We start from the raw sequence: 90923 nt of genomic DNA on the forward strand, positions 1-90923 counted from the left end.
CGTCACCGACGACCGTGTCCGCGACATCAGGAGATTCGGCGCACACACGATCCCACGCGGCGTCGACGAGACCGACAGCCGTCTTCGAATGTCTTCTCTCGCTGGGCATTCCGTAGAGCGCCTCCAGTGCGGCGTGCACCACCGTCCCCTTGACCTGCGCCGTCGTCGATCTCTCCGGTATCCGATCTATCGCACGGAAGCGGTACAACAGCGGGCACTGCTTGTAGTCACCCGCGCGGGACGGTGACAGGGCCGGTGCGCTCCGTCGGGTCGAGCTGGTGGAGCCGGTTCGGACGGGTGGTGCAGGCACATCGGTGATACTCACGCTCTGCAGACTAAGCCCGTGGACCGACAGATTCACGCAAGGCCGTAGTCTTAGGCGGCCGAGTGTCGGCCCGCCGGGCCCACCGGATCTGTTCTGCAATACGAAAGAGGTAGTCGGCTGTGTCTTCCGGGTTTTCGGAGTCTTCGGACGAAAGCGTGTTCGGGACTGCTGAACCGTCGACACAGGCTCCCGAGACTCAGTCGGAGACAGGGGCGCAGTCGGAGACAGACGACACCCAGGCGCTGTCCACGGGACCGGCGCGCAGTGGTCCGTTCCGCGTCGGCGACCGCGTCCAGCTCACCGACGGCAAGGGCAGGCACTACACCGTCGTTCTCGACGCGGGCAAGGAATTCCACACGCACCGCGGCGGAATCACCCACGACGCACTCATCGGTGCGGACGAGGGAAGCGTCGTCACCTCGGTAAACGGCACCCCGTACCTGGCGCTGCGACCGCTGCTCACCGATTACGTTCTGTCGATGCCACGCGGCGCGCAGGTGATCTATCCGAAGGACGCTGCGCAGATAGTGCACGAGGGAGACGTGTTTCCCGGTGCGCGAGTGCTCGAGGCTGGGGCCGGTTCCGGTGCGCTGACGTGCTCGCTGCTGCGCGCCGTCGGTGCGGAGGGCAAGGTCATCTCCTACGAGATCCGTCAGGACCACGCCGACTACGCGGTGAAGAACGTCGAGACCTTCTTCGGTGAGCGTCCGCCCAACTGGGAACTGACCGTCGCGGACATCGACCGTTTCGGGGCGGACCACCCCGGGGAGACGGTGGACCGGGTCGTTCTGGACATGCTCGCGCCATGGGATGCGCTCCCTGCCGTCGCCGACGCGCTCGTGCCCGGGGGAGTGCTGATCGTGTACGTCGCGACGGTCACGCAGTTGTCGAAGGTCGTCGAGACCCTCCGCGGGCAGGAATGCTGGACCGAGCCCAGATCGTGGGAGTCGATCGTGCGAGGGTGGCACGTCGTCGGCTTGGCGGTGCGCCCCGAACATCGGATGCAGGGGCACACCGCGTTCCTCGTCAGTGCACGCAAACTTGCGGCGGGCACGGTGACTCCGAAGCCTCAGCGTCGCTCCGGCAAGGGCTGACGCGCTAGACGCAGGGCGCCTGTCCCATGGCGAGCAGCGCGCACGCGGATGCGTCGGAGACCTTCCACTTGCCGTCGATCAGAACCCAGGTGTTGGGCGAGGGTGCCGCTGTTCCTCGCGGCGTCGCGATGGCAACGGCCGCGGTGGCAGTTTCGCCCTCCACCGTCGGCTCCGACACGTCGAACGTGATCTCGCCGTAGTTCGCGAGCGCAGCCGTCATCTGTTCCAGGTTCGCGATCCGCTCCTGCCCGTTCTCGATCTCCGCGGCCTTGGTGGCGGCGTCGACATCGGGAGCAACGATGAGGGTCAACGAGTCGGTGAGTTCCGCCGTCGTCGGAGCAGCGACCGCGGCGCCGGCCGTCGTCGCTGCCGCGTCGGTGGTCGACGCAGCGGCGGATTCCGAACTGTGATCGGCGTGATCGGAATCATCGCTTCCACCGCAGCCGGTGACGAGCAGCGCGGTGGCAGCAGCAGCCGCGAACGCCGAGGTGATGCGCTTGTTCACTGGTGAAGCCCCATTTCGAGATAGCGTCGGACCGGGTCGGTCAGGTGAGGCTAACATGGCCGATTCGCCTGTCCGGGGTGCAACCGATCGGTCACAAGTGCGGGGCGCTCGAACGTGTCCACACGCACATTCGTGAAACTGCCGGTAGCGTTGACTGATCTTCACTGGGAGGAGTCGCTCATGAGCTCAACAGACAATCCGGATTCGGCTGCGGCCCGGGCGGAACTCGAGGAGCTACGTGCCGAGGCGGCGTCGCTGAGGCGTCAGCTCGGTGGGCTCGGAGAATCGCCGGAGCGCGTCCGTGAACTGGAGTCCCGCATCGACTCGCTGTCGCTGCGCAACTCCAAATTGATGGACACGCTCAAGGAAGCTCGTCAGCAGTTGATCGCACTGCGCGAGGAAGTCGACCGGCTGGGTCAACCGCCCAGCGGCTACGGCATTCTCATGGCTGTTCACGAGGACGACACCGTCGACGTCTTCACATCCGGCCGGAAGATGCGCCTTGCGTGCTCACCCAACGTCGAGTCGTCGTCGTTGGCAGCGGGTCAGACGGTACGGCTCAACGAGGCACTCACCATCGTCGAGGCCGGTTCCTTCGAACAGGTCGGCGAGATCAGCACGCTCCGTGAACTTCTCGGAGACGGTTCGCGGGCATTGGTCGTCGGTCATGCCGACGAGGAACGCGTGGTGTGGCTCGCCAAGCCGCTCGTCGACATGGCGAACGACGAGGGCATCGACGACCCCGACGAACCGTCGCGCAAGCTGCGTCCCGGTGACTCGCTGCTCGTCGACACGAAGGCCGGATACGCCTTCGAGCGGGTCCCCAAGGCCGAGGTCGAGGACTTGGTGCTCGAGGAGGTTCCGGACGTCGGCTACGAGGACATCGGTGGTCTCGGTCGCCAGATCGAGCAGATCCGAGACGCCGTCGAGTTGCCGTTTCTGCACAAGGACCTCTTCCGCGAGTACTCGCTCAGGCCTCCGAAAGGCGTTCTGCTGTACGGCCCGCCCGGCTGCGGCAAGACTCTGATCGCCAAGGCCGTCGCCAACTCGCTCGCGAAGAAGATCGCCGAGGCGCGCGGTCAGGATGCCAAGGAAGCCAAGTCGTTCTTCCTCAACATCAAGGGCCCCGAGCTGCTCAACAAGTTCGTCGGCGAGACCGAACGGCACATTCGGTTGATCTTCCAGCGTGCGCGCGAGAAGGCCTCCGAGGGCACGCCGGTGATCGTGTTCTTCGACGAGATGGACTCGATCTTCCGTACGCGTGGTTCCGGTGTGTCCTCGGACGTCGAGACGACGGTCGTCCCGCAGCTTCTCGCCGAGATCGACGGTGTGGAGGGGCTGGAGAACGTCATCGTGATCGGTGCGTCCAACCGCGAGGACATGATCGATCCGGCGATCCTTCGCCCGGGGCGTCTCGATGTCAAGATCAAGATCGAACGTCCGGACGCCGAGTCCGCGCAGGACATCTTCTCCAAGTACCTGACGGACTCGTTGCCGGTCAACGCCGACGATCTTGCCGAGTTCGGCGGCGACCGGACCTCGTGCATCCGCGCGATGATCGAACGCGTCGTGGACCGCATGTACGCCGAGAGCGAGGACAACAGGTTCCTCGAGGTCACCTACGCCAACGGAGACAAGGAAGTTCTGTACTTCAAGGACTTCAACTCGGGTGCAATGATCCAGAACATCGTCGACCGCTCCAAGAAGTACGCGATCAAATCGGTTCTTGAGTCCGGTAATCCGGGTCTGCGGGTTCAACACCTGTTCGACTCCATCGTCGACGAGTTCGCGGAGAACGAGGACCTGCCCAACACGACCAATCCGGACGACTGGGCGCGAATCTCGGGCAAGAAGGGCGAGCGCATCGTCTACATCCGGACGCTGGTCACAGGCAAGAACGCCAGTGCGTCGCGGGCAATCGACACCGAGTCGAACACCGGCCAGTACTTGTAGGGATTCGAGGCGTTCGACGCTGCCCGCGACCGCTGTGGCGGTCGCGGGCAGCGTCGGTTCCAATGGCGGACGGCGCGATCACCTAGGCTCGGGGCCATGGAGCGCATCATCGGTATCGAGGTCGAGTACGGAATCTCGTCCCCGACCGAACCCACGGCCAACCCGATCCTCACCTCGACCCAGGCGGTGCTCGCGTACGCGGCGGCCGCGGGAGTTCCGCGGGCGAAGCGAACTCGGTGGGACTACGAGGTGGAGTCGCCGCTTCGTGATGCGCGCGGATTCGACCTCGGTCGTTTCAGTGGGCCTGCTCCCGTCATCGACGCCGACGAGGTCGGCGCCGCGAACATGATCCTCACCAACGGCGCCCGTCTGTACGTCGACCACGCGCATCCCGAGTACTCGGCACCCGAGGTTCGCGACCCGCTTGACGCGGTGATCTGGGACAAGGCAGGCGAACGCGTGATGGAGGCCGCGGCGCGGCACGCGTCGAGTGTTCCCGGTGCACCGCGCTTGCAGCTGTACAAGAACAACGTGGACGGCAAGGGCGCGTCCTACGGCACCCACGAGAACTACCTCATGTCTCGCGCGACTCCGTTCTCGGCCGTCATCGCCGGGCTGTCGCCGTTCTTCGCCTCCCGCCAGGTCATCACCGGCTCCGGTCGTGTGGGCATCGGCCAGTCCGGTGACGAGTCCGGGTTCCAGTTGTCGCAACGAGCGGACTACATCGAGGTCGAGGTCGGTCTGGAGACGACGCTGAAGCGCGGGATCATCAATACTCGAGACGAGCCGCACGCGGACGCGGACAAGTACCGCAGGCTGCATTGCATCATCGGCGACGCCAACCTCGCGGAGATGGCCACGTACCTCAAGGTGGGCACCACGGCGCTGGTCCTCGACATCATCGAAGCCGGCGTCGATCTGTCCGATCTGCAGCTCGCACGGCCGGTCACCGCGGTTCACCAGATCAGCCACGACCCGACGCTTCGTCAGACAGTCGCACTGACGGACGGACGGGAGCTGACCGCCCTCGCGTTGCAGCGGATCTATCACCAGAGGGTGGCGAAGTTCGTTGCAGGCGAGGGCAAGAACGATCCTCGCGTCGCGGACATCCTGGACAAGTGGGCCATGGTTCTCGACCTCCTCGAACGCGATCCGATGGAGTGCGCGAACCTGCTGGACTGGCCCGCCAAACTGCGCCTGCTCGAAGGGTTCCGTCAGCGCGAAGGCCTCGGGTGGTCGGCGCCGCGACTGCATCTGGTCGACCTCCAGTACTCGGACGTTCGGTTGGACAAGGGGCTGTACAACCGGCTCGTCGCGCGCGGGTCGATGGAACGGCTGGTCACCGAACAGCAGGTGCTCGACGCCGTCTCGACTCCGCCGTCCGACACGCGCGCGTACTTCCGAGGCGAGGTGTTGCGTAAGTTCGGCGCCGATATCGCGGCTGCGAGTTGGGATTCGGTGATCTTCGATCTCGGCGGCGACTCGCTGGTGCGAATTCCGACGTTGGAACCGCTGCGTGGAAGCAAATCTCATGTCGGCGAACTGCTGGAAAGCGTGGACACCGCGGCGGAACTGGTGGACCAACTCACGTCCTGAGTCGATTGCCGTCGCGTCTTGACGCCCCAGGACGCTCTGTGATCGGTAGGGTGAAGGTCCGAGCAGGTACTGCGATGACGTAAGGAGGTCGACGACTATGGCTCAGGAGCAGACACGACGCTCTGGCGGTGGTGACGGCGACGACGAGGTTCCCGGCGAGGCCGGTGGCGGTCAGGAACGACGCGAGAAGTTGGCCGAAGAGACCGACGACCTCCTCGACGAGATCGACGATGTGCTCGAGGAAAACGCAGAGGACTTCGTCCGCGCCTACGTTCAGAAGGGCGGCCAGTGACGGTGGATCGCAGCGCGAACCCCTCGGCGGCCGATTTTCTGCCGGCGTTCGGCTCGCATCACTCCTCGTTCACCGACCATCTGCGTGATCACGCCCCGCATCTCCTCCCCGAGAGCCGGATGCAGTTCTCCGGCGGTCTGGACGAGCAGGGCCTCACGAGCGACCGCGGAGGAAATCCGGTGCACTCGGACTTGGCACCGCACGGCACGACGATCGTGGCGGTGACGTACGCCGGTGGCGTGCTCATCGCCGGTGATCGCCGTGCCACGCAAGGCAATTTGATTGCCAACAGAGACATGCAGAAGGTGTTCGTCACGGATGAGTTCTCGGCCGCCGGCATCGCCGGAACGGCGGGTATCGCCATCGAACTCGTTCGTCTGTTCGCGGTCGAACTCGAGCATTACGAGAAGATCGAGGGCGTGCCGCTGACGTTCAACGGCAAGGCGAACAAGCTGTCGTCGATGGTGCGGAGCAACCTCGGTGCGGCGATGCAGGGTCTGGCCGCGGTGCCGTTGCTCGTCGGTTTCGACGTGGACATCGCCGATCCCGATCGCGCCGGTCGCATCGTGTCCTACGACGTCGTCGGCGGACGTTACGAAGAACGGTCGGGGTATCACGCGGTCGGGTCCGGTTCGCTGTTCGCGAAGTCGGCACTCAAGAAGCTCTACGCCCCCGGGCTGAGCGAGGACGACGCGTTGCGGGCGGCCGTGGAATCGCTGTTCGACGCGGCGGACGACGACTCCGCGACGGGTGGACCAGACGTCACCCGCGGTATCTACCCGACCGCGGTGACCATCACCAGCGTCGGCGCCGACGAAGTGGCCGAGGATCGCATCTCGGCCGCAGCTCGCGCCGTCATCGCCGACCGCACGATCGAAGGGGGGACTGCGTCATGACCATGCCGTACTACGCGTCAGCCGAGCAGATCATGCGCGATCGCTCCGAGCTTGCGCGCAAGGGCATCGCCCGCGGTAGAAGCGTCATCGTGCTCTCCTTCGCGGACGGGGTGCTGTTCGTCGCGGAGAACCGGTCTTCGGCGCTGCACAAGGTGAGTGAGCTCTACGACCGCCTCGGGTTCGCTGCGGTGGGGAAGTACAACGAGTTCGAGAACCTGCGCAAGGCAGGTATTCTCCACGCGGACACCAAGGGCTACACCTACGACCGACGCGACGTGACGGGCCGATCCCTGGCGAAGACGTACGCCCAGGCGCTCGGAACCATCTTCACCGAACAGCTCAAGCCCTACGAGGTGGAGATCTGCGTCGCCGAGGTGTCCCATTCCGACGAACCGGTCGCCAGCCAGCTCTACCGGATCACCTACGACGGATCGATCGTCGACGAGCAGGACTTCGTGGTCATGGGCGGCACGACCGAGCCGATCGTCACCGCCCTCAAGGAGTCCTACCGGACCGGGCTCGACTTGGCGTCGGCTGTGAAGATCTCGGTTGCCGCACTCGAGGCGGGCGCAGCACCGGCCACGTCGCCGGCGGCACAGGGTGGCACGGAGCCGGAGAAGAAGGTGCTCGAGGTCAGCGCCCTCGAGGTCGCCGTCCTGGATCAAGGACGGCCCAGGCGCGCGTTCAGGCGCATCGCCGGAGCAGCGTTGCAGGACATGCTTCCTCGGCGCGATGCCGCCGACCCGGAACCCTCGCCCGGGCAGCCGGGAGTGGAGCCGGCGGAATGACCTGAGTAAACCCGGGAGTGGAGCCCGCGGAATGACCTGAGTAAACCCGGGAGTGGAGCCTGCCTTCACCTTCGGGCCTGGCGGCCTCGTGCGCTATCGATCTCGGTAGAGCGCGAGGCCGTTCTCGTCGACTCCGAATTCGAACGTGCGGCCGTCCGCGGTGACTTCGCCGTCGGTGGCAAGCGCAACGTCGGGGCCCTCGACTTCGACCTTCAGCGAATGAACCGACGAGTGGACGTACGTCGACGACGATCCGAGCGTTCCGGTGAGCGCGGCCAGGACGAGTCGGGTGCGCGACAGGAACGGAGTCGAGGGTAGGTACCTCAGATCCAGCGTGCCGGAACCTATCGACGGCCTGGACATAGGAACCCGGTCGGTGGGCTCGTACTGGCCGTTGCCGACGAACAGCATCCACACTGCCTGCCGACGGCCGTCCAACTCGATTTGCATCGGTTGGGCGCGGGCGAGAACTCGTATCATCGCGACGGCAGCAGCAGGCCATTTACCGATTCGCTCCTGCAGTTTCTCCCGCAGTCGCACGGAGTCCGGGTATCCGCCGAACGTCGCGGTGTTGACGAACGAGATCCGATCCTGGCTGTCCACGACGACGTAGGCGAGATCGACACGGTCGGCTGTTCCGTTCTCGATGCTGCGTGCGGTGGCGTCGACGTCGGCAACCCCGGCGTCGTGCGCGAAATGGTTGAGCGTTCCGCCCGGGAACACCGCGAGTGGGAGATCGTGCCGCGCGGCGGATTCGGCCACGCTGACGATGGTGCCGTCACCGCCGCAGACGCCGAGTGCCGTGGGGGACGTCGAGGCGATACGGTCCTCGAGCTGTGTGGTGAAGTCCCCGTCGGTGTCGGGCCGGAACAGGTCGGCGTCCGGCAGTAGGCCTCGGATGTCGTCCTCGATCGTGTCATCGGAACCCGATCCGGGGTTGATCATGATCAGCATGTTCTTGCCGCGCGGAAGCTGCGGCGCGGCTACGGATCGGCCGAGCTCAGCGGGTTCTTCCGTGCGTACGGCCCACCACCGGCGCGTCGACAGGGCGATTCCGGCACCGAGTGCGGCACCGGCAACCACGTCCGTCGGCCAGTGAACCCCGGTGTGTACGCGCGAGTAGCACACCGCTGCGGCCACCGGAGCCAAAGCGGCTGCAGCGAGCGGAGATTCGAGCGCCACGCCGGTGACGAAGGCAGCCGCTGACGCGGAGTGGCCGGAGGGAAAAGAAGACGACACGGGCGGTGACAACACTCGGCGGACGAAGGGGGTCCTCTCGAAACCAGGACGGCTTCGGGGAAACGCAGGCTTGAGGACACCGTTCGCCACTGCACTCGCTACCGCCACGGCCATCAACCCACGTACCGCTCCGCGACGAGTCGGACCCCGCTTGCTCGCCAGCACTCCCGATGCCGCGATCCACAAGCCGCTGTGATTGGCCGCCGTACTCAGGTTTCGGAGAATCGGATCGGCGACGGATGCACGACTGGCTGCGGTCCGGTCGAACAATCCGACATCCCAGGCGTGGATGCGATCGGGCAAGGAGGGGGATGTCTCGGTCACCACCCCAGCCTAGAGGCGGTCGTTCCTGCCGGCAGGCAGCCCGCGGGAACCGACACATTTCCCCGTGCATCGTTCGAACGCTCCATCGGCGCGTCTGCGTTGTACTGTCGAAGTGTGCAGCGACGAATCATGGGCATCGAGACCGAGTTCGGTGTCACCTGTACCTTTCACGGTCACAGGCGGCTGAGCCCGGACGAGGTGGCCCGCTACCTCTTCCGCCGGGTCGTGTCCTGGGGCCGTAGCTCCAACGTGTTCCTCCGCAACGGTGCGCGCCTGTACCTCGATGTCGGGTCGCATCCCGAGTACGCGACGGCCGAGTGCGACAGTCTGCTGCAGTTGGTCACTCACGACAGGGCGGGTGAACGAGTCCTCGAGGACCTGCTGATCGACGCCGAACAGCGACTCGCCGAGGAAGGTATCGGCGGGGACATCTATCTGTTCAAGAACAACACCGACTCGGCCGGCAATTCATACGGCTGCCACGAGAATTACCTGGTCCAGCGAGCGGGGGAGTTCTCGCGGATCTCGGATGTGCTGCTGCCGTTCCTCGTCACTCGCCAGCTCATCTGCGGCGCCGGGAAGATTCTGCAGACGCCCAAAGCTGCCACGTTCTGCCTGTCGCAGCGCGCCGAACACATCTGGGAAGGTGTGTCGTCGGCGACCACCCGGTCACGTCCCATCATCAACACACGCGACGAACCCCATGCGGACGCCGAGAAGTACCGCCGATTGCACGTCATCGTCGGTGACTCGAATATGGCCGAGACAACCACAATGCTCAAGGTCGGTACGGCCGCTCTCGTACTCGAGATGATCGAGGCCGGGGTCTCCTTCAGGGACTTCGCGCTGGACAATCCCATCCGAGCTATCCGCGAGGTCAGCCACGATCTGACCGGTCGACGACCCGTTCGTCTGGCCGGCGGACGGCAGGCCAGTGCGCTCGAGATCCAGCGGGAGTACTACGCCAGGGCGGTCGAGCATCTGAAAACACGCGAGCCCAACACTCAGATCGAGCAGGTCGTGGACCTGTGGGGTAGGACGCTCGACGCGGTGGAGGCTCAGGACTTCGCGAAGGTGGACACCGAGATCGACTGGGTCATCAAACGAAAACTGTTCCAGCGCTACCAGGATCGATACTCGATGGAGCTGTCCGATCCGAAGATCGCGCAGCTCGATCTGGCCTATCACGACATCAAACGTGGTCGCGGGGTGTTCGACCTGCTCCAGCGCAAGGGTCTTGCGAAGAGGTTGACCGAGGACGAGCAGATCGACGAGGCCGTCGATCTTCCTCCTCAGACGACACGCGCAAAGCTCCGCGGTGAATTCATCACCGCCGCGCAGGACGCAGGCCGCGACTTCACGGTCGACTGGGTTCACCTGAAGCTCAACGACCAGGCTCAACGCACTGTCCTCTGCAAAGACCCGTTCCGCTCCGTCGACGAGCGGGTGGAGCGGTTGATCGCGTCGATGTAGTGGTCGTAGGCGCGGGATGCGACCGAAGCGACTCGGACGGTTAGGGTTCTTGGGGTGGCGATCACCAAAGTCGAACGATTGATGAATCTCGTCATCTGTCTGTTGTCGACACGTCAGTTCGTGACGGCCGAACGGATCAGGGACAGCGTCGCGGGCTACGGCGACTCGGGCAGCGACGAAGCCTTCAGTCGCATGTTCGAGCGTGACAAGAACGAACTCCGTGACCTGGGTGTACCCCTGGAGACCGGGGTCTCTGCCGGGACGTTCGGAGTCGAAGGCTATCGAATCAATCGTGATGCGTACGAGCTCCCGGAAATCGACCTTTCCCGTGAGGAAGCGGCTGCGGTCGCGGTTGCGGTGCAGTTGTGGGAATCTCCGGAGTTGACCTCCGCGGCGCAGAGCGCGTTGGTGAAGCTGCGTGCCGCCGGAATCCAGGTCGATCAGGAAGACTCGGCGGCGTCGGTAACGGCGGTTCCGGCGCGTACCCGCGGATCGGAACCTGCGCTCGGGGCACTGCTCGCGGCAATCGATGCAGGCCGGTCGGTGAAGTTTCAGCACCGCAGCTCGGCAACGGATCCCTACACGACCCGCACTGTCGAGCCCTGGGGTGTGGTCACGTTTCGGGGCCGGTGGTATCTGGTCGGACACGACGTCGATCGCAACGACACCAGGACGTTCCGGTTGTCGCGTATCGGAGACGACGTCACGACGTTCGGTCGGGCGGGAAGTATCCGCAAACCCGATGACGTGGACGTTCAATCGATCGTCGCGCGTGTCGCCGGAACCGCCGAGGTCAACGGAACGGCGACGGTGTGGGTAGCCGAGGGCGGAGCGGTGGAGCTGCGCCGGATGGGGACAGCAGTGGAGGATCGCATGATCGGTGGACGGCCCGGGTCGGTGATCCGGATTCCTGTCCGTTCGTGGGAGTGGGTCGCCCGGTCGATCGCCGGACACGGGTCCGACGCGGTGGTGCTCGAACCCGCCGAGCTCCGCTCGGATGTCATCGCGACCCTGCGTTCGGTTGCTCCGGTGGTCGGGCGATGAGCGCGAGACTGTCGGTCCGACTGGCGCGGCTGCTGAACATGGTTCCGTTCTTCCTCGCCAACCCAGGCTTGAGCGCGGCGGAAGCTGCCCGTGAGCTCGGGGTGTCCACGTCGACGCTGATGACCGATCTCAATCAGCTCTGGATGTGCGGGCTGCCCGGTTACGGACCGGGTGATCTGATCGATCTGTCGTTCTCGGAGGAGAGCATCGAAGTCACGTTCTCGGCGGGCATCGACCGCCCTCTGCGGCTGACGTCCACCGAGGCGACGGCGTTGCTCGTGGCGTTGCGGTCGCTCACGTCGATGCCGGGCATGGTCGACCCGAGCGCTGCGCAGAGCGCTATCGCCAAGATCGAACAAGCAGCAGGCTCGGCGAGCGCGAACGTTCCCGGAAACGCAAGCGCGGAACCTGCCGACGACCGTCCCGAGAGCCCGATCGCGACCGCCGTTCGCTCAGCTCTGCGAAGCAAGCACGCATTGGAACTGACGTACTACTCCGCGTCGCGCGATGCTGTGTCCGAGCGGGTCGTGGATCCGATCCGAACAGTGTCGATCGACGACCACAGCTATCTGCAAGCCTGGTGCCGCAGCGCGGAAGGTGTGCGCCTGTTCCGGTTGGACCGCATCGACCGAGCTGTGGAACTCGAGGTGCCGGCGTCACCGCCGGAAGGCGCGAACGAGGACGACAGCTTCGAGATCTTCAACGACGACCCGTCCCTGCCTCAGGCGCGTCTGCGTGTATTGCCGAGTCATGCGTGGATCCTGGACTACTACCCGATGACTGTGGTGGACACCGAGGCCGACGGATCGATAGTGGTGACGATGAGATTTGCGACACCCGCGTGGATGACGCGTCTCACGCTGGGATTCGGCGAGGGTGTGCAGGTCTTGGGTCCGCCGGAGCTGCAGCGAAGCGTGGAGGACAGGGCCGCCGAGGCCTTGGCGGCGTACGACGACGTCGTGTCGGGAAAGTCCGGTGTGAACGCACCGTAAACGGACGGCGACGAGGGAGTCCACGTGGCAAAACGTCGGGTAGGCTCGGGTCATCTGATCTTGGGAGGTAGAACATGGGAGCCATGAGCCCGTGGCACTGGGCCATCGTTGCTTTGGTAGTCGTCATTCTGTTCGGTTCGAAGAAGCTGCCCGACGCAGCACGCGGTCTCGGTCGCTCGCTTCGAATCTTCAAGAGTGAAGTCAAGGAAATGCAGAACGACGGCAAGTCCGAGACGCCTGCTACTCCGGCACCGGCACCGACACAGATCGACTCGCAGGCCAGCGACATTCGCGCCACAGGTAGCGTGACGTCGCAGCCGGACTCCAAGTCCGCCTGACGCGACATCGTGGCAAACCGGGGTGCTGACCAGTACCCCGGTTCACTGCTGAGCGAAGACAGAGTATGCGAATTCCGTTCGATCCCAGGCGCAGCAAGCGCCGTTTGAATCCCGACGGCACCATGTCGTTGGTCGATCATCTCTACGAGTTGCGCACGCGCCTCATGTGGTCGCTACTCGCCATGGCAGTCACCACGGCCTTCGGCTTCTTCTGGTATTCCCACACGATTCTCGGAATCGAAAGTCTGGGCGACCTTCTTCGCGGCCCGTACTGCTCGCTCGATCCGAGTCTGCGAGCGGACCTCAGCGGCAACACAAGCGGGCTCGACGAGTGCCGGTTGCTCGCGACCGGGCCGTTCGACCAATTCCTGCTGCGGTTCAAGGTGGCCTTCACTGCGGGCGTCGTGCTTGCATGCCCCGTCTGGCTGTACCAGATCTGGGCGTTCGTCACCCCCGGTCTCTACAAGCAGGAGCGTCGCTACGCGATCTCGTTCGTGACCTCTGCTGCCATCCTGTTCGTCGGCGGTGCCGTGTTGGCGTACTTCATCGTCTCCAAGGGCCTGCACTTCCTGCTGTCCATCGGTGACAACGTGCAGATCACCGCATTGAGCGGTGCGCAGTACTTCGGTTTCGTCATCAATCTGCTGATCATCTTCGGCGTGAGCTTCGAAATCCCGCTGCTCGTCGTGGCCCTGAACTTCGTCGGTGTACTGACGTACGAGCGTCTCAAGGCGTGGCGACGCGGACTCATCATGGGTCTGTTCGTCTTCGCGGCGATCGCGACACCCGGCCAGGATCCGTTCTCGATGCTTGCTCTTGCTCTTGCACTCACGCTGCTGTTCGAGATGGCGGTGCAAGTAGCGCGCATTCACGACAAGCGTAAGTTGCGGAAGAGAAAAGATGATTGGGGTGATGTATCCGATGACGAAGCATCGTCGATCGAGTCCGCTGGTCCGCTTGCATCCCCGATTTCGGTCACTCCTCCGAAGCAACCCGAGCGGGATTTCACAGACACGATCTGACGTGATCGTGTGACTGTGTCGACGTCCGAACTTCAGCGATTCGCGGGGCACCTCGATTTTCCGTTGGATCGTTTCCAGGTGGACGCGTGTACCGCGCTCGAGTCGGGGCACGGGGTCTTGGTCTGCGCCCCGACGGGTGCGGGCAAGACGATCATCGGCGAGTTCGCTGTCCACCTCGCGCTTGCCGCAGGTCGAAAGTGCTTCTACACCACACCGATCAAGGCACTGAGCAATCAGAAGTTCGCCGAGCTCACCGCTCGCTACGGACGTGACACGGTGGGTCTGCTGACGGGCGACTCCAGCGTGAACGCCGATGCTCCCATCGTGGTGATGACTACCGAGGTCCTACGGAACATGCTGTACGCGTCGTCGGACGCGCTGCGTGGCCTCTCGCATGTCGTGATGGATGAAGTCCATTACCTCGCCGATCGGTTCCGCGGCGCGGTGTGGGAGGAAGTGATCCTGCATCTGTCGCAGGATGTTCGGCTCGTCAGTCTGTCCGCGACCGTCAGCAACGCCGAGGAGTTCGGCGCGTGGATGGAAACCGTACGCGGTGACACCACCGTGGTGGTCGACGAAAACAGGCCGGTTCCACTGTCACAGCACATCATGGTGGGGAGGCGGCTGTTCGACCTGTTCGACAGCCGTGCCCAGAGCGGAGAAGGATCGGCGAGGCTCGTTGTCGACAAGGACCTCGTTCGCTACGTCAAACAGCGTCAGTCGCTCGACCACGTGGATCGGTGGCAACCGCCGCACGGCAGGGGACGGGGCCGTGGACGTGCCGGCGGTTCGAGCATGGCGAACCGTCCGCTCCCGCGACCGGAGGTCATTTCCAAGCTCGACGAGGAAGGACTTCTTCCTGCGATCACGTTCATCTTCAGTCGGGCCGGGTGCGACGGCGCGCTGACGCAGTGCCTCCGGTCTCGGCTGGTGTTGACCACCCCTGAGCAGGCCGAAGAGATTCGGTACATCATCGACAAACACACCGCCGAGCTGCCGAGGGAGGATCTCGAGGTTCTCGGTTACTGGGAGTGGCGTGAAGCCCTCGAGCGTGGCCTCGCGGCCCATCACGCGGGCATGCTCCCGGTGTTCCGTCACACGGTGGAGGAGCTGTTCGTCAAAGGCTTGGTTCGCGCCGTGTTCGCCACCGAGACCCTGGCCCTCGGCATCAACATGCCCGCGCGCACCGTGGTGCTCGAGAAGCTGGTCAAGTACAACGGTGAATCTCACGCGGAGTTGACCCCGGGGGAGTACACCCAGCTCACCGGCCGTGCCGGTCGACGCGGAATCGACGTCGAAGGACATGCTGTCGTGCTGTGGCAACCGGGAACCGAGCCGACGGAGGTTGCCGGTCTCGCATCCACTCGCACGTTCCCGCTGCGCAGCTCGTTCCGCCCGGGATACAACATGTCGATCAATCTGATCGAGCAGTTCGGTGCTGCCGAATCACGGACGTTGCTGGAACGGTCGTTCGCACAATTCCAGGCAGATCGATCGGTCGTCGGTCTGGTCCGTGGCATCGACCGCAACGGCAAGACTCTCGCCGGTCTGTTGGAACGGCTCGGCGGCGTCGACGGTGAATATTTCGAGTACGCGAAACTACGTGAGCGACTCACCGAGCGCGAGCGACTGCTCGAGCGTCAGGGCAGGCAGGACCGCCGAGATCAGGCGGTCGAGTCTCTGCTCGAGCTCAAACGCGGCGACGTGGTCTCGGTACCCAGCGGCAAGCGCAGCGGGTTGGCCGTGGTGTTGGAATCCGACGACGACCGAATCGATCCACGACCTCTGGTGTTGACCGAAGACGCGTGGGCCGGAAGACTGTCGGCCGCAGATTTCCCGTCCGCCGCGTACGCACTCGGTCGTATGCGTCTGCCGAAGTTCATCGACCACCGCACGGCTCGCACGCGGCGCGACCTGTCGGCGGCGTTGCGGTCGACAGGCATCTCGGCTCCGTCGGATCGGCGTCGGCGCAAGTCGACCGCAGCGGACGACAGTGAACTCGCCACGCTACGTAGGAGTCTTCGATCGCACCCGGTTCATTCACGTTCGGACCGGGACGAACTCGGCCGCGTCGGTGAGCGCTACAACAAGCTGGCTCGTGACACCGAATCGATGCGTCAGAAGGTATCCGCGACAACCAATTCGCTCGCGCGAACCTTCGACCGCATTCTGGCCCTCCTCGCGGAGCGCGACTACATCACCTCCGGTACGGCTCCCACGGTGACCGAACACGGGGCGCGGCTCGGCCGCATCTACTCCGAGTCGGACCTGCTGGTGTCCGAGTGCCTGAGACAGGGTCTCTGGACAGGGCTCGCGCCGGCCGAACTGGCCGCGGTGGTGTCCGCCGTGGTGTTCGAGTCTCGCCAGGAAGTCGGCGACACCGTCCCGCAGGGCCCGACCGGGCCGATCCGTCATGCGCTGGGAGAGACGGTCCGCGTGTGGGGCGAGCTGCGTTCCGACGAGATCCGGCACAAGCTGCCACAGACCCGCGAACCGGACATGGGATTCGTGAAGGCGGTCTACCGCTGGGCAAGCAACCACACGCTCGCCGACGCGTTGATGGCCGCGGGCGATCGCGGAAAAGCACTGTCGGGCGGCGACTTCGTTCGGTGGTGTCGACAGGTGATCGATCTGCTGGATCAGGTCCGACTGGCGTCGCCGGATCCCGCGTTGTCGAAGGCAGCGGCGCGGGCGATCGCGGCATTACGCCGAGGAGTCGTAGCAGTCGACGCTGCGTAACCGTGTCCGATATGGTTGCTGCCGGTCAATCGAATTCACGTGGAGGCGAGATGAGCGGCCCGTACGGTCCGAACAACCCCGACGACCAGTGGTCGCGGGAACAAGGGAAGCCGGAAGGTGCCACCCCGGACACGGAGCAGTGGGGCCAGACCCAGGATGGCGGAGCCACCCCGGCCTACCCGACTCAGGCGTATCCGGACACGTCGAGCTCGCATCCGCAGGGTTCGCAGGGTTCGCAGGGGCAGTATCCGCCGCAGGCGTACGGGCAGTACGGATACCCGCAGGGGCAGTACCCGGCCCAGCCGTACGGTCAGCAACCGGGTCAACAACCGGGATACCCCGGTCAGCCTGCTCAGCCGAGCCAGTATCCGGGCCAGCCCAACACTCAGTATCCAGGGCAGCAGTACGGCCAGCCGGGGCAGCAAGGTCCGCAGCCGGGGCAGTATCCAGGCCAGTCTTATGGTCAGCCCGGTCAGCCGAATGCTCAGTATCCGGGACAACCGTACGGTCAGCAGCCTGGCCAGCAGCCCGGTCAGTATCCGGGACAACCGCAGTGGGGGCAGGGGCAATACCCCGGTCAGCCGCAGGGTCCGGGTAATCAGTGGAATTCCGCGCAGCAGACACCCGGCGGTACCAAGTCGAAGACGCCGTATTTCGTGATCGGTGGTCTGGTGGCTGCCATCGTCGTGATCGGCGGAGCCGCGTTGGCATTCGGAGGTTCCAAGAATCTCGATCCCGCAGCTGCCGAATCCGGTGTCGAGGACATCGTGACCGGAACCTACGGTGCATCGTCGGTAAGCAACGTCTCGTGCCCCGAGGGCAAGAAGATCGAGAAGGGAGCATCGTTCGAATGTTCTCTTCAGGTGGACGGTTTCGAGCGCACGGTGACGCTGACGTTCACCGACGACGACGGCACGTACGAGGTGTCACGCCCGCGTTGACGTCGAATGCCCGTCGCGACACGTGGGGCCGGGCCGGCCCCACGTTCAGGACCCGTGGACCGACAGGGCCGCAGTGAGTCTGCCTACGGCGTTCTCGATTCCCAGTCGAGCGGCGAGTTCGGCCAGCTTGTCCGCGTCGGCGGGGACGGCCGGAATGACGTCCGACCGGGAGAAGACCACGTCGGCGTCACGGACGACGCGAACCACCGGTAGCGCCGCATCGAGATAGTCGGCGGCAGCAGCCAGTTTGGCTCGAACACCCTGCGCCATGTCCGACGACGGGTCGAGGGCAGCCTCACGCAGCGCGGTCACCGAGCCGTACCTCAGCATGAGTGTGGACGCCGTTTTCTCGCCGACGCCTTTGACTCCCGGCAGACCGTCCGAGCTGTCTCCGCGTAGCAGTGCCAGCTCGGCGTAGGCGTCACCTGCACGATCCAGGGGCACTCCGTACTTCTCGGCCACTTCGGCGGGCCCGAACAGTTCGGCTTTCGCCAGACCCCGTCCGACGTAGAGGACTTTCACCTGGTTGGGTTCGTCGGCTGCGACCTGAAGGAGGTCCCGATCTCCGCTGACGACTACGACAGGGTCGGTCCGCTCCCGCCCCGCGAGGGTTCCCAGCACGTCGTCCGCCTCCAGTCCTTCGGCGCCTGCGGTGGCGATGCCCGCCGCGGCGAGCACCTCCATGATCAGGTCGACCTGCGGTGACAGGCTGTCCGGCACCTCTTCGCTCTCGGGCGTACCGGGTGCAGCCTCGGCAACGCGGTGGGCTTTGTACGACGGCACCAGATCGACGCGGAATTGCGGTCGCCAGTTCAGATCGAGGCAGACCGCAAGGCGACTCGGCTCGGTGCGGGCCATCAGCGCCGACACCATGTCGATGAAACCACGTACGGCGTTCACCGGTGTTCCGTCGGGTGCTGTAATCGATTCGGGCAGAGCGTAGTAAGCGCGAAACCACAGGCTGGCTCCGTCGAGAAGGAGCAGAGGCGACGATCCAGGGGCGGTCATGTGGATCATCTTGCCAAAACGTCGATAGCCTGTAGGTCATGAGTTCCACTTCCACACAGTCTGCAGCCAGATTCCCGTCGGAGACCTACGCGTCGCGACTTGCACGTGCGGCCGAATTCGCCTCCGAGGCCGGCCTCGACGCACTGCTGATTTCACCAGGACCGGACTTCCAGTATCTGCTGGGTTCGCGGGCGAGTTCGTTCGAGCGTCTTCTCTGTCTCGTCGTGCCGTCGAGTGGTGCGACACCGACGGTGGTGGTCCCGAGGATGGAACTTGCCGCGCTGAAGGACTCGGCGATTGCCGATCTCGGGCTCGAGCTCGCCGATTGGGTGGACGGAGTGAGTCCGTACGAGATCATCGCAGCGGCGCTGCCCGCGGGCGCCACGACCGCGGTCGACGACGCGATGCCCGCGCTGCATTTCGTTCCGGTGGCGAACCGGCTCGGTGTAGTACCGGTTCTGGCTACCGACGTTCTGCGCCGTCTCCGTATGGTCAAGGACGAGGCGGAGATCGATGCGTTGCGTCGCGCGGGCCAGGCCATCGACCGAGTCCATGCCCGCATGGGTGATTTTCTGAAAGTCGGACGAACCGAAGCCGACGTCGCGGAGGACATCGCAGCCGCCATCTTGGAGGAAGGACACACAGAAGCAGCGTTCATCATCGTCGGGTCCGGTCCACACGGCGCCGATCCGCACCACGAGGTGTCCGATCGTGCCATCGAAGCAGGCGACGTCGTGGTCATCGACATCGGTGGACCAGTGACGCCGGGTTACAACTCCGACTCGACTCGCACGTACGTCCTCGGCGAGCCCTCCGACGACGTGGCGGCGCAGTACGCCGTCCTCGAACGCGCGCAACAGGCCGCCGTGGACCGGGTGCGTCCTGGTGTCTCGGCCGAGTCCGTCGATGCCGCAGCCCGGGAGGTCCTGGCGGCGGAAGGGCTGGGCGAGGCGTTCCTCCACCGCACCGGCCACGGAATCGGCCTGTCGGTCCACGAGGAGCCGTACATCGTGTCCGGCAACGACATCGAACTCACCGAGGGGATGGCGTTCAGCATCGAACCGGGAATCTACTTCCGCGGACAGTGGGGAGCCCGGATCGAGGACATCGTGATCGTCACCGCCGACGGGTGTGAGTCGGTCAATCTCCGCCCACACGGACTCACGGTGTTGCCGTTGCCGTGAGCAGCGACCGTGAACCGAGCACACGCCGGACCGTGATGCGGATGACCACGCGCTCGGGGTTCTCCCGAGGGACTCGGTACCGCGCGGCGTAACGATTCTCGGCGTCGACCACGTCGGCGCGATCGGTCAACACCTCCGACGTGCCCTCCAGCGTCAACCACCGAGCGCCGTCGATCTGGCTCACGGCCGCGTATCCGCCGCGGGAGGCGTTCAGTGCCTTCTGCGTTGCGCGTCCGGTGATCACCCGAGCGAACCCACCGTCGGGATCCCAGGTGAATCCGACGGCGACGACGTGCGGAGTACCGTCGCTGCGCAGGGTGGTCAGCGTCGCGAGATGGCGTTCGGTGAGGAACTCCGCGGCGTCGGGTGTCAGGGATGCGGGGGTGGTGACCATGATGCACACGGTAATCGGCCACAATGACCGTCGTGACGACCACTGCACCCGAAGGCACGGTTCTCGTTCTCGGCGGACGTAGCGAGATAGGGCTCGAACTCGCCACACGTCTGGCGTCCGGCCGGACCGTCGTGCTTGCCGCACGCCGAAGCACAGATCTGACCGAACAAGTCGCCGCGGTCGTGGCCGCAGGTGCGACGACAGTGGCAACGGTCGAGTTCGACGCCGACGATCTCGGGTCGCACGGCGCCGTCCTCGAGTCGGTTGTCGCCGAGCACGGACCCCTGTCAACCGTTGTTCTTGCGTTCGGGATCCTCGGCGATCAGGCACGTGCCGAGAAGGATGCTGCTCACACAGCGGCGATTCTGCACACCGACTTCGTTGCACAGGCCGCAGTCTTGACTCGCGTCGCCACCCTTCTCCGCGCCCAGGGGACTGGCCGAATCGTCGTGTTCTCGTCCGTCGCGGGAGTGCGTGTGCGGAAGGCGAACTACGTGTACGGATCGGCCAAGGCCGGTCTGGACGGATTCGCGACGGGGTTGTCCGACGCACTGCGAGGGTCGGGCGTCAGCCTGTTGCTCGTTCGCCCCGGATTCGTCATCGGCTCGATGACGAAGGGCATGTCTCCGGCTCCGTTCTCGAGCACTCCAGGGCAAGTAGCCGACGCGGTCGACTCGGCGCTGGCTGCCGACAAGTCGAGCGTCTGGATTCCCGGCATCCTCGCGCCGATCTACTTCGCAATCAGGTTCGTACCACAGTGGTTGTGGCGGAAGGCACCTCGGTGATGTCGCCGCAGGTGCAACCCATCTCCGTCGTCGGGATCGGTGCCGACGGGTGGGACGGACTCGCCGAGTCGGCACGGGCCCTCGTGTCGGAGGCCGACGTCGTCTTCGGGTCCAGGCGTCAACTCGACTCGACACCGGTTCCGTCGGAGAAGGCTCGCCGGTGGCCGACCCCGCTCGTCCCCAGCCTGCACACCTCGTTCTCGGAATGGGACGGCCGAAAAATCTGCGTTCTCGCGAGCGGCGATCCGATGTTCCACGGCATCGGGGTAACGCTCGCGCGGGAATTCGGGGCAGCGAGACTGCATGTCGTCCCCGCTCCGTCCTCGGTGTCGCTCGCCTGTGCCAGACTCGGTTGGGCGGTGCACGAGGTGGCCACCGTGAATCTGGTCAACACGCCGCCCAGCGCACTTGTCGCGGCGCTGGCCCACCGTGCACGCATCGTCGTTCTGTCGCGGGATCAGGACACGCCGGCAGCGGTCGCCGAAAAGCTCTGCGAGGCAGGCTATTCCACGTCGCCGATGATCGTGCTCGAACAACTGGGTGGATCCTCCGAGCGGTCCGTGGCGGGTGAGGCCGGCTCGTGGACCCACCCGGCCGGAGACCCGCTCAACGTCGTCGCAATCGACTGTGTCGCCGACGACGGGTCGGGCCGCCTCACCCGTGTTCCGGGTCTACCCGACGAGGCCTACTCCGGGGACGGGCAGTTGACCAAAGCCGAGGTCCGTGCCTTGACCGTGAGTGCACTCGCTCCCGCGCCCGGTGAGCTGCTGTGGGACGTCGGAGGCGGTTCGGGTTCCATCTCCATCGAGTGGATGCGAATTCACCCACGATGCCGGGCAGTAGCTTTCGAATCCGCAGTCCCCAGACGAGCGCAGATAATTGCCAACGCATCGACGTTGGGAGTGCCAGGCCTTCGAGTACTCGGTCGTGCACCCAATGCGTTCGAGGACGTACCCGACGATGTGCCCGACGCCGTGTTCATCGGTGGCGGTCTGACCAACGACGCCATGATCGACGCCTGCTGGGACCGGCTTCGCGTGGGTGGGCGACTGGTTGCCAACGCGGTCACCGCCGAGTCGGAATCATTGCTTCTGCAGTGTCTTTCGAGATTCGGCGGTTCACTGCGCAGATTTCAGATCTACCGGGCAGAACCGCTGGGATCCTTCACCGGTTGGAGGCCCCAGATGCCCGTCACGCAATGGACAGCCGTCAAACGGTGAAAATCCTTCTGCTGGGCGGAACTTCGGAGGCTCGTTCGCTCGCCGCGGACGTCGCGGACGATCCGCTCCTCGATGTCGTCTCCTCGTTGGCGGGGCGTGTGCACGACCCACAGCTGCCCGCTGGTGCAACGCGGGTCGGAGGGTTCGGTGGTGCGACGGGACTGACGCAGTGGCTCGAACGCGAGTGTGTCGATGTCGTCGTCGACGCGACGCACCCGTTCGCGACGTCGATCTCGTCCAACGCGCACCAGGCGTCGCGCGCCACCGGTACACCGCTGGTCAGGCTCGTACGTCCTGCATGGACGCCGTCCACCGAAGACCGATGGGTTCGTGTCCGATCGGTCTCCCAGGCTGCCGAGACCGTCGAGCGCCTGTCCCGTCGGTCGTTTCTGACGATCGGACGCCAGAACGTCGGTGCCTTCGCGTGGATCGAGCGCACCTGGTTTCTCGTCCGGAGCATCGATCCGCCGACCGGCGCACTACCGCCGCATCACGAGGTGCTGCTCGCGCGCGGACCCTTCGCAGAGGCCGACGAAATCGAGTTGATGAAGGCTCATCGCATCGACACGATGGTCACGAAGAACAGCGGTGGAGCGATGACGGACGCGAAGTTGGCCGCAGCCCGTCGCCTGGGTGTCCCCGTGGTGATGATCGACCGACCTCGGGAAGCGGGGGCGGACTTCTGTGCAGGCACCGTCGGTGCCGTCGTGGACTGGCTTCGAGCGCACGCCCACGTCAGGGGTAACGACGCGAGGTGAACACCTGCCGGCCCGTTCCGGTCTCCACGAGTTGCGTCTGCGATGAGCCGATTATCAGCAGGCACCTCATGTCGATTCGACTCGGGTCGAGATCGCCCAGTTCGACGACGTGTACAGACTCTTCGTCGCTGCCCACCGCGCGTCCTACGACGACCGGAGTCTGCGGGCTACGGTGTTGCAACAGCAGATCTCGCATCTTCTCGACCTGCCACGTCCTGGACTTCGACGCGGGGTTGTAGACGGCGATGACCATGTCGGCGGCCGCGGCAGCAGTGATCCTGTTCGCGACCACGTCCCACGGCTTGAGGCGGTCGGACAGCGAGATGACCGCATAATCGTGTCCGAGCGGCGCGCCCACCCGGCTCGCGACCGCGTTCGCGGCCGTCATGCCGGGGACCACCCGCACCGGAACGTCGGCCCACTGCGGTTCAGCCGCTACCTCGATCACTGCCGACGCCATCGCGAACACCCCGGGGTCACCGGACGAGACGACAACCACACGCTTACCGCGTTTGGCGAGGTCGAGTGCGAATGCTGCACGCTCGGACTCCACCTTGTTGTCGCTCGCGTGCCGAATCTGCCCGGGCCGCATCGTTACTCGGTCGAGGTAGGTGACATATCCGACGAGGTCCGTGGCGCGGGCGAGTTCTCGACGCACCTCCTCGGTCGTCCAGCTGTCCGCACCCGGACCGAGGCCCACGACGGTGACTTCACCGACTCGACCATTTCCGTCCAGGGGAGTGTGGGACACGACGTTGTTGGCCGGGCTCGGCACGACGACCATCGAGAAGTACGGAACCGCTGCCGGGTCGACGTCGGCAACGTTCGAGACGCGCTGGCCCTCCGTGCTCGCGCGTTCGACATATCTCGCTTCGTCCAGCCTGCCTGCGTCGGTCAGTGCCTGCACGACAGTCGGGAAGGTGCGACCGAGCTTCATGATCGCTGCTGCGTCGGTGGCGGCCAGCCGCCGCGTCAGTTCCTCCGCAGGCAAGGTTCCAGGCAGGACCGTGAACACCTCGTCACGTTCGACGAGGGGAGTCTTCAACGCAGCAGATGCCGCACTGACCGATGTCACGCCGGGTATCACCTCGACGTCGAAGGTGCCGACGAGTCGTTTGTGCATGTGCATGTACGAGCTGTAGAACAGCGGATCGCCCTCGGCGAGCAACGCGACGTCCCGACCGGCAGAGAGGTGGGCCGCCAATCGCGCCGCGGCTTCCTCGTAGAACTCGTCGATTGCACCCTGATATCCGCCCGGGTGATCGGTGGTCTCCGTCGTGAGCGGGTACACCAGGTGCTCCTCGATCTGACCGTCACGCATGTACGGTGCTGCGACGCCTCGCGAAATGCTTCGGCCGTGACGCGCGCTGTGGAACGCGACGACATCGGCTGCTTCGATGATGCGGGCGGCTTTGACGGTGACGAGTTCCGAGTCGCCCGGGCCGATACCGACACCCCATAGCTTGCCAGGAGCGATGCTCATTCGTCTTCGCTCGCAATGGCATTGACGGCTGCAGCGGTGATCGCACTGCCACCGCGGCGGCCACGAACGACGAGATACTCGACGCCGAGTCCGGATGCGATGAGGTCTTCCTTCGATTCGGCCGCGCCGATGAAGCCGACCGGACCTCCGACGATGGCGGCAGGCGCGGGTGCGCCGGCTGCGAGCATTTCCATCAAATGGAACAGCGCGGTCGGGGCGTTGCCGATCGCGACAACGGCGCCCTCGAGTCGGTCTCCCCACAACTCCAGCGCCGCGGCAGTCCTGGTGGTCCCCAGTGTGTCCGCCAGGTCGCGAACCCGCGGGTCGGACAGCGTGCAGAGCACCTCGTTGTCCGCGGGCAACCTCCGACGGGTGACGCCGGCGGCAACCATGTTGGCATCACACAGAATCGGGGCGCCGGAGTTCAACGCTGCGCGCGCGTCGCGGACGACGTTCGCCGTGGCGCCGATGACCTCGGTCAGGTCGACCTCGCCGCTTGCGTGGATCATCCGTACGACGACCTGCGCGATGTCCGCGGAGAATGCCGACAGATCCGCCTCGGCCCTGATGGTTGCAAAGGACTGTCGGTAGATCTCCGCGCCGTCGCGGATGTAGTCGTGCATGGCGTTCACGATAGGTCAGGCCGGTAACCGGTCAGGACACCCGGTATCCGGTCGGTCCGGCGATCACGTTCAGCACATCTCCTTTCGGCGCACCGCACCGACGGTCGCATCCGGACCAGTGCTGTCGGCGTCCGCGCACGACCGTGCCTGCGTCGATCGCGTCGGTGAGATCGGCGCGGACGTCGGCATTCGACTTCTCGCATCCGGGAGAGCCGGTGCAGGCACTGGCATCGATCCAGGGTGAGTTCTCGTCGAAGATCAGACCCAACGGTGCGAGAACACGCACCACGGTGTCGGCCATGCCCTCGTCCAGATCGCACACCACGACGCTGCGCCAGGGGGTGAGGACCAACGGTCTGTCGATCGCCGCCAGGAACTCGGCGAGTCGGCCGTCCAACGTACCGAGGGCGAGCGCTCCGCCGAGCGCTACCCGGCCGTCGTCCTGCGGTAGCCAACCGACGGGGGGAGTCGAGGACGTTCCCACCTCGAGGCGGTTCGCGTCCGTCGGAGTCGAGCCGAGTGCCGCAAGCACTCGTTCGGGTCCGTCGTCGAGCTCGCTCAACCGCCATTCGGAAGTTCGCAGGTCCACGAACGCCTGAGCTGACGCCAGCAATACGTCGACGACATCGCTTTCGGCAATGCGTACACCCGAGTCCCGACCCGCGAGAACCAGCGCGTAGTGGGCTTCCTCGTCCGCTGGATCGCCGGGAAGGTGGTGTTCGGGGGATACGGCTGCTGCCGCGAAATCCGGGCGCGCCGTGAGAACGTCGCCTCGGCCGTCGTCCAGTGCGAACAGTGTGCGGCCCGGAAGTTCGGCCAGTGCCGGCCGCGCACACAGGGCGGCGTCGAGTCGGCCGATCGAGTCGCGTACGTCTACGATTCCCCCGACTCGACCGGTCAGTGGCGATGCGAGGATGTTGCGCACTCGTTCGTGCGTCGGCGACGGCAACAGACCCGCATCGGACAGCCGGCGTGCGAGCTCGTCTCCGTCGGACACAGCGCGAAATTGAACGTTGCCTCTCGACGTCAACTCCATCGAGCCGTTGCCCAGATCGGTCGCAGCGCCGGACAGAACGAGCATCTGCGCCGGAGTGACCATTCCGCCCGGTAGGCGCACGCGAGCCAGCGAACCGTCGGCAGCCTGGTGCATGGACAGGGCGCCCGGGCATTTGTCCGGGACGGCTCGGGGATCGGTCGAACTCACTTCTTCAGGCTACAAGTGCATCTTGTTGGCGGCGCGGGAGCGTTCGCGCTGCTCGCGCATCTTCGCGTCGAACTCCGTACGCCACCGAGCACTGACGGTCAGACCACGCGTCCTGGCTTCCTCGACGCCGAGTTCGACCGGAAACCCGTAGGTGTCGTAGAGGACGAACAGTTCCTCCCCGGTGACGGGTCCGTCTGCCATTCTGGCCAGTTCCCGCAGCCCCCGACGCAGTGTCTGCCGAAAGGCCTTCTCCTCCTTCACGAGTACTGCGATGATCTCGTCGTGACGCCGGTCCACCTCGGGATACGCACTGCGGTACACCCCGGCGATCGTCGGGACCACGTCCTGCACGAAGTTCTGCTCCACGCCGAGGTCGAAAGCGAATCGAACGGCGCGCCGAATCAACCGGCGCATCACGTACCCCTGCTCCTTGTTGCCGGGACGCACGCCGTCCACTGCGAGAAACACGGCACCGCGCAGGTGATCGGCCACCACCCGCATGGCCGCGGTGTGGGAGGCGTACGTCGCACCGGTCAGAGCTTCCAATTGTTCGACTATCGGCCACAGCAGAGAGCTACGGAACACGTCGGGACTGTCGATCGCCGCGGCCGCGATGCGTTCGAGTCCACCTCCGTAATCGACGTTGCGGCGCGGCAGCGTGTCGAATCCGTCCGGGGTCCGCACGTACTGCATGAACACCGAGTTGCCGAGTTCGATGTAGCGCCCGCAATCGCAGTTCTGGTGGCAGAACTCGCCGTATGCAGTGTCGTGAGGAACGTCGGGATAAAGGTAGAACACCTCGGAATCCGGGCCGCCGGGTTCCCCGACCGGCATCGCATCGGCCGAGCCCGCGCGGCACCACCAGTTCTTCGCGCCGTAGAACGCGATCCTGGCCCCGTTGCTACCGACTCGGCCGCCGTTTTCCTCCGTGCCGAGATCGACACGACCCGCGTCGATGCCCGCTGCGGCGAACATCGACGCCCACACGTCGGCGCTCTCGGTGTCCTTCGGTATCGAATACCGCTCGTCGCCGGCGAAACACGACACGAAGATCCGGGCGGGATCGAGGCCGACGACACCGGTGAGGAACTCCCAGAACCACGGAATCTGCTGATCCTTGAAGTAGTCGCCGAGACTCCAGTTGCCGAGCATCTCGAAGAACGTCGTGTGCCGGTTGTCGCCGACCTCTTCGATGTCCTGCACGCGAACGCACGGCTGACTGTCGGTCAGACGCGTCCCCTCGGGGTGCTCGGCCCCCAGCAGATAGGGGAGTAGCTGCTGCATACCGCTGCCGTTGAACAGGGTCGTCGGGTCGCCCACGGGCACCAGCGACGCTCGTTCGATCGCCCGATGGCCACGGTCGGCGAAGAACTGCAGGTACGCGCTGCGTATGTCCCGTGCATCCATCGTTCGATGCTACGAGCGAACGGGTGTCCACGGCAGCGGATTCACTTCGGTAGCATTCCCCACCAGAAGGCTTCGGCCGAGAGGAAATCCGGTGCAAGTCCGGTGCGGTCGCGCCACTGTCACAGCCAGACCCTCTCCGAAGCTGCCACGTAGAACGACCAGGGGCGCGAAAACCCCAGGAGGGTGTTACCCGTGATCTTGTTGCTGTCCACGTCGGATACCGATCTGCTGTCGGCGCGCGCCAGCGGGGTCGACTACCGGTGGGGCAACCCGTCACGGCTCCTCGCCGGCGACGTCCCGATCCTGGCCGACGGCGCAGATCTGATCGTGCTCCGCATCCTCGGATCGAAGAGATCGTGGGAAGAAGGCGTGGACGCAGTCCTCGCGACCGGACTCCCGGTCGTCGTTCTCGGCGGCGAACAGGCACCCGACGCCGAACTCATGGAACTGTCCACCGTTCCCGGCAACGTCGCCGCGCAGGCCCACAACTACCTCGCCGAAGGCGGGCCGGACAACCTCGCACAGCTCTTCGCATTCCTCTCCGACACCGTGCTGCTGACCGGACACGGATTCGCGGCGCCGATGCACACCCCCACCTGGGGCACCCTCGACCGTCAACCCAGCCACGACACAAATTCAAGTCCTGTCTCTCCTGGTCACTCCGCAGGCTCCGCTCCTGTCTCTCCTGGTCACTCCGCAGGCTCCGCTCCTGTCGTTGCGATCTTGTACTATCGCGCCCAGCATCTCGCCGGGAACACGGCGTACATCGAAGCTCTGAGCGCGGCTGTCGAAGCCAAGGGTGGCCGCGCGCTTCCCATCTTCTGCGCGTCGTTGCGCACCGCCGAACCCGCGCTGCTCGACACTCTGAAGTCCGCCGACGCGATGATCGTGACCGTGTTGGCGGCCGGCGGCACCAAACCCGCAGGTGCGTCGGCAGGCGGAGACGACGAGGCGTGGGACGTCGCCGAACTCGCCGCCCTCGACGTTCCCATTCTGCAAGGACTGTGTCTGACGAGCAGTCGCGCGACGTGGGAGGAGAACGACGACGGCCTCTCGCCGCTCGACGTCGCCACCCAGGTGGCCGTTCCCGAGTTCGACGGCCGACTCATCACCGTTCCGTTCTCGTTCAAGGAGATCGACGACGACGGACTCACCACGTACGTTCCCGATCACGAACGAGCGGCGCGCGTCGCGGGTATCGCCGTACGTCACGCACGGCTTCGGCACATCCCGGCGGCGGACCGGCGGATCGCGCTGATGTTCTCGGCGTACCCGACCAAGCATGCCCGGATCGGCAATGCCGTCGGCCTCGACACTCCGGCCAGTGCGATCGCCTTGATGTCCGAGATGCGGACCGCAGGTTACGATCTGGGTCCGCTGGACGGTCCCGACGCCATTCCGGGTCTCGCAGCGCGTGACGGTGACGCTCTGATCCACGCGCTGATCGCGCGCGGCGGTCAGGATCCGGACTGGCTCACCTCCGAGCAGCTCGAGGGCAACCCCATCCGTATCTCGGCCGTGCAGTACCGGACGTGGTTCGAGGAACTACCCGAGGATCTCACGTCGGCGGTCGAGGAACATTGGGGTCCCGCTCCGGGCGATATGTACGTGGACCGGTCGGTCGATCCCGAAGGCGAGATCGTCATTGCCGCAATGCAGTTCGGCAACGTCGTCATCATGGTTCAGCCGCCTCGTGGATTCGGGGAGAAGCCTGTTGCCATCTACCACGACCCGGACCTGCCTCCGAGCCATCACTATCTGGCGGCGTATCGCTGGATTCAGGCGTCCGCGGAGAACGGCGGTTTCGGAGCCGATGCGATGGTGCACCTCGGCAAGCACGGCAACCTCGAATGGCTGCCGGGTAAGACTCTGGGCATGTCCGCCTCGTGTGGAACCGACGCAGCTCTCGGTGACCTGCCGCTCATCTATCCGTTCCTCGTCAACGATCCGGGCGAGGGCACCCAGGCGAAGCGGCGTGCGCACGCCACCCTCGTCGACCATCTGATTCCTCCGATGGCCCGCGCGGAAAGCTACGGCGACATCTCACGTCTCGAACAACTACTCGACGAGCACGCGAACATCTCGGCGCTGGATCCAGCGAAGTTGCCTGCGATTCGCCAGCAGATCTGGACGCTCATGACGGCCGCTCAGATGCACCACGATCTGGGGCTCGAGGAACGACCCGACGAAGAAGTGTTCGACGACATGCTCCTGCATGTCGATGGGTGGCTGTGCGAGATCAAGGACGTGCAGATTCGCGACGGTCTCCATGTGCTCGGTTCCGAACCCGTCGGCGACGCCGAGGTCGAGCTCGTGCTGGCCATGCTCCGCGCCCGTCAGATGTGGGGCGGTGAGCAGTCGGTTCCCGGCTTGCGCGAGGCTCTCGGCCTCAGCGAGGACGGCGACGAGGAGCGCGTCCGGGTCGACGAGGTCGAGGAGATCGCTCACGGTTTGGTCGCGGCGATGCAGCTCACGCAGTGGGATCCCTCCCGAGCCGAGGAAGTCGCGGGGGAGCACGGTCCCACTGTTGCCGAGATTTTGAAGTTCGCCGCGGCCGAGGTGGTCCCGCGTCTGCGCGGTACCTCGCGCGAGATCGAGCAGGTTCTGCACGCCCTCGACGGTGGATTCATCCCTGCGGGCCCCAGCGGTTCGCCGTTGCGCGGCTTGATCAACGTGCTCCCCACCGGGCGCAACTTCTATTCGGTCGACCCCAAGGCCGTGCCGTCGAAGCTGGCCTGGGAAACCGGGCAGGCGATGGCGGAGTCGCTGCTGGCTCGGTACCGGAACGATCACGGCGAGTGGCCGAAATCGGTCGGGTTGTCGGTGTGGGGCACGTCGGCGATGCGCACGTCGGGAGACGATGTGGCCGAGGTCTTCGCGCTCCTCGGGGTCTCGCCGGTGTGGGACGAAGCGTCGCGGCGTGTCACCACGCTTGCGGTCATCGGCCTCGAAGAACTCGGTAGGCCGCGCATCGACGTGACCGTTCGCATCAGTGGGTTCTTCCGTGACGCCTTCCCACACGTTCTGGCGTTGCTCGACGACGCGGTTCGTCTGGTGGCTGCGTTGGACGAGCCGGCGGAGCAGAACTACGTACGTGCGCACGCGCAGGCGGACCTCGCCGAGCACGGTGACGAACGTCGTTCCACGACGCGCATTTTCGGTTCGAAGCCGGGCACCTACGGTGCAGGGCTGCTACAGCTGATCGACAGCAAGACCTGGCGGAGCGACGAGGATCTGGCCCAGGTCTACACGACCTGGGGTGGGTTCGCGTACGGACGCGGACTCGACGGCGTTCCTGCGTCGGACGACATGCGTACGGCGTACAAACGAATTGCCGTCGCTGCCAAGAACACCGACACGCGTGAGCACGACATCGCCGATTCCGACGACTACTTCCAGTACCACGGCGGCATGGTCGCCACCGTCCGCGCGCTGACGGGGAAGTCGCCCGAGGCATACATCGGCGACAGCACGCGGCCGGAATCGGTGCGGACCCGCACGTTGTCGGAGGAGACGGCACGCGTGTTCCGTGCACGCGTCGTCAACCCGCGGTGGCTGGAGGCGATGCGTCGGCACGGATACAAGGGCGCATTCGAAATGGCGGCGACCGTCGATTATCTGTTCGGGTACGACGCCACCACCGACGTCGTCGCGGACTGGATGTACGAGAAGCTGGCCGAGACGTACGTGTTGGACGAGCAGAATCAGAAGTTCATGCAGCAGTCCAACCCGTGGGCGCTGCACGGTATCGCCGAAAGGCTGCTCGAGGCCGTGGAACGCAAGATGTGGGCGGAACCGGACCAGCACATCCTCGATGGGTTGCGCCAGGTCTACCTGGAAACGGAAGGCGACCTCGAGGGCGAATAGCCGTATCCTGGTCGGCATGGCCACGTTCCAGGAGATCGCCGACGGCAAGTACGTGTCGCTCACCACGTTCAAGAAGGACGGCACGCCCGTCGCGACGCCGCTGTGGGGGGCGCGCGACGGCGACCGGCTGCTGGTGTGGACGACGACGGACTCGTGGAAGGTCAAGCGGATCAAGAGAAACGCGAAGGTGACGGTTGCGCCGTGCACTGCGCGTGGCAAGGTCGAAGGTGCGGCGGTGGACGGCGTCGCCGAGATCCTCGATGCGGCAGGTACCGAGCAGGCACGTGCGGCGATCGCGTCGAAGTACGGCATCCTCGGGTGGCTGACGGTGAAGGGCAGTTCACTGCGTCGTGGCAAATCGGGGACGGTCGGCATTTCCGTCGTCCCATCATGATCGGGTGAGATGCGGTGGTCATGGGGCGTAGTCGCTTCGAATCTGGCGGTGATTGCACGCGCCGGGCGCCATACTGGCGCTCATGTCGGACTTCGGTGACGCAGACCTGGTACTTCTCGGCCGCATTCTGACGGTCGATCCGTCCTGTCCCACCGCCGAAGCCGTCGGTGTGAGAGGCGGCCGAATCGTGGCCGTCGGCTCTCGGTCCGAAACAGAACGTCTCGTCGGGCCCGCCACCCGGGTGATCGACGTCGGCGACGGATGCGTGCTGCCGGGGTTGGTCGAGGCCCACGGTCATCCGCTCATGGAAGCGTTGGTGCTCTCGGATCGGATGGTCGACATCCGCCCGGTGACGATGACCGATCCGACGCAAATCCTGGACGCGATACGGAGCGAAGTCGTCAGACGCGGTGACGACGGAGCGTTCCTCAGCGGCTGGGATGCACTGTTGCAGCACGGACTTCCCGATCCAACACTGGACTGGCTGGACTCGATCGCGCCGGCAACACCTCTGGTCGTTCTGCACAATTCCGGGCATCTCGCGTTCTTCAATTCGGCAGCAGCACGGAGCCTGGGTCTGGATCGAGACACCCCCGACCCCAAAGGCGCGGCGTACGGCCGAGACGTCGACGGCGAGCTGGACGGGACCGCGCGGGAGACCGGAGCGGTGTTTCCGCTCGTCGCGGGTGCGATGACCGCAGGGGGTTATCCGGCCATGCTTGCCGCTGAATGTGCACGGCTGAACCGTGCCGGCCTGACGACGTGTTCCGAGATGGCGTACGACCCGAAATTCGGGCCGCTGGTGGCCGGGTTCGAGGAGTCCGGAGCGTTGACCGTCCGGCTCCGGACCTACGAGATGTCGAATCCGGCGATGACGGCGAGCACCGATCCTGGGGCTGGGGACGACATGGTCAGGCACACCGGAATCAAGATCTGGGTGGACGGCTCGCCGTGGATCGGCAACATAGATCTGTCGTTCCCGTACCTGGACACCGACGCGACCCGCAGCATCGGCGTCGAACCCGGGTCCTGCGGACACGCCAACTACACCCGCGCACAACTGACCGAGATCGTCGACGCCTACTTCCCGCGCGGCTGGCCGATCGCGTGTCACGTGATGGGAGACAACGGGATCGACACGATTCTCGATGTCTACGACAGTGTGCTTCGCCGTCATCCTCGTTCCGATCACCGGCTTCGGCTCGAACACGTCGGCGCGATCCGGCAGGATCAGTTGAGGCGTGCTGTGGCTCTCGGTGTCACGTGCAGTCTGTTCGTCGATCAGATCCACTATTGGGGAGACGTCCTGGTGGACGGACTGTTCGGTCCCGAGCACGGTAGCCGTTGGATGCCTGCCGGGTCTGCCGTCGCAGCAGGCATGAGGATTTCGCTGCACAACGACCCGCCGGTCACACCAGAGGAACCGCTGCGCAACATCGCCGTGGCGGTGACCAGAACGACGCCCAGCGGATCGGTGTCCGCCCCGGAAGAGTGCCTGACGGTCGATCAGGCCATCCGCGCGCAGACCATCGATGCCGCCTGGCAGTTGTTCTCCGACGACGTCATCGGATCGATCGAGGTCGGCAAGTACGCGGATTTCGTCGTTCTGTCCGCCGACCCCCGTGACGTCCCACCGGAGACCATCGCGGACCTGGACGTTCTCGCGACCTATCTGGGCGGTGTGCAGGTGTACGACGGGTCCGCGTGACGCGTTGTCATTCGGTCGGATTCTGTCTGATTCCGATATGCGCAAGTGGGTACATGTAGATCGGCGGCCTGCGGACGACAAGGCAGGGCGGTGTCGGATAGAGGACGAACAACGGGTGGCAGAGGCCACCAGAGCGGAGAAGCACCGTGCCTATTGCAGCTACGGATTTCCACCATGTCCGACTCACGGTCAGCGACATCGACGTCTCGCGAAAGTTCTACGACGACGTGTTCGGTTTCGATGTGGCGTTCGAGTACGACCCGAATGCCGATGAGGAGACCAAGAAATCCCTGTGGTTTCTGTTCGGTGGAGTCATCTATCAGTTCCCCGGCGGACTGTTCGGTCTCCGTCCCGTCGCACCGGACGACGACAACTTCGACGCGGATCGTGCAGGGCTCGATCACCTGAGTTTCGGCGTGGACAGTCGTCAGGCGCTGCAGGATGCGGTGGACACTCTCGACCGATTGGGTATCGCGCACGAGGGAATCAAGAGCGGAGGCCCCGGCCTCGCGATCCTCGAGTTCCGCGACCCCGACAACATCGCACTCGAGGTCTCGGGACCGGCCGAGTAGGTGTCGACGACTACTGGGCCGCGCTGATACTACTGAGCAGCGCTGACCGAGGACATGTGAAAGTCCGGAATGCGCAACGGCGGCATCGCCGTTCGCGTGAACCAGTCCTTCCATTCCCGAGGTAGTGTCGGCGAACTGATGCCCGCTTGGCTTGCTCGTCGGAGCAGGTCGAGCGGGCTTTCGTTGAAACGGAAGTTGTTCGTCGATCCGACGACTTCGCCGTCCTCGACGAGGTACACGCCGTCTCGTGTCAAGCCGGTCAGCAGCAACGACGTGGGATCGACTTCGCGGATGTACCACAGAGTCGTCAGAAGCAGGCCACGTTCGGTGTCGGCGATCATGTCCTCCATGGACGTGACGCCACCGGTCAGGATCAAGTTGTCGCCGGGCACGGTCACCGGAGCCGAATACTCCTCGGCTGCGAAGCGCGGATAGGCGAGGGCGTTGATGACGCCGTGATCGATCCAGTCGACGCGTGAGGTCGGGAGACCGTTGTCGAACAGGGACACCGAGTCGTTGGACGATCCAGTTGCCAGAAACGGCGAGTACTCGAGTCCCTGTACAGCTGGATCGGAGAACAACGTCAGGTCGAGAGTGCCCAGTTTCTCACCGATCCGAGTGCCACCCGCTCGCGACAAGGCGGTTCGTCCTTCCTGCGCGCCCCGCCCCTCCATCGTCCACATCAGATAGATCATCAGATCTGCGACTGCCGACGGGGGAAGGATCGTCTCGTACCGCCCTGCGGGGAGGTCGACGCGCGTCTCGGCCCAGTCGAGGCGCGTGGAGAGATCGGCCAGCAGTGAGTCCACCGCGACGTCGTCGAATCGCGTGGTTCCGGTGCCGACCCACGCGCTGGCGTCACCCCGTTTGCCGTTGATCTCGACCGATCCTGTCGGTTGGGTGTATCGGTTGCGAAGCCCGGTCGAACTTCCCAGCCACACCGTCTCCACCTGGTGGTGTGCGAATCCGTAGAGCTGGTCCGTGCCGTCGAACCCCGTCGACAGGTCCCCGGTGAGCGAACCGAACACATCGATGTTCGTTCGCTGCGACGGTGCCTCCCAGCCGTCCGGCACGCTCGTGCCCGTCAGAAGCGGCATCGAATCCTCGGCGACACCGGCCGCGCGTGCTGCTCGTTCCGATGCGGCGACGACGCCTGCGATGTCCGCGGGTTCGACCGACGTGGAGGACACGGTCGCGACGCGGGCGCCTGCGTCGGTGCGGACGATCGAGACAACAGTCCAACGTCGAAGCGTCGAGATGCCGTTGGTGGTCATCGAGTTGCCTGCCCAGCGAAGCGAGGCTTCGCTGGAATCGGTGACGATCACGATCGTCTCGTCGACCGTCGCCGCAGTCAGTGCACGTTCGATAACCTCGTGTCCGGCGATCATCGGCCTGCCTCCGATCGAGTGTTGAGCACGTTGACTCCGCGGAACAGTGCAGCCGGACATCCGTGGCTGACCGCCGCCACTTGCCCGGGTTGTGCCTTGCCGCAGTTGAACGCACCGCCGAGCCGCCTGGTGGATTTGCCGCCGACCAGTTCCATCGAACCCCAGAAGTCTGTTGTCGTCGCCTGATACGCGACGTCGCGAACCTGGCCGTCGAGCCGGCCGTTCCGGATCCTGAAGAAGCGTTGGCCGGTGAACTGGAAGTTGTACCGCTGCATGTCGATGGACCAGGACTTATCGCCGACGATGTAGATGCCGTCCTCGACTTCGGCTACGAGATCGTCGACTGTGCGGTCGATGTCGGGGTCCGGTCGAAGCGACACGTTGGCCATGCGTTGGATCGGTACGTGGTGCGGCGAGTCGGCGTACGAGCAGCCGTTAGAACGAGGCAGGCCGAGTCTGGGGGCGAACACGCGGTCGAGCTGGTAGCCGACGAGTACGCCGTCCTTGACCAGGTCCCACTGCTGCGCGGCGACGCCGTCGTCGTCGTATCCGATGCTTGCGAGTCCGTGCTGTTCGGTGCGATCCGCAGTGACGTGCATGTGGTCACTGCCGTACTTCAGCGTCCCCAACTTGTCCGGCGTGGCGAACGAAGTGCCCGCGTAGGCGGCCTCGTATCCGATGGCACGATCGTATTCGGTTGCATGGCCGATCGATTCGTGGATGGTGAGCCACAGGTTGGTCGGGTCGATGACCAGGTCCAGATTGCCGGGGGTGACCGTCGGAGACTTCACTTTCTCCGACAACCAGTAAGGAATCCGCTCCAGTTCGTCGGACCAGTCCCATGTGCTGCCGGCGCCGAGATACTCCCATCCGCGACTGGTGGGAGGTGCCAACGTGCGCATCGTCTCGAACGCGCCTGCCTCGTGGTCGACCGTGGTGGCCTCGAACTGTGGGTGCAGGCGAATCCGCTGCTGGGTGATGGAGCTGCCGGCGAGATCGGCGTAGAACGTCTGCTCCTTTACCTGCAGGACGGACGCGGTGACGTGATCGATGCCCTCGGCGGTGCGGAGGGAATCCGAGTAGGCGGCGAGAAGCTCTACTTTCTCCGTCGTCGGGACCGAGAACGGATCGACGGTGTACGGGGACACCCACGCCGCGTCGCGGTACACAGGTTCGTCGGCCAGTTCGACGGATTCGCGGTTGAGCGAGCGCAGTGCCCGTGCCACCGAGACTGCGGACTGCGCTGCGTGTGCGGCAGACGCTTCCGACAGCTCGGATTCGGAAGCGAACCCCCACGTTCCGTCGACGACCACACGGACCGCAAGACCGATCTCCGAACTGTCCACCGCCGACTGAACGATGCTGTCGCGCATGTTCAGTGACTGGGTGACCAACCGGTGGACTCGGAAGTCCGCGTGGGATGCCCCGGCTCGCCTCGCCGCGTCCAGTGCGGCACCGGCCAGTGCTTTCAGAGGGAGTTCGAGAAAATCCGCATCGACGGTGCGTGCGTGCGTGTGCGGAGGCAGGGTCACAGGGATGGAGATTAGCCGAACTGTTGCCATCCCAGGCGGACAACCATGCCGATCACGACCACCAACAGCACGATTCGGACGAAACCCGATCCCCTCGACAGTGCGGTCCTCGACCCGAGCAGCGCGCCGATCACATTGCACACGGCCATCGCAGCACCCAATTGCCACAGCACGTGGCCAGTGATCGCGAAGAAGGCCAAAGCGCCGACGTTGGAACCGAGGTTCAGCACTTTCGCCATCGCCGCACTGCGGACGAACTCGGTACCGAGCAGGGTGGCGAACGCGATGATGAAGAACGTGCCGGTGCCCGGTCCGAGGATTCCGTCGTAGAAGCCGAATGCACCCGCCGCCAGGAAGACCACCACGAGAAACTTGCGTCGACTCGGTGGATTGTGGGCAGCCACAGTGCCGATCGTCGGCCGCGCCGTCACCAGGATGGCGACTCCCACGAGGACGACCATGATGATCGGAATGAACAGGTCGCGGTCGATGAGAGAGACTGCGGCCGCACCGCATGCCGACGTGACGGCTGCGGCAAGGCCTGCAGGCGCCATCACTCGCCATTCGATCTTTATCTTGCGAGCGAAGGTGACGACGGCTGCGCACGTTCCGAACACTGCGGTCATCTTGTTCGTCGCCAAAGCGGCTTGTGCGGACAATCCAGGGGCGACGACGAGCAGTGCCGGAAGCAGAATGAGGCCGCCGCCTCCGACGACGGCATCGACCCACCCGGCGCTGAACGCGGCGACCATGAGCAATCCCCAGTCGGCAGCCGTCATACGGCAAACTCAATCACATGCGCAGATTCAGCCTGTGGCTCAGGGGCAAGCCCTTCGTCGCGGATTCTCTCCTGGCCTGCGCGTTGTTCCTGATGGACGCCATCGTGTTCGTCGGCTCGGCCACCGATGTGCAGTGGCCGTTGTTCGTGCTGGTAGCAGTGGCCGTGTCGGCTCCGGTGGCGTGGCGCAGGCGTCACCCGCGAACCGTGTCCGGAGCGGTACTGACCGTGTCCATCCTGAGTGTTCTGACCGGGCATGCGGTGGGGGACACGACCAGTCTGCATCCGTCGCTGCTCGCGCTTCCGATCATGCTGTACACGCTGGTGGCGTATGTCGGTCGTCGCGACGGTGCGATCTACCTCGTTGCCGTGGCGATCGACGGGGCGGTGTCGTTGGTCTTCCTGGATCAGGACCCGTTCACATCGATTCTGTTCACGGTGCTGATGTATGCGCTGGCCTGGCTGGCGGCAGAGTTCCTCGGCGCGCGGCGGGCCTACGACGAGGCGGTCGAGGCGAGGCTCGCCGTTGCGGAGTACGACCGTGATCGACGCGCGGAGGACGCGGTGGCGATGGAGCGCACACGGATCGCCCGAGAGTTACACGACGTGATCGCCCACGGAGTGAGCGTGATGGTCGTCCAAGCGGACGGTGCGTCGTATGCGATCCGCAAGGACCCCGAGCGTGCCGAGCAGGCAGTGGCGAACATTTCCGCGACGGGGCGCGCTGCTCTCGCCGAACTGCGGCGCACGGTTGCGCTGCTGCGCACCAACCCGCATGCGGACGACATGCCGATGTACGGCACTGCGGGCCTGGCGAAGGTGGTGGACATGATGTCGAGGGCCGGCTTGAACGTGGAGCTGGAACAGACCGGCAATCTCGACGACATCAGTCCGGCGATCAGCCTGGGTGTCCACCGGCTGGTCCAGGAATCGCTGACGAACGTGCTTCGGCACGGTGGACATGCCCCGAAGGCGTCGGTGTCTGTGGTCCGTCGCGACGAGGACGTGCTCGTCGAGATTCTCAACAGTGGTGTCGGTGCCCAGCCCATCGCCGTCGAAGGGACCGGAAACGGCTTGCTGGGTATGCGGGAGCGCGTCGCAGTTCTGCAGGGAACGCTGGAGGCGGGCAGGATTTCGGACGGTCGGTGGCGAGTTCGAGCGGAGCTACCGCTCGAGTGAAGATAGGTTGTGCAGGTGCCGATTTCCGTTCTCATCGTCGACGACCAGGAACTCATGCGTATGGGACTGACGATGGTGCTCGACGCGCAGGACGATATCGACGTCGTCGGTGAGGCCGCCGACGGCACAGCGGCGTTGGAGGCGGTGGCCGACTTGCAGCCCGACGTCGTTCTCATGGACGTTCGGATGCCCGGCATCGACGGTGTGGAGGCCACCGAGCAGATCACGTCCTCGGCGTCGCATTCGCGGGTGCTGGTGATGACGACTTTCGATCTGGACGAGCATGTGCTGGGCGCGATCCGTGCCGGTGCCAGCGGGTTCCTTCTCAAGGACACTCCACCGGACGATCTGGTGTCCGCCATTCGCAGCATCGCCGGGGGCGATGCCGTCGTCTCGCCCAAGGTCACCAAGCGGTTGCTGACGAGATTGGTCGCAGACGAGGCCACCCCGTTACGTGATCCCGCGATGCTCGACGCTCTGACGGACCGCGAGCGCGAAGTCCTCGAGCTGCTGGCGACGGGATTGTCGAACGCCGAGATCGCGCAGCGACTCAGCTTGTCCGAGGCGACGGTCAAGACCCACGTCGGTCGCATGTTCACGAAACTCGGTCTGCGTGACCGGGTGCAGGCTGTGGTCCTCGCCTACGAGACCGGACTCGTTCGTCCGGGGTCGTAGAGGCGCCCCGGTTTCTGATAAAAGACGAAGATCTCGCAGGGTTCGGGAGTATTCCAGACCACTTCGTTCGTTGTCGCTACAGGCAACGAAAGGAACGACGGTGTTTGCTCTCTTTCTTCTGTACGTGATCGTGGAGGTAGCGGCCCTGGTCGCAGTAGGAAGCGCCATCGGTGTGCTGTGGACCGTGCTGCTGTTGCTGGCGGGATCGGCTGTCGGCCTGATTCTGGTCCGGTCTCAGGGTCGACGGGTGATGGACGGCTTGCGCGCCGCCGGACGTGGTGAGCGCGCGCCCGGTGTCGCAGTCGCGGACGGTGTGCTGTTCGCCATAGGTGCAGTGGCTATGTTCGTGCCCGGTCTGGTGACGTCGCTCTTCGGCATCCTGCTCCTGTTGCCGTTCACGAGGTGGGCGCTGCGGCCGTTGGTCCTGCTCGCCGCCGCACGGTGGATGCCCACTGTCGCCGCGACCACGGCGCGGATGCGACCGACGGTCATCGACGGCGAGGTCGTCCCGGAATCGACGAGCCCGCGGCCGTCCGGTTTGATCATCGAAGCGCAGCCCCAGGATTTCCAGAAGCCGACTCGCTGAGGGCAGACTGGTCTGTCGTGAGTACCCAACTGCTCCTCGGTGGACGGATCTACAGCCCGACGGCACCCGACGCAACGGCGATGGCCGTCACCGACGGTGTCGTGACATGGACCGGCGAGGATCGCACCGGCAGAGCTCTGCATCCGGGAGCCGAGGAAATCGATCTCGCAGGCGCGTTCGTCGCGCCTGCGTTCGTCGATTCGCACGTGCACACGACGGCGCTCGGGTTGTCCGTCGTCGGACTGGATCTGACGGAAGCTGTGTCCCGGGCGGACTGCCTGGATCGAATCCGTCGGTATGTCGAGCGGACGTCCGACGACGTCGTGTGGGGACAAGGTTGGGATGATTCCGCGTGGAGCGATGGTGGTGCTCTGACGACTGCCGATCTGGATGCGATCGCGCCGGGCAGGAACGTGTATCTGTCGCGGATCGATGCACATTCGGCCGCCTGCTCGACGCCACTTCGAGCTGCGAGCGGCATCACCGGCTCGCAGTTGGGGTTCCACCCGCAGCAGCCCGTGACGGCAGACGCCCACCACGCGGTCCGGTCCACGGCGCGGGCGTTGATCGGATCGCCCCTGCGCGCCCGGGCCCGGCTTGCGGCGTTGAATCTGTATGCGGCCCAGGGTGTCTGCGCGGTCCACGAGTGTGCCGGCCCGGACATCTCGGGCTCGACCGACTTCGCCGAGTTGTCGGCTACGGAACACGGAGTCGAGGTGCGCGGCTACTGGGGCGAACTGGCCACCAGCGCCGAGCACGCCCGCGACCTGCTTTCGTCGACGGGCGCGGCCGCGCTGGGTGGAGACCTGTTCGTCGATGGATCCATCGGCTCCCACACTGCGTGGCTGACCGAGCCCTACGCCGATCACACCGGCACCGGCATCGCCTTTCAGGACGTCGAGTCCATCACCGCGCATCTGTCCGCGTGCACGGAAGCCGGCATTCAGGCAGGATTCCATGCGATCGGAGACGGCGCCGTCGCCGCAGTCACCTCGGCGTTGCTCCGGACCGCCGAGGTGTTCGGCGGTCCGGCGGTAGCTGCGCTCGGGCACCGGATCGAGCATCTCGAGATGGTGTCGGACGCTCAGGCGGACGTTCTCGCATCCCTCGGGGTCATCGCCAGCATGCAACCGGCCTTCGACGGGTTGTGGGGTGGTGACGATGCTTTGTATGCATCCAGACTCGGTGTGGACCGGGCGCGGGCGCTCAACCCGTTCGCGTCGCTCGCATCGAGAGGTGTGTCCCTCGCGTTCGGATCGGACGCCCCGGTGACGACCGTCGATCCGTGGGGCGTTCTCCGATTCGCAGTCGGACATCGCACACCCGGGAGCGCGGTGTCACCACGGGCGGCATTCTCGGCCGCCACCAGAGGTGCGTGGCGAGCAGGCGGAGTGCGCGACGGTCTGGCAGGCACGTTGCTTCCTGGCGCCCCCGCGAGCTACGCCGTCTGGGATGCCGACGAGCTGGTGGTACGAGCACCCGCCGATTCGGTTGCGCGGTGGTCGACCGATCCGAGGGCCGGAGTACCCCCGCTGCCGGCGCTCGATCCGCTGTCGCCGAGTCCTCGGTGCCTGCGCACGGTGCATCGCGGACGAGTGATCCATGAAGCGTGATCCGCGCGCGATCCTGCGCGTCGGTGTTTCCACCGTCATCGCCGCCGGGGCCGGCCTACTGCTGTTCGCGAGCTTTCCGCCTCGGCACCTGTGGTTCCTCGCCCCGGTCGGGATCGCGATCCTCGTCGGGGTCGTGCTGGGCATCGGATCACCGCATCGCCAGTCGAAGAAGGCCGGCTTCGGGTACGGGTTCGTGGCGGGCCTCGGCTTCTTCGTCCCGCTGCTTCCCTGGATCGGGGTGTACGTCGGGCCGTTACCGTGGTTGGCTCTCGCCGTCGCCGAGTCCGTGTTCATCGGAATCTTCGGCGTCCTGGCAGCTGTCCTCGCGAGGTCTCGGTGGTGGCCGTTGTCGATTGCGCTGGCGTGGAGTCTCGTCGAGTGGGCGCGATCGTCGTTTCCGTTCGGCGGATTTCCTTGGGGCAGGCTCGCGTTCGGCCAGCCGGACGGATTTCTGCTTCCATTGGCGAGTGTCGGTGGAGCGCCGCTGCTGAGTTTCGGTGTGGCGCTGACAGGGTGCGGAATCGCAGCGCTCGTGGCGTGCATCCTCGGGCCACGTTCGCGTGGCCGATGGGCGACCGCCACGGCTACCACCGTGGTCGCGTCGGTTGCCGCGCTCGCACTGTTACCGACTCTGGCGCCTGCTCAGGAGTCCGGTGACGAACGATCCATCACCGTAGCGGCCGTGCAGGGGAGTGTTCCTCGGTTGGGCCTGGACTTCAACGCGCAGCGACGAGCGGTGTTGGACAACCATGTCCGCGAGACGTTACGCCTGGCCGACGACGTGGCGGCGGGCAGAGCGGCCGCACCGGACATCGTCGTGTGGCCCGAGAACGCTTCGGACATAGATCCGTTGCGAAACGCGGACGCGGCGGCACTGATCACCGAGGCGTCGGAGGCCGTCGGTGCTCCGATTCTGGTCGGTTCCGTTCTGGTCAACGATGACCGGACCACCACCAATTCGGTCATCGCCTGGGACGGCGCCGACGGTCCGGGTGAACGTCACGACAAGAAGATCATTCAACCTTTCGGTGAGTACTTGCCCTACCGAAGTTTCTTTCGTTTGTTCTCCGAATATGCCGATCGTGCCGGGTATTTCGTGCCCGGCACAGGCAACGGTGTCGTCCATGCCGCAGACGTGGCGGTCGGAATCGCGACCTGTTACGAGGTGGCGTTCGACCGAGCGTTGACCGAGTCCGTTCGATCGGGTGCGGAGTTCATCGCAATCCCCACGAACAACGCGACCTTCGGTGACACCGAGATGACGTATCAGCAGTTGGCGATGTCCCGCATTCGCGCGGTCGAGCACGGCCGGGAGGTCGTTGTCGCCGCGACGAGCGGAATCAGTGCGACAGTGTCTCCCCGGGGCGACGTCCAACAAGCGAGCGATCTGTTCGTACCGGAGGTTCTCGTTCAACGTGTTGCTCTTCGGACCGACACGACGGTTGCCACCGCAGTAGGGCAGTGGCCGGAATATCTGCTGAGCGTGCTGGCCGGGGTGTTCGTGATCGGCGCTGCAGTGGTCAACCGAAAAAAGAACTCGATGTCCGAAAATGCACGATAAACAGGCTCGAATTCTGATACTCGCACGTAAACAGTTCTCGAGAATGTTGAACTGTCATTCGGACGGAGGATTCGTGGTCGGCCTGTTCGAGAGCGCGATTCGTGTAACGAATCGTGACGTAGGCTCGATTCTTCAATAGTGATCCGCTACAAAACCGGCGGGTTCTTATTGTATGTTTGTAGACCGCTGTGGTCCCTGGATCGCAACTGATCGTTGGCGCGCAATTCCCCACAATTGCGCGGTCGGTGACGTGTACGTACGGGAGGGGTCGTCGATGGTGTGTGCGTTGCTCGACTATCGAATTCAACTAATTGTTCCGAATCGATCCTCAGGCTCGTCGAGAGCCTCGAAAACCGTCATCGAGCCTTTTTTCGACTTCTTTCCGCACCCAATCCCGACCGTAGCGCGCAACGAACCAACTGTGAACGGTCGGGCAGGCGGATAGCCGTACCGATAGACCTGTACTCGACCAGGGCCCAGTTGCTGAACCACGCTCGGAACGGAAATGACTGTTGACTGCTAGTGCCTCGGCAACTGTCCCCGACAATTCTTCGCTGCGTTCGTCGTCTCTTTCGACGTCGACTCGGAAAGGTGTCTGAATGCGCGCCGCGGTCTCAGGCGAGTCCCATGGATCACTTCCTCCCGAGGGAGGTGCGTCGGAGCCGTTCCCGTTGTCGTCGGCTCAGCGTGGAATGTGGTTCGCGCAGCAGTTGGCGCCGTCGGTGCCCGTCTGCATCGCCCAGTACGTGGACTTGCGGGGCGACCTCGACCTGGAGTTGTTGAGGAAGTCGACGCGTCAGGCCGGTCACGAGTTTCAATCCGCCTTCATCCGTCTGTTCGAGGTCGACGGCGAACCGATGCAGGTGATCGATCACAGCATCGACGACTCGGTCGACTACCTCGATCTGCGGTCCGAGGACGATCCCATGGCCGCGGCGAAGACGTGGATCGATCGCAACTACACCGCTCCGGTCGACGTGACCACCGATCGCCTGGTGGACGTCTGGATTCTCCACGTCGAGGACGACCGGTACCTCTGGTACAGCAAGATCCACCACGTTGCGCTCGACGGCTACGGCGCCATGACGATGGTGAACCGGACGGCGGAGCTCTACACCGCGGAGCAGGAAGGCAGGCAGCCACCACCGGCAAAAGCGGCCGAGCTGCAGAAGCTGTACCAGCTCGACCAGGAGTACCGTTCCTCCGGTCGATTCGAATCGGATCGCGATTACTGGATCGAACACGTCGGTCATGCGCGTGGTGGTGCTTCCCTCGCCAACACCCCCGGCGCGACTGTCGCGGCAAGCACACTGTCGAGCGAAGCGTTGCGCACCGAGATCGTCGACGCTCTCGAAGCATCGGACGCGACCAAGGGCGCGACGTCCGCGGCCGTCGTCATCGCCGCGTTCGCGTGCTACCTCGCCAGGGTCACCGGCCGCGAGGAGGTCCTCGTCAACATTCCAGTGTCGGCGAGAACCACGGCGTTGCTCCGTCGCTCGGGCGGCATGCTCGTCAACGTCGCACCGTTGTCGATTCGCGTGGATCCCGACGGCACCGTGGGCGACCTCGTCCAGCAGGTGCAGCTGGAACTGATGGGTGCGTTGCGCCACCAGAGATTCAGCCTCGAGGACATTCGGCGCGAACTCGCGACGCGCGGCAGGGACGCCGACCTCACGGGTCCGATGGTCAATGTGATGCTGTTCCACCAGCAGATCCAACTCGGTTCCATTGCAGGCGAATTCAATATCGTCACCTCCGGTCCGGTCGAGGACCTCCTCGTCAACATCTACCAGAGTGGTAGCCCGGCAAAGACGTTCGTGGACTTTCGCGGAAACCCGAATCGCTACGTCGACGAGGACCTCGTCCGTCACCACCGGACGTTCGTCGAGGTCGTCGACGCGTTCGTCGAAGCGAGCCCGCACGACGCGGTCGATACCGTTCATCAGCCGAGTGCGGACGTGGGAAGGATTCGGCGCGCCGAGCGTTCCGAACTCGACTACTGGACCTCGGTTCTCTCCGACGCGCCCAGCCCCGTCGGCTTCGCCGGGTTCGGCAGCGCAGAATCCGATGGGGAACGGACGGGCGCTCCGACGCGGAGGACAGCATCCGCGTCGATCGACGCCGCCACCCACCGGGGCCTGTTGTCGGCGGCCAACCACCAGAACGCCAGCGTGCTGGTGTCTGTTCACTCGGCGTTGGCCGTGCTGCTGTCACGACTGGCCGACGAAGCCGACATCTCGATCGGCGTGCGTACGCGATCGACCGACGGCAACGTGGTCGTCCTCCGCTCGGCGGTCGACGCGGCGGAGTCGTTCTCCGATCTCGGTGCTCGGCTGCGTGACATCGATTCGGCTGCACTGGCTCACGCGGGCGCCACGTTGGAGTCGGTCGGTGCGACGGTCAACTCGGCGGGGTCCACGAAAGCGGACTTGATCCGCGTACTTCTGTCGTTCGGAGTCGAGGACCTGAGCGACGATCTCGATGTGGTCGACGTCGTGATCACCGCGCACGAGACGTTCGATGCACTCGGCGTTCCCGCCGGTATGTCGATCCAGTTCGTCCATGATTCGGAAGCGGACGACAGCACGGCGCAGGCGCATGTCGACAGGCTCGTGACGTTGCTGCGCAGTGCGGCTACCGATCCGGCCGGTTCGGTCGGCGACGTCGATATTCTCACGGATGCCGAGCGGGCTGCGCTCGTCCCTGTTCGGGGTGTGCCGTCGGTGGACGGGCAGTTGTTGTCGGAGATCTTCGCCTCCGCGGTAGAAGCTGCGGGGGTGAGCGCCGAGGCTTTGGTGGTTGCGGGTTCGGGTGCACCCGTGACCTACGGAGAGCTGGATTCTCGGTCGTCTGCGTTGGCTGAATCGTTGGTCGCACGCGGTGTCGGTGTCGGTTCGTTCGTGGCCGTCGGATTGCGTCGCTCGGTGGAGTACGTGATTGCTGTGTGGGCAGTGGCCAAGGCCGGCGGTGCATTCGTACCGGTCGACCCGTCGTACCCGGCGGATCGCCTTGCGCACATGCTGTCGGATTCCGGTGTCGCGGTAGGGGTGTCGACGTCGGAGTACATCGACGTACTGGCCGAGTCCGGGCCCTCGGTGGATTGGGTCTCGCTCGACGAATCGAACCTCGTCGCTGCCGAGACTGTGTCGAGTCCTGAAACACCGAGTCCTGAAACACCGAGGCCTGAAACACCGAGTCCGGTGCCGTCGCTGGACGATGCGGCGTACCTGATCTACACCTCGGGATCGACAGGTGTGCCGAAGGGCGTGGTGGTCACGCACCGCGGACTCGGCGACTTCGTCGAGGAGGAGCGGACCCGCTTCCGGGTCACCACCGACTCGCGTGTTCTCGCGTTCGCGTCGACGAGCTTCGATGCCTCGGTGCTCGAATTGCTGCTGGCGTTCGGCGGCGCCGGCACGCTGGTGATCGCGCCGACGGATGTGTACGGCGGCTCCGAGTTGGCTGCGGTGTTGTCGGGGGAGTCGGTGACCCATGCGTTCGTGACGCCTGCGGCGTTGGCTTCGGTGGATCCCGCTGGACTGGACGATCTGCAGGTCGTGGTGACCGGTGGCGACGCCGCCGGTTCGGATTTGGTGGAACGGTGGGCTCCGGGCCGCGATCTGTTCAACGCCTACGGACCGACCGAGGCCACGGTCTTCTCGTCGGTCAGCGAGCCGTTGACGGTCGATCGTGGTGTCGACATCGGCGCTCCCATCTCGGGTTCGGAGCAGCTCGTCCTGGACTCGCGCCTGCGGCCTGTTCCGGTGGGTGTGGTGGGTGAGTTGTATTTGTCGGGTCCTGGTGTGGCTCGTGGTTATCATGATCGTTTTTCGTTGACGGCGGAGCGGTTCGTTGCGGCTCCGTTCGGTGGTGGTGTGCGGATGTATCGCACGGGTGATGTGGTGCGGTGGTCTGGTTCGGGTGTGTTGGAGTATGTGGGTCGTAGTGATTTTCAGGTGAAGGTGCGTGGTTTCCGGATCGAGTTGGGTGAGATCGATTCGGTGGTGGTGGGTCATGGTGATGTGGATTTCGTGACGACGGTGGGTGTGGATGGTCCGTCGGGTGCGACGGTGTTGGTGTCGTATGTGTTGCCGGTGGCGGGTGCGGTTGTAGATGTGGAGGGGTTGCGGGAGTTCGTGGCGGGTGTGTTGCCGTCGCACATGGTTCCGTCGGCGTTCGTTGTGTTGGAGTCGATTCCGTTGACTCCTGCGGGCAAGTTGGACCGACGCGCACTACCGTCTCCGACGCTCGCGTCGCACTCGGTGTTCCGGGCCCCACGGACCGACAACGAACGACGAGTGGCCGCGGTGTTCACGGACCTACTGGACTCGCAGAAAGTCGGCATCGACGACAGTTTCTTCGATCTCGGTGGAAACTCATTGGTCGCAACACGATTGATCGCTCGGGTGAACGCCGACCTCGGTTCGTCTCTGCGGGTTCTCGACCTGTTCGAGGCACCGACGGTCGTCGGGCTGACCGCTCGTGCCGAGGACACTGCCGGCTCGTCGAACCGCCCCGCGCTGGTTCGTGCCGAGCGTCCGGACGTGGTTCCGCTGTCGCTCGCGCAACAGCGTATGTGGTTCATCAACCAGTTCGACACGCAGTCGGCTGCCTACAACATCCCACTCGCAGTGCGGTTGTCCGGTGCCGTGGACGTCGCGGCGCTCAGCGCTGCGGTGGCGGACGTGGTCGATCGCCACGAGAGTCTCCGAACCGTGTTCCCGACCGTGGGCGAGCTTCCTCGGCAGGTCGTGGTGGACGCGGCCGATGTCGATCTGTCGATGGACGTGGTGTCCATCGACGAGAGCGCGCTGGCGGGGCACGTGTCGTCCGCCGCTGCACGCGGCTTCGACGTCACGACCGACGTGCCGATTCGAGCCACGCTCTACCGCCTCGACGGTCGCGAGGACCGGCATGTGCTGGCGATCGTCGTCCATCACATCGCGGCCGACGGTGCTTCCATGGCTCCGCTCGCCTCCGATGTGATGATCGCGTACTCGTCGCGGGTGGCCGGTGAACTTCCGACCTGGGAACCCCTGGCCGTTCAGTACGCGGATTACTCGCTGTGGCAGCGCGGGCTGCTGGGGTCGGAGTCCGACGCGGAATCCCTGATGTCCCGCCAGCTGGCCTACTGGTCCCGAGTACTGGCGGATGCGCCCGACGTTCTGCCGTTGCCTCACGACCGACCGCGCCCCAGCACTCAATCCGTGGCAGGCGCAACGACGAAATTCGAGATTCCCGCAGAACTTCGGTCCGAGCTCGTGCGGTTGGGCGCCGCACACGACGCGACACCGTTCATGGTGTTCCATTCCGCGCTGGCGATCCTGCTGGCCAGGTTGAGTGGTACCGAGGACATCGTGGTGGGTACGCCGATCGCGGGTCGCGGTGAGGCCGGGTTGGATGCGTTGGTCGGTATGTTCGTGGGGACGTTGGTGTTGCGGACGGAGGTGTCGGCGCACCTGTCGTTCGTGGAGTTGTTGGCGGCGACTCGGGCTGCGGATCTGGCTGCGTTCGACAACACCGATGTGCCGTTCGAGCGGTTGGTGGACGAGTTCGCGCCGTCGCGGTCGACGGATCATTCTCCATTGTTCCAGGTGTTGTTGGAGTTCCAGAACAATCAGCGGGCGCACCTCGAGCTGCCCGATCTGACGGTGAACATCGAGGAAATCGACACCGACACCACCAAGTTCGACCTGCAGCTTCGGATCGACGAGGCAGCGGGGGACAGCGGCACGTCCAGTGCGGCGTTCACGTACTCCACCGCCTTGTTCGACCCGGACACAATCGATCGTTTCGTCGACCGTTTTCTCCGGTTGCTCGAGTCGATCACCCGCGCCCCGCAGGCGCCGCTTCGGAATCTGGACATTCTGTCGGTGTCCGAGCGCGACACCGTGCTCGCCGTGTGGAACTCCACCGAGCATCAGCTGCCTGCCCAGGTCGGATCGGACCCGACACTCGGCAGCTTGTTCGACCTGCAGGTCGCGCGGAGCCCCTATTCCATCGCGTTGGTGTTCGACGACGAACACGTGACGTATCGCGAGTTGGACGAGCGTGCCAACCAGCTCGCACGTCATCTGGTGTCACTGGGAGTCGGGCCGGAATCGCATGTGGGACTTGCAATTCGACGATCCACGGATCTGCTGGTCGGCATGTACGCGATCATGAAGGCGGGTGGCGCCTACGTTCCGATCGACCCGGACCATCCCGTCGACCGATCCGCGTACGTCATCGACAGCGCGCAGCCCGTCTGCATCCTGACGACGAGCAGAGACTGGATCGATGTGTCGGTGGCCACTCCGGTGCTCGCCGTCGACCTGATCGATGTATCGGACAGGGCGACGACTCCGCTGAGCTCGTCGGAGCGGCTCGGCGACATCTCCGGCGCGAACACCGCCTACGTCATCTACACCTCCGGCTCGACGGGACGGCCCAAGGGCGTAGCCGTCACACACGAAGCCATCGTCAACAGGTTGCTGTGGATGCAGGACCGGTACCGGCTCGAGCCGTCGGACAACGTGCTGCAGAAGACTCCGGCGAGCTTCGACGTGTCGGTGTGGGAGTTCTTCTGGCCGTTGCAGGTCGGCGCCAAACTGGTCATCGCAGCACCCGACGGTCACCGTGATCCGGAGTATCTGTCGCGGGTGATTCTGCGCGAACGAATCACCACCCTTCACTTCGTGCCGTCCATGCTCGCCGTTTTCGTCGACGGTGCGCACGCCGAGGACTGCGAGTCACTGCGCTTGGTGTTCTGCAGCGGCGAGGCATTGCCGCCTGCGACAGTGGAGGCATTCGCTGCCTTCTCGGATGCGCAATTGCACAACCTGTACGGTCCCACGGAGGCAGCGGTCGACGTGACGTCGTATCACTGCGTCTCGTCGGATCCGATATCGATTCCGATCGGTGCCCCGGTGTGGAACACACGCACCTACGTCCTCGATGCGTCGTTGAAGCCTGCACCGATCGGTGCACCGGGTGAGCTCTACCTGGCAGGTGTTCAACTCGCACGTGGCTACGTCGGCCGCGGTGATCTGACCGCCGATCGTTTCGTTGCCGATCCGTACGGCGAACCAGGTGAACGTCTCTACCGCACTGGCGACCTAGTCCGGTGGCGCGCCGACGGCAACCTCGAGTACATCGGCCGTACCGACTTCCAGGTCAAACTCCGCGGACTGCGTATCGAGTTGCCCGAAGTCGAATCGGCGCTGCTTCGTCATCCGTCGGTCGCACGCGCCGTGGCCGTCGTCCACCGCACCGTCTCCACGGGCGAGGCTCTGGTCGCCTACGTAGTACCCGTGCGGGGAGCAACCGTCGACGCAGCCGAGTTGGCACGCGCCGTCGGCGAGTCCCTGCCGGCGTACATGGTGCCGTCGCTGGTGGTCGAACTGGCCGAGTTCCCGCTGAACTCGAGCGGAAAACTCGACCGGAAAGCCTTGCCGGACCCGGTGTTCACGCTGACCGACGACGAGATCGTCGCACCGTCGAACCCGGTCGAGGAGATCATCGTCGGCGAATTCGTCGCGCTTCTGGGCGGAGAACCCATCGGCGTCACCCAGAACTTCTTCGCCGTCGGTGGTAACTCTCTCGTCGCGATGCGAGCCGTGGCGCGTATCAACTCGGCTCTCGGATCGAGCCTGACCGTTCGCGATCTGTTCGACGCACCGACCGTGCGTTCGCTGGCTGCGGTCGTCGAATCGCAGGGCTACCGGACCGATCCGAAGCCGGCGCTGGTTCCGCTGGAGCGGCCGACGTCCATCCCGGTTTCTCTTGCACAGCAGCGTATGTGGTTCATCAACCAGTACGACACATCGTCGGCTGCGTACAACGTGGCCTTCGCGATGAGGCTGACCGGCCGGCTCGATACGACTGCACTGCGCAGTGCCATAGGCGACGTCGTCGACCGACACGAAGCCTTGCGGACCGTCTTCCCTCTGACCGACGACGGTCCCGTCCAGTCGATCCTGGAATCGCACCAGGCGCTGCCCGATCTGACTCCGGTCCCGGCCGAGTCCGAGGACGATGTCCTTCGTCTCGTCACCGAGGTCGCGTCCGCAGGATTCGACGTCGCCAGCAGTGTCCCCGTCCGAGCCCGACTGATCGAGGTCGGACCGGAGGATCACGTGCTCGCGTTCGTCGTGCACCACATCTCCTCCGACGGATTCTCGACCGGTCCGCTTGCTCGAGATCTGATCGTCGCCTACAGCGCGCGTACCCAGGGTGAGGCGCCGACGACGTCGGCGCTGCCTGTGCAGTACGCGGATTACTCGCTGTGGCAGCGTGCTTTCCTCGGTGAGGAATCGGACACCGAGTCCGTGATGAACAAGCAGCTGGGTTTCTGGGTGGACACCTTGTCCGGAGCCCCGGATGTTCTGGACCTCCCGTCGGACCGTCCACGCCCGGCCGAATCGTCGTTCCGCGGTGCGGAAGTCGAGTTCTCGATCGACCCCCAGGTCCACGCGCGCATGGCGGAGTTGGCCGCCGTGCGCGATTCCAGCGTGTTCATGATCGTTCACGCGTCGCTCGCGGTGCTGCTGTCCAGGCTGTCGTCGTCGTCGGACATCTCGGTCGGTACACCGATCTCCGGACGCGGTGACGCTGCGCTCGACGATCTCGTCGGAATGTTCGTCAACACACTCGTTCTGCGGACCGAGATCGACGCCGCGCAGTCCTTCCGGGATCTGCTGGCCGATGTCAGGGCCACCGACCTCGCGGCGTTCACTCACTCGGACATTCCGTTCGAGCGCGTCGTCGATGCGCTCGACCCCGTGCGGTCCACCTCGCATACCCCGCTGTTCCAGGTGATGCTGGAGTTCCAGCACACGGATCGCCCGAACATCACTCTGCCCGGTTTGAGTGTCGAGGCAATGGATCTGGCGAACGACATCGCCAATTTCGACCTTCAACTGACTGTGTCCGAGCGCTTCGACGCCTCCGGACAGGCAGCCGGTATCGAGGCCTCCTTCCGGTACGCCGCCGACCTGTTCGACGCTGCCACCGTCAGCACGTTCGCGGACAGGTTCGTCCGAATCGTGGACGCGGTCACCTCGGATTCCGAAGTTGCCGTCGGCGACATCGACACTCTGTCGACGGACGAATTCGGCGCCCTGACGCCCGTTCGAGGCGCCGCACCGATGCCGCCTCGACTGCTGCCCGAGATATTGGCGGACTCCGTCGTGTCCGCAGGCGAGTCGGCCCATGCGCTCGACGTCGACAACGGAGTCATGACCTACGGAGAGTTGGACGCTCGGTCCTCTCGACTGGCTCGCATGATCGTCGACCACGGCGTCGGCCCCGGTGACGTGGTTGCGCTCGCACTTCCGCGTGGCGCCGACTCCATCGTCGCCATCTGGGCCACGGCGAAGGCCGGAGCGGCGTTCCTTCCCGTCGACCCGACGTATCCGGCAGACCGAATCACACACATGATCACCGATTCGGGTGCTGCGCTGGGACTCACGACGCTCGCCGACAACTCTGCGTTGGCTGCGTTGTCCGACCGGGTCGTCTGGGTCGTTCTGGACGACCCACGCTTCCAACAGGTGACGTCGACGTTCTCGACTGCCGCGATCACCGACGCCGAGCGTGTGGAACCGCTGCGGATCGACGACGCTGCGTACCTGATCTACACCTCGGGGTCGACAGGTGTGCCCAAGGGCGTGGTGGTGACCCACCGCGGTCTGGCAAACCTTGCCGCGGAGGAACGTACACGGTTCGAGGTAGAGCCGGGGTCGCGGACGTTGGCGTTCGCCTCACCCAGTTTCGATGCGTCCGTCCTGGAATTCGTGCTTGCGTTCGGAGCAGGGGCGACGATGGTGATCGCACCGTCCGGAATGTACGGTGGCCCGGACCTGTCGAACTTGATGCGCGACAAGCACGTGACCCACGCCTTCGTCACCCCCGCGGCGCTGGCGACGGTCGACCACACGGAGTTGCCGGAACTGCGCGTCATCGCAACCGGCGGCGACGCATGCCCGCCGGAGTTGGTGGCCAGGTGGGCGCCCGGCCGTAAGATGTTCAACGCGTACGGACCGACCGAGGCCACCATCTTCTCGTCGATCAGCAACGAGCTCGTCCCCGGCGGCGTCGTGGACATCGGTTCTCCGACAATCGGTTTCGCCGAGGTCGTACTCGACTCTCGCTTGCGGCCGGTACCTGTCGGTGTCCCGGGTGAGCTGTATCTTGCCGGTCCGGCTCTCGCACGCGGTTACCATGGTCGACTTCCGCTGACGGCCGAGCGATTCGTGGCGGATCCCTACGGTGAACCGGGCAGCCGGATGTATCGGACCGGCGACGTCGTCCGCTGGAACCGCGCCGGTGCGCTGGAGTTCGTCGGACGCAGTGATTCGCAGGTCAAGGTGCGCGGTTTCCGCATCGAACTCGGCGAGATCGATGCGGCAGTCGGTACGCACGACGGTGTCGACTTCGCGACGACAGCCGGCGTCAGAGGACCCGCCGGCAACACCATCCTGGTGACCTGGTTCGTCGCCGCGGAGTCCGCGTCGCCCACTGTCGACGCGGCGATTCTGCGCGAGCACGTCGCCGCAACGTTGCCCGCCCATATGGTGCCCACCGCGTTCGTTCAGCTGGAGTCGATTCCGCTGACCCCTGCGGGCAAACTCGACCGCCGTGCGCTTCCCGAGCCCACGTTCGACGGTCCGGCCGACATCGGCCGAACGGCGGATACCGCGATCGAGAAGCTGCTGGCAGGACTCTTCGCCGAAGTTCTCGGCCTCGAGCAGGTCGGCGTCGACGATTCGTTCTTCGCCCTCGGCGGAGACAGCATCATGTCGATCCAGCTGGTGTCCCGAGCCAAGGCAGCAGGCCTCGTCCTGTCGCCACGGGACGTATTCGAACGCAAGACGGTTGCCGCACTCGCCGAAGTCGCGTCGTCCGCGGACGGCGACTCGGTGACGGTCCTGGAAGAACTGCCGGGCGGCGGCGTGGGTGACGTGCCGCTGACGCCCATCACCCAGTGGATGATCGACCGCACGCACGTGTTCGACCGTCACACACAGACGGCGTTGCTGACCTTGCCGGACGACATCGAGCGATCCGCTCTGGAGGCGACCGTTCAGTCCGTGCTCGATCATCACGACATGCTGCGTGCCCGCCTTCGTCACGAGGACGAGCAGTGGAGCATGGACGTGCAGCCCATCGGTTCCGTCGCGGCTGCCGCGGTGGTGCACCACGTCTCGGTCGGCTCGAGCACCGGTGACGAGTTCTCCTCGGTCGCCTCGGCCGAGCTCGAACGTGCAGCAGCACGTCTGGCCCCGGCCAGCGGCTCCATGATCCAGTTCGTCTGGTTCGAAGCCGCCGACAAGTCCGGACGACTGCTGATCGTCGCGCATCACCTCGTCGTCGATGGTGTGTCGTGGCGCGTCCTGGTTCCCGACCTCGCCACGGCATGGGCACAGCTCGAGGCCGGTGAGCAGATCGCTCTGCTCCCCGTCGGTACGTCGATGCGGCGGTGGGCTCACGGTCTGGCCGACGCGGCGGAGTCCCGCCGGAGCGAGCTGGCGTTGTGGAAGGACACACTGTCCGGGGACGATCCGCTGGTCGGCTCGCGCGCGCTCGACCCTGAAACCGACGTCTACGCCACGGTCGATCACGTCGAGGTCGAACTGTCGGCCGACGTGACCGAGGCATTGCTGACAACCGTTCCGGAAGTGTTCCACGGCAGCGTCAACGATGGTTTGATGGCCGGTCTCGCACTGGCCGTCGGCGCGTGGCGACGCGCCCGTGGTATCGAGACACAGGATTCGCTCGTCTCGCTCGAGGCCCACGGACGCGAGGACCACATCGTCCCCGGCGCGGACCTGTCTCGTACCGTCGGGTGGTTCACCACCATCTATCCGGTTCGAATCGATCTGCGCGGCATCGACTTCGACGACGCGATGAACGGTGGCCCGTCGGCCGGCGCGTTGATCAAATCCGTCAAGGAACGACTTCTCGGAATTCCGGACCACGGCATCGGCTTCGGCATGCTCCGCTATCTGGACGACGAGTCGCGAAACGTACTGGCACCCCTGACGTCGCCGCAGATCAGCTTCAACTATCTCGGGCGGTACGGCGCGGGTATTCCCGAGAATCTGCGCGGCGTGGGCTGGCTCCCGGTCGAGGACGACAGAATCGGCGATGTCCAGAACCAGGATCTACCGGTCTCGGCGGCCCTCGACATCAACGCGGTCACCACCAGTGGTGAGCACGGTGACGCCCTCCGGGCTACGTTCGCGTTCCCGTCGGGAGTACTGGAACGCGACGACGTCGAAGAGTTGACATCTCTGTGGGTGAGCGCTTTGACGAGCATCGCCCGGCACGCGCGGGGTGCGGGCGCGGGTGGATTCACCCCGTCGGACCTCGATCTCGTTGCGCTACCGCAGAGTTCGATCGTCGACATCGAGAAGCGGTATCCGACGTTGACCGACATCTGGTCGATGTCTCCGTTGCAGTCGGGCATGCTCTTCCACGCCGAGTTGTCCGACCAGACGGTCGACGCCTACATCGTCCAGCTCGTCATCGAACTCGGCGGCTCGGTCGATGCGGATCGCTTGCACCGCTCCGCTCAGGTTCTTCTCGATCGCCACTCCAACCTCAGGTCGGCGTTCGTTCACGATCTCGACGGCAACGCTGTGCAGGTCGTTCAACGAGGCGTCGACGTTCCGTGGCTGGAAATCGACCTGCGGGATGTGTCGTCCGAGAGCAAGGATGCCGAGCTCGACCGCATCCTCGTCGCCGATCGTGCAACACGCTTCAACATGGCCGACGCCCCGCTGCTGCGGTTCACGTTCGTGCAGGTCGCCGACGGACAGTGGCGACTCGTGCTGACCAATCACCACATCCTCATCGACGGATGGTCGACGCCGCTCGTCATCCGTGAGCTGCTCACTCTGTACGCGACCGACGGCGACGACGCGGTGCTCCCTCGGGTGCCCGCATACCGCGACTATCTGGCGTGGATGAACAGGCGCGACGGCGAAGCCGGCCGTCAGGCCTGGATTTCGGCGCTCGCCGGACTGTCCGAGCCGACTCTCCTGACCCCGGTCGAGAGCCGGCGACAGGAATCGACCCGAGCCGGTCGTGCGCTGACGTCGTTCGACGCGGCGGACACCACCGCGCTCCGCGTGTTCGCGCGGGACCGTGGTGTCACGATCAACACCCTGGTACAGGCAGCGTGGGGCACAGTGCTCGCGACGCTGACCGGACGTACCGACGTCCTGTTCGGCGCGACCGTGTCCGGGCGGCCGCCGGAGATCAACGACATCGAATCGATGATCGGCCTGTTCATCAACACTCTCCCGGTTCGAGTGACGCTGGACCCGCGGGAGACGTTGAGCGAGTTCGTCATCCGCCTGCAGAACGAGCAGGCAGGGCTGCTCGACCACCACTACCTCGGTCTCACCGAGATCCAGCGTGCCGTCGGTCCAGTGGTCGCCTTCGACACTCTGACGGTGTTCGAGTCGTACCCCGTCGACCGCGGTGGACTGTCCGACGAGACCGACATCGCAGGACTGCGTGTGTCGGGAATCGTCGACGGCAGCGACACCGCGCAGTATCCGCTCACTTTGGTCGCGATGGCCGACGATCGACTCCACGTCGAAGCGAAGTACCTGCCCGAGGTGTTCGATCAGGATGCAGTGGAGGCGATTCTCGGCAGGATCGTGGCCGTTCTGGACGCGTTCGCGACCCAGCCGGAACTACCTGTCGGGCAGCTGCAACTGTTGTCCGAGTCCGAGCGTGACCTGTTGGTCCCGGTACACGGCGCGCAATCCGTCGCCGGACGACTGTTGTCCGACGTCTTCTCCGAAGCCGTGAACACAGCCGTCGGCGCCGGCGGTGTCGACGCGATCGCCGTCGTCGCGGGCAACGAATCCGTGACGTATCAGGAACTGGAAGCGCGATCCACGCGAGTTGCCGACGTGCTGCGCTCACGCGGTGTCCGCCCGGGCACCTATGTGGCAGTGGGACTGCAGCGTTCCATCGAGTACGTCGTCTCGGTATGGGCTGTGGCGAAGGCCGGCGGAGCGTTTCTCCCCGTCGATCCGTCGTATCCCCAGGATCGCATCGAACACATGTTGACCGACTCCTCGGCGCCGGTGGGTATCTCGGTGGCTCGGTACACCGATGTGCTGACCGAAGCGGGCCGGGACGTCGACTGGATCGTTCTCGACGAAATCGACTGGTCTGCATCCGAGTCGAGTTCTGTGGCAGTCGACGACCGACGGCCGGACGACCAGGCAGTTCCGTCGCTGGACGATGCGGCGTACCTGATCTACACCTCGGGATCGACAGGTGTGCCGAAGGGCGTGGTGGTCACGCACCGCGGTATCGCCGATCTCGCCGAGGAGGAGCGGACCCGCTTCCGGGTCACCACCGACTCGCGTGTGCTCGCATTCGCGTCGACCAGCTTCGATGCGTCGGTGCTCGAGATGGTGTTGGCGTTCTGTGGCGGCGCAACCATGGTCATCGCGCCGACCGACGTCTACGGCGGCGTCGAACTCGCAGCGGTGTTGGCCGAGAAATCGGTGACCCATGCGTTCGTGACGCCTGCGGCGTTGGCTTCGGTCGATCCCGCTGGACTGGATGCGCTGCAGGTCGTGGTGACCGGTGGCGACGCCGCCGGTTCGGATTTGGTGGAACGGTGGGCTCCGGGCCGCGATCTGTTCAATGCGTACGGACCGACGGAAGCGACCGTGTTCGCGTCGCTCGGTACACCAATGCGTCCAGGTGCACCCATCGATATCGGCTCACCGGTGCACGGATTCTCGGTTGTCGTTCTCGACGCCATGCTGCGGCCTGTTCCGGTGGGTGTGGTGGGTGAGTTGTATTTGTCGGGTCCTGGTGTGGCTCGTGGTTATCATGATCGTTTTTCGTTGACGGCGGAGCGGTTCGTTGCGGCTCCGTTCGGTGGTGGTGTGCGGATGTATCGCACGGGTGATGTGGTGCGGTGGTCTGGTTCGGGTGTGTTGGAGTATGTGGGTCGTCGTGATTTTCAGGTGAAGGTGCGTGGTTTCCGGATCGAGTTGGGTGAGATCGATTCGGTGGTGGTGGGTCATGGTGATGTGGATTTCGTGACGACGGTGGGTGTGGATGGTCCGTCGGGTGCGACGGTGTTGGTGTCGTATGTGTTGCCGGTGGCGGGTGCGGTTGTGGATGTGGATGTGGAGGGGTTGCGGGAGTTCGTGGCGGGTGTGTTGCCGTCGCACATGGTTCCGTCGGCGTTCGTTGTGTTGGAGTCGATTCCGTTGACTCCTGCGGGCAAGTTGGACCGACGCGCACTACCGGTCCCCGACTTGTCGAGTGGGGCCGAGCATCGCGATCCGACGACGGACACCGAGCGAGCGATAGCGGACGTGTTCGCCGAGGTTCTCGGGATGGACTCCGTCGGTGTCGACGACAACTTCTTCGATCTCGGTGGTGACTCGCTCAGCGCCACCAGAGTCACCTCGCGGGTGAACTCTGCCCTGGGCAGTTCGGTGACGGTGCGTGCGCTCTTCGAATCACCCACCGTCGCAACGCTGTCGCTGCGAGCACAGTCCGACGAATCCGCCGCGGATCGACCCCCGTTGGTGCCCGCGGTGCGCCCGGAGATCGTGCCGTTGTCGCAAGCACAGCAGCGGATGTGGTTCATCAACCAGTTCGACACGCAGTCGGCTGCCTACAACATCCCACTCGCGGTGCGCTTGACCGGACATCTCGACATCGAAGCGCTCGGGGCAGCGGTCTCGGATGTGGTTGCGCGGCACGAGAGTCTGCGTACGACGTTCCCTATGGCTGGAGAACGGCCGAGACAGCAGATCCACTCGATCCCCGACGACCGTCTCGTCTTCGACGTCGTGAACGTGGACGCCGGCGATCTGACGGCACGGATCATGGCCGATGCATCTCGCGGGTTCGACGTCACGACCGACATGCCGTTCCGTGCCTCGCTCTACCGCCTCGACGGTCGCGAGGACCGGCATGTGCTGGCGATCGTCGTCCATCACATCGCGGCCGACGGTGCTTCCATGGCTCCGCTCGCCTCCGATGTGATGATCGCGTACTCCGCACGGGTAGCAGGCGCTGCACCCGTTCGTGAGCCTCTCGCGGTGCAGTACGCCGATTACGCACTGTGGCAGCAGATCCTTCTGGGTGACGAGTCCGATTCGGAGTCGCTCCTCGCACGCCAACTGGCCTTCTGGGCGCGCACTCTGGCGGATGTCCCCGAGGTTCTGCCGTTGCCGATCGACAAGGCGCGGCCGAATCAGCAGTCGCTTCGCGGCGCCTCGGTGCCGTTCCACCTCTCGTCCGACACCCATGCCGCGCTGACCGACATCAGCCGACGCGGTGGGGCAACGATGTTCATGACCGTCCATGCGGTCTGGTCCGCGTTGTTGGCCAGGTTGAGTGGTACCGAGGACATCGTGGTGGGTACGCCGATCGCGGGTCGTGGTGAGGCCGGGTTGGATGCGTTGGTCGGTATGTTCGTGGGGACGTTGGTGTTGCGGACGGAGGTGTCGGCGCACCTGTCGTTCGTGGAGTTGTTGGCGGCGACTCGGGCTGCGGATCTGGCGGCGTTCGACAACACCGATGTGCCGTTCGAGCGGTTGGTGGACGAGTTCGCGCCGTCGCGGTCGACGGATCATTCTCCGTTGTTCCAGGTGTTGTTGGAGTTCCAGAACAATCAGCGGGCGCACCTCGAGCTGCCCGATCTCGTCGTCGACGGAGTCGACATCGATGCAGGCATCGCGAAGTTCGATCTGCAGTTGACCGTGTCCGAGAACTTCGACGACGACGGCGTCCCTGCGGGGATCGACTTGGCATTCACCTATGCCACCGATCTGTTCGAGGAATCGACCGTCCACGAGTTCGTCCGACGATTCTCCATGCTCGTCGACGGTGTGACGGTTGCCCCTGACCGCGCCATCGGCGATGTCGAGATTCTGACGGCCGACGAAGTCCACGCGCTCACCGTCGACTGGAACCACGAGGGAACCACTCCGTCGACCGAGACTCTCGCGCAGCGCTTCGAAGCGTCCGCTGCACGGTTCCCGGATCACACCGCGGTGGTGTTCGGCAGCCGTCGGTACACCTATTCCGAGCTGGACAATCGATCCAATCAACTTGCACGACACCTCGTGTCGCGAGGTGTCGGCCCGGAAACCCTGGTTGCAGTGGCGATGCCTCGCAACGCCGAACTGGTCGTCGTCCTACTCGCGGTGCTCAAGGCAGGCGGCGGTTACCTGCCGGTGGACGTGACCTACCCGGCCGACCGGTTGGCGTTCATGCTCGAGGATGCTCGGCCGGTCTGTGTGGTGTCCACGATCGCCGATGTCACGGCAGTGCCGACCGACGACCTGACGACCGTGCTGCTCGACGATCCGTCCGTCGTCGAGGTGCTCGACAGTCTCGACTCGAATCCGCTGACGCCTGAGGAAGTCGGTGGGATCGTCGACGCGGAGTCGATCGCCTACGTCATCTACACCTCGGGCAGTACGGGCCGTCCCAAGGGTGTGCAGGTTGCGCACTCCACGGTGGCCACGCTGTTCGAGAACACCGTCGACTTGTTCGAGTTCGACGAGACCGATGTGTGGACGATGTTCCACTCCTACGCCTTCGACTTCTCGGTGTGGGAGCTGTGGGGGCCACTGCTCTACGGCGGCACCCTCGTGGTCGTCGACTACTACACCGCTCGCTCGCCGGAGTTGTTCCGAGAGTTGCTCGTTGCCGAACAGGTCACGGTTCTCAATCAGACCCCGACGGCGTTCTACCAGTTCGCCGAGGCCGATCGTGTCGCGCCTGCAGATTCCGCACGACTTGCGTTGCGGTACATTGTCTTCGGCGGTGAAGCGCTCGATCTCGGTCAGCTCGGCCGGTGGTACGCACGCCACCCGGAGAACGCTCCGACGTTGGTGAACATGTACGGAATCACCGAGACCACCGTGCACGTGAGCCACCTTGCACTGACCGAGCAGTTCGCTGCCTCGGCATCGGCGAGCGTCATCGGCCAGGCGATTCCCGGGCTCTCGGTGTCGGTCCGCGACAACAGGTTGCGGCTCGTTCCGCCTGGAGTGACCGGCGAGATGTACGTCTCGGGTGGCCAGCTGTCCCGGGGATACCTCGGACGCGCCGGACTGTCGGCAACGCGTTTCGTCGCCGACCCGGACGACACCGACGGCGCACGGATGTACCGAACGGGCGACACCGCTCGATGGAACCGCGAAGGTCGGCTCGAATACCTCGGTCGTAGCGACATGCAGGTCCAACTGCACGGGTTCCGTATCGAGCTCGGCGAGATCGAATCCGCTCTGCTCGGAGTCGACGGAGTTGCGCAGTCCGTGGTCTCGGTACGCGACGACGGGGCCGGTGATCGACTGGTCGGATACGTCGTTCCGGAAGCCGGGCGCACGCTCGACGTCGCAGGTGTTCTCGACGACGTCGCCTCGTCGTTGACGTCGTACATGGTGCCTGCAGCACTCGTCGTGCTGGCAGAGCTCCCGCTCACCGCGAACGGAAAGCTCGACCGTAAAGCGCTACCCGCGCCGGACTTCTCGTCTCGGGTCACTCAGAGTCGGGCACCCGCGTCCGAGATCGAACACAGCCTGGCGGCACTGTTCGCCGAGGTGCTCGGTCTGGACACCGTCGGCGTCGACGACTCGTTCTTCGCGCTCGGCGGAGACAGCATCATGTCGATTCAGCTCGTGTCCCGCGCCAAAGCAGCGGGACTCGTCATCGCCCCGCGCGACGTGTTCGAACGAAAGACCGTTGCCGGGCTCGCCGAGGTGGTGGCACTCGTCGGCGACGCCGACGTCGTCGTGCTGGAAGAATTGCCCGGTGGAGGCGTCGGAGAACTGCCTCTCACTCCTATCGTGCAGTGGATGCTCGAGCGGAGCGAGGAGTTCGGCCGGTACACCCAGACTGCGCTTCTACAGCTGCCGAAGTCCATCGACCGGTCGACTCTCGAGCGCACGGTCCAGGCAATTCTCGATACCCACGACATGCTCAGGGCACAGCTGTGTCGAGACGACGACGGTGTGTGGACCGAGACGGTCGCGGCCGAAGGTTCGGTCTCGGCGTCCTCGGTGCTCCACCATGTGACGGTCGACGACGTGTCCGGTGACGCATTCTCGGCACGGGCTGCCGCAGAACTGGATCAGGCAGCGGACCGACTCGATCCGGCGACCGGCCGCATGATCCAGATGGTCTGGTTCGAATCTCCCAGCGGTGCGGGCCGTTTGCTCGTCGTTGCACACCACCTGGTGATCGACGGTGTCTCGTGGAGAATTCTGGTTCCGGATCTCGCGTCCGCATGGTCTCAGGTAGTGGCAGGGGACGAACCGGCACTTGCTCCCACCGGCACGTCGATGCGTCGCTGGGCAACCGGATTGGTCGACGTCGCCGCCGAGCGCACCGACGAACTCGCGTTGTGGACGTCGATCCTGGACGGACCCGATCCGTTGATCGGATCTCGTGCCCTCGACCCCGCGGTCGACGTCGACGCGACGGTCGAACGCATCCGGGCGTCGTTGCCGGTCACGGTCACCGAGCGCTTGCTCACGACAGTTCCGGAGAAGTTCCACGGAAGCGTCGGCGACGGCCTGCTCGCAGGCCTCGCACTGGCGTTGATCGCCTGGCGCAACGAACGCGGTGCCGACGGTGACACGCCGCTGAGCGATGCGTTGTTGAGCGATGCGTTGTTGAGCCTGGAAGGGCACGGACGCGAGGACGGTGTCGTACCCGGTGCCGATCTCGGCCGCACGATGGGATGGTTCACCACGATCTTCCCGGTCCGTCTCGACCTGAAGGGAATCGACGTCGCCGACGCCTTTGCCGGAGGGTCGGCTGCGGGCGAGGCGATCAAGGCGGTCAAGGAACAGTTGTTGGCCATCCCGGACCACGGCATCGGTTTCGGTATGGCTCGTTATCTCACCGACGAAGGCCGGGCCGTGCTGGCTGCGTTCCCGAAGCCTCAGGTCAGCTTCAACTACCTGGGCCGATTCGCCACGGGCAGTTCCGAGGGCATGGAGGACGTCGGCTGGATCCCAGTGTCCGACACCACGCTTGGCGATGCGCAGAATCCCGACATGCCGGTGCCGGCGCTGCTGGACATCAACGCGGTCACCAACACCACCGACCAGGGTCCGGTACTGGACGCGACGTTCGCGTTCCCGTCCGGCGTCCTCACCGCACCCGAGGTCGATCGCCTGGTGGAACTGTGGGTGGAGGCTCTGACAGCACTGACCACTCATGCCGACGCGCCCGAAGCCGGCGGGTACACACCATCCGACCTCGAGCTCGTCGACATCGACCAACCGACGATCAGCGCTCTGGAAAACCGATTCCCGGATCTCGACGATGTCTGGTCGATGTCTCCGCTGCAGTCCGGGCTCCTGTTCCACGCGCGACTCGCAGGGGAGGTCGCCGACCAGGTCGATACGGGCGTCGACGCCTACATGGTGCAGCTCGGACTCGAGCTCCGCGGCGTCGTGGATGCGGACCGAATGAAAGCCGCGGCACAGACGTTGCTCGATCGGCACGCGAACCTGCGGACTGCGTTCGTACACAACTCGAACGGTGATTCGGTACAGGTCGTACAGACGGGAATCGACGTGCCGTGGTCGCACGTGGACTTGTCGGGTACACCGGATCCCGACGCAGCGCTCGACTCGGTGCTCCGGGATGACCGTGCGCGCAGATTCGCACTGGACCACGCGCCGCTGCTTCGGTTCACGCTGATCACGAAGTCGGTCGGCGCGGACGGTTCGGGGGAGTGGCGCTTGCTGCTCACCAACCACCACATCCTGCTGGACGGGTGGTCCACGCCGCTGCTGATCAAGGAACTGCTGACGTTGTACGCGACGGCCGGTGACGACTCGATGTTGCCTCGCGTTCCCGCGTACCGCGATTACCTGAGCTGGATGCGGCGCCGAGACGCAGCCGCATCGAAGGCGGAGTGGGTTCGGGCATTGTCCGGTGTCGAGGAACCGACTTTGCTGGTCGACGCGGATCGCGGGCGACTGCTCGAGGCCGTGTCCGTCGAATCGACGCAATCGCTGTCGAAGGAGATCACCGCTGCCCTGCGGGATCTGGCAGCTCACCGCGGCGCAACGCTCAACACCATCGTGCAGAGCGCATGGGGCGTCGTACTGGCGGCACTGACCGGTCGTGACGATGTCGTCTTCGGGGCGACTGTCTCGGGTCGACCACCGGAGATCCCCGGTATCGAATCGATGATCGGTTTGTTCATCAACACACTGCCGGTGCGCATCACGCTCGATCCGGCCGAAGCCGTCGGAGATCTCGTCGACCGGGTACAGGTGGAACAAGCGAGCCTGCTCGATCACCACTACCTCGGCTTGACCGATATCCAGAGGGCCGCCGGAAACGGTGTCTCGTTCGACACCCTGACGGTCTTCGAGTCGTACCCGGTGGACAAAGCCGGGCTGTCGGCGGACACCGACATCGCCGGGCTGAAGGTTGCCGACGTTCTCGGTACGGATGCAGCGCACTACCCGTTGACACTCGTGGCGTCCGTGGACGACAGGTTGCACCTGAAGGTCAAGTACCTGCCCGAGCTCTTCACTGCCGACGACGTCGAGCGGATCATCGCGCGTATTTCTCGGGTTCTGCACGCCGTCGTCGAGAACGACAGAACGCCGCTGGCCCGTATCGACCTGCTGGCCGAGTCCGAGCGCGCTGCCCTCGCACCGGTCCACGGACCTCGGGGACGTTCCACCGTCCTCCTCGGTCACATCTTCGAGAACGCAGCGAAGAAGTCCGCCGGCCGGGTCGCGTTGCGGTTCGGTACCGAATCGCTCGGCTACGACGAACTGGACAGCCGTTCCACTCGCCTCGCTCGGCTGCTGCTGCAGCGCGGCGTATCCGCCGAGTCGTTCGTCGCGCTCGGTCTTCCGCGCTCGATCGAATCGGTCGTCGCTGTCTGGGCCGTCGCCAAGACAGGTGCAGCGTTCGTTCCGGTCGACCCGGGATATCCGCGGGATCGCATCGAACACATGGTGACCGACTCGGGCGCCCAGTTCGGACTGACGATCGCCGGCAGGCTCGGGGACCTCCCGAAAACTGTCGCCGACGGCATGCCCTGGATCGTGCTCGACGATCCCGCGACCGACACCGAGCTGCAGGCCATGCCTGCCGAACCGCTGGCGGAACACGAACGTGTTGCCGGCCTCGGAATCGACAGCACGGCCTACGCCATCTACACCTCGGGCTCGACGGGTCTGCCCAAGGGCGTCGTGGTGACGCATTCCGGTCTGGAGAACTTCGCGCACGAACAGGCCGAGCGATACTCGGTCACTCCCGAGTCGAAGACTCTGCACGTGTCGTCGCCGAGCTTCGACGCATCGGTGCTCGAATACCTGCTTGCCTTCGGTGCCGGAGCGACGATGGTCATCGTCCCGCCGACGGTCTACGGCGGCGAGGAACTGCACCGAATCCTGTCCGACGAAGCCGTGACGCACGCGTTCATCACTCCGTCGGCGCTGGCGTCGGTCGATCCGGGTGGCCTGGAGACGTTCGCTCACGTGGTCGTCGGCGGTGAGGCCGTACCGGCAGAACTGGTGTCCAAGTGGGCGCCGGGACGCAAGCTCTACAACGGGTACGGCCCGACCGAAGCCACCATCATGTCCAACATCAGTGATCCACTGGACGCGTCGGCTGCTCTGACGATCGGTGGTCCGATCCGAGGCGTCCACGAGGTCGTGCTCGACAGCAGGCTCCAACCGGTACCCGTGGGCGTGACCGGCGAGCTCTACCTGGCGGGCGTCGGCCTGGCTCGGGGCTACCACGACCGCCCGGCTCTGAGTGCGGAGCGTTTCGTGGCCGATCCGTTCGGTGCTCCCGGTGAGCGGATGTACCGAACGGGCGACCTCGTCCGCTGGAGGAGTGGAGCCGGCGGAACGACCATGGACTCGAGTGGAGCCGGCGGAACGACCATGGACTCGAGTGGAGCCGGCGGAACGACCATCGGGGACAGTGGAGCCGGCGGGAGTTACACGATCGAGTATGTCGGGCGGAGTGACTTCCAGGTCAAGGTGCGCGGCTTCCGCATCGAGCTCGGTGAGATCGACGCGGTGCTCGCCACGCATCCGGCTGTCGATTTCGTTGCGACGATCGGCGCCGAATCACCCTCCGGTGCCACCGTTCTGGTCGCGTACGTCCGTGCGTCGACGTCGGGTTCGACGCTCGATCACGGTGAGCTGAACGCCCATGCGTCCGAGCGTCTACCGGGGCACATGGTGCCGTCTGCGTTCGTTCAGCTCGACGACATTCCGCTGACTCCGGTCGGCAAGCTGGATCGGCGCGCGCTGCCGACGCCCGAGTTCGATTCCGAGGGTGTCGATTTCGTCGCACCTCGAACGGACGCCGAGGCATCGGTGGCCGAGGTGTTCGCCGAGATCCTCGGAGCCGACCGCGTGGGTGCGCTGGACAACTTCTTCGATCGCGGTGGTGACTCGTTGTCTGCGACTCGAGTGATTGCCCGTGTCAACGCCGAATTCGGGACACGGATCGGCGTGCGCAGCATTTTCGAGGCTCCGACCGTGGCGGGACTCGCCGGCCTCGTTGCCGGATCGGCCGGAGATTCCGGCGGACGGCCGGTGTTGCGGCCCGTCGAGCGCCCCGAGGCGGTACCGCTGTCGCTGGCCCAGCAGCGTATGTGGTTCATCAACCGGTTCGATCCGGCCTCGCCCGCGTACAACGTTCCTCTCGTCGTGAAACTCACCGGTTCGTTGGACGAGTCCGCGCTGCGAGCAGCTGTCGCAGACGTACTCGAGCGGCACGAATCGCTGCGTACGACGTTCCCGAACGTCGGGCAGTCGCCCGCACAGGTGATTCACTCCGCCGCGGAGGTCATCCCCGAGGTGACGGTCGAATCGGTGCGTGACAACGAACTTGTCGACGCGCTCGGTCGCTTCGCCGGCCGCGGGTTCGACGTCACGACGGAAATCCCGATTCGTCTGGCGCTCTATCGAACCGGCGAGGACTCCCATGTGCTCGCCGTGGTCGTGCACCACATCGCGGCGGACGGAGCTTCGATGGCGCCGCTCGCTCGCGACGTCATGGTCGCGTACTCGTCGAGAACGGCGGGTGTGGCTCCGGCGTGGAGTCCACTCGAAGTGCAGTACGCCGACTACACGCTGTGGCAGCGAGAACTTCTCGGCTCCGAGGACGACGAGAACAGTGTCGCCGCACAGCAACTCGGATTCTGGCAAACCGCCCTGCGCGGTACTCCTGACCTACTGCCCCTGCCCACCGACCGTCCACGTCCGACCAACCAGGACTTCCGCGGCGGGCGAGTCAAGTTCGACATCGATGCTGATCTGCATCGTCGGGTGGTGGAGTTCTCCCGTGATCGCAGTGCGACGATGTTCATGATCGTGCACAGTGCCTTCGCGGCGACATTGGCCCGGCTCAGCGGAATCGACGACATCGCGATCACCACACCGGTCGCCGGTCGCGGCGAGGCAGCGCTGGACGACCTCGTCGGCATGTTCGTGAACACTCTGGTTCTGCGCACCGTCGTCGACGGTGCGGAGCCCTTCGAGTCGTTGCTCGGCCGCGTCGTCGAGTCGGACCTCGAAGCGTTCGGCCACACCGAGATTCCGTTCGAACGTGTCGTGGAGGTTCTCAACCCGACGCGGTCCACGTCGTACGCTCCGCTGTCGCAGGTTGCGCTGTCGTTCCAGAACAACACAGCTGCACGGTTGGACCTACCGGATCTGACTGTCGAAGGCGTCGATTTCGATGTGCCGGTTGCCAAGCAGGACCTTCAGTTGCTGCTGGCGGAGACGTTCGACGACGCAGGCGAACCCACCGGTATCGACGGTGCATTCGACTTCGCGACGTCGCTGTTCGATGCTGCGACGGTGCAGACGTTCGCGGACAGGTTCGTTCGTATCCTCCGCGCTGCTGTGTCGGCACCATCCGCGCCGATCGGGGATGCCGACGTGCTCGGCGAACACAAGCACCCGGCCCTCGCGCCGGCCAGGGGCGAGGCAGGCGGTCCGTTCCGGACGTGGCCGATGATTCTCGCCGACGCTGCCGCCGCGAACCCGGACGGGATCGCCGTCGAGTACGGCGACATCGGGTTGTCCTACCGCCAGCTGGACGAGTGGTCGACACGTATCGCGCGGATGCTCATCGATTTCGGCGTCGGGCCGGAGACGTTCGTTGCGCTGGCTCTGCCGAGGTCGATCGAGTCCATTCTCTCCATCTGGTCCGTCGCGAAAACGGGTGCTGCGTTCCTTCCCGTGGACCCGAACTACCCGTCGGACCGCATCGCGCACATGCTCGACGATTCCCGCGCGCCGATCGGACTGACGGTTCGAGACCACCGAGATTCCCTGCCGAACAGCATCACCTGGCTCGTGGTGGACGACGAGGATTTCACCGCCGACATCAAGCGGTACCCGACCTCGCCGGTGACCGACGCGGACAGGGTCACTCCACTTCACCTCGACAACCCGGCATACCTGATCTACACGTCGGGATCGACCGGTCGACCGAAGGGCGTCGCGGTGCGGCACCGAGGCCTGGCGAACCTCGAGGACGAGGTCACGTTGCGTTTTCACCCGACGCAGCACTCCAGGATCTCGCACATCGCGTCCCCGAGTTTCGACGCGTCGATCTACGAGTTGACGATGGCGTTCGGCGTGGGCGCCACCATGGTGATCGTTCCTCCCGGTGTCTTCGGCGGTGACGATCTGGCCGATCTGCTGGAGCGCTCGCGGGTGACGCACGCCTTCCTCACGCCGGCTGCGCTCGCGTCGATCGACCCCACGCGTCTCGGCGACGTCGGCGTCCTGGCGGTTGGCGGCGAAGCGTGCACTCCGGAACTGGTGGCACGGTGGGCACCGGGTCGAATGATGTTCAACGGCTACGGACCGACGGAAACGACGATCCAGGCCAGCGTCGGCGGCCCCCTCGTACCGGGACGGACGATCGACGTGGGCAGCCCGGCGATCGGGTTCCGCTTCCTCGTGCTCGACGCCAGACTTCGGCCGGTGCCGGCAGGCATCGCGGGTGAGTTGTACATCGCCGGACCGGGAACGGCCCGCGGTTACGTCGAGAGGTTCGCCCTGACGGCGGAACGGTTCGTTGCCGACCCGTACGGCGAAGCGGGCGAACGCATGTACCGGACCGGCGATGTCGTGCGGTGGGTGAGCTCGGCGCACGGAGACGAATCGGGTGAACTGAAAATCGAGTTCGTCGGTCGCAGTGACTTCCAGGTCAAGGTCCGCGGCTTCCGCATCGAACTCGGCGAGATCGACTCGGTGCTCACCGACCACCCTGCGCTGAACTTCGCCGCGACGATCGGGCACACCGCCCCGTCGGGCGACACGGTGCTCGTGTCGTACGTCAGAACGGTCGCCGGAGTCGACGTCGGGTCCGCCGAGGTCACCGAACACGTGGCGACGGTTCTTCCCCGACACATGGTTCCGACGGCAATCGTTTTCCTCGACTCGATTCCGCTGACGCCCGTCGGCAAGCTCGACCGGCGCGCATTGCCGGTGCCGGAGCTGACGGCGTCCACCGTGCCGTACCGCGCGCCCTCGACGGCAACCGAACAGGCGGTGGTGAATGTGTTCACCGACGTCCTCGGTGTCGAGCGTGTCGGTGTCGACGACAACTTCTTCGACCTCGGCGGTACGTCACTCGTCGCAACCCGAGTGGTACCGGCGTTGGAATCGGCGACCGGTGTGCGGGTACCGCTGCAGGCGCTGTTCCTCGACCCGACGCCCGCCGGGCTTGCGGCGCGGGTGGACAGCCGCGAGGACACGGCGCCGACGGGCTTGGACAGCGCATTCGGTGTTGTCATACCTCTGCGTGCAGAAGGAAGCGGAGACCCGTTGTTCTGCATCCATCCCGGAATCGGGTTGTCGTGGGGGTACTCGGGAATCGTCCGGCACCTCGCCGACGATCGACCGGTGTACGGCCTGCAGCTGCCGAGTATCACCGAGGGAGGGTCGTTCGATTCGATCCAGGCGCTGGCAGCTCGGTACGCGCACGAGATCCGTCGGGTCCGTCCCACCGGTCCGTACAACCTGCTCGGCTGGTCTCTCGGCGGTGCTGTCGCCCATGCGGTAGCGGTCGAACTCCGGCGGGGCGGAGCGGATGTCGATTCGCTGACCATCATGGACAGCTACGTCGAGTCCGGTGACGACACTCCGCAGGGCAAGCTCAGCGTCGAGGAACTACTCGAGGGGCTCGGACTCGACCTGCCGACCGTCACGTCGGATGGGCCGCTGACCTACGAGGGCGCCGTCGAGTTGTTGTCGGTGTCGTTCGGACAGGACACCGGTCTGACACCGGAGCACCTCGAGCGCATCAACGACGGTTTTGCCAATTCGACGTCGATCATGAGTCGATTCGTGCCCGACGTCTTCGACGGGAATGTCTTGTTCTTCGCGGCAGGTCGCGGGTCGGGTGACGGGGTCGACCGTGATCCAGCGGTGTGGAATGCATTCATCGAAGGAGAACTTGAAATCAGGACGATCGATTGTGCCCACAATCAAATGATCGAACCCGAAGTTCTTTCCGAAGTCGGCAATGTTCTGGAGAATTATCTGACGAAATAGAGTGCTTTTCTCTTCTGAAAGGGACGACCGAGGAATACCATTGGGCGTCCGGTAACAGTGGTTCGACAACGGTCTGGGGATACCTGTGAAACGAAGGAAATCAGTTGCGACGACGGCAGCGACCGTTCTCGCGGTCGCGTCGGTGGCAATCGCTGTCGGCGGTGGCACCGCGAATGCAGACCCTACCGAATCCGTGGGTTACGAAACCTCTGTCACGACGGATGGATCCGTCAGCACCGTCCTCGACGCGGGTGCGTTCCGTATCGACAGCAGTGACAATTCGGTGGACGTCGTGGGAAACTCCGGGACGGTTCTTGCAAGCCTGCCTCTGACGTACTCCGTGAACGGCGCGACATATTCGATCGCCCCAGCAGTGGTGGGGGACAGGCAATTGCTCCTGACCCCGCAACCCGCGTCGTTGATCAACGACGCAGCGGGACCGGTCAGCAAGCAAGCCGCGTTCGACAACATGATCAATCAGATCGTGATCGGATACACCGGCGGCGGAGCAGTCGGAACCGCAGTCGGCGCCGGCCTCGGCTTCGCAATCGGTTGTGTGTCGATCTTCCCGAACTTCATTGCCGGGTGCATCATCGGCACCGCCATCGGTGTCGTGGCCGGAACCATCATCGGCACCGTCAACGCAAACCCGAATGTGCAGCCCGCAGTGTTCGAGTACTTCACGACACCGTAGGTTCCTCGGGCCGACGTATTCGGCAGATTCCTCGGGCCGACGTATTCGGCAGATTCCTCGGGCCGACGTATTCGGCCAGGCATCGAATCTCCACGGGAGGACCGGGCCGGCGTCACTCGCCGGAACGGTCCTCCCTTTTCGTGCCGTGCGCGAGCGCGCGACGCATCGACACCGCCTTGACCATCGTCTCCTGGAATTCCTCTTCCGGGTCCGACAGCGCGACTATCGCGCCGCCGACACCGAACGTCACCTCGTGTTCGGTGGAGACGATCGTCCTGATGACAATCGAGAAGTCGGCCGAACCGGTCAACGAGAAATAGCCGATCGCACCGGAATAGACACCACGTGGCCCGTCTTCGAGCTTGTCGATGATCGCCATGGTCCGAATCTTGGGTGCACCCGTCATCGAGCCACCCGGGAAAGCGGCGCTGATGCAGTCCACCGCGGATGCGTCGTCGCGTAGCCGTCCACGCACCGTCGAGACCAGTTGATGTACCGGGGCGTAGGTCTCGACGTCGAACAGCTTCGGCACGTGGACCGAACCCGGCACGCAGACCTGCGCCAGGTCGTTACGAACCAGGTCGACGATCATCAGGTTCTCGGCCTTGTCCTTCTCGTTTCCGACCAGATCGGACCGAAGACGCTCGTCCTGTTCGGGAGTGCTGCCCCGCGGACGGGTTCCCTTGATGGGCTTGGACTCGACCACTCGGTCGGCGTCGATTCGCAGGAACCGCTCGGGAGAGGCACTCGCGACCGACAGGTCGTCGAAACCGAGAAACGCGCTGTATGGAGTCGGATTGATTTCTCGCAGATACGTGTACGTTTCCAAGGCATCGATGGGACCGGGGAGGGTCGCGACGTTCGTCAGGCACACCTCGTAGGTCTCACCGCTCGTGATGTCCGCAAGACACTGCTCGATGAGCCCGAGGTACTTCTCCCGATCGTGCCGAAGGTGGAGGGCGGTCTCGAATTCCGGCGCAAGCAAAGGAACAGGCTCGGGCTCGGCGCTCTCGACCTCCTCGCCGATCGAGGTCAAGGCGTCGGCCACGGTCTGGAACCAGGCCGACGTCGTCGCGTCGCCGTATTCGGTCACCAGTGCAAGTGCGTAACAGTTCCCGGCCTCGTGGTCGAACACAAGTGCACGGTCGGCGAAGACCATCGATGCGTCCGGTGTCGCGGAGGTATGTACCAGTTGACCGCCGACGTCGGCTTTCAGCTCGTACCCGAGATAGCCGATATACCCCAGCCCGAATGCGAAAGGCAGGTCGTGCAAAGCAGGCACGGCACGTTGCTGCAACTGGCCGTTCAAGTAGTCGAAGAACGTCGAGTCGAACGACTCCATCGAACCGTCGGGCCGGTGTACGTCGACACGACGCTCGGCCACGCGATAGGTGAGGTACTCCGCGAGAGGTCCCGAGCAGTCACCCATGATGGTGAACCGTGAACCCGGCTCCACTGCCGAGCTTCCGTCGAGCCAGAACGCGTTGGGGCCGGTCGCATACAGAAGTTCGAACACTCTCTGCGTGTCGAAAGTTCCCTCGATGCAACGGCTTTCGATCGAGTATCGAGACCGCGGGGGAGCGGGGGGAGCGTGCATGGTCTCGCGAGTGAGGTCGCGGAAGTTGGACAGTAGTTCGCGTCCGTACTCGGTGCTGATCGACTCCGGATGGAACTGAACGCCCCACATGGGACGGGACGTGTGACGGACGGCCATGACCAGGCCGTCGTCGGTCCACGCGCACGCCTCGAGCTCGTCGGGCAGGGCTGTGGCCGTCAAGGAGTGATAACGCACGACCGAGTACGGCGACGGGATACCGGCGAACAGACCGCTTCCGTCGTGGGTGATGTCGGAGAGCCTGCCGTGCATCGGTGTCGGTGCCAGGTCGACCTCGCCGCCGAGAAGATGACACAACGCCTGGTGACCGAGACACACGCCCAGGATCGGTAGGTCGAGTTCGGTGATCGCTCGCGCGCTGATGCCGAGGTCGTGGGGTGTGCTCGGACGGCCGGGTCCGGGGGAGACGACGACGTTGTCGAAATCGCCGAGCGGCAGGGAATTCCAGTCGACGTCGTTGCGTACGACGACAGGTTCGATCCCGTTGACCTCGCACAGCAAGCTGTAGAGGTTGTAGGTGAACGAATCGTAATTGTCGATCAGGAGGGTTCGCACGGGCATGGTGTCATCACCGGCCACGTTCGCCGACGGACACGTCCGCACTGGTGCTCTCGAGGTCGTCGATGATGAGGTCCTCCACCCGGCATGCTTCGCCGATCAGGAGGTCGTAGACGGAGGTCAGGAAATCTTCCGACAACCCGTGCTCGCGGGCGAATGCGCGTGCGCGGTCCTGTACCACCCCGACACGGCCGGGCTGCATCATCGGAATGTCGAACTCGCGCTTGACCAACGCAACTTTCGAGCAGATTTCGATGCGGTGCCGAATGGACTCGAGAATACGAGCGTCGAGAGCATCGAGCTCACCGCGTAGCGATTCGAGTTGACTGCCGGGCTCGTCGGTCACGTGTAGTTGCCCCCTCGTTCAGCAGTCCGGAACTGCGACTGTTTCGTGTATTCGCTCGATTGTTGATCGCATCGTCCCGAGGGACCGTTACCTGCGAAAGATCGAACGAATCGTGTCAACAATAATCGCATCTCGTCCGCCTGAATTCACTTCCGAGGTGACGAATGTTGCTCTATTGCAGTCAGTGAGTGAAGCAAACGGACTTTCGTTCCGTACAAACGCAAAAAACCGCACTTGCCGAATGTTTTGAATTCGGCAAGTGCGGTTTCTCGGGAACTTCCCTGGATCAGGCGCCGCGGCGCTTGACCTTCAACAGGTCCATACGCTCCTTGAGCAATTCTTCCAGTTCCTCGACCGACCGACGCTCGAGAAGCATGTCCCAGTGGGTACGGGGCGGCTTGACCTTCTTGGCCTCGGGAGCGGTGCCCTCGATGAGTGAGCCTTCCAAACCGTTACGGCACTGCCACGTTCCGGGGATTTCGGCGTCGTCCGCGAACGGGACATCGAACTCCTCACCGTTGTCGCAGCGGTAACGCGCAACGCGGCGTGGCGCAAGGTCGTGGTCGCGGTCGGTCTCGTAGCTCACGGCGCCGAGTCGGCTACCTCGTAGTACTCGATCTGCCATTGTGGCGTCCTCTCCCTCGATAGTGCGTGCTCGTCCGCAGCGCGCACTGCATTCGACTCACGGATGTACAACGCGCCGGCGCGGCGAATCGTTCCCGGCCACGGGACCGACGTTCGCACGACACGAGCCGACCCGCAGACACGTTTGCGCCATTCTACCGCCACACCGTCGTAGGCTCGTCGGCATGTCGGTGAAGTCGCGTCGCGTGCACGCTTGTGCCTGGTGTGGGCGGGACGTCGCCGACGGCGGCATGGGGCGGCGCCGGCGGTACTGCAGGCAGTCGTGTCGGCAGCGGGCCTACGAACACAGGTCGGCGGTCAAGGGAACGTCGATCCCCGAGGACGCCGTGGTGCTGAGTGCGGACGAGGCATCAGCGCTGATCGACCGCAACTTCGAGGTTCGATGCGCAGCCGAGGACGTCGCGACGGCTGTGGCCGAAGGGGCCGGCGTGGACGAGCTCGCGCGGTTGTGCGGAGATCTCGTCTCTCTCGCTCGGGATGCCGAGCGGCTGCGCTGACCGACGTCGACTTCAGATCTCCACCATGTAGTTGCGACGTCAACTACATGGGTTATCGTTGACCTCGCACGTCCACCGCATCGTCGAAAGGGATCCGTTGTCCGAAGTCAATCCTCGCCGGGTCCTGCTGGACAAAGCGAATCCAGACGTGTTCAAAGCTCAACTGGCAGTCGCCAAAGCTGTTCGTACTGCGACCGGCACCGCGGGGATGGATCGACGGTTCGTCGAGTTGCTGAACGTCCGCGTGTCTCAGATCAACGGGTGCGCCTACTGCCTCGACGTTCACTCGACCGCTGCGCTGGAGGCCGGCGAGAGCACTCAGCGGCTCGCGGTGCTGCCTGCGTGGCGCGAGACGACACTGTTCAGCGACAAGGAGCGCGCTGCGCTCACCTTGGTCGAGTCCGTGACTCGGCTTCCTGGTTCCGTCGATCAGGACCGCGATTACGCAGCAGCAAGCAGTATTCTGACCGAGGTCGAGGTAGCCGCCGTCAGCTGGGTCGCGATAGCGATGAATGCGTTCAATCGAATCTCCATCGTGAGTCGGCATCAGGTTCGTCCGCACGCCGATACGACCTCGCCGAAAGGGAAATGATGAGCAACGAGCAGCACGATATCCGCGATCGGGTGGTCGTCTCGGAAGATACGGACGGGCGGCGTTACACGCTCGTACTCGACGGACACGTCATCGGGTTCACCGAGTTTCGTGACCATGGCGAGCAAAGAATCTTCTTCCACACCGAGATCGACGACGCCTACGCCGGCCATGGTCTCAGTTCGGTTCTGGTGACTGCTGCCCTCGACGATGTCCGTGCGCAAGGACGTCGCATCGTTCCGGTGTGCCCGCTGGTGGCCAAGTTCCTGACCAAGCACGATGCGTACCAGGACATCACCGATGCGGTTACACCGAATATCTTGGCGTATCTCCGGAGTTGAGGCCGCCACCGGGCCGATGTCCGGGGTCAGTGCTCCCTGAGCGTGTCGATCAGCTCTGCTTTCCTGAGGTCGGAGTACCCCTCGATACCCAGTTCCTTGGCGCGTGACTTCAGCTCGTCGACGGTCCAGTCCTCGTACGAGCCCGATTCGCCGCCCTTCGCGCCGATCGTGGAACGACCCTCGTTGGCAGCGGCATTGGAGATCCGCGCTGCCTTCTCCTTGGAGTTGCCCTCCTCGCGCAGTTTCTCGTAGAGGTCCTCGTCCTTCAGCTGAGGCTGAGAGCTATTGGACTCGTCGGCCGCCATGTCTTCTCCTCGTCTCGTGTCCGGCTGTGTGCATCGCTGTCGGACACGAGATAACCGGAGCCCGCACCCGTCAAACGGGCGCGTTCCTCAGACGGGCGTGTCAGTTGCAGGAAAGCGGTGAATCCACGGAGCAGCCTCTTCGATCTGCGCAGCAAGCCGAAGGAGAGCGCCGTCGGAGCCGAGGTGTCCGACGAATTGGACGCCGAGCGGTAAACCGTCCGAGGTCCAGTGGACCGGGACACTGATTGCAGGTCGGCCGGTGACGTTGGCGAGCTGGGTGTACGGGACCCACCCGAGGTTGTTCTGGACGACATCGTCGAGAATCCCTGTCAGATCCATGATCCTTCCGGCGCGAAGAACACCGGCCGCTCGCGCCGCTCGCTGCATCAGCGGCGGAGTCGAGGCAGCACCGATTCGAAGCGGGGGAGTAGCCAAGGTCGGAGTGAGGAGAAAATCGAACTTTCGATGGAACGTTGCGAGCGACTGCGTGTAGACCTTCGTGTTCTCGAGCGCTGCTACCGGGGCCACGAATCCGGTGTGGCGGCCGTACTCGGCCACGGCGAGCGTGTCCGCCTCGAAATCGGAATTCTTTGCGCCGGTCCTGGCCTTGATCTCGGCTACCTGCGCGTACACCTGCGCGAACCAGATCGTCAGAAAGTCACGTGACAGTGCCCAGTCGTCGTACGGCTGAGGAACTTCTTCGACATGGTGGCCGAGTTCTTCCAGCAGCGCGGCCGTGTGTTCCACGGCCGCTACAGCCTCCGGGTGCGGTGACGGATTCACGGTCGACGACGTGGACCACCCGATTCGAAGACCGGTCGGGCGGCTGCGTATGGCGTCGGCGAATCGCTCGGTCGGGAACTGGGCAAGATAGCCGGCATTCGGGTCCGGGCCGACGATGGCGTCGTAGAGCGCCGCACTGTCGCGGACCGTTCGGCTGACGACGCCCTGACTGACCATCCCGAACATGATTTCGCCGGTCTGCGGTCCGTACGGCGACAACCCCCGACTCAACTTCAGTCCGACGAGACCGTTGCATGCGGCCGGTATTCGTATGGAACCGCCGCCATCGTTCGCGCCGGCCGCTGGAACGATCCCGGCGGCAACGGCCGCACCCGAACCACCCGACGAACCTCCGGGTGTTCGGTGCAGGTTCCACGGATTGCGTGCCGGACCCCAGTAGTCCGATTCCGTGACGCCCTTCGCACCGAGTTCCGGTGTGTTGGTCTTACCGAAGACGACAAGACCTGCGTCCAGGAATCGCTGAGTGATCAACGAATTCTCGGTCGCGATGTCATCGGCAAGCGAACGCGACCCGTAGGACGTCGGGTACCCCTTGTATTCCTGTGCCAGGTCCTTCAGCAGAAACGGAACACCCGCGAACGGTCCGCGGCCGAGCGTCTGCGCCGCGTCGTCTGCTGCGGAATCGGTTCGAGCCACGATCGAGTTGAGCTTGCCGTCGACGTCGTAGGCGCGTCGGCGAGCCAGTTCCAACAACTCTGACGCGGTGACCTCGCCGGCCGCCACCAGGGATGCGAGTTCGGTTGCGTCCTTGGACACGTACTCCTCGAGGTTCACGCGCCGATCCTACTGCCGGCGAATTCTGTCGGGGCCGAAGTCGTGCACAGAGATCACGGACTGCTCGCCGAGATCGCGGAGGCGATTCCGGCAAACCGGTCGACCGACGGGCACAATGGTGGCGACCGCACGGAGAGTGCGGTCCAGGCAACGCGAGCGAAGGAATGTCATGGCTTTCTGGGACCAGTTGAAGGCGAAGGCCACCGAACTGAACGGGCAGTTGCAGACCAAGACCGTCCAGTTCAAGAACAAGGAATTCGCGAACGGCAGTATGGCGATGTGCGCGCTGATCGCTGCGGCCGATGGCAGCATCGATCCGGCCGAGCGGCAGAAGACTGCGGCACTGATCTCCGGTAACGAAGCTCTCAAAGTTTTCCCCGCCGAGGAGCTTCGCCAGAAGTTCGACTGGTACTGCGACAAGCTTGCCGGTGATTTCGACTTCGGCAAGGTGGAGGCAACTGCCACGATCGCCAAGTTGAAGGGCAAACCGGATCAAGCTCGCGCGGTGATCCAGATCGGCATCATCATCGGCGGTGCCGATGGACACTTCGACGATCACGAGAAAGCCGCTGTCAAGAACGCGTGCTTCGCCGTAGGAATCGACCCCAGCGAATTCGAACTCTGAGTAGTCTCCGCAGCTAGTCTGATGCAATGAGCACTGACGAGGATCCGGATCACCTCGAATGGAACGGCAAGGCGCGCAACGAAACTCCCACCCAGCAGCTCGACAGAAACTGGCTCGCACTGTTGCAGGAGCTACGAGTCGTCCAGACCGGCGTCCAGCTGCTGACGGGATTTCTGCTCACCTTGCCGTTCCAGGGTCGGTTCGACGATCTCTCCTCAGCGGGCCACATCGTGTATCTCGTGACCGTATCGGCGTCGATTCTCGCGACAATACTGCTGGTTGCGCCGGTGGGCATGCATCGATTGCTGTTTCGTCAGCGTGCGATCGGTGTGCTGGTGCGAGTGGGCAACACGCTCGCGATCAGCGGCATCGTGATGCTGGGTATCACGTTGATCGGAGCTGTTGCCTTGACATTCGAGATAGTCCTCGGCCTGAGTGCGGCATTACCGGCAGCCGTCATAGTCGCGGTGATCATGATCGGATTCTGGTTCGTTCTGCCTCGCGCATACCGGACGACATGACTCGACGCGTGACGGCGTCCGCGACAACCTGTACGTTTCGTCACTGTGACGAAATAACGGAGAGTGGCAGAGTTACAGGGAAGCGGCCAAGGGTTCCGACTCGGAGGTCGCGCTGCCATGAGGAGACATTTCGCATGGCTGCACGCGGACGATGAAGGTATCAGCCGGGGCACGGCATCGTCGTGTCGATCGTCGATCCGATCCAAGGCGCGGCGCAGTGTCCACCTGAACGGGTTGGTCGATCACTGAGTGGTTGGTCGATCACTGAGTGGTTGGTCGATCACTGAGTGGCTATTCCGGCTTACCCAGTGGTCGTCGTTTTGCCGATAATCTACATTATGTCATTTCAAGTGCTGCATGTTGCATCGGACCAATCTTTCGACCGCCGCCACCGTTCACGTACGACTCAACATGCACCCGTGCGTTGAAGAAGCGCTTGCTCGGCCGAGTTCTGGGATTCACACTCTGATAACGCCGCCTTGTCTCATCCACCTGCACCATGAAGTCACGTCCACATCCGTCCGCAGTGCTGCGATCTCGAAACTTGCGGTTGCAATCGAACCGCAATCCGATGAAAGGAACTGAATGAGCCAACACCCGTTCATACTTCCCACACCCAAGGCGCACCGAGAACGCCACGACACCATCGACGTCTATCGGTCGGCTGAATCACCCGAACCAGCGCGTGTGAAACAGCCGATAGTTGTCTTCGTACACGGCGGGCCACGCCCTCCCGACGTTGACGACTGGCGACCACGGGACCACCCCATGTTTGTGGGCTACGGGTCGATCGTCGCCGAGCGAGGTGCCATCGGAGTCACCGTTCAACATCACATGGACACCCTGGCGCACTGCAGAACAGCTGCGGAAGAAGTCGCGGCTGGCGTCGAACTCGCCCGGACGCTACCCGGAGTGGACCGCGACCGGGTCGCCCTCTGGTTCTTCTCCGGAGGCGGACTGCTCACTACCGATTGGCTGAGGAACCCGCCATCGTGGCTGACGTGCATCGCTCTCACCTACCCGGTGCTGGACACCGTCCCGGAATGGGGCGTCGATCCGCACGTCGACCCTGTCGATGCGGTCCGAAGCGTCGGCCAGCTCCCGATCTTGCTCACCAAGGTGGGGCGAGAGCGACCGGAATTCATCGCCGGCGTCGACGCTTTCATCACGGCCGCAGCTGAAGCCGAAGCGGAACTCGACATCATCGACCTACCCAAGGGCACTCACGGATTCGACATGTTCGACGATTCGCCGGCATCACGCGATGCAGTGACCACCGCTATCGAATGGGTGCTCACCACAACGACACGCGACCTGCCGTGACGGACGATGCGGCGCGCCTCCGGCTCGTTGGCGGTGCAGGCCTGTCGTGGAATCTTCGCCGCACGCGATTCGAAGCGCCAGCGAGTGCACCGCAAGCTCGACGAATGCGGAGACTACTCCCCCTTACGCCAACCACCCCTGGTGAGGTTCGAGGGCACGGTTCCAAATGATAATCGGACCGAATGTCTCTTCGATCGCAGCGCTGGATGGTTCGGGAACATCCAAGAGGGCGACCGGGTCGACGAATAGTGCACGCATCTATTCCGATCCGCCGACTACAGCACGGCGGAGGCGACCGGCAGTACCCCGATCGACCCTCAGGTTCGTGGATCGACGCATGACGACCGAGTCCGAATCGGCTGGAGCGTCGAACCGAGGCGCCGAGCAAGTTTTCGGTTGAGCGCGGATGTACCCGCCTACTGTTGATCAAATGAATCCCGACGATGGACGACGACTGTGGCCGAGGCCCCCGCTGTTACCACGCCCGATTCTCATGGACCAGCGCTGGGAACGCCTGGTGTTCTTGCACTGGCGCGTTCCGAGTGAGCGTGTTGCGCCGCTCTTACCTGCAGGCACTGTCCCTGACGAGTTCGACGGCACGTCGTGGGTCGGACTGATCGGGTTTCGGATGGTGGGCGCCGGATTCGGATACAAGCGTCCTGTCCCCTATTTCGGTACGTTTCCCGAGATCAACGTTCGGCTGTACTCGGTGGACACGAACGGCAGGCGCGGTGTGGTGTTCCGATCGCTCGAAGCCAGCCGTCTCGCGGTGGTTGCCGGGACCAACCTCGTCGGTGTTCCGTATCGCTGGGCGTCGATCACCATCGAGGACGACGAGACGTCGATCGCCTATCGAAGCGATCGTCTCGCGCCGCCGCAGCGCGGAAGCACCACGAGTTTCGGAGTGCATCGTGGCTCCTGCGACATGTCCGACGACCCACTTGCTCAATTCCTCACCGCGCGTTGGGGTCTGCACACTTCCTTGGCAGGACGGCTTCTGTACGTGCCGAATGTCCATCGCCGCTGGCAACTCTACGACGCCGCCGTCACCCACTGCGACGACCAACTCCTCGGTGCAGCGGGACTTCCGAACGTGTCCGACAGTCCACCGGACTCGGTGTTGTATGCACCAGGTGTCTCCACGCAGTTCGGCAGACCGTACACCGTACCTCTACGTCACGACGGGGACGCATAACGCATCAACGATGCGCCGGATGGAAACGCCCGGCACTCCAACAAGCGCAATCCGATCGATGGTGCACCGTCGAACAACCGTTCGCCGTGACCACGAACATACGGATACACGAACAATCGGTACTCGTCGACGAGACTCGACGCAATCAGACTGCGACACAACGTGATGCTTCCGGTGCACACGATGTCGGAACCGATCGTCTCCTTGATGCGTGTCACCTCGTCGACCAGCGGACCCGACAATACGGTCGAGTTCGCCCACCCGGGTTCCTTCAGCGTCGTGGACACGACGTACTTGGCGACCTGGTTCAGATGATCGGTCACCCCGGTTGTGTCGTCGGTCTTCGGCCCCCAGTAGTCACGCATACCTTCGAAGGTCACTCGGCCTACCAGGAAGCCGTCCGAGGCGTCGCGTTGAGCCGCCAATGCCGCGTCGAGCTCCGGGTCGCTGCCGGCCTGGGTGAACCAATCGTCGGTTGCTTCGATGACGCCGTCGATGGTGATGTTCTGTGTGATGACCAGCTTGCGCGCACTTCTTGAATACCACTCGGTGGGCACACTGGGAAGCGCATGCCTCGGTGAACCATCGGAGGCCCCGATACCGATCGTCAGCTGCGGAGGTAGGTCACGACGGCCACGACGCGACGGCTGAGGCCTTCGGAGTTCGACAGTCCGAGTTTCTCGAAGATCGAGTTGATGTGCTTCTCGGCCGAACTGACGGAGATGAACAGATCGGCAGAGATCCGCGCGTTGGTGAAGCCCCGAGCCATCAGTTCGAGCACGTCGCGTTCGCGCGGAGTGAGTCGATCCACGGGGTTCGATTTACTGGTGCGCGACAACAGTTGTCGCACGACCTCGGGGTCGAACACGGTTCCGCCGTCGGCAACTATATTCAGGGCGTCCAAAAATTCGTCTATCTCGACCACGCGGTCCTTGAGCAGATACCCGACCTTCCCGTCGGAACCGCTGATCAGCTCCCCCGCGTAGCGAGTCTCTACATACTGGGACAGGACGAGAACCGCGACATCGGGCCATCGTGCGCGGATGGTCAGTGCAGCCCGCAGACCCTCGTCGGTGTGATCCGGGGGCATGCGCACGTCGGTGACGACAATGTCCGGGCGATTCTTCTCGACGGCATCCAGGAGTGCGTTCGCATCGGCAACGGACGCGATCACATCGTGGCCTTCGACGGCGAGCATGCGCACCAATCCCTCGCGCAGCAAGGCCGAATCTTCGGCGACCATCACCCGCATGGGACGCTCGCAGTCACGACGGTTGGTCCGCCCACGGGGCTGTCCACGGTCAAGGTGCCGTCCAACGCCGCGACGCGCCGAGCCAACCCGGACAGACCGGTGCCCGAAGGATCCGCTCCTCCGGCACCGTCGTCGGTGACGACGACACGTACGCGTTCGACTTTCTGGCGAGTGACAGCCACGTTCACCACCTGAGCGGATGCGTGCTTGGCTGCATTGGTCACCGCTTCCGCGACCACGAAGTACAGTGCCGTTTCCACCGCGGGCCGCACCCTCTCCTTCAGTTCGTACGTCATTCGGACTGGAACAGTGGCCCGCTCGGCCATCGTTTCCAGCGCCTGGTGCAAACCGGAGTGATCGAGGGCAATCGGGTACACCCGATTGGCGACTTCGCGCAGTTCACCGATCGCTTCCTGCGCCGTCGCCCGAGCGCGATCGAGTAGCTCGCCGGGTTCGTCGGCGCGACGTGCCTGGCCGATGAGCATTCCGAGTGCGACCAGTTGCTGCTGCACACCGTCGTGCAGGTCCCTCTCGATTCGGCGCCGTTCGTCGTCGATGGCATCGACCACACGATCCCGACTGCTCGTCAATTCTGCGACGCGGTGGCGCAGCAACCTGTCGGACTGCGGTCCCAGGACTCGAGTGCCGAACCATCGGTCCAGCGACCCCACCCCTACCACCCCGACGGCAGCGACGAAGGTCAACAGGATTCCAGGCAGGGCCGCGCTTGCCACGAGTAGTGCGTCGACTCGGTTCGAACTCTCGATCAAGCCCCAACCGCCGTTGAGAAGCCATGCAGACAGCATGGACCCGGCCACAGCGAGACACAGCACAAGCAAGAGAATTACACCGATTCCGAGTAGTCCTATCGCCCAACGCATTCCAAGATAAGTTCGGCATCGTCGTGAAGTGAGTGCGTCTGTCCGTAACCGACCGTGAAAGCGGATGATCCTCCGAATCTCGAGCGCGGTCAACGTCAGCGCACCCTCCGCAACGGCGGCACGAACGAGCTCCCCACGCCTTCCGAGCACGTGCACTGAGACGAGGGCAACCGACGCCACCGCGATGTAGAGCAAGCCCGCAACCGACGTGAAACCACCGAGCAGTACTCCCGACAGAGCCAGCAGCCATCGCCCGATGAGCGAGCTGACGGAGATACGATCCGCCTGCTCGGGTGGGTACTCGACGTGGTTCCCCGGCACGCATGCAGAGTAACCGAGCAGATCCGGTCTCGACACTGCGGAAAACCGCACTATGTGCACGGGGTGTACCGCCGCGACGATCGACGGCTGACCCCGATGTCCTGCAGGCCCGGCACTCCTAGCGTTCTCGGTGTCCCTCCAGGAAGAACTTCCTGGAAGGGCCACGTCACCTACGAACGAGGAGAAATATCATGTCCCACTTGTTGATTGCAGCCGCCAGCGAAGCGGAACCTCCAAGCGGGCTCGCCGGTTGGGCGGTGGACCTGATGGATACTCTCGGTGGCCCCGGGGCAGCCCTCGTCGTCGGAGCAGACAACCTGTTCCCGCCGATCCCGAGTGAACTGGTCCTGCCTCTCGCCGGTTTCTCCGCCAGCAGCGGAGTGTTCTCCTTCGGCGCCGCGCTCTTCTGGACGACGCTCGGGTCGGTTCTGGGTGCGATCGTCGTCTACGCCGTCGGCGCGATCGTCGGGCGGGAACGTACTCGCGCGCTGGTCGTGCGAATCCCACTGATCCAAGCCCGTGACTTCGATCGTTCGGAGAAATGGTTCGCACAGCACGGCTCGAAGGCAGTCTTGCTCGGCCGCATGATCCCGCTGTTTCGCAGCTTCATCTCGCTACCGGCCGGAATCGAGCGGATGGGGCCGGTGAAATTCGTTCTGCTCACCACGGTCGGCAGTCTGATCTGGAACACCGTCTTCGTCACCGCCGGCTATCAACTCGGTGAGAACTGGCATCTCGTGGAGCGATACGCCGGGATCCTGCAGAAGGTCGTCGTCGTGTCGGTGTCGCTCGCCGTAGTGGTCTTCGTGATTTCGCGGATGCGTACCCCCAAGAACGCCTGAAACTACTGCGGCACCCACGCTTGCCGGTGGTTTCGAGGCACGGCCCCTTGGTGTCGACCACCGTAAGCAGTGTTACCCCAGTGTGATCAGGTTGCCGATCGAAGCTGGAACGGAATCAAGACGACCTGTCTCTTCCACTATCAAGATATAGCGCACCCATGGGCTTGTGGCAAGACCCCGGTAGTGCCGCAGAATAGCGCATCGAACCTGACACTCACCGGAACGAAAGGCGTGCGCGCATGCCACCCTCGACCAGCGACCACACGTCGACCTCGGCCTTCGACCTGACCGGTAACCGGGCTCGGAAGGCCGCAGCTGAACTGATCCGGGAAGACGAAAAGCACTTCGCAGCAATTGAATCCAGCCTGACGTCGTCGATCGCCGACGCCACGGCACGGCTCGATGCCACGCGGAGGTCCAGCGGGCGGATGGGTCAGGAAGCAATGGAACGAGACTTCGAAGTCCACCGTTTGACCCAACGCCTTCGCTCTCTACGGCGGTTCGGCCTCGATGTGTGTCTCGGGCACATGCAACCCGCCGACGGTTCCGGTCCGATCTACGTCGGTCGCGTCGGCCTGCTCGACGACGCGGGCGAGCAGCTGGTGATCGACTGGCGCTCCCCCGCTGCCGAACCGTTCTTCGGGGCCACTCACGGAAACCCGATGGGCTTGGTCAGACGCCGCCGGTACCGATGGACGAACGGGCGCGTCGCCGACTACTGGGACGAGGTGTTCGCCGATGGCGACGGCACCGAATCGGCGGCCCTCGACGACCAGTCCGCGTTCATCGCAAGCCTCGGAACCACCCGGTCTCCGAGGATGCGTGACGTTCTCGGCACCATCCAGGCGGACCAGGACGCGATCATCAGAGCAGGATCGGACGGTGCGCTCGTGGTCGACGGCGGTCCTGGTACCGGCAAAACCGTTGTGGCGCTGCATCGCACCGCCTACCTGCTGTATTCGGATCCGCGGCTCGGCCACAATCGGGGCGGGGTGCTCTTCGTCGGACCACACAAGCCGTACCTGAACTACGTTTCCGATGTCCTCCCCAGCCTCGGTGAGGAGGGCGTGCTCACGTGCACGCTGCCCGACCTCGTGGCCGAGGGCGACACCGCGGGAACCGAGGACGACCAGGCCGTCGCCGCGCTTAAATCATCGGTGGACATGGTCGGGGCCGTCGAACGAGCTGTTCGGTTCTACGAGCAGCCCCCCACGAAGCCGATGACGGTGGAGACGGAGTGGGCGGATCTTCACCTCTCGGCTACCGATTGGAAAGAAGCGTTCGACGCCGCCGATTCGACGACGCCGCACAACGACGCTCGGGAGCTCGTGTGGGACGTTTTGGTGAGCATCCTCGTCGACAAGTACGTCGGTGAGGCCCCGGAGTCCGAGGTCCGTGCGTCGCTTCAGGCCAACGACGAACTGCGTGCAGCTCTGGACAATTCGTGGACGTCGGTCGAGGCGGCCGACCTGGTGGCGGATCTGTGGTCCGTACCCGCCTACCTGCGTCTGTGCGCGCCGTGGCTGACCCCGGCAGAGGTCGCACTTCTGCAGCGAAGCGACCCTTCTCGATGGACCACGGCGGATCTTCCGATCCTGGATGCGGCCCGTCGCCGCCTCGGCGACCCCGAATCAGGGCGAATCCTGCGCCGACGCGCGGCCGCGGCAGCCGCCGAGAGACGGCGGATGGACCGGGTCGTCGAGGAACTCCTGCAGCTCGACGACGAGGACGGCCTGTACGCCCAACTCCGGCAGGACGGAATTCGCGATGCCTTGGTCGACGATTCCGTGCTTCCGCACACCGAGCCGGACCGAATGGCCGGGCCGTTCGCGCACATCGTCGTCGACGAGGCACAGGAATTGACCGACGCGGAATGGCAGATGCTGGTGCAGCGCTGCCCGTCCGGAAGCTTCACCATCGTCGGCGACCGGGCGCAGGCGCGCCGCGGATTCACCGAGACGTGGATGGACCGACTCGAACGAGTGGGCATCGGACGCGTCACCGACACCGACACGAAAGGCGTGACCATCCAGGAACTGACCATCAACTACCGCACCCCGGAGGAGGTGATGGCCGTCGCCGAACCCGAGATTCGACGAGTGCTCCCCGACGCGAACGTACCCACATCCATTCGGGCCGGCGGTGTCCCGGTGACGTACGGGGACCCGTCGGAACTCGCGTCGATCACCGAGCGTTGGCTCGCCGACAACCCGGACGGCATCGGATGCGTCATCGGAGCCGCGACGTTCCGTGAGACCGATCGCATCCGGTCGTTGACTCCGTCGTTGTCCAAAGGGCTCGAGTTCGATCTGGTCGTCCTCGTCGAACCGGCGGCGTTCGGCAGCGGCATCGAGGGCGCAGTCGATCGCTACGTCGCGATGACCAGAGCGACCCGCACGTTGGCGGTACTGGAGTCCGTACAGGAGTGAAGCCCTACTCGCCGGGTGAAGGCCTAGTCGCCGGGTGAAGGCCTAGTCGCCGTGGTGACGGACGATGTTCACGACGTTTCCGTCCGGCGCGCGGACGAGAAACCTCCGCACGCCCCAGGGCTCGTCCGTCACCGGATGAACGATCTCGTACCCGGCGCCGACGGCTTCGTCGTACGCGGCGTCGACGTCGTCGGTCATCACCGACATCACGGAGTCGACAGGCGAGGTCCGGTCACGGGTGACGAGCTGGACGCTGGCGTCGCCGTCGGGTGCGGTGAACCGTGCCACCCATCCGAGACTGAATTCCTGGGTCTCCAGGCCCAGGAACTGCTCGTAGAAACCCTTCGCTGCATCGATGTCGGCGACGGTGAGGTTGGTGACGATCTTTCGTGCCCGCACGGCTGCTCCTCGGCGATGAGTTTTCGGCTACCGCGATGTCGGTACCCACATGATCATCGTTGCTGGGCACCTCACCGTGGAAGCGAACTCCAGAGATTCCTACCTGGCCGGGTGTGTGGATGTAGTGCGGCTGGCCAGGGAATCGGAAGGGTGCTTGGACTTCTCCATTGCGGCTGACCTGCTCGACAGCGGGCGTATCGACATCTACGAGAGGTGGGACGACGTCGAGCATCTTCACGCGTTTCGTGGCTCGGGTCCCGATGCCGGTCAGCAGGCAGCAATTCTCTCCGCCGACGTACGTGAGTTCGAGTGTCGGTAACTTCGGGACTTCGGGACTTCGGGACTTCGACTCAGCGCGGAATCGACGACCTGATCCGGGGTGACCCCGGACTACTCGTCGGTGCTGGCCTTGCGCCTCAGCTTGAGCCGAACCAGTTTGATCGTCACGGCCAGCGCCACCAGAAGCCACCCCACACCCAGCACGCACAAACCGACCGTCGTCGCCGACGCCGCTTTCCTGTCGTCGGCGTAGACATACCCCACGCCGGCCCAGATCGCAGCGACCACCACGAACAACCCCATCGCCGCCATTACCGCTCGCACCGTCCGGTTGGTGCGTAACACCCTCATCACGGCGTTGACATGCCCAGACGGGCCGGTCTCCAAACGGCGTCATGGAGTTGCCCGCGCCACACGGCGACTCCGTAGACTGCCCGACATGGCACTCGATCATGGCGACCCAGGCGATGCACCGTCCACTCCTCCCCCGCTCGTCGACGTGGAGGACGTCCGCCGACCGACGCCCGCAGAGGAAGCTCGCACCGTCGCTGCATCGACCAACATCGCGACGCTCGCCAGCCTGACCGCCGACGGTGATCCGTGGGCGTCGTACGTCACCTACGGACTTCTGGGTGGCTCGCCCGTGTTGTGTGTTTCTCGGATGGCCGAACACGGGCGCAACCTGCACGGTGATCGACGCGCAAGTGTCTCGATCGTCGCGCCGGAAACTGCGAGTGACCCGCTGGCGATCTCTCGGGTCACGCTTGCGGGCCGGGTGGACGCTCCCATCGGATCCGAACTCGACGCTGCCCGCGCCGCACACATGGATGCTGTGCCCGCGGCGAAGTACTACATCGATTACAGCGACTTCTCACTGTGGGTGCTTCGAGTCGAACGAGCCCGATGGGTGGGAGGTTACGGACGCATGGACTCGGCCACAGCCGACGACTACGAAGCAGCCACTCCGGATCCGGTGACTCCCGGAGCGGCGAACGCGATCTCTCACCTCAACGAGGACCATGCCGATTCACTGCTGGCGATGGCGCAGAACCTCGGCGGATATCCGGACGCAACCGTCGCGACATGCACGACAGCCGATCGGTACGGCCTCGATCTCAGCGTCACCACACCTCGTGGAAACGCCACCACGAGAGTCGGTTACGCGTCACCGATAGACAGGATCGACGACCTTCGCGCAGCCACTGTCGAGCTCGCGCGCCGAGCACGTAGCTGAGCCCTCCTCACCACCGGCGTCTACCACCTGTCCATGTGCAGAACCGAATCGATCGGTTCGCGCGGGGCGGGCTTGAACGTCTCACCGGTGAAGTACGCGGTGGGGATCAGCGCGGCCTGGTGGAAGCCTTGCGGGATACCCAGCAATTCTGCGACCTCTGCTTCACGGGACAGATGCAGCGTCGTCCACGCCGTGCCGAGTCCACGCGCGCGGGCCGCCAGCGCGTAGCTCCACGCAGCCGGCAGCAGCGATCCCCACAGGCCGGCCTGGTTACCTGCCGGAAGCTCGACGGCACCGCGAATACACGGGATGAGCAGAACCGGTACCTCCCCCATGTGGTCGCCCAGCCAGGCCACGCTGTCTCCGACTCGCTTCTGCACCGGTGCTCGTTGAGGATCATCGGCGAACAGTCTTGCCGCCGACGCTCGCGACGCCAGGTACTTCTCGACTTCCTGGCGGTAGATCTCCCCGATTTGCGCGCGCAGCGATCGGTCGGTCACGACCATCCATTGCCACCCTTGCCGGTTGGAACCCGACGGTGCTTGCAACGCGATCTCCAGGCATTCGCGAACGAGATTCGGGTCGACCTCACGGGTGAGGTCCAATCTCTTCCGCACGGTGCGGGTCGTGGTCAGCAGTTCGTCCGGGGTCAGGTCGAGTACGGGGAACGATGTCATGTCTTCGAGTGTGTCACCGGCACGACTCAGGTGCCCGGACGATCCACCGATTCCGCCAACTTCCGGGGAGCGAGCAGGCAGTAACTGTCGGTGAGCAGCTCGGACAGTTCGTCCTCGTCGGCGTCGTCGACGAGCATCCCCACCGTGTCCTGACCCCACGGCGTCGCGAAGAACGGCGGCCCGGACCGCAGCAGCACGTCCAGTTCGGGCGCCTCGGATCGGAACGTCAACACCGTGGCTGGTTCCACGAGTCCCGCAGCGTCGGCGTAGGACGCCGGCCTGCCCGGTTCCACCACCAACACGTGCGCGAACGTCCGGGTACGCACTCGCCAGCGCACCCCCGTCCACGCACGTTCCTCGACGGTTTCCGGCAACCTCGAACACACCGTTCTGATGACATTCAGAATGCTTTCCGGCACATCGGGATAGTCGCTCATGCTCGCCTCACCGCCAGTGTTCGTCGGCCTCGTGTCAGGGAACCTATCGCGCGACACCGACGCGTACACGGCGGATGCGCGTACGTATTGCGTACGAGAAATGGGTCGGCCCGCTTGTCTCCGGTGAGAGACAAGCGGGCCGACCCGGTCGAGCGCGGCGATGTCGCCGAATTGCGACGTGACTCAGCGCCTCAGCTCGTGGGTGAGGGTTTCGAGTTCGTCGCCGCCTGCCATTTCCTTGGTGAGATCGTCGAGGCTGATCTCGTCGTAGGTGCAGTCGAGTTTCTGGCG

At 64.5% G+C, this 90923-nt stretch carries 63 protein-coding genes, 1 pseudogene and 1 riboswitch (1 of these 65 running past the window's edge); of the genes and pseudogenes, 39 read left to right on the top strand and 25 right to left on the bottom strand.

Translation table 11 applies throughout. The features are described from left to right. Positions 1-325, bottom strand: partial view of a RecB family exonuclease gene (locus ACFULT_RS15975; RefSeq protein WP_094721638.1) — the start only. The gene continues 536 nt to the left of window position 1, outside the view; 325 of the gene's 861 nt are visible here — the first part of the coding sequence; its start codon is at positions 323-325; the stop codon falls past the left edge of the window. 242 nt (positions 326-567) lie between these two features. Here ACFULT_RS15975 and ACFULT_RS15980 point away from each other — a divergent pair, with 242 nt between their 5' ends. Then, entirely contained in the window at positions 568-1419 is an 852-nt protein-coding gene (locus ACFULT_RS15980; protein WP_176460106.1) for a tRNA (adenine-N1)-methyltransferase, read from the top strand. Positions 1420-1423: 4 nt separating this feature from the next. Here the strand turns inward: ACFULT_RS15980 and ACFULT_RS15985 are convergent, their stop codons facing one another. Beyond that, positions 1424-1924 (bottom strand): hypothetical protein, encoded by a 501-nt coding sequence (locus ACFULT_RS15985; RefSeq protein ID WP_378481872.1) that lies wholly within the window; start codon positions 1922-1924, stop codon positions 1424-1426. A gap of 180 nt (positions 1925-2104) precedes the next feature. Between ACFULT_RS15985 and arc the strand changes: the two genes are divergently transcribed. The 5 genes from arc (at position 2105) to prcA (ending at position 7449) form a co-directional block, all read left to right on the top strand. Then, complete coding sequence (gene arc / locus ACFULT_RS15990) at positions 2105-3877, top strand: proteasome ATPase (protein WP_037113444.1); 1773 nt, start codon at positions 2105-2107, stop codon at positions 3875-3877. Between the two features lie 96 nt (positions 3878-3973). Next, positions 3974-5473 (top strand): depupylase/deamidase Dop, encoded by a 1500-nt coding sequence (gene dop, locus ACFULT_RS15995; RefSeq protein WP_037113284.1) that lies wholly within the window; start codon positions 3974-3976, stop codon positions 5471-5473. Positions 5474-5570: 97 nt separating this feature from the next. Continuing rightward, a complete protein-coding gene (locus tag ACFULT_RS16000) occupies positions 5571-5765 on the top strand; it encodes a ubiquitin-like protein Pup (protein ID WP_019666269.1) in 195 nt (64 codons plus the stop codon). Then, the gene (gene prcB / locus ACFULT_RS16005; protein WP_378481873.1) at positions 5762-6661 is read left to right on the top strand and encodes a proteasome subunit beta; all 900 of its coding nucleotides are present in this window, start codon (positions 5762-5764) and stop codon (positions 6659-6661) included. Before ACFULT_RS16000 ends, prcB begins: the two co-directional genes overlap by 4 nt. Further along, complete coding sequence (prcA, locus tag ACFULT_RS16010) at positions 6658-7449, top strand: proteasome subunit alpha (protein WP_037113286.1); 792 nt, start codon at positions 6658-6660, stop codon at positions 7447-7449. Before prcB ends, prcA begins: the two co-directional genes overlap by 4 nt. Positions 7450-7542: 93 nt before the next feature. Here the strand turns inward: prcA and ACFULT_RS16015 are convergent, their stop codons facing one another. Beyond that, entirely contained in the window at positions 7543-9012 is a 1470-nt protein-coding gene (locus ACFULT_RS16015) for a bifunctional phosphatase PAP2/diacylglycerol kinase family protein (RefSeq protein ID WP_241483921.1), read from the bottom strand. Positions 9013-9126: 114 nt separating this feature from the next. Between ACFULT_RS16015 and pafA the strand changes: the two genes are divergently transcribed. The 7 genes from pafA to ACFULT_RS16050 all read left to right on the top strand — a co-directional run bounded on the left by pafA (position 9127) and on the right by ACFULT_RS16050 (position 17561). Continuing rightward, a complete protein-coding gene (gene pafA / locus ACFULT_RS16020; protein ID WP_026347980.1) occupies positions 9127-10485 on the top strand; it encodes a Pup--protein ligase in 1359 nt (452 codons plus the stop codon). Positions 10486-10539: 54 nt separating this feature from the next. After that, on the top strand, positions 10540-11529 hold the full coding sequence (locus tag ACFULT_RS16025) for a YafY family protein (RefSeq protein WP_094721635.1): 990 nt from the start codon (positions 10540-10542) through the stop codon (positions 11527-11529). Beyond that, positions 11526-12521, top strand: coding sequence for a YafY family protein (locus ACFULT_RS16030; protein WP_037113290.1), 996 nt, complete (start codon positions 11526-11528; stop codon positions 12519-12521). Before ACFULT_RS16025 ends, ACFULT_RS16030 begins: the two co-directional genes overlap by 4 nt. 74 nt (positions 12522-12595) lie before the next feature. Next, on the top strand, positions 12596-12859 hold the full coding sequence (tatA, locus tag ACFULT_RS16035) for a Sec-independent protein translocase subunit TatA (protein WP_094721634.1): 264 nt from the start codon (positions 12596-12598) through the stop codon (positions 12857-12859). A 65-nt stretch (positions 12860-12924) separates the two neighbouring features. Continuing rightward, entirely contained in the window at positions 12925-13881 is a 957-nt protein-coding gene (tatC, locus tag ACFULT_RS16040) for a twin-arginine translocase subunit TatC (RefSeq protein WP_037113293.1), read from the top strand. Positions 13882-13890: 9 nt separating this feature from the next. Further along, positions 13891-16620 carry a DEAD/DEAH box helicase gene (locus tag ACFULT_RS16045; protein WP_378481874.1) on the top strand — a complete coding sequence of 910 codons (2730 nt, stop codon included), beginning with the start codon at positions 13891-13893 and terminating at the stop codon, positions 16618-16620. Positions 16621-16670: 50 nt separating this feature from the next. Beyond that, a complete protein-coding gene (locus ACFULT_RS16050) occupies positions 16671-17561 on the top strand; it encodes a DUF4333 domain-containing protein (protein WP_378481875.1) in 891 nt (296 codons plus the stop codon). Positions 17562-17606: 45 nt separating this feature from the next. Here ACFULT_RS16050 and ACFULT_RS16055 read toward each other — a convergent pair whose 3' ends face one another. Then, entirely contained in the window at positions 17607-18578 is a 972-nt protein-coding gene (locus ACFULT_RS16055) for a 5'-3' exonuclease (RefSeq protein ID WP_094721631.1), read from the bottom strand. Positions 18579-18607: 29 nt separating this feature from the next. On the opposite strand from ACFULT_RS16055, the gene ACFULT_RS16060 reads away from it, so the two are divergent. After that, positions 18608-19753 (top strand): Xaa-Pro peptidase family protein, encoded by a 1146-nt coding sequence (locus ACFULT_RS16060; protein ID WP_037113299.1) that lies wholly within the window; start codon positions 18608-18610, stop codon positions 19751-19753. Here the strand turns inward: ACFULT_RS16060 and ACFULT_RS16065 are convergent. Then, positions 19731-20147 (bottom strand): PPOX class F420-dependent oxidoreductase, encoded by a 417-nt coding sequence (locus ACFULT_RS16065; RefSeq protein WP_378481876.1) that lies wholly within the window; start codon positions 20145-20147, stop codon positions 19731-19733. The two genes, ACFULT_RS16060 and ACFULT_RS16065, sit on opposite strands and share 23 nt — an antisense overlap. Positions 20148-20170: 23 nt before the next feature. On the opposite strand from ACFULT_RS16065, the gene ACFULT_RS16070 reads away from it, so the two are divergent. Genes ACFULT_RS16070 through ACFULT_RS16080 form a run of 3 tightly spaced genes read left to right on the top strand, consistent with a single transcriptional unit; the run spans position 20171 to position 22910 of the window. Further along, complete coding sequence (locus tag ACFULT_RS16070; protein ID WP_378481877.1) at positions 20171-20932, top strand: SDR family NAD(P)-dependent oxidoreductase; 762 nt, start codon at positions 20171-20173, stop codon at positions 20930-20932. Beyond that, positions 20911-22152, top strand: coding sequence for a precorrin-6y C5,15-methyltransferase (decarboxylating) subunit CbiE (gene cbiE, locus ACFULT_RS16075; RefSeq protein WP_378481915.1), 1242 nt, complete (start codon positions 20911-20913; stop codon positions 22150-22152). Before ACFULT_RS16070 ends, cbiE begins: the two co-directional genes overlap by 22 nt. Beyond that, positions 22131-22910 carry a cobalt-precorrin-6A reductase gene (locus tag ACFULT_RS16080; protein WP_378481878.1) on the top strand — a complete coding sequence of 260 codons (780 nt, stop codon included), beginning with the start codon at positions 22131-22133 and terminating at the stop codon, positions 22908-22910. The genes cbiE and ACFULT_RS16080 overlap by 22 nt, the downstream gene beginning before the upstream one ends. On the opposite strand, the gene cobJ is transcribed toward ACFULT_RS16080, so the two are convergent. From cobJ to ACFULT_RS16100, 4 genes are read right to left on the bottom strand one after another with little or no spacing between them, the layout of a single operon-like run. Beyond that, positions 22888-24393: a precorrin-3B C(17)-methyltransferase gene (gene cobJ, locus ACFULT_RS16085; RefSeq protein WP_378481879.1), complete on the bottom strand. Its 1506-nt coding sequence runs from the start codon at positions 24391-24393 to the stop codon at positions 22888-22890. The two genes, ACFULT_RS16080 and cobJ, sit on opposite strands and share 23 nt — an antisense overlap. Further along, entirely contained in the window at positions 24390-25016 is a 627-nt protein-coding gene (locus tag ACFULT_RS16090; RefSeq protein WP_037113448.1) for a precorrin-8X methylmutase, read from the bottom strand. Before ACFULT_RS16090 ends, cobJ begins: the two co-directional genes overlap by 4 nt. Positions 25017-25047: 31 nt before the next feature. Further along, on the bottom strand, positions 25048-26220 hold the full coding sequence (gene cobG, locus ACFULT_RS16095) for a precorrin-3B synthase (RefSeq protein WP_255032899.1): 1173 nt from the start codon (positions 26218-26220) through the stop codon (positions 25048-25050). Between the two features lie 9 nt (positions 26221-26229). Next, positions 26230-27627 carry an alanine--tRNA ligase-related protein gene (locus tag ACFULT_RS16100; RefSeq protein ID WP_378481880.1) on the bottom strand — a complete coding sequence of 466 codons (1398 nt, stop codon included), beginning with the start codon at positions 27625-27627 and terminating at the stop codon, positions 26230-26232. 69 nt (positions 27628-27696) lie between these two features. Further along, positions 27697-27818: riboswitch (adenosylcobalamin-variant (AdoCbl-variant) riboswitch) on the top strand. Between the two features lies 1 nt (position 27819). On the opposite strand from ACFULT_RS16100, the gene cobN reads away from it, so the two are divergent. The 4 genes from cobN to ACFULT_RS16120 all read left to right on the top strand — a co-directional run bounded on the left by cobN (position 27820) and on the right by ACFULT_RS16120 (position 34168). Further along, positions 27820-31494 carry a cobaltochelatase subunit CobN gene (cobN, locus tag ACFULT_RS16105; protein WP_378481881.1) on the top strand — a complete coding sequence of 1225 codons (3675 nt, stop codon included), beginning with the start codon at positions 27820-27822 and terminating at the stop codon, positions 31492-31494. Between the two features lie 16 nt (positions 31495-31510). Next, positions 31511-31888: a PPOX class F420-dependent oxidoreductase gene (locus ACFULT_RS16110; RefSeq protein WP_020110055.1), complete on the top strand. Its 378-nt coding sequence runs from the start codon at positions 31511-31513 to the stop codon at positions 31886-31888. Between the two features lie 82 nt (positions 31889-31970). Next, positions 31971-33596 (top strand): amidohydrolase, encoded by a 1626-nt coding sequence (locus ACFULT_RS16115; RefSeq protein ID WP_378481882.1) that lies wholly within the window; start codon positions 31971-31973, stop codon positions 33594-33596. A 146-nt stretch (positions 33597-33742) separates the two neighbouring features. After that, on the top strand, positions 33743-34168 hold the full coding sequence (locus ACFULT_RS16120; RefSeq protein ID WP_019666244.1) for a VOC family protein: 426 nt from the start codon (positions 33743-33745) through the stop codon (positions 34166-34168). 29 nt (positions 34169-34197) lie between these two features. Here the strand turns inward: ACFULT_RS16120 and ACFULT_RS16125 are convergent, their stop codons facing one another. Genes ACFULT_RS16125 through ACFULT_RS16135 form a run of 3 tightly spaced genes read right to left on the bottom strand, consistent with a single transcriptional unit; the run spans position 34198 to position 37867 of the window. Next, the gene (locus ACFULT_RS16125; RefSeq protein ID WP_094721622.1) at positions 34198-35556 is read right to left on the bottom strand and encodes a metallopeptidase TldD-related protein; all 1359 of its coding nucleotides are present in this window, start codon (positions 35554-35556) and stop codon (positions 34198-34200) included. Continuing rightward, positions 35553-37118, bottom strand: a complete 1566-nt coding sequence (locus ACFULT_RS16130; RefSeq protein ID WP_052059545.1) for a TldD/PmbA family protein — start codon at positions 37116-37118, stop codon at positions 35553-35555. Before ACFULT_RS16130 ends, ACFULT_RS16125 begins: the two co-directional genes overlap by 4 nt. Beyond that, complete coding sequence (locus ACFULT_RS16135) at positions 37100-37867, bottom strand: TSUP family transporter (RefSeq protein ID WP_020110051.1); 768 nt, start codon at positions 37865-37867, stop codon at positions 37100-37102. Before ACFULT_RS16135 ends, ACFULT_RS16130 begins: the two co-directional genes overlap by 19 nt. A gap of 17 nt (positions 37868-37884) precedes the next feature. Here ACFULT_RS16135 and ACFULT_RS16140 point away from each other — a divergent pair, with 17 nt between their 5' ends. From ACFULT_RS16140 to ACFULT_RS16170, 7 genes are all read left to right on the top strand, one after another. After that, complete coding sequence (locus tag ACFULT_RS16140; RefSeq protein WP_037113317.1) at positions 37885-39045, top strand: sensor histidine kinase; 1161 nt, start codon at positions 37885-37887, stop codon at positions 39043-39045. A 15-nt stretch (positions 39046-39060) separates the two neighbouring features. Beyond that, complete coding sequence (locus ACFULT_RS16145; RefSeq protein WP_037113452.1) at positions 39061-39720, top strand: response regulator transcription factor; 660 nt, start codon at positions 39061-39063, stop codon at positions 39718-39720. 100 nt (positions 39721-39820) lie between these two features. Further along, positions 39821-40306: an FxsA family protein gene (locus tag ACFULT_RS16150; RefSeq protein WP_217900784.1), complete on the top strand. Its 486-nt coding sequence runs from the start codon at positions 39821-39823 to the stop codon at positions 40304-40306. Positions 40307-40323: 17 nt separating this feature from the next. Next, the gene (locus ACFULT_RS16155; protein WP_378481883.1) at positions 40324-41919 is read left to right on the top strand and encodes an amidohydrolase; all 1596 of its coding nucleotides are present in this window, start codon (positions 40324-40326) and stop codon (positions 41917-41919) included. Then, the gene (gene lnt / locus ACFULT_RS16160; protein ID WP_094721619.1) at positions 41909-43480 is read left to right on the top strand and encodes an apolipoprotein N-acyltransferase; all 1572 of its coding nucleotides are present in this window, start codon (positions 41909-41911) and stop codon (positions 43478-43480) included. Before ACFULT_RS16155 ends, lnt begins: the two co-directional genes overlap by 11 nt. A gap of 599 nt (positions 43481-44079) precedes the next feature. Next, positions 44080-71046: a non-ribosomal peptide synthase/polyketide synthase gene (locus tag ACFULT_RS16165; RefSeq protein WP_378481884.1), complete on the top strand. Its 26967-nt coding sequence runs from the start codon at positions 44080-44082 to the stop codon at positions 71044-71046. A gap of 85 nt (positions 71047-71131) precedes the next feature. Beyond that, positions 71132-71740 carry a hypothetical protein gene (locus ACFULT_RS16170; protein WP_019667657.1) on the top strand — a complete coding sequence of 203 codons (609 nt, stop codon included), beginning with the start codon at positions 71132-71134 and terminating at the stop codon, positions 71738-71740. A 112-nt stretch (positions 71741-71852) separates the two neighbouring features. Here the strand turns inward: ACFULT_RS16170 and pabB are convergent, their stop codons facing one another. From pabB to ACFULT_RS16185, 3 genes are all read right to left on the bottom strand, one after another. Beyond that, a complete protein-coding gene (gene pabB, locus ACFULT_RS16175; protein ID WP_378481885.1) occupies positions 71853-73916 on the bottom strand; it encodes an aminodeoxychorismate synthase component I in 2064 nt (687 codons plus the stop codon). A gap of 7 nt (positions 73917-73923) precedes the next feature. Then, positions 73924-74259 carry a chorismate mutase gene (locus ACFULT_RS16180; RefSeq protein WP_037110766.1) on the bottom strand — a complete coding sequence of 112 codons (336 nt, stop codon included), beginning with the start codon at positions 74257-74259 and terminating at the stop codon, positions 73924-73926. 286 nt (positions 74260-74545) lie between these two features. Continuing rightward, a complete protein-coding gene (locus ACFULT_RS16185; protein WP_026348228.1) occupies positions 74546-74884 on the bottom strand; it encodes an RNA polymerase-binding protein RbpA in 339 nt (112 codons plus the stop codon). 184 nt (positions 74885-75068) lie between these two features. On the opposite strand from ACFULT_RS16185, the gene ACFULT_RS16190 reads away from it, so the two are divergent. The 3 genes from ACFULT_RS16190 (at position 75069) to ACFULT_RS16200 (ending at position 76334) form a co-directional block, all read left to right on the top strand. Beyond that, entirely contained in the window at positions 75069-75401 is a 333-nt protein-coding gene (locus ACFULT_RS16190) for a hypothetical protein (RefSeq protein ID WP_037110764.1), read from the top strand. A gap of 97 nt (positions 75402-75498) precedes the next feature. Further along, entirely contained in the window at positions 75499-75993 is a 495-nt protein-coding gene (locus ACFULT_RS16195; RefSeq protein WP_378481916.1) for a carboxymuconolactone decarboxylase family protein, read from the top strand. Continuing rightward, positions 75993-76334 carry a GNAT family N-acetyltransferase gene (locus tag ACFULT_RS16200; protein ID WP_037110793.1) on the top strand — a complete coding sequence of 114 codons (342 nt, stop codon included), beginning with the start codon at positions 75993-75995 and terminating at the stop codon, positions 76332-76334. The genes ACFULT_RS16195 and ACFULT_RS16200 overlap by 1 nt, the downstream gene beginning before the upstream one ends. 26 nt (positions 76335-76360) lie before the next feature. On the opposite strand, the gene ACFULT_RS16205 is transcribed toward ACFULT_RS16200, so the two are convergent. Continuing rightward, a complete protein-coding gene (locus tag ACFULT_RS16205) occupies positions 76361-76639 on the bottom strand; it encodes a Rho termination factor N-terminal domain-containing protein (RefSeq protein WP_378481886.1) in 279 nt (92 codons plus the stop codon). A gap of 87 nt (positions 76640-76726) precedes the next feature. Continuing rightward, positions 76727-78217, bottom strand: coding sequence for an amidase (locus ACFULT_RS16210; RefSeq protein ID WP_378481887.1), 1491 nt, complete (start codon positions 78215-78217; stop codon positions 76727-76729). A gap of 169 nt (positions 78218-78386) precedes the next feature. On the opposite strand from ACFULT_RS16210, the gene ACFULT_RS16215 reads away from it, so the two are divergent. The 4 genes from ACFULT_RS16215 to ACFULT_RS16230 all read left to right on the top strand — a co-directional run bounded on the left by ACFULT_RS16215 (position 78387) and on the right by ACFULT_RS16230 (position 81881). Then, on the top strand, positions 78387-78842 hold the full coding sequence (locus ACFULT_RS16215; RefSeq protein ID WP_037110759.1) for a tellurite resistance TerB family protein: 456 nt from the start codon (positions 78387-78389) through the stop codon (positions 78840-78842). Positions 78843-78868: 26 nt separating this feature from the next. Continuing rightward, positions 78869-79363: a DUF6328 family protein gene (locus ACFULT_RS16220; RefSeq protein WP_037110757.1), complete on the top strand. Its 495-nt coding sequence runs from the start codon at positions 78869-78871 to the stop codon at positions 79361-79363. 768 nt (positions 79364-80131) lie between these two features. After that, positions 80132-80686 (top strand): alpha/beta hydrolase, encoded by a 555-nt coding sequence (locus ACFULT_RS16225; RefSeq protein WP_241483804.1) that lies wholly within the window; start codon positions 80132-80134, stop codon positions 80684-80686. 430 nt (positions 80687-81116) lie between these two features. Continuing rightward, a complete protein-coding gene (locus tag ACFULT_RS16230; protein ID WP_378481888.1) occupies positions 81117-81881 on the top strand; it encodes a YqjF family protein in 765 nt (254 codons plus the stop codon). Here ACFULT_RS16230 and ACFULT_RS16235 read toward each other — a convergent pair. The 3 genes from ACFULT_RS16235 to ACFULT_RS16245 are packed head-to-tail and all read right to left on the bottom strand — an operon-like array spanning position 81863 to position 84335. Then, entirely contained in the window at positions 81863-82438 is a 576-nt protein-coding gene (locus ACFULT_RS16235; protein ID WP_378481889.1) for a dihydrofolate reductase family protein, read from the bottom strand. The genes ACFULT_RS16230 and ACFULT_RS16235 overlap by 19 nt on opposite strands. A gap of 50 nt (positions 82439-82488) precedes the next feature. Beyond that, positions 82489-83133 carry a response regulator transcription factor gene (locus ACFULT_RS16240; RefSeq protein WP_037110748.1) on the bottom strand — a complete coding sequence of 215 codons (645 nt, stop codon included), beginning with the start codon at positions 83131-83133 and terminating at the stop codon, positions 82489-82491. Beyond that, complete coding sequence (locus ACFULT_RS16245) at positions 83124-84335, bottom strand: sensor histidine kinase (protein ID WP_378481890.1); 1212 nt, start codon at positions 84333-84335, stop codon at positions 83124-83126. The genes ACFULT_RS16240 and ACFULT_RS16245 overlap by 10 nt, the downstream gene beginning before the upstream one ends. Positions 84336-84526: 191 nt before the next feature. Between ACFULT_RS16245 and ACFULT_RS16250 the strand changes: the two genes are divergently transcribed. Both ACFULT_RS16250 and helR read left to right on the top strand, forming a co-directional pair. Further along, positions 84527-85177, top strand: a complete 651-nt coding sequence (locus ACFULT_RS16250; RefSeq protein ID WP_378481891.1) for a DedA family protein — start codon at positions 84527-84529, stop codon at positions 85175-85177. A 239-nt stretch (positions 85178-85416) separates the two neighbouring features. Then, positions 85417-87606 carry an RNA polymerase recycling motor ATPase HelR gene (gene helR, locus ACFULT_RS16255; protein ID WP_378481892.1) on the top strand — a complete coding sequence of 730 codons (2190 nt, stop codon included), beginning with the start codon at positions 85417-85419 and terminating at the stop codon, positions 87604-87606. 42 nt (positions 87607-87648) lie between these two features. On the opposite strand, the gene ACFULT_RS16260 is transcribed toward helR, so the two are convergent. Beyond that, positions 87649-88005 (bottom strand): VOC family protein, encoded by a 357-nt coding sequence (locus ACFULT_RS16260; RefSeq protein WP_037110742.1) that lies wholly within the window; start codon positions 88003-88005, stop codon positions 87649-87651. 49 nt (positions 88006-88054) lie between these two features. On the opposite strand from ACFULT_RS16260, the gene ACFULT_RS16265 reads away from it, so the two are divergent. Continuing rightward, positions 88055-88324, top strand: coding sequence for a putative quinol monooxygenase (locus ACFULT_RS16265; RefSeq protein WP_037110740.1), 270 nt, complete (start codon positions 88055-88057; stop codon positions 88322-88324). 71 nt (positions 88325-88395) lie between these two features. On the opposite strand, the gene ACFULT_RS16270 is transcribed toward ACFULT_RS16265, so the two are convergent. Continuing rightward, positions 88396-88608 (bottom strand): hypothetical protein, encoded by a 213-nt coding sequence (locus ACFULT_RS16270; RefSeq protein ID WP_230594364.1) that lies wholly within the window; start codon positions 88606-88608, stop codon positions 88396-88398. Positions 88609-88723: 115 nt separating this feature from the next. Between ACFULT_RS16270 and ACFULT_RS16275 the strand changes: the two genes are divergently transcribed. Then, complete coding sequence (locus ACFULT_RS16275) at positions 88724-89518, top strand: HugZ family protein (protein WP_378481893.1); 795 nt, start codon at positions 88724-88726, stop codon at positions 89516-89518. A gap of 20 nt (positions 89519-89538) precedes the next feature. Here the strand turns inward: ACFULT_RS16275 and ACFULT_RS16280 are convergent, their stop codons facing one another. The 3 genes and pseudogenes from ACFULT_RS16280 to ACFULT_RS16290 form a co-directional block, all read right to left on the bottom strand. After that, on the bottom strand, positions 89539-90195 hold the full coding sequence (locus ACFULT_RS16280) for a nitroreductase family protein (protein ID WP_378481894.1): 657 nt from the start codon (positions 90193-90195) through the stop codon (positions 89539-89541). A gap of 26 nt (positions 90196-90221) precedes the next feature. Beyond that, the gene (locus tag ACFULT_RS16285; RefSeq protein ID WP_037110734.1) at positions 90222-90632 is read right to left on the bottom strand and encodes an MmcQ/YjbR family DNA-binding protein; all 411 of its coding nucleotides are present in this window, start codon (positions 90630-90632) and stop codon (positions 90222-90224) included. A 183-nt stretch (positions 90633-90815) separates the two neighbouring features. Further along, positions 90816-90923 (bottom strand): annotated as a pseudogene (locus ACFULT_RS16290) (sugar ABC transporter ATP-binding protein); the annotation flags it as partial.

It is taken from the genome of Rhodococcus sp. NPDC057297 (assembly GCF_042667435.1).
Classification (GTDB): domain Bacteria; phylum Actinomycetota; class Actinomycetes; order Mycobacteriales; family Mycobacteriaceae; genus Rhodococcoides.

Bases quoted from the DNA above. Each gene is read 5' to 3' on its own strand.
- arc (WP_037113444.1), top strand. From the start codon at position 2,105: ATGAGCTCAACAGACAATCCGGATTCGGCTGCGGCCCGGGCGGAACTC.
- dop (WP_037113284.1), top strand. From the start codon at position 3,974: ATGGAGCGCATCATCGGTATCGAGGTCGAGTACGGAATCTCGTCCCCG.
- ACFULT_RS16000 (WP_019666269.1), top strand. From the start codon at position 5,571: ATGGCTCAGGAGCAGACACGACGCTCTGGCGGTGGTGACGGCGACGAC.
- prcA (WP_037113286.1), top strand. From the start codon at position 6,658: ATGACCATGCCGTACTACGCGTCAGCCGAGCAGATCATGCGCGATCGC.
- ACFULT_RS16030 (WP_037113290.1), top strand. From the start codon at position 11,526: ATGAGCGCGAGACTGTCGGTCCGACTGGCGCGGCTGCTGAACATGGTT.
- tatA (WP_094721634.1), top strand. From the start codon at position 12,596: ATGGGAGCCATGAGCCCGTGGCACTGGGCCATCGTTGCTTTGGTAGTC.
- tatC (WP_037113293.1), top strand. From the start codon at position 12,925: ATGCGAATTCCGTTCGATCCCAGGCGCAGCAAGCGCCGTTTGAATCCC.
- ACFULT_RS16050 (WP_378481875.1), top strand. From the start codon at position 16,671: ATGAGCGGCCCGTACGGTCCGAACAACCCCGACGACCAGTGGTCGCGG.
- ACFULT_RS16055 (WP_094721631.1), bottom strand. From the start codon at position 18,578: ATGATCCACATGACCGCCCCTGGATCGTCGCCTCTGCTCCTTCTCGAC.
- ACFULT_RS16060 (WP_037113299.1), top strand. From the start codon at position 18,608: ATGAGTTCCACTTCCACACAGTCTGCAGCCAGATTCCCGTCGGAGACC.
- ACFULT_RS16065 (WP_378481876.1), bottom strand. From the start codon at position 20,147: ATGGTCACCACCCCCGCATCCCTGACACCCGACGCCGCGGAGTTCCTC.
- ACFULT_RS16070 (WP_378481877.1), top strand. From the start codon at position 20,171: ATGACCGTCGTGACGACCACTGCACCCGAAGGCACGGTTCTCGTTCTC.
- ACFULT_RS16080 (WP_378481878.1), top strand. From the start codon at position 22,131: ATGGACAGCCGTCAAACGGTGAAAATCCTTCTGCTGGGCGGAACTTCG.
- cobJ (WP_378481879.1), bottom strand. From the start codon at position 24,393: ATGAGCATCGCTCCTGGCAAGCTATGGGGTGTCGGTATCGGCCCGGGC.
- ACFULT_RS16090 (WP_037113448.1), bottom strand. From the start codon at position 25,016: ATGCACGACTACATCCGCGACGGCGCGGAGATCTACCGACAGTCCTTT.
- ACFULT_RS16100 (WP_378481880.1), bottom strand. From the start codon at position 27,627: ATGGATGCACGGGACATACGCAGCGCGTACCTGCAGTTCTTCGCCGAC.
- ACFULT_RS16110 (WP_020110055.1), top strand. From the start codon at position 31,511: ATGGCCACGTTCCAGGAGATCGCCGACGGCAAGTACGTGTCGCTCACC.
- ACFULT_RS16115 (WP_378481882.1), top strand. From the start codon at position 31,971: ATGTCGGACTTCGGTGACGCAGACCTGGTACTTCTCGGCCGCATTCTG.
- ACFULT_RS16125 (WP_094721622.1), bottom strand. From the start codon at position 35,556: ATGATCGCCGGACACGAGGTTATCGAACGTGCACTGACTGCGGCGACG.
- ACFULT_RS16130 (WP_052059545.1), bottom strand. From the start codon at position 37,118: ATGGCAACAGTTCGGCTAATCTCCATCCCTGTGACCCTGCCTCCGCAC.
- ACFULT_RS16135 (WP_020110051.1), bottom strand. From the start codon at position 37,867: ATGACGGCTGCCGACTGGGGATTGCTCATGGTCGCCGCGTTCAGCGCC.
- ACFULT_RS16140 (WP_037113317.1), top strand. From the start codon at position 37,885: ATGCGCAGATTCAGCCTGTGGCTCAGGGGCAAGCCCTTCGTCGCGGAT.
- lnt (WP_094721619.1), top strand. From the start codon at position 41,909: ATGAAGCGTGATCCGCGCGCGATCCTGCGCGTCGGTGTTTCCACCGTC.
- ACFULT_RS16165 (WP_378481884.1), top strand. From the start codon at position 44,080: ATGCGCGCCGCGGTCTCAGGCGAGTCCCATGGATCACTTCCTCCCGAG.
- pabB (WP_378481885.1), bottom strand. From the start codon at position 73,916: ATGCCCGTGCGAACCCTCCTGATCGACAATTACGATTCGTTCACCTAC.
- ACFULT_RS16185 (WP_026348228.1), bottom strand. From the start codon at position 74,884: ATGGCAGATCGAGTACTACGAGGTAGCCGACTCGGCGCCGTGAGCTAC.
- ACFULT_RS16190 (WP_037110764.1), top strand. From the start codon at position 75,069: ATGTCGGTGAAGTCGCGTCGCGTGCACGCTTGTGCCTGGTGTGGGCGG.
- ACFULT_RS16200 (WP_037110793.1), top strand. From the start codon at position 75,993: ATGAGCAACGAGCAGCACGATATCCGCGATCGGGTGGTCGTCTCGGAA.
- ACFULT_RS16205 (WP_378481886.1), bottom strand. From the start codon at position 76,639: ATGGCGGCCGACGAGTCCAATAGCTCTCAGCCTCAGCTGAAGGACGAG.
- ACFULT_RS16215 (WP_037110759.1), top strand. From the start codon at position 78,387: ATGGCTTTCTGGGACCAGTTGAAGGCGAAGGCCACCGAACTGAACGGG.
- ACFULT_RS16220 (WP_037110757.1), top strand. From the start codon at position 78,869: ATGAGCACTGACGAGGATCCGGATCACCTCGAATGGAACGGCAAGGCG.
- ACFULT_RS16225 (WP_241483804.1), top strand. From the start codon at position 80,132: ATGTTTGTGGGCTACGGGTCGATCGTCGCCGAGCGAGGTGCCATCGGA.
- ACFULT_RS16230 (WP_378481888.1), top strand. From the start codon at position 81,117: ATGAATCCCGACGATGGACGACGACTGTGGCCGAGGCCCCCGCTGTTA.
- ACFULT_RS16240 (WP_037110748.1), bottom strand. From the start codon at position 83,133: ATGCGGGTGATGGTCGCCGAAGATTCGGCCTTGCTGCGCGAGGGATTG.
- ACFULT_RS16250 (WP_378481891.1), top strand. From the start codon at position 84,527: ATGTCCCACTTGTTGATTGCAGCCGCCAGCGAAGCGGAACCTCCAAGC.
- helR (WP_378481892.1), top strand. From the start codon at position 85,417: ATGCCACCCTCGACCAGCGACCACACGTCGACCTCGGCCTTCGACCTG.
- ACFULT_RS16265 (WP_037110740.1), top strand. From the start codon at position 88,055: ATGATCATCGTTGCTGGGCACCTCACCGTGGAAGCGAACTCCAGAGAT.
- ACFULT_RS16275 (WP_378481893.1), top strand. From the start codon at position 88,724: ATGGCACTCGATCATGGCGACCCAGGCGATGCACCGTCCACTCCTCCC.
- ACFULT_RS16280 (WP_378481894.1), bottom strand. From the start codon at position 90,195: ATGACATCGTTCCCCGTACTCGACCTGACCCCGGACGAACTGCTGACC.
- ACFULT_RS16285 (WP_037110734.1), bottom strand. From the start codon at position 90,632: ATGAGCGACTATCCCGATGTGCCGGAAAGCATTCTGAATGTCATCAGA.